At 64.2% G+C, this 111,888-nt stretch carries 106 protein-coding genes, 2 tRNA genes and 1 riboswitch (2 of these 109 only partly in view); of the genes, 42 read left to right on the top strand and 66 right to left on the bottom strand.

Translation table 11 applies throughout. The annotated features are described in order from the left end of the window. Nucleotides 1-673, bottom strand: partial view of a gamma-glutamylcyclotransferase gene (locus LB523_RS03360; RefSeq protein WP_224600919.1) — the 5' portion only. 14 nt of this gene lie to the left of the window's left edge; the window shows 673 of its 687 coding nt (coding positions 1-673); the start codon lies at nucleotides 671-673; its stop codon lies beyond the left edge, outside the window. Nucleotides 674-776: 103 nt separating this feature from the next. Between LB523_RS03360 and LB523_RS03355 the strand changes: the two genes are divergently transcribed. Continuing rightward, nucleotides 777-1,967: an aromatic ring-hydroxylating oxygenase subunit alpha gene (locus LB523_RS03355; RefSeq protein ID WP_224600918.1), complete on the top strand. Its 1,191-nt coding sequence runs from the start codon at nucleotides 777-779 to the stop codon at nucleotides 1,965-1,967. Here LB523_RS03355 and LB523_RS03350 read toward each other — a convergent pair. Continuing rightward, nucleotides 1,936-3,135: an MFS transporter gene (locus LB523_RS03350; protein ID WP_224600917.1), complete on the bottom strand. Its 1,200-nt coding sequence runs from the start codon at nucleotides 3,133-3,135 to the stop codon at nucleotides 1,936-1,938. The two genes, LB523_RS03355 and LB523_RS03350, sit on opposite strands and share 32 nt — an antisense overlap. Nucleotides 3,136-3,361: 226 nt before the next feature. On the opposite strand from LB523_RS03350, the gene LB523_RS03345 reads away from it, so the two are divergent. Together LB523_RS03345 and LB523_RS03340 are read left to right on the top strand one after the other, a co-directional pair. Continuing rightward, nucleotides 3,362-4,363, top strand: a complete 1,002-nt coding sequence (locus LB523_RS03345; RefSeq protein ID WP_224600916.1) for a heparan-alpha-glucosaminide N-acetyltransferase — start codon at nucleotides 3,362-3,364, stop codon at nucleotides 4,361-4,363. After that, nucleotides 4,360-4,839, top strand: coding sequence for a methyltransferase family protein (locus LB523_RS03340; protein ID WP_224600914.1), 480 nt, complete (start codon nucleotides 4,360-4,362; stop codon nucleotides 4,837-4,839). Before LB523_RS03345 ends, LB523_RS03340 begins: the two co-directional genes overlap by 4 nt. A 337-nt stretch (nucleotides 4,840-5,176) precedes the next feature. Here the strand turns inward: LB523_RS03340 and LB523_RS03335 are convergent, their stop codons facing one another. Next, complete coding sequence (locus LB523_RS03335; RefSeq protein ID WP_027168973.1) at nucleotides 5,177-5,563, bottom strand: MerR family transcriptional regulator; 387 nt, start codon at nucleotides 5,561-5,563, stop codon at nucleotides 5,177-5,179. Between the two features lie 143 nt (nucleotides 5,564-5,706). Further along, a complete protein-coding gene (gene mgtE, locus LB523_RS03330) occupies nucleotides 5,707-7,125 on the bottom strand; it encodes a magnesium transporter (protein ID WP_224600912.1) in 1,419 nt (472 codons plus the stop codon). Nucleotides 7,126-7,485: 360 nt separating this feature from the next. On the opposite strand from mgtE, the gene LB523_RS03325 reads away from it, so the two are divergent. The 6 genes from LB523_RS03325 (at nucleotide 7,486) to LB523_RS03300 (ending at nucleotide 15,439) form a co-directional block, all read left to right on the top strand. After that, nucleotides 7,486-8,157 carry a response regulator transcription factor gene (locus LB523_RS03325; RefSeq protein ID WP_224545470.1) on the top strand — a complete coding sequence of 224 codons (672 nt, stop codon included), beginning with the start codon at nucleotides 7,486-7,488 and terminating at the stop codon, nucleotides 8,155-8,157. A gap of 121 nt (nucleotides 8,158-8,278) precedes the next feature. Beyond that, complete coding sequence (locus LB523_RS03320) at nucleotides 8,279-9,469, top strand: aminotransferase class V-fold PLP-dependent enzyme (protein ID WP_224600911.1); 1,191 nt, start codon at nucleotides 8,279-8,281, stop codon at nucleotides 9,467-9,469. 8 nt (nucleotides 9,470-9,477) lie between these two features. Then, nucleotides 9,478-10,440, top strand: coding sequence for an HpcH/HpaI aldolase/citrate lyase family protein (locus tag LB523_RS03315; protein WP_095764881.1), 963 nt, complete (start codon nucleotides 9,478-9,480; stop codon nucleotides 10,438-10,440). A gap of 20 nt (nucleotides 10,441-10,460) precedes the next feature. Next, nucleotides 10,461-11,648, top strand: a complete 1,188-nt coding sequence (locus LB523_RS03310; protein ID WP_224600910.1) for a malate--CoA ligase subunit beta — start codon at nucleotides 10,461-10,463, stop codon at nucleotides 11,646-11,648. A gap of 13 nt (nucleotides 11,649-11,661) precedes the next feature. After that, a complete protein-coding gene (gene sucD, locus LB523_RS03305) occupies nucleotides 11,662-12,561 on the top strand; it encodes a succinate--CoA ligase subunit alpha (RefSeq protein ID WP_095764879.1) in 900 nt (299 codons plus the stop codon). A gap of 241 nt (nucleotides 12,562-12,802) precedes the next feature. After that, nucleotides 12,803-15,439 carry a phosphoenolpyruvate carboxylase gene (locus tag LB523_RS03300; protein ID WP_224600909.1) on the top strand — a complete coding sequence of 879 codons (2,637 nt, stop codon included), beginning with the start codon at nucleotides 12,803-12,805 and terminating at the stop codon, nucleotides 15,437-15,439. 149 nt (nucleotides 15,440-15,588) lie between these two features. Here LB523_RS03300 and LB523_RS03295 read toward each other — a convergent pair. Continuing rightward, nucleotides 15,589-15,673, bottom strand: a tRNA-Leu gene (locus LB523_RS03295). A gap of 239 nt (nucleotides 15,674-15,912) precedes the next feature. Here LB523_RS03295 and lipB point away from each other — a divergent pair. Beyond that, on the top strand, nucleotides 15,913-16,656 hold the full coding sequence (lipB, locus tag LB523_RS03290; protein WP_224600908.1) for a lipoyl(octanoyl) transferase LipB: 744 nt from the start codon (nucleotides 15,913-15,915) through the stop codon (nucleotides 16,654-16,656). A 12-nt stretch (nucleotides 16,657-16,668) separates the two neighbouring features. Here lipB and LB523_RS03285 read toward each other — a convergent pair whose 3' ends face one another. The 24 genes from LB523_RS03285 to LB523_RS03170 all read right to left on the bottom strand — a co-directional run bounded on the left by LB523_RS03285 (nucleotide 16,669) and on the right by LB523_RS03170 (nucleotide 42,286). Then, nucleotides 16,669-17,919, bottom strand: coding sequence for a site-2 protease family protein (locus LB523_RS03285; protein ID WP_224600907.1), 1,251 nt, complete (start codon nucleotides 17,917-17,919; stop codon nucleotides 16,669-16,671). Between the two features lie 689 nt (nucleotides 17,920-18,608). Further along, a complete protein-coding gene (locus LB523_RS03280; protein ID WP_181164814.1) occupies nucleotides 18,609-19,292 on the bottom strand; it encodes an ABC transporter ATP-binding protein in 684 nt (227 codons plus the stop codon). Beyond that, entirely contained in the window at nucleotides 19,289-20,575 is a 1,287-nt protein-coding gene (locus LB523_RS03275; protein WP_140839951.1) for a lipoprotein-releasing ABC transporter permease subunit, read from the bottom strand. The genes LB523_RS03280 and LB523_RS03275 overlap by 4 nt, the downstream gene beginning before the upstream one ends. Beyond that, on the bottom strand, nucleotides 20,572-21,900 hold the full coding sequence (proS, locus tag LB523_RS03270; protein WP_224600906.1) for a proline--tRNA ligase: 1,329 nt from the start codon (nucleotides 21,898-21,900) through the stop codon (nucleotides 20,572-20,574). The genes LB523_RS03275 and proS overlap by 4 nt, the downstream gene beginning before the upstream one ends. 574 nt (nucleotides 21,901-22,474) lie before the next feature. Further along, nucleotides 22,475-22,759: a DUF1467 family protein gene (locus LB523_RS03265; RefSeq protein WP_224600905.1), complete on the bottom strand. Its 285-nt coding sequence runs from the start codon at nucleotides 22,757-22,759 to the stop codon at nucleotides 22,475-22,477. Then, nucleotides 22,756-23,160: a methylmalonyl-CoA epimerase gene (mce, locus tag LB523_RS03260; protein ID WP_224545462.1), complete on the bottom strand. Its 405-nt coding sequence runs from the start codon at nucleotides 23,158-23,160 to the stop codon at nucleotides 22,756-22,758. The genes LB523_RS03265 and mce overlap by 4 nt, the downstream gene beginning before the upstream one ends. A 128-nt stretch (nucleotides 23,161-23,288) precedes the next feature. Then, nucleotides 23,289-24,959, bottom strand: a complete 1,671-nt coding sequence (locus LB523_RS03255) for a ribonuclease J (RefSeq protein ID WP_224600904.1) — start codon at nucleotides 24,957-24,959, stop codon at nucleotides 23,289-23,291. Nucleotides 24,960-25,055: 96 nt separating this feature from the next. Next, a complete protein-coding gene (locus LB523_RS03250; protein ID WP_224600903.1) occupies nucleotides 25,056-25,877 on the bottom strand; it encodes a biotin--[acetyl-CoA-carboxylase] ligase in 822 nt (273 codons plus the stop codon). A 4-nt stretch (nucleotides 25,878-25,881) separates the two neighbouring features. Continuing rightward, on the bottom strand, nucleotides 25,882-27,318 hold the full coding sequence (nuoN, locus tag LB523_RS03245; protein ID WP_224600901.1) for an NADH-quinone oxidoreductase subunit NuoN: 1,437 nt from the start codon (nucleotides 27,316-27,318) through the stop codon (nucleotides 25,882-25,884). Nucleotides 27,319-27,332: 14 nt separating this feature from the next. After that, nucleotides 27,333-28,838, bottom strand: a complete 1,506-nt coding sequence (locus LB523_RS03240) for an NADH-quinone oxidoreductase subunit M (protein ID WP_224600899.1) — start codon at nucleotides 28,836-28,838, stop codon at nucleotides 27,333-27,335. Next, a complete protein-coding gene (gene nuoL, locus LB523_RS03235) occupies nucleotides 28,838-30,811 on the bottom strand; it encodes an NADH-quinone oxidoreductase subunit L (protein ID WP_224600898.1) in 1,974 nt (657 codons plus the stop codon). Before nuoL ends, LB523_RS03240 begins: the two co-directional genes overlap by 1 nt. A gap of 11 nt (nucleotides 30,812-30,822) precedes the next feature. Beyond that, on the bottom strand, nucleotides 30,823-31,131 hold the full coding sequence (gene nuoK / locus LB523_RS03230; protein ID WP_027168992.1) for an NADH-quinone oxidoreductase subunit NuoK: 309 nt from the start codon (nucleotides 31,129-31,131) through the stop codon (nucleotides 30,823-30,825). Nucleotide 31,132: 1 nt separating this feature from the next. Then, complete coding sequence (locus tag LB523_RS03225; RefSeq protein ID WP_140545674.1) at nucleotides 31,133-31,753, bottom strand: NADH-quinone oxidoreductase subunit J; 621 nt, start codon at nucleotides 31,751-31,753, stop codon at nucleotides 31,133-31,135. A gap of 229 nt (nucleotides 31,754-31,982) precedes the next feature. Then, the gene (gene nuoI, locus LB523_RS03220; RefSeq protein WP_095764866.1) at nucleotides 31,983-32,474 is read right to left on the bottom strand and encodes an NADH-quinone oxidoreductase subunit NuoI; all 492 of its coding nucleotides are present in this window, start codon (nucleotides 32,472-32,474) and stop codon (nucleotides 31,983-31,985) included. After that, complete coding sequence (nuoH, locus tag LB523_RS03215; RefSeq protein WP_095764865.1) at nucleotides 32,474-33,517, bottom strand: NADH-quinone oxidoreductase subunit NuoH; 1,044 nt, start codon at nucleotides 33,515-33,517, stop codon at nucleotides 32,474-32,476. The genes nuoI and nuoH overlap by 1 nt, the downstream gene beginning before the upstream one ends. Nucleotides 33,518-33,519: 2 nt before the next feature. Beyond that, nucleotides 33,520-35,601, bottom strand: a complete 2,082-nt coding sequence (nuoG, locus tag LB523_RS03210) for an NADH-quinone oxidoreductase subunit NuoG (protein WP_224545458.1) — start codon at nucleotides 35,599-35,601, stop codon at nucleotides 33,520-33,522. Between the two features lie 74 nt (nucleotides 35,602-35,675). Beyond that, nucleotides 35,676-36,359: an NADH-ubiquinone dehydrogenase gene (locus LB523_RS03205; RefSeq protein ID WP_224600897.1), complete on the bottom strand. Its 684-nt coding sequence runs from the start codon at nucleotides 36,357-36,359 to the stop codon at nucleotides 35,676-35,678. Nucleotides 36,360-36,434: 75 nt separating this feature from the next. Further along, complete coding sequence (nuoF, locus tag LB523_RS03200; protein WP_095764862.1) at nucleotides 36,435-37,739, bottom strand: NADH-quinone oxidoreductase subunit NuoF; 1,305 nt, start codon at nucleotides 37,737-37,739, stop codon at nucleotides 36,435-36,437. Between the two features lie 10 nt (nucleotides 37,740-37,749). Further along, complete coding sequence (locus LB523_RS03195; protein ID WP_224600896.1) at nucleotides 37,750-39,072, bottom strand: NADH-quinone oxidoreductase subunit E; 1,323 nt, start codon at nucleotides 39,070-39,072, stop codon at nucleotides 37,750-37,752. Then, on the bottom strand, nucleotides 39,073-40,263 hold the full coding sequence (locus tag LB523_RS03190) for an NADH-quinone oxidoreductase subunit D (protein WP_095764860.1): 1,191 nt from the start codon (nucleotides 40,261-40,263) through the stop codon (nucleotides 39,073-39,075). A gap of 66 nt (nucleotides 40,264-40,329) precedes the next feature. Beyond that, entirely contained in the window at nucleotides 40,330-40,707 is a 378-nt protein-coding gene (locus LB523_RS03185; protein WP_140839930.1) for a four helix bundle protein, read from the bottom strand. Nucleotides 40,708-40,741: 34 nt separating this feature from the next. Beyond that, a complete protein-coding gene (locus tag LB523_RS03180) occupies nucleotides 40,742-41,344 on the bottom strand; it encodes an NADH-quinone oxidoreductase subunit C (RefSeq protein ID WP_224600895.1) in 603 nt (200 codons plus the stop codon). A 4-nt stretch (nucleotides 41,345-41,348) separates the two neighbouring features. Continuing rightward, the gene (locus LB523_RS03175) at nucleotides 41,349-41,930 is read right to left on the bottom strand and encodes a NuoB/complex I 20 kDa subunit family protein (RefSeq protein WP_015317338.1); all 582 of its coding nucleotides are present in this window, start codon (nucleotides 41,928-41,930) and stop codon (nucleotides 41,349-41,351) included. Continuing rightward, nucleotides 41,921-42,286 carry an NADH-quinone oxidoreductase subunit A gene (locus LB523_RS03170; RefSeq protein ID WP_042643187.1) on the bottom strand — a complete coding sequence of 122 codons (366 nt, stop codon included), beginning with the start codon at nucleotides 42,284-42,286 and terminating at the stop codon, nucleotides 41,921-41,923. Before LB523_RS03170 ends, LB523_RS03175 begins: the two co-directional genes overlap by 10 nt. Before the next feature lie 334 nt (nucleotides 42,287-42,620). Between LB523_RS03170 and LB523_RS03165 the strand changes: the two genes are divergently transcribed. From LB523_RS03165 to LB523_RS03130, 8 genes are all read left to right on the top strand, one after another. Beyond that, entirely contained in the window at nucleotides 42,621-43,820 is a 1,200-nt protein-coding gene (locus LB523_RS03165; protein WP_224600894.1) for a winged helix-turn-helix domain-containing protein, read from the top strand. Nucleotides 43,821-44,329: 509 nt separating this feature from the next. Then, nucleotides 44,330-44,533: riboswitch (cobalamin riboswitch) on the top strand. A gap of 39 nt (nucleotides 44,534-44,572) precedes the next feature. Then, nucleotides 44,573-45,004: a DUF1636 family protein gene (locus tag LB523_RS03160; RefSeq protein WP_224522892.1), complete on the top strand. Its 432-nt coding sequence runs from the start codon at nucleotides 44,573-44,575 to the stop codon at nucleotides 45,002-45,004. After that, complete coding sequence (cobW, locus tag LB523_RS03155) at nucleotides 45,001-46,038, top strand: cobalamin biosynthesis protein CobW (RefSeq protein ID WP_224600893.1); 1,038 nt, start codon at nucleotides 45,001-45,003, stop codon at nucleotides 46,036-46,038. The genes LB523_RS03160 and cobW overlap by 4 nt, the downstream gene beginning before the upstream one ends. Nucleotides 46,039-46,050: 12 nt before the next feature. Next, nucleotides 46,051-49,809, top strand: a complete 3,759-nt coding sequence (locus LB523_RS03150; protein ID WP_224600892.1) for a cobaltochelatase subunit CobN — start codon at nucleotides 46,051-46,053, stop codon at nucleotides 49,807-49,809. Further along, nucleotides 49,806-51,281, top strand: a complete 1,476-nt coding sequence (gene cobG, locus LB523_RS03145; protein WP_224600891.1) for a precorrin-3B synthase — start codon at nucleotides 49,806-49,808, stop codon at nucleotides 51,279-51,281. Before LB523_RS03150 ends, cobG begins: the two co-directional genes overlap by 4 nt. Then, the gene (locus LB523_RS03140) at nucleotides 51,282-51,914 is read left to right on the top strand and encodes a precorrin-8X methylmutase (protein ID WP_224600890.1); all 633 of its coding nucleotides are present in this window, start codon (nucleotides 51,282-51,284) and stop codon (nucleotides 51,912-51,914) included. A gap of 8 nt (nucleotides 51,915-51,922) precedes the next feature. Then, nucleotides 51,923-52,660, top strand: coding sequence for a precorrin-2 C(20)-methyltransferase (locus tag LB523_RS03135; protein WP_263492970.1), 738 nt, complete (start codon nucleotides 51,923-51,925; stop codon nucleotides 52,658-52,660). Then, entirely contained in the window at nucleotides 52,657-53,418 is a 762-nt protein-coding gene (locus LB523_RS03130; RefSeq protein ID WP_224600887.1) for a precorrin-3B C(17)-methyltransferase, read from the top strand. The genes LB523_RS03135 and LB523_RS03130 overlap by 4 nt, the downstream gene beginning before the upstream one ends. On the opposite strand, the gene LB523_RS03125 is transcribed toward LB523_RS03130, so the two are convergent. Further along, nucleotides 53,385-54,152: a cobalt-precorrin-6A reductase gene (locus LB523_RS03125; RefSeq protein ID WP_224600885.1), complete on the bottom strand. Its 768-nt coding sequence runs from the start codon at nucleotides 54,150-54,152 to the stop codon at nucleotides 53,385-53,387. The genes LB523_RS03130 and LB523_RS03125 overlap by 34 nt on opposite strands. 1 nt (nucleotide 54,153) lies before the next feature. On the opposite strand from LB523_RS03125, the gene cbiE reads away from it, so the two are divergent. The 8 genes from cbiE (at nucleotide 54,154) to LB523_RS03085 (ending at nucleotide 61,026) form a co-directional block, all read left to right on the top strand. Then, nucleotides 54,154-55,395 (top strand): precorrin-6y C5,15-methyltransferase (decarboxylating) subunit CbiE, encoded by a 1,242-nt coding sequence (cbiE, locus tag LB523_RS03120; RefSeq protein ID WP_224600884.1) that lies wholly within the window; start codon nucleotides 54,154-54,156, stop codon nucleotides 55,393-55,395. Continuing rightward, nucleotides 55,392-55,778 carry a cobalamin biosynthesis protein gene (locus LB523_RS03115; RefSeq protein ID WP_224600882.1) on the top strand — a complete coding sequence of 129 codons (387 nt, stop codon included), beginning with the start codon at nucleotides 55,392-55,394 and terminating at the stop codon, nucleotides 55,776-55,778. Before cbiE ends, LB523_RS03115 begins: the two co-directional genes overlap by 4 nt. Beyond that, complete coding sequence (gene cobM, locus LB523_RS03110; RefSeq protein WP_224600881.1) at nucleotides 55,775-56,539, top strand: precorrin-4 C(11)-methyltransferase; 765 nt, start codon at nucleotides 55,775-55,777, stop codon at nucleotides 56,537-56,539. Before LB523_RS03115 ends, cobM begins: the two co-directional genes overlap by 4 nt. Further along, nucleotides 56,536-57,351, top strand: coding sequence for a uroporphyrinogen-III C-methyltransferase (gene cobA, locus LB523_RS03105; RefSeq protein ID WP_224600880.1), 816 nt, complete (start codon nucleotides 56,536-56,538; stop codon nucleotides 57,349-57,351). The genes cobM and cobA overlap by 4 nt, the downstream gene beginning before the upstream one ends. After that, complete coding sequence (locus LB523_RS03100) at nucleotides 57,348-58,664, top strand: cobyrinate a,c-diamide synthase (protein WP_224600879.1); 1,317 nt, start codon at nucleotides 57,348-57,350, stop codon at nucleotides 58,662-58,664. The genes cobA and LB523_RS03100 overlap by 4 nt, the downstream gene beginning before the upstream one ends. Further along, complete coding sequence (locus LB523_RS03095; RefSeq protein WP_224600878.1) at nucleotides 58,661-59,428, top strand: adenosylcobinamide-GDP ribazoletransferase; 768 nt, start codon at nucleotides 58,661-58,663, stop codon at nucleotides 59,426-59,428. Before LB523_RS03100 ends, LB523_RS03095 begins: the two co-directional genes overlap by 4 nt. Before the next feature lie 24 nt (nucleotides 59,429-59,452). Further along, nucleotides 59,453-60,463, top strand: a complete 1,011-nt coding sequence (gene cobT / locus LB523_RS03090) for a nicotinate-nucleotide--dimethylbenzimidazole phosphoribosyltransferase (RefSeq protein ID WP_224600877.1) — start codon at nucleotides 59,453-59,455, stop codon at nucleotides 60,461-60,463. Nucleotides 60,464-60,693: 230 nt separating this feature from the next. After that, nucleotides 60,694-61,026: a hypothetical protein gene (locus LB523_RS03085; RefSeq protein WP_224600876.1), complete on the top strand. Its 333-nt coding sequence runs from the start codon at nucleotides 60,694-60,696 to the stop codon at nucleotides 61,024-61,026. A 176-nt stretch (nucleotides 61,027-61,202) separates the two neighbouring features. On the opposite strand, the gene LB523_RS03080 is transcribed toward LB523_RS03085, so the two are convergent. After that, nucleotides 61,203-61,278 (bottom strand) — tRNA-Lys (locus LB523_RS03080). 162 nt (nucleotides 61,279-61,440) lie between these two features. Then, nucleotides 61,441-62,343, bottom strand: coding sequence for a PhzF family phenazine biosynthesis protein (locus tag LB523_RS03075; protein WP_224600874.1), 903 nt, complete (start codon nucleotides 62,341-62,343; stop codon nucleotides 61,441-61,443). A gap of 132 nt (nucleotides 62,344-62,475) precedes the next feature. On the opposite strand from LB523_RS03075, the gene LB523_RS03070 reads away from it, so the two are divergent. From LB523_RS03070 to LB523_RS03060, 3 genes are read left to right on the top strand one after another with little or no spacing between them, the layout of a single operon-like run. Beyond that, the gene (locus tag LB523_RS03070; RefSeq protein WP_224600872.1) at nucleotides 62,476-63,762 is read left to right on the top strand and encodes an efflux RND transporter periplasmic adaptor subunit; all 1,287 of its coding nucleotides are present in this window, start codon (nucleotides 62,476-62,478) and stop codon (nucleotides 63,760-63,762) included. A gap of 4 nt (nucleotides 63,763-63,766) precedes the next feature. After that, nucleotides 63,767-64,471, top strand: a complete 705-nt coding sequence (locus tag LB523_RS03065) for an ABC transporter ATP-binding protein (RefSeq protein ID WP_224600870.1) — start codon at nucleotides 63,767-63,769, stop codon at nucleotides 64,469-64,471. Further along, a complete protein-coding gene (locus tag LB523_RS03060; RefSeq protein WP_224600869.1) occupies nucleotides 64,468-65,685 on the top strand; it encodes an ABC transporter permease in 1,218 nt (405 codons plus the stop codon). Before LB523_RS03065 ends, LB523_RS03060 begins: the two co-directional genes overlap by 4 nt. A gap of 73 nt (nucleotides 65,686-65,758) precedes the next feature. Here the strand turns inward: LB523_RS03060 and LB523_RS03055 are convergent, their stop codons facing one another. Further along, nucleotides 65,759-66,475, bottom strand: a complete 717-nt coding sequence (locus tag LB523_RS03055) for a hypothetical protein (protein WP_224545534.1) — start codon at nucleotides 66,473-66,475, stop codon at nucleotides 65,759-65,761. A 5-nt stretch (nucleotides 66,476-66,480) separates the two neighbouring features. Beyond that, a complete protein-coding gene (locus tag LB523_RS03050) occupies nucleotides 66,481-67,593 on the bottom strand; it encodes an endonuclease/exonuclease/phosphatase family protein (protein ID WP_224600868.1) in 1,113 nt (370 codons plus the stop codon). A 167-nt stretch (nucleotides 67,594-67,760) separates the two neighbouring features. Here LB523_RS03050 and LB523_RS03045 point away from each other — a divergent pair, with 167 nt between their 5' ends. Both LB523_RS03045 and LB523_RS03040 read left to right on the top strand, forming a co-directional pair. Then, a complete protein-coding gene (locus LB523_RS03045) occupies nucleotides 67,761-68,348 on the top strand; it encodes a BA14K family protein (RefSeq protein WP_224545440.1) in 588 nt (195 codons plus the stop codon). Nucleotides 68,349-68,518: 170 nt separating this feature from the next. Continuing rightward, entirely contained in the window at nucleotides 68,519-68,803 is a 285-nt protein-coding gene (locus LB523_RS03040; protein ID WP_095764807.1) for a PilZ domain-containing protein, read from the top strand. Between the two features lie 565 nt (nucleotides 68,804-69,368). On the opposite strand, the gene ilvC is transcribed toward LB523_RS03040, so the two are convergent. The 3 genes from ilvC to LB523_RS03025 all read right to left on the bottom strand — a co-directional run bounded on the left by ilvC (nucleotide 69,369) and on the right by LB523_RS03025 (nucleotide 71,653). After that, on the bottom strand, nucleotides 69,369-70,388 hold the full coding sequence (gene ilvC / locus LB523_RS03035; protein WP_140724924.1) for a ketol-acid reductoisomerase: 1,020 nt from the start codon (nucleotides 70,386-70,388) through the stop codon (nucleotides 69,369-69,371). Between the two features lie 26 nt (nucleotides 70,389-70,414). Beyond that, nucleotides 70,415-71,065 carry a TetR/AcrR family transcriptional regulator gene (locus LB523_RS03030; RefSeq protein ID WP_263490954.1) on the bottom strand — a complete coding sequence of 217 codons (651 nt, stop codon included), beginning with the start codon at nucleotides 71,063-71,065 and terminating at the stop codon, nucleotides 70,415-70,417. A 132-nt stretch (nucleotides 71,066-71,197) separates the two neighbouring features. Further along, entirely contained in the window at nucleotides 71,198-71,653 is a 456-nt protein-coding gene (locus LB523_RS03025) for a MarR family winged helix-turn-helix transcriptional regulator (RefSeq protein ID WP_224600866.1), read from the bottom strand. Between the two features lie 96 nt (nucleotides 71,654-71,749). Here LB523_RS03025 and LB523_RS03020 point away from each other — a divergent pair, with 96 nt between their 5' ends. Then, on the top strand, nucleotides 71,750-72,055 hold the full coding sequence (locus tag LB523_RS03020; RefSeq protein ID WP_224600865.1) for a Rieske (2Fe-2S) protein: 306 nt from the start codon (nucleotides 71,750-71,752) through the stop codon (nucleotides 72,053-72,055). 1 nt (nucleotide 72,056) lies between these two features. Next, nucleotides 72,057-72,776, top strand: coding sequence for a glutathione S-transferase family protein (locus LB523_RS03015; RefSeq protein WP_224600863.1), 720 nt, complete (start codon nucleotides 72,057-72,059; stop codon nucleotides 72,774-72,776). On the opposite strand, the gene LB523_RS03010 is transcribed toward LB523_RS03015, so the two are convergent. Together LB523_RS03010 and LB523_RS03005 are read right to left on the bottom strand one after the other, a co-directional pair. Further along, complete coding sequence (locus LB523_RS03010; protein ID WP_224600862.1) at nucleotides 72,730-73,959, bottom strand: FAD-dependent oxidoreductase; 1,230 nt, start codon at nucleotides 73,957-73,959, stop codon at nucleotides 72,730-72,732. The genes LB523_RS03015 and LB523_RS03010 overlap by 47 nt on opposite strands. 83 nt (nucleotides 73,960-74,042) lie before the next feature. Further along, entirely contained in the window at nucleotides 74,043-74,453 is a 411-nt protein-coding gene (locus LB523_RS03005; RefSeq protein WP_224600860.1) for a winged helix-turn-helix transcriptional regulator, read from the bottom strand. A 268-nt stretch (nucleotides 74,454-74,721) separates the two neighbouring features. Here LB523_RS03005 and LB523_RS03000 point away from each other — a divergent pair, with 268 nt between their 5' ends. Next, nucleotides 74,722-75,615 (top strand): SDR family oxidoreductase, encoded by an 894-nt coding sequence (locus LB523_RS03000; RefSeq protein WP_224600858.1) that lies wholly within the window; start codon nucleotides 74,722-74,724, stop codon nucleotides 75,613-75,615. A gap of 146 nt (nucleotides 75,616-75,761) precedes the next feature. Here LB523_RS03000 and LB523_RS02995 read toward each other — a convergent pair whose 3' ends face one another. The 3 genes from LB523_RS02995 to LB523_RS02985 form a co-directional block, all read right to left on the bottom strand. Continuing rightward, a complete protein-coding gene (locus LB523_RS02995) occupies nucleotides 75,762-77,678 on the bottom strand; it encodes a potassium transporter Kup (protein ID WP_140839874.1) in 1,917 nt (638 codons plus the stop codon). A 147-nt stretch (nucleotides 77,679-77,825) separates the two neighbouring features. After that, a complete protein-coding gene (locus LB523_RS02990) occupies nucleotides 77,826-79,739 on the bottom strand; it encodes a potassium transporter Kup (RefSeq protein WP_095765532.1) in 1,914 nt (637 codons plus the stop codon). Nucleotides 79,740-79,825: 86 nt separating this feature from the next. Beyond that, on the bottom strand, nucleotides 79,826-80,566 hold the full coding sequence (locus tag LB523_RS02985; RefSeq protein ID WP_095764797.1) for a pyridoxine 5'-phosphate synthase: 741 nt from the start codon (nucleotides 80,564-80,566) through the stop codon (nucleotides 79,826-79,828). A 109-nt stretch (nucleotides 80,567-80,675) separates the two neighbouring features. On the opposite strand from LB523_RS02985, the gene LB523_RS02980 reads away from it, so the two are divergent. Beyond that, on the top strand, nucleotides 80,676-81,074 hold the full coding sequence (locus LB523_RS02980; RefSeq protein ID WP_140626916.1) for an STAS/SEC14 domain-containing protein: 399 nt from the start codon (nucleotides 80,676-80,678) through the stop codon (nucleotides 81,072-81,074). Nucleotides 81,075-81,304: 230 nt separating this feature from the next. Here LB523_RS02980 and LB523_RS02975 read toward each other — a convergent pair whose 3' ends face one another. The 9 genes from LB523_RS02975 to LB523_RS02935 form a co-directional block, all read right to left on the bottom strand. Further along, the gene (locus LB523_RS02975; protein ID WP_224600857.1) at nucleotides 81,305-82,432 is read right to left on the bottom strand and encodes an ATP-dependent RecD-like DNA helicase; all 1,128 of its coding nucleotides are present in this window, start codon (nucleotides 82,430-82,432) and stop codon (nucleotides 81,305-81,307) included. A 131-nt stretch (nucleotides 82,433-82,563) separates the two neighbouring features. After that, on the bottom strand, nucleotides 82,564-82,914 hold the full coding sequence (locus LB523_RS02970) for a nitrile hydratase accessory protein (RefSeq protein ID WP_224600856.1): 351 nt from the start codon (nucleotides 82,912-82,914) through the stop codon (nucleotides 82,564-82,566). Then, the gene (gene nthB, locus LB523_RS02965) at nucleotides 82,901-83,560 is read right to left on the bottom strand and encodes a nitrile hydratase subunit beta (RefSeq protein WP_224600855.1); all 660 of its coding nucleotides are present in this window, start codon (nucleotides 83,558-83,560) and stop codon (nucleotides 82,901-82,903) included. The genes LB523_RS02970 and nthB overlap by 14 nt, the downstream gene beginning before the upstream one ends. Then, on the bottom strand, nucleotides 83,557-84,174 hold the full coding sequence (nthA, locus tag LB523_RS02960; RefSeq protein WP_224600854.1) for a nitrile hydratase subunit alpha: 618 nt from the start codon (nucleotides 84,172-84,174) through the stop codon (nucleotides 83,557-83,559). Before nthA ends, nthB begins: the two co-directional genes overlap by 4 nt. 64 nt (nucleotides 84,175-84,238) lie before the next feature. Then, nucleotides 84,239-87,391, bottom strand: a complete 3,153-nt coding sequence (locus LB523_RS02955; protein ID WP_224600852.1) for an efflux RND transporter permease subunit — start codon at nucleotides 87,389-87,391, stop codon at nucleotides 84,239-84,241. Further along, the gene (locus LB523_RS02950; RefSeq protein WP_224600851.1) at nucleotides 87,388-88,671 is read right to left on the bottom strand and encodes an efflux RND transporter periplasmic adaptor subunit; all 1,284 of its coding nucleotides are present in this window, start codon (nucleotides 88,669-88,671) and stop codon (nucleotides 87,388-87,390) included. The genes LB523_RS02955 and LB523_RS02950 overlap by 4 nt, the downstream gene beginning before the upstream one ends. Before the next feature lie 213 nt (nucleotides 88,672-88,884). After that, nucleotides 88,885-89,481, bottom strand: coding sequence for a LysE family translocator (locus tag LB523_RS02945; protein WP_224600849.1), 597 nt, complete (start codon nucleotides 89,479-89,481; stop codon nucleotides 88,885-88,887). Nucleotides 89,482-89,585: 104 nt separating this feature from the next. Beyond that, nucleotides 89,586-90,161 (bottom strand): acetolactate synthase small subunit, encoded by a 576-nt coding sequence (ilvN, locus tag LB523_RS02940; protein WP_224600848.1) that lies wholly within the window; start codon nucleotides 90,159-90,161, stop codon nucleotides 89,586-89,588. 83 nt (nucleotides 90,162-90,244) lie between these two features. Next, nucleotides 90,245-92,026 (bottom strand): acetolactate synthase 3 large subunit, encoded by a 1,782-nt coding sequence (locus LB523_RS02935; RefSeq protein WP_224600847.1) that lies wholly within the window; start codon nucleotides 92,024-92,026, stop codon nucleotides 90,245-90,247. 345 nt (nucleotides 92,027-92,371) lie between these two features. Between LB523_RS02935 and LB523_RS02930 the strand changes: the two genes are divergently transcribed. Together LB523_RS02930 and LB523_RS02925 are read left to right on the top strand one after the other, a co-directional pair. Next, nucleotides 92,372-92,527, top strand: coding sequence for a hypothetical protein (locus LB523_RS02930; protein ID WP_224545423.1), 156 nt, complete (start codon nucleotides 92,372-92,374; stop codon nucleotides 92,525-92,527). Between the two features lie 83 nt (nucleotides 92,528-92,610). Next, nucleotides 92,611-94,419 carry an NAD(P)/FAD-dependent oxidoreductase gene (locus LB523_RS02925; RefSeq protein ID WP_224600846.1) on the top strand — a complete coding sequence of 603 codons (1,809 nt, stop codon included), beginning with the start codon at nucleotides 92,611-92,613 and terminating at the stop codon, nucleotides 94,417-94,419. A 52-nt stretch (nucleotides 94,420-94,471) separates the two neighbouring features. On the opposite strand, the gene LB523_RS02920 is transcribed toward LB523_RS02925, so the two are convergent. Both LB523_RS02920 and LB523_RS02915 read right to left on the bottom strand, forming a co-directional pair. Continuing rightward, a complete protein-coding gene (locus LB523_RS02920) occupies nucleotides 94,472-95,062 on the bottom strand; it encodes an HD domain-containing protein (protein ID WP_224600845.1) in 591 nt (196 codons plus the stop codon). After that, a complete protein-coding gene (locus LB523_RS02915; RefSeq protein ID WP_224600843.1) occupies nucleotides 95,059-96,210 on the bottom strand; it encodes a gamma-butyrobetaine dioxygenase in 1,152 nt (383 codons plus the stop codon). Before LB523_RS02915 ends, LB523_RS02920 begins: the two co-directional genes overlap by 4 nt. A gap of 109 nt (nucleotides 96,211-96,319) precedes the next feature. Between LB523_RS02915 and LB523_RS02910 the strand changes: the two genes are divergently transcribed. Then, the gene (locus LB523_RS02910) at nucleotides 96,320-97,204 is read left to right on the top strand and encodes a LysR family transcriptional regulator (RefSeq protein ID WP_224522806.1); all 885 of its coding nucleotides are present in this window, start codon (nucleotides 96,320-96,322) and stop codon (nucleotides 97,202-97,204) included. On the opposite strand, the gene LB523_RS02905 is transcribed toward LB523_RS02910, so the two are convergent. Genes LB523_RS02905 through LB523_RS02895 form a run of 3 tightly spaced genes read right to left on the bottom strand, consistent with a single transcriptional unit; the run spans nucleotide 97,196 to nucleotide 98,654 of the window. Then, entirely contained in the window at nucleotides 97,196-97,735 is a 540-nt protein-coding gene (locus LB523_RS02905) for a GNAT family N-acetyltransferase (protein WP_224522807.1), read from the bottom strand. The two genes, LB523_RS02910 and LB523_RS02905, sit on opposite strands and share 9 nt — an antisense overlap. Before the next feature lie 38 nt (nucleotides 97,736-97,773). Further along, on the bottom strand, nucleotides 97,774-98,082 hold the full coding sequence (locus LB523_RS02900; protein ID WP_095764783.1) for a hypothetical protein: 309 nt from the start codon (nucleotides 98,080-98,082) through the stop codon (nucleotides 97,774-97,776). Nucleotides 98,083-98,087: 5 nt separating this feature from the next. Further along, nucleotides 98,088-98,654, bottom strand: coding sequence for a helix-turn-helix domain-containing protein (locus tag LB523_RS02895; protein WP_224600842.1), 567 nt, complete (start codon nucleotides 98,652-98,654; stop codon nucleotides 98,088-98,090). A 153-nt stretch (nucleotides 98,655-98,807) separates the two neighbouring features. Between LB523_RS02895 and LB523_RS02890 the strand changes: the two genes are divergently transcribed. Continuing rightward, the gene (locus LB523_RS02890; protein ID WP_140839838.1) at nucleotides 98,808-100,640 is read left to right on the top strand and encodes an ATP-binding protein; all 1,833 of its coding nucleotides are present in this window, start codon (nucleotides 98,808-98,810) and stop codon (nucleotides 100,638-100,640) included. Between the two features lie 182 nt (nucleotides 100,641-100,822). Here the strand turns inward: LB523_RS02890 and LB523_RS02885 are convergent, their stop codons facing one another. Together LB523_RS02885 and miaA are read right to left on the bottom strand one after the other, a co-directional pair. Next, nucleotides 100,823-101,614, bottom strand: a complete 792-nt coding sequence (locus LB523_RS02885; protein WP_140839836.1) for a GGDEF domain-containing protein — start codon at nucleotides 101,612-101,614, stop codon at nucleotides 100,823-100,825. A gap of 125 nt (nucleotides 101,615-101,739) precedes the next feature. After that, the gene (miaA, locus tag LB523_RS02880) at nucleotides 101,740-102,684 is read right to left on the bottom strand and encodes a tRNA (adenosine(37)-N6)-dimethylallyltransferase MiaA (protein WP_224600995.1); all 945 of its coding nucleotides are present in this window, start codon (nucleotides 102,682-102,684) and stop codon (nucleotides 101,740-101,742) included. On the opposite strand from miaA, the gene serB reads away from it, so the two are divergent. Together serB and LB523_RS02870 are read left to right on the top strand one after the other, a co-directional pair. Further along, nucleotides 102,674-103,561: a phosphoserine phosphatase SerB gene (serB, locus tag LB523_RS02875; RefSeq protein ID WP_224600840.1), complete on the top strand. Its 888-nt coding sequence runs from the start codon at nucleotides 102,674-102,676 to the stop codon at nucleotides 103,559-103,561. The two genes, miaA and serB, sit on opposite strands and share 11 nt — an antisense overlap. Next, nucleotides 103,558-104,130: a GNAT family N-acetyltransferase gene (locus tag LB523_RS02870; protein ID WP_224600838.1), complete on the top strand. Its 573-nt coding sequence runs from the start codon at nucleotides 103,558-103,560 to the stop codon at nucleotides 104,128-104,130. The genes serB and LB523_RS02870 overlap by 4 nt, the downstream gene beginning before the upstream one ends. Before the next feature lie 45 nt (nucleotides 104,131-104,175). On the opposite strand, the gene LB523_RS02865 is transcribed toward LB523_RS02870, so the two are convergent. The 6 genes from LB523_RS02865 to LB523_RS02840 form a co-directional block, all read right to left on the bottom strand. After that, nucleotides 104,176-105,693: a DegQ family serine endoprotease gene (locus LB523_RS02865; protein WP_224600837.1), complete on the bottom strand. Its 1,518-nt coding sequence runs from the start codon at nucleotides 105,691-105,693 to the stop codon at nucleotides 104,176-104,178. A 146-nt stretch (nucleotides 105,694-105,839) separates the two neighbouring features. Further along, on the bottom strand, nucleotides 105,840-106,025 hold the full coding sequence (locus tag LB523_RS02860) for a DUF2065 domain-containing protein (RefSeq protein WP_095764777.1): 186 nt from the start codon (nucleotides 106,023-106,025) through the stop codon (nucleotides 105,840-105,842). A 5-nt stretch (nucleotides 106,026-106,030) separates the two neighbouring features. Further along, nucleotides 106,031-106,981: a protease modulator HflC gene (gene hflC, locus LB523_RS02855; RefSeq protein ID WP_224522814.1), complete on the bottom strand. Its 951-nt coding sequence runs from the start codon at nucleotides 106,979-106,981 to the stop codon at nucleotides 106,031-106,033. Further along, on the bottom strand, nucleotides 106,981-108,096 hold the full coding sequence (hflK, locus tag LB523_RS02850; RefSeq protein WP_140839826.1) for an FtsH protease activity modulator HflK: 1,116 nt from the start codon (nucleotides 108,094-108,096) through the stop codon (nucleotides 106,981-106,983). Before hflK ends, hflC begins: the two co-directional genes overlap by 1 nt. Nucleotides 108,097-108,342: 246 nt before the next feature. Further along, on the bottom strand, nucleotides 108,343-108,861 hold the full coding sequence (locus LB523_RS02845) for a dihydrofolate reductase (RefSeq protein WP_224522816.1): 519 nt from the start codon (nucleotides 108,859-108,861) through the stop codon (nucleotides 108,343-108,345). Beyond that, complete coding sequence (locus LB523_RS02840; protein WP_224600836.1) at nucleotides 108,861-109,874, bottom strand: DUF4424 domain-containing protein; 1,014 nt, start codon at nucleotides 109,872-109,874, stop codon at nucleotides 108,861-108,863. The genes LB523_RS02845 and LB523_RS02840 overlap by 1 nt, the downstream gene beginning before the upstream one ends. Before the next feature lie 143 nt (nucleotides 109,875-110,017). Between LB523_RS02840 and cobF the strand changes: the two genes are divergently transcribed. After that, entirely contained in the window at nucleotides 110,018-110,782 is a 765-nt protein-coding gene (gene cobF, locus LB523_RS02835) for a precorrin-6A synthase (deacetylating) (RefSeq protein WP_224600835.1), read from the top strand. 114 nt (nucleotides 110,783-110,896) lie between these two features. Here the strand turns inward: cobF and LB523_RS02830 are convergent, their stop codons facing one another. Next, nucleotides 110,897-111,247: a winged helix-turn-helix domain-containing protein gene (locus LB523_RS02830; protein ID WP_140727877.1), complete on the bottom strand. Its 351-nt coding sequence runs from the start codon at nucleotides 111,245-111,247 to the stop codon at nucleotides 110,897-110,899. A gap of 88 nt (nucleotides 111,248-111,335) precedes the next feature. After that, nucleotides 111,336-111,888, bottom strand: partial view of a molybdenum ABC transporter ATP-binding protein gene (gene modC / locus LB523_RS02825; protein WP_224600834.1) — the final stretch only. 560 nt of this gene lie beyond the right edge of the window; 553 of the gene's 1,113 nt are visible here — the last part of the coding sequence; its start codon lies off the right edge, out of view — the gene reads right to left on this strand; it ends in the stop codon at nucleotides 111,336-111,338.

Here is a 111,888-nt window from a genome sequence, read left to right as displayed (position 1 = left end):
TCCGCGCCGCGACCAGCTGCTGCAGCCGCCACAAATGCGTATCGTGGATGCCGCGCTGCTCGAGATTCTTCACAGTGTTGTAGAGATAGTCGGCGCCCGAGCCCCAATGGCCGCAGGAGGTCGCCAGCCTTTCGACAACCGCTTCCTCGCTTAATGGACCGGCATAGGTGGTGCCCTGGCGGTTGATGACGAAGGCCAGCGCCCGCAGCGGGCCGCCATCGCTCGTCATATCGAGCAGGCGCGGATGGTAGCTGGTCGGCTTCAGTGTCACCTCTCGCCGCAGGAGCTTGTCGAGCAGCTCCCGCCTGTCGCCGTCGCCGAGCCGAAAGGCGACGCCCTTGCATTGTCCGCCACGGTCCAGCGCCATCATCAGACCCGGACTCTCCTTGGTCCCGCGCCAACGCGTCATGTTCATGCAAAAGGATCTGTGCCAGCCGCGCAGCAGCGCCACGCGCTCCTCGACATGCTCGATCTCGGGTTTCCAGATCAGAGAGCCGTAGCCAAACAGCCAGAGCGGTTCGTTGGCCAGGAGTTGAGCCTCCAGCTCACGCGTCATCGCCGCATAGTCGCTGTCATCCAGATGCGCCGCATCGGGATCCGGTCCCGCATCCTCGACCGCACGGAAGCAGCGGGCGACCAGTTCCTCGGTAAGCGACATGGTTCTTGGCAGCATGCGCGCGACCTTAAGGTTCCTGCGCGACCGAAACTATGCGGGCGCCTCGCGATTGACAACTCCTTGGCCCGGGTGTCGGCTGTCGGCAGCCACGGAGAAGCCGATGCAGCCCGATCCGAGCGAACGCGCGCCTTACAACGGCCTGACCAGTCTCCAGTCGACCTTGCCGTCCGCCTCCTACTGGGGCGCCGACGAGTATCGTCGCGATCTGGACGCCATCTGGTACCGAAGCTGGCTGATGGTCTGCCGCGAGGCCGATCTCGCGGAACCCCTCGCCTTCCGCACGGTGCGCATCGGGACCCAGGAGATCGTCGTGCTGCGTGACGAGACCGGCGCCTTGCGCGCCTTCCACAACACCTGCAGGCATCGCGGCTCGCAGCTTTGCCAGGAGAGCGCCGGGCGGCTGAAAGCCAGACTGCTGACCTGCCCCTACCACGCATGGTCCTATTCGCTGCGCGGCGATCTCGTGCGTGTGCCGTCGAAATCGCTGCCCGAGGGCTTCGACAAGGCCGATTATCCGCTCTACCGCGTGGCGCTCTCGGTTTGGCGCGGTTTCGTCTTCGTCAACCTCGCCGAGCATCCCGACGGCTCGGCGGAAAGCGCCTTTGACCGCGCCTCCGGCGATCTTTCCAACTGGCCGCTGGAGACGCTCGTCACCGGTCACCGGCTCACCAGGGTGATGAACTGCAATTGGAAGGTCTTCTGGGAGAACTTCAACGAATGCCTGCACTGCCCGGGCGTGCATAAGGATTTGTCGCGACTGGTGCCGATCTACGGCCGCGGCCTGATGGCCAGGCATGACGATCCCGAATGGGCGCGCCACTCCGACAATGACGCCCCGGAATTCTCCGGCCGGCTGCGCCCCGGCGCCGAAACCTGGTCGAAAGACGGCCATGTCCATGGCCCGGTCTTTTCCGGCCTGACGCCGGCCGAGCGCGCCGCCGGCCAGACCTACGCCACCTCGCTGCCCTCGATGTTCATCGTCGGCCATGTCGATTACATGCGCACCGTGCGGCTGGCCCCGCTCGGTCCCGAGCAGACCGAGCTCACCGCCGAATGGCTGTTCGCCCCGGAAGCGTTGGCTGAGACCGATGTCGAAAACATCGTCGCCTTCGGCACCCAGGTGCTCGAAGAAGACGCCGTGATCTGCGAGATCAACCAGAAGGGGCTGCGCTCGATGCGCCACGAGGCCGGCGTGCTGATGCCGGAGGAATACGATCTGCACCGCTTCCACGATTGGGTGCGCGGCCGTCACGCAGCGTTCAAAACGCCTTCGGCAGGTAGTGCCAGGTGACGAAGCCGCAGAAGGCGGCCAGGATGCCGAGCGTGACGAACACCGAGCCCAGCCCGAAGAAGGCGAGCACCACCGAATAGACGAGCGGCGGCGTCAGCTCGGAGAAATCGAGATAGGTGCGGTAGACCGCCGCCATCTGCGCCTTCTCGTAAGAGCGTACTGAGCGCAAGAAGGCGGTCGAGCCAAGCGCGTCGAGCGCGATGGTGAAGAGCGCGCCGCAGAGCAGCAGCGCGCCCGTGAGCAACGGCGCCGCCTCGCCGATTCCGCCCGCGGCAAACAGCATGGCCGACATGGCGAAATAGGCGAAAGTCATGACCTTGCGCCCGCCAAAGCGCTTGCCGGCCCTGCCCCAGAAGATCGCCGCGAACAGGAGCGCGTTGCCGGCCGAAACCAGCAAGCCGCCGGCGAGCTCGCCCTGGCCGGTAATCACCATGAACAGCGGGCCGTAGACGAAGAACGTCGTCCAGAAACAGGAGCGGCCGAAGGCGATCAGCCAGGCAAGCCTGAGCCTTGGCTGTTTCACGAAGCGGCCGATATTGGCAAGTGGATTGGCGGGCCGCGACTTGCCGGGCCGGATCGACTGGTTATCGCTCAGCCGGTAGAACCAGAACAGGCAAAGCAGCGCGAACGCAAACACGACGACCGCGCCATGCGCGGCATAGATGCCGAAATGGGTGTAGAGGAAGATGCCGAGCGTCGGCCCGCCGGTCCAGGCGAACATCGACCATGCCATGCGCAGCGATTCTGCCTGCATGAAGTCGGTCTTGCGTATGTGATCCATGATGTAGAGGTTGAGCGTGATCGACAGCGCGCTCGCCCCCATGACGCGGCACAGCATGCCGGCAATCTGGCCGGGCAGCGAGTGGGTGATGAAGAAGGCGGAGCCGAGCGCCAGCAGCACGCAGCCTGCCGTGTAGACCCAGCGCCGCGCGAAGCGGCGAATGAGCACCGGCATGAACAGCGTGACCGAGAGGCCCATCAGGGACACGATCGTGTAGAGGACCGAGACGATCCGCTCATTGTGCAGGATCTCGTAGGCCTGGATCGGGATCACGCTGGAGATCGTGGCGCGGGCGAAGGATTCAACCGCATAGAGTGAGGCGAAGGTGCGCGCGTCCGCCGGCCGCAGGGCCGGAAGCCAGATCGGATGGCGCACATGGGTGGACATCGGCCCTCCGAAACGTGAATCCCGCGCCCGAATCTGGCCGGGCCAGCTGCCGGCCAGTAGCAGGAAACCGACTCCGAAAGGCCGAAAAGCGAAGCCTGCCAAAGGCTTTCCAGCTCTGGCCTAAAGCGAATTTCATGGCTGCCATGAACCGCATTGATGGCCGCCTGCTTCTGTCGTCCACTTGAACCGTGATAGTCGTTTGGCAGGACTGAATCGGATCGAGATGATGAGCCTTCAAACGACGAGCAGCCCTGTTCAGGACGCGCCAAAGCACGGCCGCATCCAGGCCATCGACATCCTGCGCGGCATCGCGCTGATCGCGATGGCGAGCTACCACTTCACCTGGGACCTCGAAAACTTCGGCTACACCGCGCCCGCCCTCACCGCCTTCGGCTGGTGGAAATTCTACGCGCGCTGCATTGCCTCGACTTTCCTGTTCCTGGTCGGCGTCAGCCTCTTCCTCGCCCACGGCCATCAGATCCGTTGGCCAGGCTTCTGGAAGCGCTTTGCCATGGTGGGCATCGCAGCGGCCGCCATCTCGGCAGTCACCTACATCGTCACCCCGGACGGGTTCATCTTCTTCGGCATCCTGCATGAGATCGCGCTGGCGAGCCTGCTCGGCCTCGCCTTTCTAAGGCTGCCCTGGCTGGTGACGGCGATCATCGCCGCGGCGGTCATTGCCGCCCCTTACTATCTGCGGTCGGAGTTCTTCGACCATCCGGCTCTGTGGTGGGTCGGCCTTTCCGCCACCAACCCGCGTTCCAACGACTACGTGCCGCTCTTCCCGTGGTTCGGCGCGGTGCTTGCGGGCATCGCCACGGTGAAGCTCGCTTCCGCATCGGGCTTGCTCGCCCGTCTGGGAAGGTGGCTGCCCGGCCGCTGGTCTAAGCCGCTGACCTTCATCGGCCGGCACAGCCTCGCCTTTTACCTCATCCACCAGCCGCTTCTGTTCGGCTCGGTGTGGCTGTTCTCGCAGGTCATGCCGGCAGTCCCTCAGGATCGGGAAGCCGGCTTCCTGCCGGCTTGCCAGGCGCAGTGCGAACAACAGCGGGACAGCAAGTTCTGTACGAGCTATTGTGGCTGCATGCTGGACACGCTGAAGGGCGAAGGGTCGCTCGACAAGCTCTACGCCAACGATCAGTCCAGCGTCTGGAAATCGCATCTGGCCGACATGGCGGAGACCTGCACCGCCGCGACGCAGGACCAGATGGAGGGAGGGCAGCAATGACGGGCATCACAAAGCCCAGACACGGGATCATTCCCTGGCCGCCGGTGATCTATGTCGCGGCGATTGCGGCGAGCATCGTCCTCGGCATGCTCTACCCACTGCCCTGGATCGGCGACATTCTCGGCGATCTCCTGTTCGGCGTCGGCTGGGTGGCGCTGTTCGGCGTCGCCATGCTCTGGGTCACGGCCATCCGTGTCATGATGCGGGCCAAGACGACATTCGACCCCAACGCCGAGCCCGATCATCTGGTGACGTCGGGCCCCTTCGGCATCACCCGCAATCCGATGTATCTCGCCAACACGCTGCTGCTGATCGGCGTCGCCTTCATCACCGGCATCGGCTGGTTCCTGCTCTTCGCCTTCCTGGCCGCCTTCGCGACGCAGAAACTGGCGATCGAGAAGGAGGAAAAGATCCTGGCGGAGAAGTTCGGCAAGAAATACCGCGATTATGCCAAGCGGGTGCGGCGCTGGATTTGAGGTTGCTTCCGCAATGACGGCTGCCTGGTGCGATCAGACTGCACACCTAGGCGATCAGCAACCGCGCACCTCGGCGATTTGGCAGGAGCATCCGCAACTTCGTCATTCCAGGGCGGAGCAAGGAGCGAAGCGACGCGCGCAGACCCTGGAATCCATGCCGTTACCTATACGCGTTGCAACGGTGCAGAGAGCCTACGTTCTGCACCGTTTTCGCCCTTCGGCGAAGGTAACGGAATGGATCCTCGGGTCTTCGCTCCGCTTCGCGTCGCTACGCCCAAGGATGACGAAGGTTCGGAACGCTTCGGCTAATCACCAAGGTCCGCTATGACAGGTGCCATCAGGTATTCACACCCAACTCGGCTAGCCGCTCCACGCAGGATTCTTCCGCCTGGTCCAACTCGGCCAGCGTCTCTTCCAGGTCGCGCCGCTTCTGGCGCAGGTCCTCGCGCTTCTCCTCGATGCGCTTGATCATCAGCTTGAGCTGGCCGACCTCGCCGGGCGGCTCCTTGTACATCTGAATGATCTCGCGGATCTCGTTGATCGAGAAGCCGAGCCTTTTTCCCCGCATGATCTGGCGGATGAGATGCCGGTCCGACGGCCGAAACAGCCGCGTGCGGCCGCGCCTTACCGGCTGCACCAGCCCCTCGTCCTCGTAAAAACGCAATGTCCGCGTCGACACGTCGAACTCGCGCGTCAGCTCGGTGATCGTGTAATATTCCCGCATTCCCGCTCCCAAGCCCGGGCATCGCGCTTGAAGCGTCGCCCTTCCCTCCGATGATACCCATCCAGCGCCGGAATCGGCACGTGACCCCGCGGCAACCCTCGCACGGCACTTACGTAAAAGTCAATTAATGGCGCTTTATTGCTTTAGCGAATGCTGAACCACCAGGTAGCCAAGCCAAGGAAAGCAAAGAAGCCGACGACATCGGTGACGGTGGTGACGAAGACGGCGGAGGCCACGGCCGGATCGATCTTGAAACGGTCAAGCAGCAGGGGAATGAGAATCCCTGCCAAGGCGGCCGCGAACATGTTGATGATCATCGCCGCCGCGATGATGCCGCCCAGATTGGGATCGCGGAACCAGAAACCGGCGACCATGCCGATAAGCACGGCAAACACCACACCGTTGATGAAACCGACACCGACCTCGCGGCGGATGATGCGGGCGGCGTTGTAGATATCGAGGTCCCTGGTCGCCAGCGCGCGCACGGTGACGGTCATGGTCTGCGAGCCGGCATTGCCGCCCATGCCGGCGACGATCGGCATCAGCACCGCCAGCGCGACCACATGCTCGATGGTGCGGTCGAACAGGCCGATGACCGAAGCCGCGAGGAAGGCGGTCACAAGATTGACCAGCAGCCAGGGCACGCGTGAGCGCGAGGTGGCGAGCACCGTGTCGGACAATTCCTCGTCGCCGACGCCGCCCATGCGCAAAAGGTCCTCTTCCGCCTCTTCCTGGATGACGTCGACCACGTCGTCGATGGTCAGTACGCCGACCAGCCGCCCGTTCTCGTCGACCACGGCGGCGGAGAGCAAATTATACTGCTCGAACTCGCGTGCCGCCTCTTCCTGGTCCATGGTGGCCGAGATCGCATGCAGTGTCTCATGCATGACATCCTCGACCTTGACCGCCCGCTTGTTGCGCAGGATCTGGTCGAGATCGATGGCGCCGAGCAGCTTGAAGCTCGGGTCGATGACGAAGATCTGGCTGAAGCGCTCGGGCAGGTTTCTGTCCTCGCGCATGTAGTCGATGGTCTGGCCGATGGTCCAGAACGGCGGCACGGCGACAAACTCCGTCTGCATGCGCCGGCCGGCGGTCTCTTCCGGATAGTCGAGCGCGCGCCTGAGCCTGATGCGCTCGGTGAAAGGCAGTTGCGACAGGATTTCGTCCTGGTCTTCCTTCTCTAAGTCCTCGAGGATGTAGACCGCGTCGTCGGAATCCAGCTCCTGCACCGCCTGCGCGATCTGCGCATTGGGCAGATTGTCGACGATGTCGAGGCGGATCGCTTCATCGACTTCGGTCAGCGCGGAGAAGTCGAAATCGGAGCCGAGCAGTTCGACCAAAGCCCGGCGCTGTTCGGGATGAAGCGCCTCCAGCACGTCGCCGAGTTCCGACTGGTGCAGGTCATCGACCTCGCGCTTGAGGGTGATCGTGTCGCGGTCGACGATCGCCGCGCCGATCTGGGCAAGGAAGGAGGCGCGCACCGCGCCGTCCTCGCCATAGATGTCGGCGTGATGCTCCTCGGCGGGCGCGGCGCCGGTCGTCTGTGTGTCCTGGCCTTCCACCAGCGCCTCCCGCAACGAGGAATCCTGAAACGAGGTCTAGTGCATGATCCCGAAAAGGGGAAACCGCTTTTCGGAAAATCCAAACCCTGTTCGGCAGATAGCGCGGCAACAGGATTCGTCTTGGAAAGATGTCGCTCTAGCGCGTGGAATAGCCGAAGAAATGTGACGGTCGCCTTCGCCTCGCAACCTCCCGGAAGTAGCGTGGAGCGCCCGGGTGGCGGGTGCGACAATCGCTTCAGCCGGCGCGACAGCGCATGTCGCTGGGGAAAGAGCACCCCTTCCCTATTGAGGCAGAATTGTCATGATGCATGATCCAGCAGGATCAGCGCATCGCCAATCGGTCCGGGGACAACGCTGGCCTTGAACATCAAGTCCGCAAAGACGAACGAGGGCAATGCCGAGCGGCGCGTTCGCGTGGTCGTCGCCGAGCGCAATCCTTTCGTCGTTTCGGCGCTGCGCGAGATGCTGGAATGCGACGGCCGCTTCGATTTGCTCGGTGTCGTGCACAGCGGCGCGCAATTCCTGGAACTGGCCGCCGCCACGCAATTCGATGTCGCCGTCGTCGGCTGGAAGCTGGCCGACATGGACGGCGCCGATGTGCTTACGGAAGTCCAGAGCCGCGAGCTTGGCGTGCGCATCGCGATCTTCTCCAACGACCACGACATCGGCATCCTGAAGCAATGCGTACGCCTGGGCGCTCAAGGCTACTGCTTCCAGTTCGACGATCCGCCGGTCATCTTCGAGACGATCCTGGCGGTCGCCCACGGGCGCATCTGCATTCCGTATATCGACATCAACAAGGTCAACGACACACCGTTGTCCAGGCTCACCGTGCGCGAGCGCGAGTTGCTGGCGGTGCTTTCCGACGGCTGGACCAATTTGCAGATCGCAACGCGGACCGGGATTTCCGAGAACACGGTGAAGTATCACTTGAAGAATCTCTACGACAAGCTGGACGTCCGCAACCGCGCCATGGCCGTCGCGCTCTATTCGAGCGAAAAACGCCGCACTTCCAAATCGCCTATCGGGTAGGCCAACCGGGTAGGATCATCCCACCCTCAAGGGCAAACAACTTACCCGGCAAGGTGTTGTTGCAAGGCCTCATCGAAACGAAACTGCCTCCAATATCCCAACGATCGGAGGAGTTTCGCGCATGGCTGGGTTTACCCATCTCTTTATCCCAGGACCCACCAACATTCCGGAACAGGTCCGGCAAGCCATGAACCTGCCGATGGAGGATATGCGCGCCTCCTCCTTCCCCAACCTGACGCTACCGCTGTTCGAGGACATCAAAAAGGTCTTCAAGAACGAGACCGGCCGCGTCTTCATCTACCCCTCCTCAGGCACCGGCGCCTGGGAAGCGGCGATGACCAATGTGCTCAGCCCCGGCGACAAGGTGCTGATGTCGCGCTTCGGCCAATTCTCCCATCTGTGGGTCGACATGGCCGAGCGGCTCGGCTTCGATGTCGATGTCATCGATTGCGAATGGGGCACTGGCGTCCCGCTCGAGCTCTATGTCGAGAAGCTTCGGGCCGACAAGGCGCACCGCATCAAGGCTGTCTTCTGCACCCAGAACGAGACCGCGACCGGCGTCACCAGCGACGTCGCCGGCTGCCGCGCCGCGCTCGACGCGGCGAACCATCCTGCCCTTCTCTTCGTCGACGGCGTTTCCTCGATCGGCTCGATCGACTTCCGCCAGGAGGAATGGGGCGTCGACTGCGCCGTCAGCGGTTCGCAGAAAGGCTTCATGCTGCCGGCCGGCCTCGGCTTCCTGTCGGTCAGCAAGAAGGCGCTTGCCGCTTCGCGGGTGGCGACACACCGGCACTGCTACTTTTCCTTCGAGGACATGATCCGCGCCAATGACGCGGGCTATTTCCCCTATACGCCGGCCACCCAGTTGCTGCGCGGCCTGCGCGCCTCGCTCGACCTGATTGCCGAGGAAGGGTTGGAAAACATCTTCGCCCGCCACCATCGCCTGGCCGAGGGCGTGCGCAAGGCCGTCGACGCCTGGGGCCTGAAGCTCTGCGCCAAGACACCGCAATGGCACTCCGACACGGTCAGCGCCATCCTGGTGCCGGAAGGCATCGACAGCGCCAATGTCGTCAAGCGCGCCTACCAGCAATACAACACCTCCCTCGGCGGCGGCTTGAACAAGGTGTTCGGAAAAGTCTTCCGCATCGGCCATCTTGGCTGGCTGAACGAGGTTATGGTCTGCGCCTCGCTGTCGGCCGCCGAAATGGCGCTGCTCGATTGCGGCGTGCGCCTGGCGCCCGGCTCGGGCGTGGCGGCGGCGATCGAGCATTTCCGCCGCACGGCCGATGTGCCGGTCGCCAGAGCGGCGTGAGGGGTACCATGAGCCACACCATCAACCATCTGAAGAAGCTGAGGCTGCAGCGCAGCGAGCTCGCGGTGCCGGGCTCCAGCCCGGAGATGATCGACAAGGCGGCCAACAGCGCCGCCGACTTCGTCTTCCTCGACATCGAGGATGCGGTGGCGCCGCCCGACAAGGAACGCGCCCGCAAGAACATCATCCAGGCGCTGAACGACATCGACTGGCGCGCCAAGGGCAAGACCGTCTCGGTGCGCATCAATGGGCTCGACACGCATTACATGTACCGCGACGTCGTCGACGTCATGGAGCAGGCCGGCGACCGGCTGGACACGATCCTGGTGCCGAAGGTCGGCGTGCCGGCCGACCTCTATATGGTCGAGGCCATGGTCAACCAGATCGAGATGGCCAAAGGTTTCAAGACCCGCGTCGGCCTCGAGGCATTGATCGAGACGGCGCTGGGCATGGCCAATGTCGAGGCGATCGCCGCCACGCCGGGCCGGCTGGAAGCCATGCATTTCGGCGTCGCCGACTATGCCGCAAGCAACAAGGCGCGCACGGTCAACATCGGCGGGCTCAACCCCGACTATCCCGGCGACCAGTGGCATTTCGCCCTGTCGCGCATGACGGTCGCCTGCCGCGCCTACGGCCTGCGCGCCATCGACGGTCCATTCGGCGATTTCTCCGATCCGGAGGGCTACAACGCGGCCGCCAGGCGCGCCGCGGCGCTCGGCATCGAAGGCAAATGGGCGATCCACCCTTCGCAGATCGCCTTGGCCAACGATGTGTTCTCGCCGCCGGAGAAAGAAGTCACGCGGGCCAGGCGTATCCTCGAGGTGCTGAAGGAGGCCGAGGCGCTCGGCAAGGGCGCCGCGGCGCTCGACGGCAAGATGATCGACGCGGCGTCGGAGCGCATGGCGCGCAACGTGCTGGTGGTGAGCGAGGCGATCGAGCGCGCCGGCCAGGCGCATAGCGCGGCGCACTAAAAAATTACTGGGAGGACATGATGGACATCCACGAATACCAGGCCAAGGAACTGCTTGCCCGCCACGGCGTGCATGTGCCGCGCGGCGGCCTCGCCTACAGCCCCGAACAGGCGACCTATCGTGCCAGGGAGATCGGCGGCGCCAAATGGGTGCTGAAGGCGCAGGTCCATTCCGGCGCGCGCGGCAAGGCCGGCGGCATCAAGCTCTGCTCGAACGACGAGGAGATCTCCAACGCGGCAGAAGCCATGCTCGGGCGCAAGCTGGTGACTCAACAGACCGGCCCCCGCGGCAAGCTGATCTCGCGCCTTTATCTCGAGGAGGCCGTCGACATCGCGCAGGAGCTCTATCTCGGCTTCGTCCTCGACCGCAAGGAAGAGCGGGTCATGATCGTGGCGTCGGCCGCCGGCGGCATGGAGATCGAAGAAATCTCCGAGAGAAAACCTGATTCCATCATCCGCGCCACCGTCGATCCGGGCGTCGGCATGCAGGGCTTCCAGGCGCGCGAAATCGCCTTTGGCCTCGGGCTCGAGAGCAACCTGATCGGCAAGGCGACCGAAACCATCCTCGGCTGCTACCAGGTGTTCCGCGACTACGACGCCTCGATGCTGGAGATCAATCCGCTGGTGGTGACGCGCGACGGCAGCCTGGTCGCGCTCGACGCCAAGATGTCGTTCGACGAAAACGCGCTGTTTCGCCGCCCGGAAATTTCCGAGCTGCGCGACAAGAGCCAGGAAGATCCGCGCGAGACTTTCGCCAGCGACCGCGGCCTCTCCTATGTCGGGCTCGAAGGCAATATCGGCTGCATCATTAACGGCGCCGGCCTGGCCATGGCGACGATGGACATGATCAAGATCGCTGGCGGCGAGCCGGCCAATTTCCTCGACATCGGCGGCGGCGCCTCACCGGAGCGGGTAGCAAAGTCCTTCCGCGCGGTGCTCGGCGACAAGAATGTCGAGACCATCCTGGTCAACATCTTCGCCGGCATCAACCGCTGCGACTGGGTGGCGGAAGGCGTCATCAAGGCGATCCGCGAGGTCGGCGTCGACGTCCCTCTGGTGGTGCGCCTTTCCGGCACCAAGGTCGAGGAAGGCCGCAAGATCCTGGCCGATTCCGGTGAGGCGGTGATCGTCGCCGACACGCTGGCCGAAGCCGCCGAAAAGGCCGTCGCCGCCTGGCGCGAAGCCGCCAAGAACAAAAAAGCAGCCTGAGGGAGGTCGAGAAATGGCAATCCTGCTCAACCGCAGCACGCGCGTCATCGTGCAAGGTTTCACCGGCAAGATCGGCAGCTTCCATGCCGACGACATGAAGCGCTACGGCACCAAGCTGGTCGGCGGCGTCACCCCCGGCAAGGGAGGCCAGACGCATCTCGGCCTGCCCGTCTTCAACACTGTCAAGGGCGCCGTGCGCGAGACCCGCGCCGAGGCGAGCATCGTCTTCGTGCCGCCTCCCTTCGCCGCCGATTCGATCATGGAAGCCGCCGATGCCGGCATCAAGCTTTGCGTCTGCATCACCGACGGCATCCCCTCGCAGGACATGATGCAGGTCAAGCGCTACATGCGCCGCTACCGCTTCGAGGACCGCATGCGCCTCGTCGGACCGAACTGCGCCGGCGTCATTACGCCCGGACAGGCGTTGATGGGCATCATGCCGGGCAGCATCTATCTGCCCGGACGCGTCGGCATCGTCGGCCGTTCCGGCACGCTGGGCTACGAGGCGGCCTCGCAGATGAAGGCGCTGGGCATCGGCGTGTCGACCAGCGTCGGCATCGGCGGCGATCCGATCAACGGCTCGTCCTTCAAGGACATCCTGCAGCTCTTCGAGCGCGACGACGATACCGACGCCGTGGTGATGATCGGCGAGATCGGCGGCCCGCAGGAAGCCGAAGCCGCGATCTGGGCGCGCGATAATATGAGGAAGCCGCTGATCGCCTATATCGCCGGCCTCTCCGCGCCGAAGGGCCGCCGCATGGGTCATGCCGGCGCGATCATCTCCGCCTTCGGCGAGTCGGCGCAGGAAAAGGTCGAGATCCTCAAGGAAGCCGGCGTCGTCATCGTGCCGACCCCCGCCTCCTTCGGCGAGGTGGTGGCCGATACGCTGGCGCGGACGAAGAAGGCTGCTTGACGGCAGACCAGGCGAGAATCGCGACAGGATGTGAAGCCTGTTTCGGGCCGGCCTCCTCGATGGTCGTCGGCCCGTGCGCTCGGCGCTGCCCTATGAAGGGCAATCCCAGGAAACGTACGCCGCGGCCGTCGGGATTGTCTGAAAACAACTGCTTAGCAGCGCAGCGGCAAATCGGCTGACGATCGGGAAAGCGGCTTTGGAACAGAGCAAACCCATCAAGTTTCGTGAGGACGAGCGCAGCTTGCTGTTACGCCTGCTGCTTCAGGTCGCAAGCGCGCGCGAGCCCGAGATCGCCGCAGTCCTGAACGGACGCAGGTCACTCGTCTCGCTGGCTCCCGAGCAGCGCATCCCGGCGCTCCAGGCGAGCGGCGTGTGGTTCCAGTTGCTGACCATTGTCGACGAGTTGCTTGCCATGCGGGCCCGGCGCGAGCTCGAGCAAGGCGCAGGCGCCGACGAAGTGCCTGGCTCCTTCGCCAGCGTGATTGCCGAGATGGCGGCCAGCGGCCACTCGGCGGACGATGTCCAGGCAATGCTCGACGAACTTTGCGTCGGCCCGACCATGACCGCGCATCCGACGGAGGCCAAACGCGTCACGGTGCTGGAAATCCACCGCCGCATCTATCGCAAGCTGACCGAGCTCGACCAGCCGCGCTGGGCGCCGCGCGAGCGCGATCTTTTGGTCGCCGATCTGGAAAGCGAGATAGAGCTTCTGTGGATGACAGGCGAGCTGCGGCTGGAGCGACCGACGGTCGAGCGCGAGATCGCCTGGGGACTGCATTTCTTCCGCGAAGTCATCTTTGAGGCAACGCCACAGCTCTATGGCAAGCTTCAGAGCGCCTGCGAGCGCCACTATCCGGGCGAGCCGATCCGAATTCCTTCCTTCATGCGCTATGCCTCCTGGATCGGTGGCGACCGCGACGGCAATCCGAATGTGACAGCCGAAGTCACCGCCTACGCCATGGCCGAATACCGCAACACCGCCATAGGCTGGTATCTTGCGCAGTTGCAGCGGCTGGTGTCGGTGCTCAGCGCCAGCACGAACGTCATCGAGCTGCCGGCCGGCTTCAGGCCGGTGCTGCAGACAGCGCTGGATAAGAGTGGAGAGGCGCAAGAGATAGCCGCCCGCAACCCTGACGAACCGCTGCGCCAGTTCGCTTCGGCCGTGCTGGCCCGGCTGGTCGCCACCCGTGACGGCGGCAAGGCGGCCTACCCCTCGGCGGAGGCGTTTCGCGCCGATCTCAACGCCCTCTCATCAGTCCTCGAAGCGATCGGCGGCCGCGCGGTCGCCAGGCGTTTCATCCAGCCGCTCGTTTGGCAGGTCGGAAGCTTTGGCTTCCGCACGGTCTCGCTCGACATCCGGCAGAACTCCACAGTCGTCAACCGGGTGCTGGCCGAGCTGTTTGCGCTGATAGACGCCGCCGATCCGATCGCCGCCGGCACGCCGCAATGGTCGGCGCGCATCCGCGCGGCGCTCAGCCAGGGCGAGCGGCTGGAGATCGACGAAGCACGGCTCTCGCAAGAAGCTGCCGAGCTGCTTTCGACATTCTCGGTTATCGCCAAGCAGATCTCGGGCTCCGATGCCGATGCGGTCGGCTCTTTCGTGCTCAGCATGACACGCTCGGCCGACGATCTGCTCGCGGTCTATCTGCTGGCTCAATATTGCGGGCTCTCTACCGCGCCCGGCGGCGACGGCTCGATCAGGCTGCGGATTGTGCCGTTGTTCGAGACCATCGCCGATCTGCAGGCTGCACCGGGCGTCCTGAACGCATTGCTCGACGTTTCCCTTGTGCGGCGCACGGTGCGGGATTTCGGCGCGCGCCAGGAAATCATGCTTGGCTATTCGGACTCCAACAAGGATGGCGGCTTCCTCGCTTCCAATTGGGAACTGGCAAAGGCGCAGAAGCGCCTCGCCGCCATCGGCCGCAAGCACAAGGTCAGGATCGGTTTCTTTCACGGCCGCGGCGGCTCCGTCAGCCGGGGCGGCGCGCCGACCGGCCGCGCGATCGCGGCGCAGCCGCAAGGCACCGTCGCCGGATCCATGCGGGTGACCGAGCAGGGCGAGGTCGTGTCGTCGAAATTCGCCAATCGCGGCACCGGCCTCAACCAGCTTGAGGTTCTCGCCGCCGCCGTGCTGGCGCACGGGATCCGATCGCCCGGCGATGCCGGGCCGAAGGAATCGCCGGAGTTCGACGAAGCGCTGGAAGCGCTGGCCGGCATGTCGCAGGCGTCTTATGCCAGGTTGATGGCCGAGCCGGGCTTCCTCGATTATTTCAACCAGGCGAGCCCGGTCGCCGAACTGGCGCTCTTGAAAATGGGCTCACGGCCGGATCGTCGTTTCGGCGCCAGCGGCATTGCCGATCTGCGCGCCATTCCGTGGGTGTTCGCGTGGAGCCAGAACCGACATCTCTTGACCGGCTGGTACGGCATCGGCAGCGCGCTGAGCGCGTTCGTCACAGTACGCGGCGAAGCCGGGCGCGAGCTTCTGACCCGCATGTTCGAGCACTCGCGCTTTTTCCGCCTGATCGTCGACGAGGCCGAAAAGACGCTCTACCAGTCCAACATGGAGATCGCGCGGCTCTATGCCGACCTGGTGTCCGACAGCGATGCGGCGGCAAGAATCCACGCCCGCATCGCCGCCGAATACGAGCTGACTCGGCGCCTGATCGGCGACCTTACGGGAGGCGACCTTTCCGCGCGCTTCCCGATGTTCAAAAGGCGTTTCGACAATCTGCGCCGGCAGATGGACGATATCCACCGGCTGCAGGTCAATCTGCTGCGCGAAGTTCGGGCAGGCACAGGCGCAGATCAAAGGCGGGCGACCGACGCCCTGCTCGTCTCGATCAACTGCATCTCGGCCGGTCTGGGGTGGACGGGATAGGCTCGGTTTGCCCGTTGCCGGAATTGCCTCGCGTCAAGCATCAGCGGCGGTGTGGTCTCATGGCCCGCCGCCGCTTCACTTTGGCTACCGCCGGCAGCAACGAGAACGATCGCTCGCCGATGCCAAATTCGACAGGCTTTTGGGGAGAATGGTGCGGTCGAGAAGACTCGAACTTCCACGGGTTGCCCCACAGCGACCTCAACGCTGCGCGTCTACCAATTCCGCCACGACCGCACGTGGTAGGAGCCGGAACCGTCCGGCCCGGGGCCTGTAGCAAATCGTTTCCGGCGAAACAAGTGCGCCGAGCGGAATATTCGCGAATGCGTATCGCCCACAAGTGCGCAGAGATTTTGGGAGGACGACGTGCATCAGGCAAAGCGGCTGGCACAAGCCTCCGCGGCTCGGCTTAACGTTGGCGGAACTGGACGTTTTGGCCGATTGCCGCCATATGAGAGGAGCATCGAGAAAGTTCCATGACAGAACGCAGCCAGATCGCCACGTCGTTCCTTCCTTTGCCTGGTTCGGCGCCTGTGGAATGGGTGATCGAACCTAGCCTTACGTCCTATCCGGACGCGCTGGCCTTCATGGAGGCGCGCGCCGAGGCGATCCGCAGCGGTGCTGCCGGCGAGATGGTCTGGCTGGTCGAGCATCCGCCGCTCTACACCGCCGGCACCAGCGCGCGAATCGATGACCTGATCGATGCCGACCGCTTCCCGGTCTTTGCCGCAGGCCGCGGCGGCGAATACACCTATCATGGTCCCGGCCAGCGCGTGGCCTATGTGATGCTTGACCTGAAGCGCCGGCGCGAGGATGTGCGCGCCTTCATCGCGGCGCTCGAGCAATGGATCATCGCCACGCTTGCCGCCTTCAATGTGCGCGGCGAGCGGCGCGAGGACCGCGTCGGGGTCTGGGTGGTGCGGCCGGATCGCCCCCGCCTGCCCGATGGCTCACCCGCCGAAGACAAGATCGCGGCAATCGGCATCCGGCTGCGGCGCTGGGTGAGCTTTCATGGCATCGCCATCAATGTCGAGCCGGATCTCGGCCATTTCAGCGGCATCGTGCCCTGCGGCGTCTCGGACCATGGCGTGACGAGCCTCGTCGATCTTGGCCTTCCCCTCACCATGGCCGACCTCGATCTGGCACTGAAAGCTGCGTTCGAGGATGTGTTCGGGCCTGCCGCCGTTCCGGCTGCAGAGCCTGCTCGCAAGGCCGGCTGAGTCACCCTCTCGCTACATGAGCTGCGCGGAGGCCCACAGCATGCCGTAGCCATGGATGGCAAAGACGGCGAGCAGCGCGCCGGCCATGACCAGCCGGTCGAAGGTCTTGATCGGCTTCAACTCGTGACGCGGCTTCACGCCGCTGCCCATAGTTATCAGGCTCAGCATCGCGAAGACCGCGCCGGCGATCAACAGGAAGCTCGGCGAAAAGCCGGCCCGCCAGCCGAGCGCCAGAAGCGCCGACAAAAGCAGGAAGGACGCCAGAGCAAGTGCGGCCGGCCCCGGGCAGATCTGGCGCAGCACCTGCCCGCCGTCGAATTTCCATACCGGCACCAGATTGGCGATGTTGAACAGCGACGCGCAGCCGGCAAGCGTCGCCAAAAGCATGGCGGCCAGCCGATGTCCTTCGCTGCCGGCGAAGCCGCTGGCAGCGATCAGCCCCGGCACCAGGAAGGCGGAGAAGCCGGCACCCATCAGCGCCACGAACGCAACCTCGAAGCGGCTGTCATAGGGCCTGCCGCCGATCGCGAGGCCGCCAAGCAGCGGAATGAAGATCATCCGCGCCCGGCGATGCCCCGTCAGGCGGAAGGCGGCCATATGGCCGAGCTCGTGCATGGCGACCACCGACGTCAGGATCGCGGCCAGGGCCAGGCCGCCGAGGTTGAGGCCGAAGAACGGCCACAGGATCAGGGCCGAAAGTGCGGCGAAGCCGATCTGGCTCAGCGGATGCTCGAACCAGCCGCCCTTGCGATAGGTACCGGTTGCCGCCCAGACGTCGAGCTTGCGCAATTCGCGGCGCATGGCGAAGAAGCGGAATATAAGAAACGCGACACCGCGATAGCGATCGGTCTGCGTAAGCGTGACCCGTGTCGCATCGCCCTCCGGCACAAGCTCGGCGGTCTCACGATAATTCGCCCAGAACGAGGAATCGAGCGCAGTGTCCTCGATGACAGTCATCGAGAAGCGGCTGCCTTCGCTGACCTCCTCAAACCGCGCCTTGCGGTCGATCGGCCGGCCGTCCCGTCCTTCCCAGGAGAGCCGGATCAGCGCGGTCCTTTCGCCGTCCAGGGGCTCGGCGGAAAGGATTTCGCCGGACCAGCCGGCATCGCAGCCGAACGGCCACAGCGCCTGCCAGAGGCGTTGGCGATCGGCCTTGATCACGCGGCTGACCGTCACCGTGCGCAATCCGAGCGGCACGGTCATCAAAAGAAAGATCAGTCCGAGATTGCCGGCCACGAGGGTGACCGTGACGATGACCGACACTTGCCTTCGCTCCCTGTCTTGAAGAGCAGCCTAGCGTCGGCGCGGCCAAGAAAGACTTAACAACAATGGGCGGGCTCTTGCCCGTCCCAGGCGGGCTCTTGCCCGTTCCAGGCGGGGTCTCCCCCATCCCGACATGGGCGGACTCCTGCCCGCCCCAACGACGGGCGGGCATCTGCCCGTCCCGTACGGCGGCCGGGCCGCCTGATCACATCGCGCCGATCCAGATCGCCATAGAAACGAGGAAAGTGCTCATGCAAACCAGTGAAACGACGTCCTGAACAAGATCGCTCATAACTCTCTCCTGTTGTTGCTATGTTCGTAATTTGTTCTAATTTTGTTCGAATGTCAACGACCGTCTCGGGCGCGCTGGAGCGAAACCGCGCGGTCCGTTTGGGCAGGGTTAAGGAAAGGTTGACGGCCTTGCTCCGCGGGCACACCGCAGCCGTTTGCGATTAGCCAACACGCCGATGGCTTCGTCATTCTAGGGCGGAGCAAGGAGCGAAGCGACGCGCGCAGACCCTAGAATCCATTCCGTGAGATTGATGCTTCGCTACGGTGCGGAACAAGGCTTCTAAAAGCCACCCTCTGCCCCCTCTGCGGCGTCGCATTCTTCGGCAGAGGTAACGGAATGGATCCTAGGGTCTTCGCTCCGCTTCGCGGAGCTTCGCCCTAGGATGACGACATTGGGCCTACAGCGGCACGACCTTGCCCTCGGCCAACGTCACCCGCCGGTCCATGCGTCCGGCGAGCTCGTGGTTGTGGGTAGCGATCAGCGCCGCGAGGCCGGACTGCCTGACCAGCGCCTCCAGCGCATCGAAGACATAGGAGGCGGTGACCGGGTCGAGATTGCCGGTCGGCTCATCGGCCAGGAGCACCAGCGGCGCGTTGGCGACGGCGCGGGCAATGGCGACGCGCTGCTGCTCGCCGCCGGAAAGCTCGGCCGGCCGGTGCTGCGCGCGCTTGCCGATCTGCATATAGTCGAGGAGCTGCGCTGCCCGCTCGGATGCTTCCTTGCGGCCGAGCCCCTTGATCAGCTGCGGCATCATGATGTTTTCGAGCGCGGAGAACTCCGGCAGCAAATGATGGAACTGATAGACGAAGCCGACATCGTTGCGGCGGATCGCGGTGCGCTCCTCGTCCGATAGCCGTCCGCAGGCACGGCCGGCAAGGATCACGTCACCTGCATCGGGGCGCTCCAGCAAACCCGCCGTGTGCAAGAGGGTCGACTTGCCGGTGCCCGACGGCGCCACCAGCGCCACCATCTCGCCGCGCCTGAGCGAAAAGTCGGCGCCGTTCAGAATGGTGAGCTTGCGCGGCCCCTGGACATAGTGCCGCTCGACGCCCTTCAACTCGATAATGGCCTCGGCCATCATTCGTACCTCAAGGCTTCGACGGGATCGAGCCGGGCGGCCCGCCAGGCCGGGAACACCGTCGCGAGGAACGACAGGCCAAGCGCCATGATGACGACATAGGTGGTCTCGCGCGGATCCATCTTTGCCGGCAGCTGGCTGAGGAAATAGAGCTCGGGATTGAACAGGATCCTGCCGGTCATCCAGGAGAAGAACTGGCGGATCGATTCGATGTTGAGGCAGATGACGACGCCGAGCAGCACGCCGGCGATCGTCCCGGTGACGCCGATCGCCGCGCCAGTCATCAGGAAGATGCGCAGAATAGCGCCGCGCGAGGCGCCCATGGTGCGCAGGATGGCGATGTCGTGGCCCTTGTCCTTCACCAGCATGATGAGGCCGGAAATGATGTTGAGCGCCGCCACCAGCACGATCAGAGTGAGAATCATGAACATGACGTTGCGCTCGACCTGCAGCGCCGAGAAGAAGGTCTCGTTGCGCTGTCGCCAGTCGACGAGGTCGACCGGCCGCTGCGCCGCCTGCTCGACCAGGGGCTTCAGCGCGTCGACGTTATCGGGATTGTCGACATAGATCTCGATGGTCTGAGCGCGCCCGTCCATGTTGAAATAGAGCTGCGCTTCCGAGAACGGCATATAGACGATCGAGCTGTCATATTCCGACATGCCGACCTCGAAGATCGCCGCTACCTTGTAGCCCTTCATGCGCGGCGTGGTGCCGAGCGGCGTCACGTCGCCGTCCGGCGAGATCAGCGTGATGGTGTCGCCGAGCACCAGCCCGAGGCTTTCAGCCATGCGCTTGCCGATCGCCACGCCGTCGCCGGTATCGAAACCGTCGAGCGTGCCCTGCTTGATGTTGCTGGCGACGATCGAAATCTTGCCGAGGTCCTCGCCGCGGATGCCGCGCACCAGCGCGCCCGTGCCGCCGCCGACATTGCCTTGCGCCAGGACCTGGCCGTCGATCAGCGGGATGGCGTATTTGACGCCCGAAACACCGTTGATGCGGCTCGCCACCTGGGCGTAATCCTCCAGCGGCGAATCGAGCGGCTGCACGATGAGATGGCCGTTGACGCCGAGGATGCGGGTCAGCAATTCGGCGCGGAAACCGTTCATCACGGCCATGACGACGATCAACGTCGCGACGCCGAGCATGATGCCGAGAAAGGAGATCGAGGCGATGACCGAGATCACCGTCTCCTTGCGGCGCGATCGCAGATAGCGCCACGCCACCATGCGCTCGAAGCCGGAGAAAGCGCCCGCCGCTGACCTGGCCGCTGCCGCCGCCTCGTTCATGCGGCGATACCCAGGCGCTTCTTGGCTTCCCCGACCGGCAGCGTCTCGCGCTCGCCCGACCTGCGGTTCTTGATCTCGACCTCGCCGGCGGCCACGCCGCGCGGACCGACGATCACCTGCCACGGCAGGCCGATCAGGTCGGCGGTGGCGAATTTGCCGCCGGGACGCTGGTCGGTGTCGTCATAAAGCACGTCCTTGCCCGCCGAAGTCAGAGCCGTATAGAGCTCGTCGCAGACGCGGTCGCATTCGCCGTCGCCGACCTTCATGTTGATCAGGCCGATGTCGAAGGGCGCCACCGCTTCCGGCCAGATGATGCCGTTCTCGTCATGGCTGGCCTCGATGATCGCCGCGACCAGGCGCGACGGACCGATGCCGTAGGAGCCGCCCGAGGCGTAATGGTCCTTGCCGTCGGGGCCGGTCACCTTGGCGTTCATCGGCTTGGAGTATTTCTCGCCGAAGTGGAAGATGTGGCCGACCTCTATGCCGCGCGCCGAGACCTGCTCGCTTGGCGGAACGTTCGCCCAGGCCGCCTCGTCATGCATCTCGTCGGTGGCGGCATAAGGCGTCGTCCACTTCTTCACGATGTCGCCGATCTCGGCGTCGTCGGAGAAGTTGGTGCCGGCGCCCGGCACGTCGAGGGTGAGATAGGCGCGGTCGCAGAATACCTGGCTCTCACCGGTCTCGGCCAGGATGATGAACTCATGGCTGAGGTCGCCGCCGATCGGACCGGTGTCGGCGCGCATTGGAATGGCCTGCAGGCCCATACGTGTAAACGTCCTGAGGTAGGAGACGAACATACGGTTGTAGGCGGCCTTGGCGCCCTCGAAATCGAGGTCGAAGGAATAGGCGTCCTTCATCAGGAACTCTCTGCTGCGCATGACGCCGAAGCGAGGGCGCACCTCGTCGCGGAACTTCCATTGGATGTGGTAGAGGTTGAGCGGCAGGTCCTTGTAGGACTTCACATAGGCGCGAAAAATCTCGGTGACCATCTCTTCGTTGGTCGGCCCGTAGAGCATGTCGCGGTCCTGGCGGTCCTTGATGCGCAGCATCTCCTTGCCGTAATCGTTGTAACGGCCGCTTTCGCGCCACAGATCCGCCGACTGGATGGTCGGCATCAGGATTTCCAGCGCGCCGGCGCGGTTCTGTTCCTGGCGGATGATCTGGCAGACCTTGTCCAGCACGCGCTTGCCCAATGGCAGCCACGAAAAGCTGCCCTGCCCCTGCTGGCGGATCATGCCGGCGCGCAGCATCAGCCGGTGCGAGACGATCTCGGCCTCGCGGGGATTTTCTTTGAGGATGGGCAGGAAATAGCGCGACAAACGCATGGACTGGTCCGTGAGTGAAAATGGCGGCGCGGGGAATCGGCGCAACCGAGGCTGCTTGCCCGGGCTTCATAGCCATTTCATGGCCGAATGGAAACCCGAGTGCCCCAAAGTATCGGGCCTTCTGCACCTTACCAAAAAGGCGATTTTGGCTGCAAAGTGCCGCAAATGGCTTTTTGATCGATTCACAAGCAAGCCCTGCCGCACTATTGTGCAGTGCAGCACGATATTGCCTGTTTCGAGGCAAAATTCTTCGTGACATTTTCACCTGCCTTGGTCTAGTGTGCGCCGATAACCGAGAGGGCGGAGAAAAATCTGCTCTCCTACGCGGTCAAAGTCTTGGGAGGATGCGATCTAGGCGCGGTAACTCGCTGCCGCCGGACACCGGAAACGGATCGGACGCGTTTAAATTGCAAGGCCTTGTGCCTTGCATTTTTTTTGTGCAATCATCTGCTTAGCGCGATCATCTGCCAAACGGCGTCAGCCACGGTTGGCCGCCGAATTCGGAAGCCGGCTTCCGAATTCAACCTAGGCGCGCGTATGCTGCTCATTACTTGCGGAAACTATAATGACGGTCTCAGTGACTGGCGTCTGGCGTGAAGTCCGGCATGATCCGCATGATATCGTCGAAGCTGAATCCCAGGCCCATCGTCAGGCCGTAGAGAATACCCATCACGACCACCGTTACGATCGTCGCGCGGGCGAAGGCGCGCAGCATATGCGGGCCGCGCGGTGCGCTGGAAACGGTGCCAAGCGTGACATCCTGGTCGTCGTCCTGGGTGCGCAGGCTGAACGGAAGAACAACGAACAGCACCAGCCACCAGGTGACGAAGAACAGCGCGGCGAACAGTATCCAATTCATGCCTGCTCCAGTTCGACCAGCGTGCCGAAGAAATCCTTGGGATGCAGGAACAGCACCGGCTTGCCATGCGCGCCGATCTTTGGATTGCCGTCGCCAAGCACACGCGCTCCGCTTTGCTTCAAATGATCGCGGGCGGCCAGGATATCGTCGACCTCATAGCAGACGTGATGCATGCCGCCCGAAGGGTTCTTCTCGAGGAACGCGGCGATGGGCGATGCCTCGCCCAGCGGTTCCAGCAACTCGATCTTGGTGTTGCCGACATCGATGAACGCCACGCTCACACCATGCTCCGGAAGCGCCTGCGGCTCGCTCAGCCGCGCGCCCAGCGTATCGCGATAGGCGGCCATTGCCGCGGCCAGATCCGGCACGGCAAGCGCGACATGGTTCAGGCGTCCAAGCATTGACTCACTCCAAGTGAGTAGTGAGTAGTCAGTAGTGAGTGGTGAATAGTGAATGGTTGGCTTCGCGCCGAACAGCGGATTTCACTACTCACTACTCACTACTCACTCACCTTCACTATTCACTCTCACTACCTGGTCACGAACACCGTCACCAGCGGCTTCTTGCCCCAGGCTTCGTTGGCGGCGCCGCGCACTGCGCGGCGCACCGCCTCCTGGACCAGGTCGAGGTCTTTTCGGCGCTGACGCGGAATGGAGTCCACCGCGCCGATTGCCGCGTCGAGCATCAGATCCTCCAGTGTCTCGCCGCGGGCATCCGCCTCGGCGACGCCGATCGCCACCAGGTCGGGGTCACCGGCAAGCTCATATTTGTCGTCGAGCACGACGTTGACCGCGACATGCCCGGCGAAGGAAAGCTTGCGACGGTCGCGTATGCCCATCGCCTGGTCGGTGCCGATCAGCGAGCCATCCTTGTAGAGCCGCCCGAACGGCACCTGATCGATGATCGTCGCCGGCCCTGGCCAGAGTCTCAGCATGTCGCCGTCGCGCACCTGCGCCACCTGGCCGATGCCCGACATCGACATCAGCGAGCCCTGCGCCACCAGATGCGCCGCCTCGCCATGCACGGGAACGCCGATCTGTGGCCGCACCCATTCATACATCTTGCGCAATTCGCTGCGGCGCGGGTGGCCGGAGACATGCACCAGCGCGTCGCCGTCCTCGATGATCTTCATGCCAAGATCGATCAGCCGGTTCTTGATCTCGAGGATTCCCTTCTCGTTGCCGGGAATGGTGCGCGAGGAAAACACCACCGTGTCGCCGGCCGTCAGCGCCACCGACTTCATCTCGTCGCGTGAAAGCTTTGCCAGCGCCGCCAGCGGCTCGCCCTGGCTGCCGGTGCAGATGATCACCAGGTTCTCGCGCGGGATATAGCCATAGTCCTCCTCGGCGATGAACTCCGGCAGCCCGTTCATGTAGCCGAGCTCGCCCGCCACATCGATAACGCGCTTCAGCGATCGGCCGAGCACGAGGCATTGCCGGCCGGCATCGCGCGCCGCCTTGGCGATCGAGACGATGCGCCCGACATTGGAGGAGAAGGTCGTGACCGCGACGCGCCCCTTCGCGCTCTCGATGACGCCCTTGAGGCCTTCGCCGACAGCGACTTCCGACGGCGACTCCCCTTCCCTCAGCGCGTTGGTGGAATCGCAGATCAGCGCCAGCACGCCCTTGTCGCCATAGGCGCGGAAGCGTGCCTCGTCGGTCTTCGGGCCGATCGTCGGCGCCGGGTCTATCTTCCAGTCACCGGTGTGGATCACGGTGCCGGCGGGCGTGGTGATCGCCAGCGACATCGGCTCAGGAATCGAATGCGCCACTGGAATGGCCTCGATCTCGAAAGGTCCGATGGTGAATTTCTCGCCGGCCCGGTAGATCGACGCCGGGATCTTCGGCGCGCCCTGCTCGCCCTGTCGCTTGGCTTCGAGCAGGCCGGCGGTGAACGGCGTCATCCAGACCGGGACTTTAAGCTTCGGCCAGATATCGAGCAGCGCCCCGTAATGATCCTCATGCGCATGGGTGATGACGATGCCGCGCAGACCGTCGATATTCTCCTCGATGAAGCGCGTATCGGGCAGGATGAGATCAACGCCGGGATGTGCCGAGTCCGGAAAGGTGACGCCGACATCGACGATGATCCATTCGCGCGCGTCGGCGGGCCCATAGCCGTAAAGGGCGAAGTTCATGCCGATCTCGCCGACGCCGCCCAGCGGCGCGAAGACGAGCTCGGCGTTTTCTCTATTCGCCATCAATTCTTTCCTTCCTGGCCGCTTTGGCCAAGTCGTTGGCGCAATTTCGGGAAAAGCGTGTCACAGCTTTTCGTCCGGAATTGCACAAAAACAAAATTATACCCGGGCCGAGGCGACCGCGCCGAAATGCACGTCGCCGGCCGCGATCGTCAGAACCGATCCCTCATCGTCGCGGATCACAAAACGGCAGTCCTCGTCAATGGTTTCGAAGACGCCGCGCACCACATTGCCGTCAATTCTGACAGCAACCTCGCCGCCGAGCCCTGCCGCGCGGGCAAGCCAGCGCTTCCTGATAGCATCGAGCCCGCGCCCGTCATCCCACAGCCTGGCATACTCGCTCCAGGCATCCGAAAGCGCCAGGAACAGCGTTTCGGCATCGCAAGTCGCGCCCAGCGCCTGCAGCGACGTCGCCGGATAAGGCAAATCCTCAGGGTAAGCCACGACATTGACGCCGATACCGATGGCGACGGCAAAGCGGCCGCCATCGAGCATCGCCGATTCCAACAGGATGCCAGCAAGCTTGGCGCCCGACGCCAGCACGTCGTTCGGCCATTTCAATTCGAAGCGGTTGCGGCCCTGGCTCGCGCCGTCGACGGCGACGGCGATCCGGCCCTTCGGCACGACGGCGTCGAGCGCGTCGGCCAGCGCAAGCCCCGCGACGAAGCCGAGCGTCGCGGCAAGCCGGAGCTCGCCGCCCGGAACCAGAAGCAGCGTCGCCGCGAGATTGCCTTCTGGCGTTGCCCAGGCGCGGCCACGCCGGCCGCGGCCGCTCTCCTGCTTCTTCGAAACGACCCAGAGCTTGCCGGGATCGCCGGCGCGCGCGTGTTCCAGCGCCAGCGCGTTGGTCGAGCCGACGCTGTCATGCGCCTCGAGCCGGAACCCCTCCGACGCCGCGGTTGGAGCCAGCCGAAATGCCATCCCGTCAGAAGAAGGTCTTCGCAGCGGCTTCGGCATAATTGCCGATCGGCCCGCCGATCAGCACATAGAACAGCACGAAGGCGCCGCTGACGCCGAGCACGAGGCGCAGCTCGCTGGCCATCGGCACGAAGCCGCCGACCGGCTCGTCGAACCACATGATCTTGATGATGCGCAGGTAATAATAGGCGCCCACCACCGAGGCCAGCACGCCGATAATCGCCAGCGCGTAGAGATGCGCGTTAATGGCGGCGAGGAACACGTACCACTTCCCCCAGAAGCCGGCGAGCGGCGGAATGCCGGCCAGCGAGAACATCAGGATTGTGAGGATTGTGGCCATGATCGGGTTGGTCGAGGCGAGACCGGAAAGATCGCTGATCTGCTCGACATTGCCTTCCTTGCGCCGCATGGCGAGGATGAAGGCGAAAGTGCCGAGCGTCATCACCAGATAGATCAGCATGTAGATGGCGACGCCGCGCACGCCGGCCTGGCTGTTGGCGGCAAGGCCGACCAGCGCATAGCCCATATGGCCGATCGAGGAATAGGCCATCAGGCGCTTGATGTTGGTCTGGCCGATGGCCGCGAAAGCGCCGAGCGCCATCGAGGCGATCGAGATGAAGACGACGATCTGCTGCCAGTCCGATGCGATCGGCTTGAAGGCGCCCATGGTGACGCGCACGATCAGCGCCATCGCCGCCATCTTCGGGGCGGCTGCCAGGAAGGCGGTGATCGGCGTCGGCGCGCCCTCATAGACGTCCGGCGTCCACATGTGGAACGGCACGGCCGAGATCTTGAAGGCGAGGCCTGCCAGCACGAACACCAGGCCGAAGACGAGGCCGAGCTGGCGCTCGCCGCTGCCAAGAGCCGTCGCGATTTCCTGGAAGCCGGTATTCCCGGTGTAGCCGTAAACGAGGCTGATGCCGTAGAGCAGCATGCCCGACGACAGCGCGCCGAGGACGAAGTATTTCAGGCCGGCTTCGGTCGAACGCAGATTGTCGCGGTTGATCGCCGCCAGCACATAGATCGCCAGCGACTGCAGCTCGAGCCCGAGATAGAGCCCGATCATGCCGTTGGCCGAAATCATCAGCATCATGCCGAGCGTGCAGAGCAACACCAGAACCGGGAATTCGAACTTGTCGAAATGCTCCTGGCGCGCAAAGCGCATCGACATGATGAGCGTCACCGCCGATCCGATCAGCGCCAGCATCTTCATGAAGGCGCTGAAGGAATCCTGCACGAAGGCGCCGCCATAAGCAGCGCCTTGCGTGCCGGAGAAGCCAAGCCACAGTCCGGCCACCACCAGCACGAGGACGGCCAGGCCGGTCACGGTCATGGTGTTGTTGGAGCGCGAATAGGCCCCGATCATCAGGAGCGCCAGCGCGCCCACGGCGAGGATCAGTTCCGGCGTCGAGAGCGAAAAGCTGGAGAGAAGGTCCGGCGTCATGGTCTATTCCCCAGTCAGTTCGCCGCCGCGGTCTGCGCGGAATTGATGGATGCGGTGACGTTGGTGACGAGCGTCTTGACCGACTGGGCCGTCGCGTCGAACACCGGCGCCGGGTAGACGCCGAAGAAGATGACCAGCACCACCAGCGGGTAGACGATCGCCTTCTCACGCGGCGAAAGGTCGAGCAGGTTTTTCAGGCTGTCCTTGGTCAGCGCGCCGAAGATCACCCGGCGATAGAGCCACAGTGCGTAGGCCGCCGACAGGATGACGCCGGTGGCGGCGAAGAACGCCACCCAGGTGTTGACCTTGAACACGCCGAGCATGGTCAGGAACTCGCCGACGAAGCCGCTGGTGCCGGGAAGGCCGACATTGGCCATGGTGAAGATCATGAACACGGTGGCGTATTTCGGCATGTTGTTGACCAGACCGCCATAGGCATCGATCTCGCGCGTATGCATGCGGTCGTAGATGACGCCGACGCACAGGAACAGCGCGCCCGAGACGAGGCCGTGGCTGAGCATCTGGAAGATCGCGCCCTGCACGCCTTCCTGGTTCATCGCGAAGATGCCCATGGTGACGAAGCCCATATGAGCGACCGACGAATAGGCGATCAGCTTCTTCATGTCCTCCTGCATCAGCGCCACCAGCGAGGTGTAGATGATGGCGACGACCGAGAGCGTGAACACCAGCGGCGCGAACATCGCCGACGCCTCCGGGAACATCGGCAGCGAGAAGCGCAGGAAGCCGTACCCGCCCATCTTCAGCAGGATGCCGGCCAGGATGACGGAGCCCGCGGTCGGCGCCTCGACGTGGGCGTCGGGCAGCCAGGTATGCACCGGCCACATCGGCATCTTCACCGCGAAGGAGGCGAAGAAGGCGAGCCACAGCCAGGTCTGCATGTTGGCCGGGAAATTATGCGTCAGAAGCGTCGGAATGTCGGTAGTGCCCGACTGGAAGAACATCGCCATGATGGCGAGCAGCATCAGTACCGAGCCGGCGAGCGTGTAGAGGAAGAACTTGAACGAGGCATAGACGCGCCGCTTGCCGCCCCAGACGCCGATGATGATGAACATCGGGATCAGGCCAGCCTCGAAGAAGACGTAGAACAGCACGATGTCGAGCGCGCAGAACACGCCGATCATCAGCGTCTCGAGGATCAGGAAGGCGATCATATAGGCCTTGACCCGCTTCTCGATCGCATCCCAGGAGGCCAGTATGCAAAGCGGCATCAGGAAGGTGGTCAGGATAACGAACAGCATCGAGATGCCGTCGACGCCCATGTGGTAGGAAATGCCCGAATCCAACCAGGCGTGCTTCTCGACGAACTGGAAGCCGGCCTGCGAATTGTCGAAGCCCGTCCAGATGAACAGCGAGATCACGAAGGTGAACGCCGTCGTGATGAAGGCGATCGCGCGGATGTTGCGGCGCGCGTTTTCGCTGTCGTCGCTGATGAACAGGATGAGCAGAACACCAACCAGAGGCAGGAAGGTGACCAGCGAGAGGATTGGCCAGTCGGTCATCAGAGCATCATCCAGGTGACGAGAGCGGCCACGCCGATCAGCATGGCGAAGGCATAGTGATAGAGATAGCCGGTCTGCAGCTTGACGACCCTATTGGTGACGTCGACGACGCGCGCCGAGATGCCGTCGGGGCCGAGGCCGTCAATGACGGCGCCGTCTCCGGTCTTCCACAGGAACCTGCCGAGCCGCTTCGCCGGCCGCACGAACAGGAAGTCGTAGAGCTCGTCGAAATACCACTTGTTGAGCAGGAACGCATAAAGCAGGCGATGATTGGCGGCGACGCTTCGGGGAAGTTCCGGCGAGCGAATATAGAATTTCCAGGCCACCGCGAGGCCGATCAGCATGGCGACGAACGGGGCGAGCTCTACCCAGAGCGGCAATTCGTGGATCTCATGCAGGATGTGGTTTTCCGGCAGCGTGAACAGCGAAGCCTTCCAGAATTCGGCGTAACCCTCGCCGATGAAGGCGCCGTGGAAGATGATACCGGCAAACAGCGCGCCGGCGGCCAGCACATAGAGCGGCACCAGCATCACCGGCGGCGATTCGTGGACATGGTGCATGACCTCGTGGCTGGCGCGCGGCTCGCCGTGGAAGGTCATGAAGATCAGCCGCCAGGAATAGAAGCTGGTGAAGCAGGCGGCGACCACCAGCAGGATAAAGGCGAAGCCGGCGACCGCATTGTGGCTGGCGAAGGAGGTCGCGATGATGGCGTCCTTGGAGAAGAAGCCGGCGGTGCCGATCACCGTTGCCGGAATGCCGACGCCGGTCAGCGCCAGCGTGCCGACGATCATCATCCAGTAGGTCGCCGGGATGAGCCTGCGCAGGCCGCCCATCTTGCGCATGTCCTGCTCGTCGGACACGGCATGGATGACCGAGCCGGAGCCAAGGAACAGCAGCGCCTTGAAGAAGGCGTGCGTGAAAAGGTGGAAGATCGCCGCGCCATAAGCGCCGACGCCTAGCGCCACGAACATGTAGCCGAGCTGCGAGCAGGTCGAATAGGCGATGACGCGCTTGATGTCGTTCTGGACGAGGCCGACGGTCGCCGCGAAGAAGGCGGTGAATGCGCCGATGAAAGTGACGACGGTCAGCGCCGAATGCGACAGCTCGAACAGCGGCGAAAGCCTTGCCAGCATGAACACGCCGGCGGTCACCATGGTCGCCGCGTGGATGAGCGCGGAGACCGGCGTCGGGCCTTCCATCGCGTCCGGCAGCCAAGTGTGCAGCGGCACCTGCGCCGACTTGCCCATGGCGCCCATGAAGAGCAGCAGGCAGACCACCGTCAGCGCCGTCTGTTTGTCGAGCGCTTGGCCGAGGAAAGTGAGCACGGCAGCACCCGCCGGCGCGCCTTCGGCCGGCAGGAAGGATGCGGCATTGGCGAACACGGTGCTCAGATTGACCGAGCCGAACAGCACGAACACGCCGAAGATGCCGAGCGCGAAGCCGAAGTCGCCGACGCGGTTGACGACGAAAGCCTTGATGGCGGCGGCATTGGCCGACGGCTTCTTGTACCAGAAGCCGATCAAGAGATAGGAGGCGAGACCGACGCCCTCCCAGCCGAAGAACATCTGGATGAGATTGTCGGCGGTCACCAGCATCAGCATCGCGAAGGTGAACAGCGACAGATAGGCGAAGAAACGCGGCCGGTTCGGATCGTAGTGCATGTAGCCGATCGAGTAGATATGGACCAGCGCCGACACGGTGTTGACGACGACCAGCATCACCACCGTCAGCGTGTCGATCCTGAGCGCCCAGAAGGCGTCGATGCCGCCCGACTGGATCCAGCGCAGCACCGGCACGGTGAACACTTCGCCATGGCCGAAGCCGACGGTGAAGAAGGCAACCCACGACAGCACCGCCGCGATCACCAGGAAGCCGGAGGTGATGTATTCGGAAGCCTTGGCGCCGAGCGAATTGCCGAACAGGCCGACGATCAGGAAGCCAAGCAGCGGAAGGAAGACGATAGCCTGATACATGATGGTTCCCGTCAACCCTTCATCGCGCTCACGTCTTCGACCGCGATCGAGCCGCGGTTGCGGAAGAAGACGACAAGAATGGCAAGACCGATCGCGGCTTCAGCGGCTGCGACCGTCAGCACGAACAGGGCAAAGACCTGTCCGACGAGGTCGTGCAGAGCCGCCGAGAAAGCGACGAAGTTGATGTTGACCGCAAGCAGGATGAGCTCGATCGACATCAGGATGACGATGATGTTGCGGCGGTTCAGGAAGATGCCGAACACGCCGAGCGTGAACAGGATCGCCGATACGGTCAGGTAATGTGCAATGCCGACGACCATCTCAGATACCCTCGCCCGATTTGACCTTGCGGATTTCCATGCCCGTCGCCGGCGTGCGGGCGACCTGCGCGGCGATCGACTGCCGCTTGACGCCTTCCTTATGGCGCAGCGTCAAGACGATGGCGCCGATCATGGCGACCAGCAGCACAAGGCCGGAAATCTGGAAATAATAGAGGTAGTCCGTGTAGAGGATGTCGCCGAGCGCCGCCGTGTTGGAGCGCGTGGCGAGATCCGGCGTTGCCTTGGCGACCGTCGAGGCGAGCTGCGGTGCGAATGTGTAGCCGCCGAGCACGACGATCAGCTCGGCCGCCAGGATCAGCCCGACCAGCGCGCCGATCGGCGCGTATTGCAGCGCGCCCTCTTTCATCTCGGCAAAGTCGACGTCGAGCATCATGACGACGAACAGGAACAGCACCATAACCGCGCCGACATAGACGACCAGCAGGATCATCGCCAGGAACTCGGCGCCGGTCAGCATGAACAGCCCCGCGGCGTTGAAGAAGGTGAGGATCAGGAACAGCACGGAATGCACGGGGTTGCGCGACGAAATGACCATGAAGGCCGACGCCACGGCGATAAAGGCGAAGAGGTAGAAAAAGGCCGCCTCTAGTCCACTCAGCATGGGTTCCCCCGGGTTCCAAATTCCGACTCCGACCCGCCTCCGGTTCGAAACCGCGTGTTCCTTAGACGGACGACGTTGCGCCGTCCACTTTCTTGTTCTTTCTCCCCGTTTACGGGGAGAAGGTGGCCCGAAGGGCCGGATGAGGGGCACGCCAAGTTTCCAGAAGCTGGCGCCGCCCCTCATCTGCCTGCCGGCATCTTCTCCCGGTTTACGAGGAGAAGCACGCTAATCACCTATACGGCGCATCCAGCGCGATGTTGCGCGCCAGCTCCCGCTCCCAGCGATCGCCGTTCGCGAGCAGCTTTTCCTTGTTGTAGTAGAGCTCCTCGCGCGTCTCGGTCGCGAATTCGAAATTCGGCCCTTCGACGATGGCGTCGACCGGGCAGGCTTCCTGGCAGAAGCCGCAATAGATGCACTTCACCATGTCGATGTCGTAGCGCACGGTGCGGCGCGTGCCGTCATTGCGGCGCGGGCCGGCCTCGATGGTGATCGCCTGCGCCGGGCAGATCGCCTCGCAGAGCTTGCAGGCGATGCAGCGTTCCTCGCCGTTCGGATAGCGGCGCAGCGCATGCTCGCCGCGGAAGCGCGGGCTGATCGGCCCCTTCTCATGCGGATAGTTGATCGTTTCCTTCGGCGCGAAGAACTGGCGCATCGACAGGAAGAAGGCGCTGACGAAATCCTTCAGCAGCAGCGATTTTGCGGCCTGGGCCAGAGCGGACATCACGCAAACCCCGTGATCTTGAGGAAGGCCGCGGTGGCCACGACCATGAACAGCGAGATCGGCAGGAAGACTTTCCAGCCCAGCCGCATCAGCTGGTCGTAGCGGTAGCGCGGCACAAACGCCTTCACCATGGAGAACATGAAGAACATCAGGCAGATCTTCAGCACGAACCAGATCACCCCAGGTATCCAGGTGAAGGGCGCGAAGTTGAACGGCGGCAGCCAGCCGCCGAGGAACAGGATGGTCGCCAGCGCGCACATCAGGACGACGGCGACATACTCGCCGAGGAAGAAGAGCAGGAACGGCGTCGACGAATATTCGACCATATGACCGGCGACGAGTTCCGATTCCGCTTCCACCAGGTCGAAGGGCGGACGGTTCGTCTCGGCAAGCGCGGAAATGAAGAACACCACGAACATCGGCAACAGCGACAGCCAGTGCCAGTCGAGGAAGGTGTTGGGCAGGCCAAGCCGCGTGCCGAGACCGTCTTGCTGCGACATGACGATGTCGGAGAGGTTGAGCGAGCCGACGGTGAGCAGCACGGTGACGATGACGAAGCCGATCGAGACTTCGTAGGACACCATCTGCGCGGCCGAGCGCAACGCGCCGAGGAACGGATATTTCGAGTTCGATGCCCAGCCGCCCATGATCACGCCATAGACCTCGAGCGAGGAGATGGCGAAGACATAAAGGATGCCGACATTGATGTTGGCGATCGCCCAGCCCTCATTGACCGGAATGACAGCCCAGGCCGAAATCGCCAGCACCGCCGAGACCAGCGGCGCCAGAAGGAACACGCCCTTGTTGGCGCCCGACGGGATCACCGGCTCCTTGAAGACGAATTTCAGAAGGTCGGCAAAGGCCTGCAGCGTTCCCCATGGACCGACGACGTTCGGCCCACGCCGCAATTGCACCGCCGCCCAGATCTTGCGGTCGGCATAAAGCAGATAGGCGACGCCGATCAGAAGCACGACGATCAGCACGACCGACTTCAACAGGATCAGCAGCGTCGGCAGCACGTAGAAGGAGAAGAAGGTGTCCATGCTTATTCCGCCGCCTGCTTGAAGCCGCTCTTGGCCAGCGCCGAGCATTCGGCCATCACGGCCGACGCCCGCGCGATCGGGTTGGTGAGATAAAAATCCTTCACCGGCGAGGTGAAGGTGCCCTTGTTAAGCCGGCCGCCGAGCTTCGCCACCTTGGCGATGTCGTCGCCGCTGCCCGCCTGCACCTGGTCGATGCGGGCGAGATGCGGGAATTCGCCATAGAGCTTGGCACGCAGCTGCGCCAGCGAATCGAAGGGCAGCTTCTTGCCGAGCACGTCGGAGAGCGCCCGCAGGATCGCCCAGTCCTCGCGCGCCTCGCCAGGGGCGAAGCCGGCGCGGTTGGTCTGCTGCACGCGGCCTTCCGTGTTGACATAGGTGCCCGACTTCTCGGTGTAGGCCGCGGCCGGCAGGATGACATTGGCGCGGTGCGCGCCGGCATCGCCATGCGTGCCGATATAGACAACGAAGGCGCCGCCGGTCTTGGCCATGTCAATCTCGTCGGCGCCGAGCAGGAAGAGCACATCGGTGTCGCCCAGCATGCCGGCGACGTTCTTGCCGCCCTCGCCCGGCACGAAACCGACATCGAGGCCGCCGACTCTTGCCGCTGCGTTGTGCAGCACCGCAAAGCCGTTCCACTCGGCTGTGACCGCGTTGACGGCGGCCGCGAGCCTGGCTGCCTGGCCGAGCACCGCCGCGCCGTCGGTGCGCGCCAGCGCGCCCTGGCCCACGATGATCAGCGGATGCGTGGCCTTGCTCAGCACCTCGAAGAACTTGCCGTTGCCGTCGGCAAGGTCCTTGAGCGATTCCGGGCCGGCGCCGATCAGCTCATAGTCGTAGCGTGTATCGCCGATCTCGCCGATGACGCCGACCGGCAGATTGCCGACGCGCCAGCGCTTGCGGATGCGGGCATTGAGCACCGAGGCCTCGAAGCGCGGATTGGCGCCGATGATCAGCACCGCATCGGCCTGCTCGATGCCTTCGATGGTCGGGTTGAAGATATAGCTGGCACGGCCGAGCGACGGGTCGAGCGCTGCTCCATCCTGGCGGCAGTCGATGTTCTTCGAGCCGAGCGCGGCCATCAGCAGCTTGAGCGCGTAGATTTCCTCGACCGCGGCGAGATCGCCGGCGATGGCGCCGATCCGCTCGGGCGCGGTCTTTGCAACCTCGTCCTTGATCGCCGCGAAGGCTTCCGCCCAGCTTGCCGAAACGAGCCTGCCATTCTTGCGCACGTAAGGGCGGTCTAGGCGCTGCGTGCGCAGGCCGTCCCAGATGAAGCGGGTCTTGTCGGAGATCCACTCCTCGTTCACCGCCTCGTTGACGCGCGGCAGGATGCGCATCACCTCGCGACCGCGGCTGTCGACGCGGATCGCCGAGCCGACTGCGTCCATGACGTCGATCGATTCCGTCTTGGTCAGTTCCCACGGCCGCGCCTGGAAGGCGAACGGCTTCGAGGTCAGTGCGCCGACCGGGCACAGATCGATGACGTTGCCCTGCAGCTCCGACGTCATCGCCTGTTCGAGATAGGTGGTGATCTCGGCATCCTCGCCGCGGCCGATCAGGCCGAGCTCGGAAATGCCGGCGACCTCGGTGGTGAAGCGGACGCAGCGCGTGCAATGGATGCAGCGGTTCATCACCGTCTTGACCAGCGGGCCGATATACTTGTCCTCGACCGCGCGCTTGTTCTCATGATAGCGCGAGGAATCGACGCCGAAGGCCATTGCCTGGTCCTGCAGGTCGCATTCGCCGCCCTGGTCGCAGATCGGGCAATCGAGCGGATGGTTGATCAACAGGAATTCCATCACGCCTTCGCGGGCCTTCTTGACCATCGGCGTGTTGGTGAAGATTTCCGGCGGCTCGCCATTCGGGCCCGGGCGCAGGTCGCGCACGCCCATGGCGCAGGAGGCCTGCGGCTTGGGCGGACCGCCCTTCACCTCGATAAGGCACATGCGGCAATTGCCAGCGATCGACAGCCGCTCGTGGAAGCAGAAGCGCGGCACTTCCGCGCCGGCGTCCTCGGCCGCCTGCAGCAGCGTGTAATGGTCGGGTACCGTGATCTCTTTCCCGTCGACCTTTAGCTTTGCCATTCGCCTCAAACCTCTGCGGATGTCCCGCAATCTATCCTTCCGGGCGCGACTGAAGCCGCGCCCGGCATTTCAATTCACTTCTTCGCGGCGAGCGCCGCGGCCTGGGCAGTCCAGTTGTCGCGGCCGATACGGCCGGCGAGCGACAGGTAATCTTCCACCCAGGCGATCTCTTCCGAGGTCCAGGCGGCGATCTGGCCATAGGTCCAGATGCCGAGACCGTTGAGCACCTTTTCCAGCTTCGGTCCGACACCCGAAATCGCCTTCAGGTCCGACGGATTCGCCGGCTTGTCGACGGCCTTAGGCTGCCTGAAATCCTCAGGCATCAGCCTCGTTGCGGCCGGTTGGGCGACAATATCGGCCCCGGTCGCGTCGAGCGCTTTCTCGGTCGCGTTCGCCGCTATGTCGGTCACATCCTGGGCGAAGGTCTGAGCCCTGGCGATCAACGTCTCGGTCGCCTTGCGCGCCTTGGAGGCGTTGGCGGCCGCTTCATGCTGCGCCTCGAGATCGTCGAGGAAAGGCTGGAACATGCGCTGCGAAGCCTCCAGCGCGCCGGTGAACGCGCCCATCCACATGCCGACGGCGTGGTTGGCCAGACCGATGCTGAGCGCCGACATCGCGGCGGCGCCCGCGACTGGATGCGCCAGAAGGTTGACGGCGCTGGCCATCTCCTTCGGCATCATCTTGGTCAGGTCCTGGTTCATCTTCTCGAGTTGGTCCAAATCAGGCACGAACGGATAGGGTATCGAATACGGCGCCATAGAGATCTCCTGGTCGTTTCTTCGTATGCCCGCCCCAGTTTTTCAGTCTTCGGGCCAAGCCCGTATTTCGTAGTCTTATTCCGCCGCCACCATCACCGGCTCGACCCGGTGCGCGTTGCGCGAAAACTCGTCGATGCGGCGTTCCACCTCGCCGCGGAAATGCCGCATCAGGCCCTGGATCGGCCAGGCAGCCGCGTCGCCCAGCGCGCAGATTGTGTGGCCCTCGACCTGCTTGGTGACGTCGAGCAGCATGTCGATCTCGCGCTTCTGCGCCTCGCCGCGCACCAGCCGCTCCATCACCCGCCACATCCAGCCGGTGCCTTCGCGGCACGGCGTGCACTGGCCGCAGCTCTCATGCTTGTAGAAGTAGGACAGCCTGGCGATCGCCTTCACGATATCGGTCGACTTGTCCATGACGATGACGGCCGCCGTGCCGAGCCCGGATTTCAGGTCGCGCAGCGCGTCGAAATCCATCGGCGCATCGATGATCTGCTCGGCCGGCACCAGCGGCACCGAAGCGCCGCCCGGAATGACCGCGAGCAGATTGTCCCAGCCGCCGCGGATGCCGCCGCAATGCGTCTCGATCAGCTCGCGGAACGGGATCGACATCGCTTCTTCGAAAGTGCACGGATTGTTGACGTGGCCGGACACGCAGAACAGCTTGGTGCCGGCATTGTTCGGGCGGCCGAAGGACGAGAACCAGGCGGCGCCCCGGCGCAGAATGGTCGGCGCCACCGCGATCGATTCGACGTTGTTGACGGTGGTCGGGCAGCCATAGAGGCCGACATTGGCCGGGAATGGGGGCTTCAGCCGCGGCTGGCCCTTCTTGCCTTCCAGGCTTTCGAGCAGCGCCGTCTCCTCGCCGCAGATATAGGCGCCGGCGCCATGATGCATGTAGATGTCGAAGTCGTAGCCGGATGTGTTGTTCTTGCCGATCAGCTTGGCCGCGTAAGCCTCGTCGATGGCGCGCTGCAGCGCCTCACGCTCGCGGATGAACTCGCCGCGCACATAGATGTAGGCGGCGATCGCGCCCATCGCGAAGCCGGCGACCAGCGCGCCCTCGACCAGCGTGTGCGGATCGTTGCGCAGGATATCGCGGTCCTTGCAGGTGCCGGGCTCGGATTCGTCGGCGTTGATGACCAGATAGCTCGGCCGTCCGTCGCTCTGCTTGGGCATGAACGACCACTTCAACCCGGTCGGGAAGCCGGCGCCGCCGCGCCCGCGCAGACCCGACGCCTTCATTTCGTTGATGATCCAGTCGCGCCCCTTGGCGACGAGGCCTGGCGTATCGTCCCAGATGCCGCGCGACTGCGCGCCGGCCAGCGACTTGTCGAACAGGCCGTAGATGTTGGTGAAGATGCGGTCTTTGTCCTGAAGCATTTGTCGTCCCTCAGACCGGCTTCTTGCCGAAGACGCGGATGTATTCGGCGACGCCGCCCTTGGCGAGCGCCTTGGCCTGCTTCACCCAGTCGTCGCGCTCGATGCGGCCGCGGAAATTGAGATAGCCGTCGACCCATTCGCGCTCGGCTTTCTTCCAGGCGGCGACCTGCGCGAAGGTGTAGATGCCCAGCGAATGCAGGGTGCCTTCGATCTTCGGGCCGACGCCTGAGATCAGCTTGAGATCGTCGACCGTTGCCGGGCGCTCGATGCCGGCCGGCCGGTTCTTGTCGTCGAGCGAAGGTTTCGTCGTCTTGGCGACAGGCTGCTTGGTTTCCGGCGCCTTGAAAGCGGTGACCGGCTCGGCCTTGGTCTTCGGCCCGCTGCGCGGCTTGGAAACCGCCTCGACTTCCGGAGCGGCCTGGTTGGCGTTGGCGGCCGAATGACGCGGCGCCCTGACGCTGGCGCCATTCTCGGTGGCCGGGGCGACCTTGACCGGCGACGGCGTGTTGAGCGCCGGGCTGGTTTCAGCCGCATGGGTTTTCGGCTTGCTGGATTTTGACGGTCCAACCGGGCCAGAGGCGGCCGGAGCTGGCGCCGAGCTTGCCGGCGCAGCGGGTGCCGGGGCTGCGGCGGAAGCTGCAGGCGGCGCCGATGCGAGAGCTTCCTTGGCGGCTTTCGCCGCCGCCCTGGCTTCCTTGTCGCGCGTCGACTTCAGGATCGCCTTTTCGCTGGTCAGCGTCGTGAGCCCGGTAGCCGGCTCGGACCCGTGGCGGCCGTTCTGCGGACCAGGCTTCACCTCGGCGCCCTTGCCGGCGTCGTAGAGATCGATGATCTCGGCCAGCCGCTCGGGCGTCAGGTCCTCGAAAGTGTCCTTGAAGATCATGACCATCGGCGCGTTGACGCAGGCGCCGAGGCATTCGACCTCCTCCCACGACAGCGTGCCCTTGTCGTTAGTATGGAACTGGTCGTGATGGATTTTCGAACGGCACACATCCATCAGCGCTTCGGAGCCGCGCAGCATGCAGGGCGTGGTGCCGCAGACCTGGATATGCGCGCGCGTGCCGACCGGATTGAGCTGGTACTGCGTATAGAAAGTCGCGACTTCGAGGCCACGGATGCGCGGCATGCCGAGCATGTCCGAGATCGTCTCGATCGCCGCCTTGGTGACCCAGCCTTCCTGCTCCTGCGCGATCATCAGCAACGGGATGATCGCCGACTGCTCGCGCCCCTTCGGGTATTTGGCGATCCACTGCTGGGCGGCCGCCGCGTTCGCCTCGTTGAAGGCGAAGGTGGCAGGCTGGAGGCTGGCTTCTGCAAGACGGCGGACTGACATTTAGCGATCGACCTCACCAAACACGATGTCGAGGGAGCCAAGCACGGCGGTGACGTCGGCCAGCATGTGGCCGCGGCACAGGAAATCCATGGCTTGCAGATGCGCGAAACCGGGCGCGCGCAGCTTGCAGCGATAGGGCTTGTTGGTGCCGTCGGAGACCAGGTAGACGCCAAATTCGCCCTTCGGTGCCTCGACGGCCGCATAGACCTCGCCGGCCGGCACGCGGTAGCCCTCGGTATAGAGCTTGAAGTGATGGATCAGCGCTTCCATCGAGCGCTTCATCGCGGCGCGCTTCGGCGGCACGACCTTGCCGTCGAGGTTCGACACGGGGCCGGCGCTTTCCTTGCCGAGCAGCAGATCGACGCACTGGCGCATGATCTTCGCCGACTGGCGCATCTCTTCCATGCGCACAAGGTAACGGTCGTAGCAGTCGCCGTTCTTGCCGATCGGGATGTCGAAATCCATCTCGGAATAGCATTCATAGGGCTGCGATTTGCGCAGGTCCCAGGCGGCGCCCGAGCCGCGCACCATCACGCCAGAAAAGCCCCACGCCCAGGCGTCGGCCAGCGACACCGTGCCGATATCGACATTGCGCTGCTTGAAGATGCGGTTACCGGTCAAGAGCGCGTCGAGATCGTCGATCGACTTCAGGAACGGGTCGATCCACTTGCCGATGTCCTCGACGAGCTTCTGCGGCAGGTCCTGGTGCACGCCGCCCGGCCGGAAATAGGCCGCATGCATGCGCGAACCGCTAGCGCGCTCATAGAACACCATCAGCTTTTCGCGCTCGACGAAGCCCCAAAGCGGCGGCGTCAGCGCGCCGACGTCCATGGCCTGCGTCGTCACATTCAAGATGTGCGACATGATGCGGCCCATCTCGGAATAGAGCACGCGGATCAGCTGACCGCGCTTCGGCACCTCGATGCCGAGCAGGCGCTCGGCCGCGAGCGCAAAGGCATGCTCCTGGTTCATCGGCGCGCAATAGTCGAGCCGGTCGAGATAGGGCACGGCCTGCAGATAGGTCTTGGCCTCGATCAGCTTCTCGGTGCCGCGATGCAGCAGACCGATATGCGGATCGACGCGGTCGACCACCTCGCCGTCCAGCTCCAGCACCAGGCGCAAAACGCCATGCGCCGCAGGATGCTGCGGACCGAAGTTGATGTTGAAGTTGCGGACGGAGGTTTCAGCCATCGTGGCGCCTCTGGCGACGAGTCAGTAGTGAGTAGTGAGTAGTGATCATCAATCTCAATGCCTGCTTCATTCCGCCTGCTTGGCCTGCACCGTCCGAATGAGAGATCTCGTCATCTTTCCAATCTCTTCGCATCGCACCAGCAGTTCAATCTCATTGTCTTTTTCTAACAAGCCAACCCGGCATGCCAGGAGTATGTGCGTTTCCAGTTCCTTCAACGAACCCTGCGCCATGCGCAGAAATTGAACGAATGAACCTCTGTTCTCACGACCATACCCCTCAGCGATATTGGCGGCGATAGATGCCGCCGAGCGGCGCATTTGGGAGGTCATTCCATAGATCTCGTCCTTCGGAAAACCTTTGGTGACGCGATAACAATCTTCGGCAAGGACCATCGCCGATTGCCACACCATCAGGTCGCGATAAGATTCGATCCGCTTTTCCAATTCCTTCCCTACTGACTACTGACTACTTCCCTACTCACTGTTTCGCCTTCTCATCCCCGGGAAGCACGTAATCCGTTCCTTCCCACGGGCTCAAGAAGTCGAAATTTCTGAATTCCTGCTTCAATTCCACCGGCTCGTAGATCACCCGCTTGGCCTCGTCGTCGTAGCGCACCTCGACGAAACCGGTCAGCGGGAAATCCTTGCGCAGCGGATGCCCCTCGAAACCATAGTCGGTGAGAATGCGGCGCAGGTCCGGATGGCCCGAGAACAGCACGCCGTAAAGGTCGTAGGTCTCGCGCTCGAACCAGTCGGCACCCGGATAGACGCCGGTCAGCGACGGCACCAGCGTCTCCTCGTCGGCCTGGACCTTGAGCCTGATGCGGACATTCTGCTTCGGCGACAATAGGTGATAGACGACGTCGAAGCGCTTGGCGCGCGACGGGTAGTCCGCTCCGCAGACATCGATGATCGAGATGAACTGGCAGCGCGGATCGTCGCGCAGGAAGGTCGCGACCTCGATCAGGTTGCCCGGTTCAACCGAAACCGTCAGCTCACCATAGGCAAGCACGGCTTCGCCGATGCGGCCGGAGAGCTTCTCGCCGAGATAGGTGGAGAGTTCGTTCAGCGCCAGGGTCATCGGCTCACCGTTCGATCGTGCCGGTGCGGCGGATCTTCTTCTGCAGAAGGAGAATGCCGTAGAGCAGCGCTTCCGCGCTCGGCGGGCAGCCGGGCACATAAATGTCGACCGGCACGACGCGGTCGCAGCCGCGCACCACCGAATAGGAATAGTGGTAGTAGCCGCCGCCATTGGCGCAGGAGCCCATCGAGATGACGTAGCGCGGCTCCGGCATCTGGTCGTAGACCTTGCGCAGCGCCGGCGCCATCTTGTTGGTCAGCGTGCCGGCGACGATCATAATGTCGGACTGGCGCGGCGACGCGCGCGGCGCGACGCCGAAACGCTCCGAGTCATAGCGCGGCATCGAGGTGTGGATCATCTCGACCGCGCAGCAGGCGAGGCCGAAAGTCATGAACATCAGCGAGCCGCTGCGCGCCCAGGTGATCAGTGCCTCGGTCGAGGTGACGAGAAAACCCTTGTCGGCCAGCTCATTGTTGATTTCGAGGAAGAAGGGATCGTCCTCCCCCACCGGCCTGCCGGTGTTGGGGTCGATGATGCCCTTGGGCTTCGGCGCGACGAGGGTGCCTGAACTATCGTTCAATCCCATTCCAGCGCTCCTTTTTTCCATTCATAGGCAAAACCGATGGTCAACACCGCCAGGAACACCATCATCGACCAGAAGCCGAGCATGCCGAGCTTCGAGAAGGACACCGCCCACGGGAACAGGAAGGCGACCTCGAGATCGAAGATGATGAACAGGATCGACACCAGGTAGAAGCGGATGTCGAACTTCATGCGGGCGTCGTCGAACGAGTTGAACCCGCATTCATAGGCGGAAAGCTTTTCCGGGTCGGGATTGCGGTAGGCGACAAGGAACGGAGCGATGATGAGCGCCAGACCGACGATCATCGCCACGGCGATGAACAGCACGATAGGCAGGTACGAACTTAGGAGTGCGCTCATGCGGCGACTTTCCTTCGGCGGGGGCAGTTCATTTTGATTACAGCAACGAACTCTAATGCGGAAGCGTGACAGATTAACCGCTGAACCGTTTTAAGGGGCCCATGCTGCAACGCGGCGAGGGTTAGCGCAGCGGTTTCGGTGACGCAAGTCAAACGTTGTTCAAATCGCGGCTCTGGACGCCTTATCGGAAGAAACTGGTCCGATCCGCTCCTGTTTGATTTCCTTCAGTTTTTACTCCAGTTTTCTCTCCTGACATATCTCCCGCCATTTGCCTGCTAGCATGGCCGGAATCACCGGCTAAAAATCCAACGGACGATCGGGGCAAGGACACCTGATGAAGGACAAGATTTCGCTGGCCATGGCGAGGCGCGTCGCGCTCGGGGCGCAAGGGTTCAACGACCCTAGGCCCAGTGGTGTTCCGGATCGCCGCCACCTTGCGCGGGTACTTTCGCGAACCGGCCTTCTGCAGATCGATTCCGTGAGCGCGGTGGTGCGCGCGCATTACATGCCGCTCTATTCGCGCCTCGGCCCCTACCCGCTTACGCTGCTCGACAATGCCGCAGTCACCCGCAAGCGCGCCGTGTTCGAATACTGGGCGCATGAGGCGTCGTTCCTGCCCGTCGAGACCTATCCTTTGATGCGCTGGCGCATGCAGCGCGCCGAGCGGGGCGACGAGATGTATCTCGGCCTAGCGAAATGGGGTCGTGAACGCAAGGAAATGATCGACGAGATATATGGAGAAGTCGCCGATCGTGGTCCGATCGCCGCCTCCGATATCGAAGGCCACAAGGGCAATGGCGGCTGGTGGGGCTGGAGCGAGGCCAAGCACGCTTTCGAATGGCTGTTCTGGGCCGGTCGCATCACCACGGCCTACCGCCGCGGCTTCGAACGCTATTACGACCTGCCCGAGCGCGTTTTGCCGCAGGCGGTGCTCGACCTTCCCATTCCCTCGGTCGAGGACGCGCATCGCGAGTTGCTGCGCATTTCCGCCCGCGCCCATGGCATCGCCACCTATAGCGACCTGCGCGACTATTTTCGTCTCGCGCCGGGCGACACGAAGGATCGCATCGAGGAACTGGTCGAAGCCGGCGAATTGCTGCCGGTGAAGGTCGAAGGTTGGGACAAGACCGCCTATCTCCACAAGGACGCCCGTTTCCCGCGCCGGATAGAAGCGCGCGCCCTGCTCGCCCCTTTCGATCCCGTCGTCTTCGAACGCACCAGGACGGAGAAACTCTTCGATTTCCGCTACCGCATCGAGATCTACACGCCGGCCGAGAAACGCCAATATGGCTACTACGTGCTGCCCTTCCTGCTCGGCGATCGGATCGTCGCCCGCGTCGATCTGAAAGCTGACCGCCCGGCCAGCATCTTGCGCGTCCACGCCGCCTACGCCGAGGCCGGCGCCCCACCCGAAACGGCCGCCCAGCTCTTCGACGAGTTGAAGCAGATGCAGGGCTGGCTCGGCCTGGAGGCGATCGAAGTGACGCCGGCCGGCGACCTCGGGCCGGCGCTGGCCGACATCGCGGTGTCGTAGCTGCGCGTTGACAGGGAGAGTGAACAAAAATAGAACATCCCAACTGTGGTTAGGATCGGTTGCGATGGTTTTCAGGCGCTCGATATGTCTGGTCTTGGCCTACCTGACCTTAGCGTCGCCGTCATATGCGACAGGTGCTTACCGAGAGGAATGGGTAGAGGTCACGCGTCCAGTCATTTTCTGTGGCGGCCACATTGCACCCGGTATGCAGCCAAAAGAAGTGACGGCGCTTCTTCTGCGGTGGTTGGAGTTTGGAACGATCGACAAGCAGATCGCAGGCGCCTGTGGCTTATTGCCGGTAGGGCAGCGCTATATAATAGTTCATGAGCCGAAGTTCGACGCCAATCGCTTCGTCTTGATGTGGGAACCGGTTTGCCAGCACGGCTGTTCGTTAAGTATGGCGCCCGTGGCCTCACCGCCTCGCAAACTTGTGGGTCCATACCTCAAACCCATAAAGCCGCCAAAAGGCTGGTACTAAGCCAGTCGTTGACTCCAGCCCCCTGAACCCTCTAAATCCTGACCCAGACGGTCTTCTCCCGGCAAAGGGAGGAGCCAAGAGGGAATGCGGTGCGGGCCAACACCCAAATCCGCGGCTGTCCCCGCAACTGTAAGCGACGAGCCTCTGCCGAAAACCACTGGGATGTTCCCGGGAAGGCGGCATTCAGGGTGACGACCCGCGAGCCAGGAGACCTGCCGTCTGAGACTTTAAGTATCCGAATGCCCGGCGGGTTTTCCGGGCAAGGAGCATGGTTTTGGATCGCAACGGCAGTTTCCCGGCAAACAGTGCGGACATTCCGTCCGAGCCCGATGCTTTGGCTGGCGTCACCGTCATCGTCTGCTCATCCTGCCGCGACGAGACCGGGTCGGATGCGCATCCGCGCGCCGGCGCGCTGCTTGCCGAAGACACGCGTCGGGCTGCTTGCGGCGAAAAGATCGACATCCGTACCGTCGAATGCCTCGGCAACTGCAAGCGCCGGCTAAGCGCCGCGCTGCTGCGCGACGGCTGCTGGAGCTACGTCTTCGGCGATCTGAACACGACCAGCGGCGCCGATCTCGTCGCCGGCGCAAAGCTCTTCGCCACCTCGACCGATGGCCTCATCCCCTGGCGCGGCCGGCCCGATTCTCTCAAGCGCGGCCTGGTTGCCCGCATCCCTCCCCTCGACATGCTGAAGGACCGACCATGAACGCATCCGTTTCCCGCGTGCCCTGCACCGTCGTCACCGGCTTTCTCGGCGCCGGCAAGACGACGCTGATCCGCAACCTGCTCGAAAACGCCAAGGGCAAGCGGCTGGCGATCATCGTCAACGAGTTCGGCGATGTCGGCATCGATGGCGAGATCCTGAAGGGCTGCGGCGTCGACACCTGCCCGGAGGAAAACATCGTCGAGCTTGCCAATGGCTGCATCTGCTGCACCGTCGCCGACGATTTCGTGCCGGCGCTCGACCAGATCCTGTCGCTCAACCCCAAGGTCGATCACATCCTGATCGAGACCTCGGGCCTCGCTCTGCCGAAGCCCCTCGTCCAGGCGTTCCAGTGGCCGAGCGTGAAGAGCCGCGTGACGGTCGATGGCGTCATCGCCGTGGTCGACGGCCCGGCGCTCGCCGACGGCCGTGTCGCTTCCGACATGGATGCTCTCCAGGCGCAGCGTGCGGCGGACGATTCCCTCGACCATGACGATCCGGTCGAGGAGGTGTTCGAGGACCAGATCGCCTGCGCCGACCTGATCATCCTGTCGAAAAGCGACCTGATGGATGCGGCGGGCTCCGCCCGCGCCAACGCCGTCATCGGCGAGCATGTCGCGCGCGCGGTCAAGGTCGTTTCGACAGCACAGGGCAAGGTCGATTCGGCCGTGCTGCTCGGCCTTGGCCTTGCGGTGGAGGACGACATCGAGAACCGCAAGACCCATCACGACGACGAGCTCGACCACGAGCACGACGATTTCGATTCCTTCGTCATCGATATCCCCTCGATCGCCAATCCCGACGAACTGGCCAAGCGCGTCGCCCTTGCCGCCGAGCAGGAAAACGTGCTGCGCGTCAAAGGTTTCGTCGAGGTCGGCGGCAAGCCGATGCGGCTCCTGCTGCAGGCCGTCGGCCCGCGCGTCAACCACTATTACGACCGCGCATGGACGGCCGAGGACGATCGCCGCTCGAGGCTCGTCGTCATCGGCCTCAAGGGGCTGAACCGTCCGGAGATCGAGCGTATCCTCGCCGGCTGAGGCCAAAAAGCGATGCACATCCTCGCCACCACATCCGCTTCGCTCGACGATCTCGCCGAGCCGATCGACCTCAGGCAGACGCCTGCGGATGTGGTGGCGCTGTCCTTCACCGACAGCGACCTCGCCGGCCTGGCCGCCGCCTGGAAGGCGGATGCGGAGCGGCTGCCGTCGATGCGGCTTGCGGCGCTGCGCGACCTTCGCCACCCGATGTCGGTGGACCTGTGGATCGACAGCGTCGCCCGCCACGCCAGGGTCATCCTCGTCCGCATCCTCGGCGGCTATGACTGGTGGCGCTACGGCTGTGACCAGCTCGCCGCCCTGGCGCGCGAACGCGGCATCAAGCTGGCATTGCTGCCCGGCGAAAGCCATGACGAGGACCTGCGGCTGATCGAAGCCTCGACCCTGCCGCGCGCCGAATTGGACGCCCTGCTAGGTTATTTCCGCGAAGGCGGCCCGGCGAATATGAGCGCGCTGGTGCAAAGGCTGGCTAGGCTTGCCGGGTCGGATGCGGCCTTGGCCGAACCGGTCAGCGTGCCGAAGGCGGGATTTTATCAGCCGGGAATTGGTGTCGTCGAGAAGCCGAACCTTTTAAAGGTCGGCGCTCCGTCGCCCCCCTCTCTGTCCTGCCGGACATCTCCCCCTCAAGGGGGGAGATTAGCTGTCATCGACCCTGGCGCCTCTTCTGCTAACTCAACAATAGAACACTTTGCAGCATCCGCCATTGGCGAAACCATCGGCGGCAGCTCAATCTCCCCCCTTGCGGGGGCCGGCAGGACAGAGGGGGGGGCGACAGAACTCGACGCGACCAACTTCAGCGCCCCGGTTATCCCCATCCTCTTCTACCGCTCGATGCTGCTGGCCGCCGACGTGGCGCCGATCGACGTTCTCGTGGAAGCGTTGAAGCTGCAAGGGCTCACCCCGGTACCGATCTTCGTGTCCAGCCTCAAAGACGCGGCATCCCTGGCCTTCGTCGAAACCGCCCTCACCTCCCTGAACCCCGCCGCCATCGTCACCGCCACCGCCTTCGCCTCCGGCGCGGAACCCGGCGCCGAAACCCTGTTCGACCGCGCGGGCGTACCGGTGTTCCAGGTCATCGTCGCCACCACCAGGCGCGAGGTCTGGGAAAAGAACCAGCGCGGCCTGGCGCCTGCCGACCTTGCCATGCATGTCGTCCTGCCCGAGCTCGACGGCCGCATCCTGGCCGGCGCCATCTCCTTCAAGGGCGAGGTCGAGACCGATCCGGCGCTGGCCTTCCGAGCCTTCGCCAACCGGCCCGAGGCGGACCGCGTGGCGCAAGTTGCCAAGCGGATCGCGGCGTTCATCCGCCTGCAGCGGATGGAGCGGGCCGAGCGCAAGCTGGCGATCCTGATCCCGGATTATCCGAGCGCGCCAGGGCGAACCGGTTACGCCGTTGGGCTTGATGTGCCGTCGAGCGTGCTCGTCATGCTGCAGGACCTGAAGGAACAAGGCTACGCGGTTGAAGGGATTCCGCAATCGCCGCGCGCGTTGCTGGATGCGCTGGAGGTAGGTGGGCACGGCCTTACGTTGACGGATTACGTTGCCTTTTCAGCGGAACTGCCGAGGGAAGCGCGAGCTTCAGTTGAGGCGACATGGGGCAAGGCAAAGGGGATAGGTTCGCGCGAGGCACCCCCCTCTGTCCTGCCGGACATCTCCCCCGCAGGGGGGGAGATTGCCCTGTCACTACCGCTTTCGCCAATCGGCAGTGTTGTAGGTGGAGCGCCGGCGCCCGAACTGCCAATCTCCCCCCTAGAGGGGGAGATGTCCGGCAGGACAGAGGGGGGCGCGACAGAACGCCAGCCTTGGCAGCTAGCGGGTGAAACAACCTTCCCCTTCCGCGCCGCGACCTTCGGCAACGTCACCGTGGCGCTGGCCCCCGACCGCGGCCGCTCGGCCGACCGCCGCGCCCACTATCACGACCCGACGCTGCCCCCGCGCCACGAGCTGATCGCCTTCGGCCTGTGGCTGCAAAAATCGCTCGGCGTGCATGCCATCATCCATGTCGGCGCGCATGGCACGCTCGAATGGCTGCCGGGCAAGACGGTGGCCCTCTCCGGAACCTGCTTCCCGGAGATCGTCACCGGATCGCTGCCGGTCATCTATCCATTCATCGTCTCCAATCCGGGCGAGGCGGCGCAGGCCAAGCGCCGCATTTCGGCCGTCACCCTCGGCCATCTGCCGCCGCCGCTGAGCGGCGCCGGCCTAGACGAGGCGCAACAGAAACTCGAGCGGTTGGTCGACGAATACGCGCAGGCCGACGGCCTCGACCGCCGCCGCCGTGACCAACTTGCAAAGCTGATCGTCGAGACCGCGCAGAAGACTGGCCTCGCTTCTGAAGTGGGCGCGGCCAAGGCTGATCAACCCGACGAAGCGCTGCGCCGCATCGACGCCTGGCTCTGCGACCTCAAGGATTTCGCCGTCAAGGACGGGCTGCATGTCTATGGCCGCGCGCCGGAAGACGAAGCCGACCCGCTGCGCCGGCAAAGCGCGGCGGCCGAAAAATCCAACCTGCTCGCCGCGCTCGATGGCCGCCACATCAAGGCCGGCCCTGCCGGCGCCCCGGCGCGCGGTCGCTCCGATGTGCTCCCCACCGGCCGCAACCTGTTCACCTCCGATCCGCGCACCATGCCGACGCCAACCGCCTATGACCTCGGCCAGGCGGCGGCGGAGGAAGTGGTGCGCAGCTATATGCAAAGCCATGGCGACTGGCCGCGCTCGCTGGTCATCGACCTCTGGGGCTCGGCCTCGCTACGCACCGGCGGCGAGGAGATCGCGCAAGGCCTGGCGCTGATGGGCTGCCGGCCGCAATGGGATGCCGCGACGGGCCGCGTCACCGGTATCGAGGTGCTGCCGCCGGCCACGCTCGGCCGCCCGCGCGTCGACGTCACTTGGCGCATCTCCGGCCTGTTCCGCGACATGTTCCCAACCCAGATCGCGCTGATCGACGCCGCTGCCAACGCGGTCGCCAGCCGCGACGAGGACGATACCGAGAACCCGCTCGCCGCAGCGACGCGCGCTCAGGGGAAGATCAGTCCGCGCATTTTCGGCACCTCACCGGGAACTTATGGCGCCGGCGTCGAGGACTTGCTGTCGCGCGGCGAATGGGGCGCGCGCGAAGAGATCGGCCGTGCCTATCTCGACGCCACCTCGCACGCCTATGGCGGCGCCGAAGGCGAAGCGATCTCGGCGCCCGGCGCTTTCGAAGGCCGCATCGCCGAAGCCGATCTCCTCGTCCACACCGGCGACGATCCGGGCCGCGACATCCTTGAAGGCTCGGCCGACGTCGCCTTCATCGGCGGCTTTTCGGCCGCCCTTGCAGCACTTGGCAGGAATGCCGACGTCATCGTGCTCGACACGACTGATCCGAAGAAGCCGAAGCCGCGTTCGGTCGGCGAAGCGGTATCGCGCGTGGTCCGCGCCCGCGCGGTCAACCCGCGCTTCATCGCCGGCCAGATGCGCCACGGCCCGCGCGGCGCCTCCGAATTCGCCGAAACGGTCGACCGTCTGGTCGGCTTCGCCGAAACCACGCATGCCATTTCGGGCGCGCTGATCGAGGCCGTTCACGACGCCTATGTTGGCGACCCGGGGGTTCGCGCCTTCATCCTGCGCGAGAATCCGGCGGCGGCGAAGGTCATCGCCGAGCGGCTTCTCTCCGCGCGACGTCGCGGCCTGTGGCACCCGCTGCGCAATTCCATCGACGACGACCTCGCGGCCTTGATTGCCGAGGCCCAGGCAGGTGGAGTGGCGGCATGAACGCGTTTTCGCGCCGTGGCGCTTGCCCTGCTCTAAGCGCGCCGATGCAGACCGGCGACGGGCTGCTGGTGCGGCTCAACCCAGTCGCAGGAGGGCTCGCACCCAAGTCGCTCATCGAACTCGGTGAATCCGCCTTGCGCTACGGCAACGGCATCATGGAAGTGACTGCGCGCGGCAGCCTGCAGATTCGCGGGCTGACGGCCGAAAGCGCCCGGCTGCTGGCGGACGAAGTGGATGCGCTGGGCATCGCGGTGCGCAGTGGCGTTCCGGTCGCGACCGGACCGCTGGCGGGAATCGATCCAGAAGAGAACGCCGATCCGCGGCCGGTGGCGGAGCGGATCAGGGCGGCGATCGAGGAAGCCGGGTTGACGCCGCGGTTGGGGCCGAAGGTGTCGGTGGTTGTCGACGGCGGCGGACAGCTGACGATGGATGCGGTGACGGCCGATGTGCGGCTGAAGGCGATGCAGGCTGCGGCGAGCATCTGGTGGAGCGTGTCGATTGCCGGCGACGGGCGGAGTGCGAAGCCGCTCGCGGCGGTCGATGCTGATGGCGCGCGCGACATTGCAGTCGCGGCTCTTCGGATGGTCGCCGAAAAAGGTCGCGAGGCGCACACCCGGGATCTTTCGGAGAGACAGTTGGCTTCTCTCGCAGGCTGGCATTCCGTCGCGCCCCCCTCTGTCCTGCCGGACATCTCCCCCTCTAGGGGGGAGATTGGCAGTTCCCGCGCCGGCTCTCCACTTTCAGCGTTGGAGATTGGCGAAAGCCGCGGTGACAAGGCAATCTCCCCCCTTGAGGGGGAGATGTCCGGCAGGACAGAGAGGGGGGCGCAGGAACGCCAGCCCGCGAGAAGTCCCATTGGCCTATTCAATCTAGGCAACAACACCGCCCTCGGCATCGCCCTGCCCTACGGCAGCATGCCGGCGCAAAACCCCATCGATCTCGCCACCCAAGCCGCGAACCTCGGCGCCTCCGAAATCCGCCTCGCCCCAGGCCGAGCCCTGCTCTTCCTCGGTCTCTCCGCCCCCTCCACGCTCCAATCCTCCGCCGCCGCGCTCGGCTTTGTCACCGACCCCGCCGATCCGCGCACCCGCATCGCCGCCTGCCCAGGCGCGCCGGCCTGCGCGTCCGGCCGCATCGCCACCCGTGCCATCGCCGAAACGATCGCAAAAGAAAGCGCGGACCTTCTCGACGCCTCGCTGTCTCTCCACATCTCCGGCTGCGCCAAGGGCTGCGCGCATCCCGGCACCGCTGCGCTCACCCTGGTCGGCGACGAAAACGGAGCCGGACTTGTCGTGGACGGGACGGCAAAGGCCCTTCCTGCCGCGTACAGGCCGGGCTATGACGCCGCGCGCGGGGTCGCCGGCATCCTTGCCGCGATCCGCGACGGAAGACATCAGGGCGAAACCGCCGCCGCCTGCCTGAAAAGACTTGGCGCGGCCGGCATCGCCGAACTCTATCGACGGAACCAGTGAATGGCCGCCTACGACTATATCCATGACGGAACGGCGATCTACGAGCGGTCTTTCGCCATCATCCGCGCCGAGGCGGATCTGTCGCGCTTCTCGGAGGCGGAAGCCGATGTCGCGATTCGCATGATCCATGCCTGCGGCCAGGTTGAAGCCGCCAGCCATTTCGTCTTCTCGAATAATTTCGTTGCCGCCGCCCGGACCGCGCTCGCCGCCGGCGCGCCGATCTTCTGCGATGCCGAGATGGTGGCGCACGGCGTCACCCGCGCCCGTCTGCCGGCCGGCAACGAGGTGATATGCACGCTGCGCGACCCGCGCACGCACGACATCGCCAGGCAAATCGGCAACACCCGCTCGGCCGCCGCGATCGACCTCTGGGGCGAGCGCATGGCCGGCTCTGTCGTCGCCATCGGCAACGCGCCGACCGCGCTCTTCTATCTGCTTGAGAAGCTGCGCGACGGCGCGCCAAGGCCGGCCGCGATCATCGGCATGCCTGTGGGCTTCGTGGGTGCTGCCGAATCCAAGGATGCGCTGGCCGAAAATTCCTACGGCGTGCCCTACGCCATCGTGCGCGGCAGGCTCGGCGGCAGCGCCATGACCGCCGCCGCGCTCAATTCGTTGGCGAGGCCTGGCCTGTGAACGCGATCATGAAAGGCCGTCTGGTCGGCGTCGGCACCGGCCCCGGAGATCCGGAGCTTCTGACACTGAAGGCGGCGCGCGCGTTGGCAGAGGCGGACGTCGTCGCCTATTTCGCCAAGCGCGGCAACAACAGCAATGCGCGTGCCATCGTCGAGGCGCGCTTCCGGCCGGACATGATCGAGCTGCCGCTGCTCTATCCGGTGACGACGGAGATCGACAAGGATCACGACGACTATCGCGCGCAGATCGCCGATTTCTACGAGCAATCGGCCGAACAGGTGGCCGACCATCTCGGCGCAGGCAAGATGGTGGCGGTGCTGTCGGAGGGCGACCCGCTGTTCTACGGCTCCTACATGCATCTGCATGTGCGGCTTGCGCACCGCTTCCCGACGGAAGTCATCCCGGGCATCACCGCCATGTCCGGCTGTTGGTCCGCCACCGGCCTGCCGATCGTCCAGGGCGACGACGTGCTGAGTGTGCTGCCCGGCACGATGAGCGAATTCGAGCTGACCCGTCGCCTCGCCGACACCGACGCGGCCGTCATCATGAAGGTCGGCCGCAACCTGCCGAAGATCCGCCGCGCGCTGGAAGCGACCGGCAAGCTGGCCAAGGCCGTCTATGTCGAACGCGGCACCATGCCGGGCAGCGTCTCGATGCGGCTCGCCGAAAAGCCGGACGACAAGGCGCCCTATTTCGCCATCGTGCTGGTTGCCGGCTGGTCGGCCCGCCCGGGGGCCAAGGCATGAGCGGCCGCCTTGCCGTCATCGGTCTCGGACCCGGCAATGCCGACCAGGTAACGCCGCAGGCTGCCAATGCCGTCGCCGAGGCTTCCTTCTTCTATGGCTACAAGCCCTATCTCGACCGGCTGGAGCTGCGGCCGGACCAGACCCGCATCGCCTCCGACAACCGCGAGGAACTCGCCCGCTCCAACGAGGCGCTGGCCAAGGCTGCCGAGGGCCACAACGTCGCCGTCGTCTCCGGCGGCGATCCCGGCGTCTTCGCCATGGCCGCCGCCGTCTGCGAGGCGATCGAAGCCGGCCCTGAAGAATGGCGTGCCATCGACATCTCGGTTGTCCCGGGCGTGACTGCGATGCTCGCCGTCGCCGCCCGCATCGGCGCGCCGCTCGGCCATGATTTCTGCGCCATCTCGCTCTCCGACAATCTGAAGCCGTGGGAGCTGATCGAGCTGCGCTTGTTGGCGGCGGCCGGGGCCGGCTTCGTCATCGCGCTCTACAATCCCATCAGCAAGGCTCGCCCTTGGCAGCTTGGCCGCGCCTTCGAATGCCTGAAGGCGGTGCTGCCCGGCACCACGCCGGCGATCTTCGGCCGCGCCGCCGGCCGGCCCGACGAGCGTATCGAAGTCTCTCTGCTGGCGAATGCCGATGCGGCAAAAGCCGACATGGCGACCTGCATCATCATCGGCTCGCCGGAAACCCGCATCATCAAGCGCCGCGAAAAACCAGCGCTGGTCTACACCCCGCGTTCTGCAACGGGGTCGAAATGATGATCGACCTTTGCCGCCAGCGCATCGACGGTCTCAGTCGAAGGAACGATCGGCAAACGCGGTCGGCGGATCATGATCACTTCGATACCAAGCGCCCGCGCAGCAGCGATCTTGCCATAGGTCGCCTCGCCGCCGCTGTTCTTCGAAACGACGGCATCGATACTGTATTTTTCGAGCAACGCCCGTTCATCCGCTTCCGGGAATGGTCCGCGCGCCAAAAGGTAAAGCGCATCGGGCACGGCAAGCTCCGGCTCGACCGGATCGACACTGCGGATCAGATAACGGTGCCGCGGAGCGGCCTCGAACGCGCCCGCCTCCTGCCGGCCGATCGCCAGGAAAACGCGGCGCGGCGCCTCGCCAAGCGCCTTCGCCGCCTCAGTGACGCTGTCGACCAGCGTCCAGCGATCACCGGCCACGGGCTCCCATCCAGGACGCCGCAGCGCAAGGACCGGCACGCCAGCCTGCGCAGCCGCTTCTGCGGCGTTGGCCGAGATACGCGCGGCGTATGGATGCGTGGCGTCGATCAGCAGATCGACGTGTTCCTCGCGAAGATGGGCAGCCAGCCCATCTGCGCCGCCAAAGCCGCCGACACGCACCGGCACGCCTTGCGCGACCGGGCTTTCAGTGCGGCCGGCCAGCGACAGCGTGACCGAAAAATCGTCGCGACGGGCGAGCTTCCCGGCCAATTGCCGGGCTTCCGTCGTTCCGCCGAGGATCAGGATACGGTGGGTCATCATGCCTGCTAAGGGTCCGCGCGCCGCCAAGCCAGCCTCAAAATGGCTCACCATCGTCGGCATCGGCGAGGACGGTGTAGCGGGTCTCGGCGACGAGGCCAAGCAGCGGATTGCCGAGGCCGAGATCGTCTTCGGCGGCAAGCGGCATCTCGGCCTTGTCGCGTCGCTGGCCAAGGGCGAAGCGCGCCCGTGGCCGACGCCCTTCGATGCCGAAATGCGCGACGTGCTGGCGATCGCGGGCAAAAAGGTCTGCGTGCTGGCGTCCGGCGACCCGTTTTTCCATGGTGTCGGCGCCACGCTGGCCCGCAAGGTCAAGCCGGAGCAAATGCTCGTCCTGCCGGCGCCCTCGTCTCTGTCGCTGGCCGCGTCCCGTCTCGGCTGGGCATTGCAGGACGTGGAGACCATCTCGCTGCACGGCCATCCGATCGATCTGATCCGGCCCCTGCTCCATCCCGGCGCGCGCATCCTGGCGCTCACCTCCGACGCCGACGCGCCGGCGGCTATCGCTGCACTGCTCGACGAGCTCGGTTTTGGCCCTTCGCGACTGACGGTCCTCGAAGCACTCGGTGGGCAGGATGAGGCATGCCGCACCGCTCGCGCCGAAGCCTTCGATCTCGAAAACGTCAATCCGCTCAACGTGCTGGCGATTGAAATTGAATCAACACCGGATGCCCGCGTCCTGCCTCTGACCGTCGGCCTTGCCGATCACGTGTTCGAACATGACGGCCAGATCACCAAGCGCGAGATCCGCGCCATCACGCTGTCGGCACTGGCACCACGGCGCGGCGAGCTGCTGTGGGACATCGGCGCCGGTTCCGGCTCGATCGGCATCGAATGGATGCTGGCTCATTCCTCTATGCGCGCCATCGCCATCGAAGCCAATAGCGAGCGCGCCGCCCGCATCCACCGCAACGCCGCGCATTGCGGCGTGCCCGGCCTTGTCGTGATCGAAGGAGCCGCGCCGAAGGCGCTGGCAAAATTGGAGACGCCCGATGCCATCTTCATCGGCGGCGGCGGCAGCGATGCCGGCGTGCTGGAGAAGGCGATCAAGGCGCTCCGTCCTGGCGGCCGGCTGGTCGCCAATGCGGTGACGCTGGAGATGGAGGCGCTGCTGCTCGACCAGTATAACAGGCGCGGCGGCGATCTTACCCGCATCGCCCTGTCGCGCGCGGCGCCTGTCGGCTCGATGCAGGCGTGGCGACCGGCCATGCCGGTCACGCAGTGGAGCTGGGTCAAGCCATGATGGTCGCAGGTATCGGCAGCCGCAAAGGTGTGACGGCGGGCGACGTTCGCGCCGCGATCGAGACCGCGCTTGAGGCGCATGGGCTTACGATGACGGCGCTTTCTGCATTGGCGACGGGTGAAATCAAGCGCGATGAGCCGGCGATCTTCCTTGCCGCCCGAGACCTCGACCTCCCCGTGCTCGTCATCTCCGACGCCGCACTGCAATCCGTCTCGTCCGGCACAGTCAGTCGCTCCGACGCGTCGCAGGCCCAGGCCGGCACGCCTTCGGTTTCGGAAGCCTCGGCCCTGGCCGCGGCCGGAAAAGGTGCGAAACTGCTTGGACCGCGCATCGTGCTCGGTCCGGTGACCTGCGCCATCGCCATCAGCGGAGATGCGCCATGACCGTCCATTTCATCGGCGCCGGTCCAGGTGCGGCCGATCTCATCACCTTGCGCGGCAGCCGGCTGCTGGCATCTTGCCCGGTCTGCCTCTATGCCGGCTCGATCGTCGCGCCCGAACTGCTCGAACATTGCGCGCCCGGCACCAGATTGATCGACACCGCACCGATGTCGCTTGACGAGATCGAGGCCGAATATGTCGCCGCGCATAAGGCCGGCCACGACGTCTCGCGCCTGCATTCCGGCGACCTTTCGGTGTGGAGCGCGGTCGCCGAACAGATCAGGCGGCTGGAAAAGCACGGCATCCCCTACACGCTGACCCCAGGCGTGCCCTCTTTCGCGGCGGCGGCGGCCGCACTTCGCCGCGAGCTCACCATTCCCGAGCTCGCGCAAAGCCTGGTTCTGACCCGCGTCTCCGGCCGTGCCTCGAAAATGCCGCCGGGCGAGACGCTGGCCGGCTTCGGCCGCACCGGCGCCACGCTTGCCATTCATCTCGCCATCCATGCCATCGACCGCATCGTGGCGGATCTGACCCCGCTTTACGGCGCCGAATGTCCGGTCGCGGTCGTCTTCCGCGCCTCCTGGCCAGACGAGCGCATCCTGACCGGCACGCTGGGCACCATCGAAGCGCAACTGGCGGAGAGCCCGATGGAACGCACCGCGATCATCTTCGTCGGCAGCGCTCTCGCCGCGCAGGATTTCGGCGAAAGCTCATTGTACGACGCCCACTACCAGCGGCGTTTTCGCGGACGGGACGGATTGTGAACGGCAGCGCCAACACGAACGGACGGGCTAATGTGGAGCAGGCGCTGGCGCGGCTGAACTTCAAGCCGCGCGAGCTTGAGCCCGGCAATGTCTGGCTGGCCGGCGCCGGTCCCGGCGACCCCGGCTGCCTGACGCTGGAAGTGCTGGCGGCACTCGGGCAATGCGATGCGCTGGTCTATGACGCGCTGGTTTCGCCCGATGTCGTCGCGGTAGCCCAGGGTGCCGAGCTTTTCTACGCCGGAAAACGCGGCGGCCAGCCCTCGATGAAGCAGGACGACATCAACGCCCTCCTGGTGCGTCTGGCGCGCGAGGGCCGCCGTGTCGTGCGCCTGAAGGGCGGCGACCCGTATATTTTCGGCCGCGGCGGCGAAGAGGCTCTGGCGCTCGCAGGCGAAGAAATTCCGTTCCGGGTGCTCTCCGGCCTCACCTCCGGCCTCAGCGCGCTGGCTGCCACCGGCATTCCCACCACCATGCGCGGCATCAACAAGGCGGTCATTCTCGCCACCGGCCACGCCGCCGGCACCGATGACGACATCGACTGGACCGCGATCGCCCGCACCGGACAGCCGGTCGTCGTCTATATGGGCATGGCCAATTTGCCGGTGATCGCGGCAAAGCTGCTCGAGGGCGGCCTCGCGCCATCGACCCCGGCCGCCGTGATCGTGGCGGCAACCACGCCGCAGGAGCGCATCGTCGTCGCCACGCTCGCCAACATCGCTGACGAGGCCGCGGCCGCCGGGCTCGCTTCGCCGGCGCTGATCGTTGTCGGCGGCATCGTCGCCATGCGCGCGGCACTGACGGGCGGCGCATGACGGCGCGCGCAATCATCGTCGGCGCGCCGCGCTCCGGCTCGGGCAAGACCAGCGTCACCATCGGCCTGTTGCGTGCGCTTGCGCGGCGCGGGCTGAAAGTGCGCGGCGCGAAGTCCGGACCAGACTATATCGACCCGGGCTTCCACGCCGCCGCGACCGGCCTGTCAGGCGTCAACCTCGACAGCTGGGCGATGTCGCCTTCTCTGCTCAATGCGCTAGCGGCCGAAGCCGCGGACGACGCCGAATACATTATCCTTGAAAGCGCGATGGGCCTGTTCGACGGCATCCCCGCGCCGCAAGGCCGCTCCGGCTCGGCTGCCGATCTCGCCCGCCTCTACGGCCTGCCTGTACTTCTGGTGCTCGACGTTTCCGGGCAGTCGACCACGGCGGCGGCAGTGGCCAAGGGGTTTGCCACCTACGATCCGGACGTGCGCATGGCCGGTGTCATTCTCAACCGGCTCGGCAGCGAACGCCATCGCCGCCTGTCCGGCGACGCCATCGAGGCGATCGGCCTGCCCGTGGTCGGCGCCATCCTGCGCGATCCGACGCTCAACCTGCCGGAGCGGCATCTCGGCCTCGTCCAGGCCGGCGAATACGAGAACCTGATGGCGCATCTCGACCGGCTGGCCGACATGGTCGAGAAGTCGCTCGACATCGACGCCATCCTGGCGCTGGCCACCCCGCTGCAACCGGCGACCGGCGATTTTGGCGATGCCTTGCGGCCGCCCGGGCAGCGCATCGCGCTCGCCGAGGACGCCGCCTTCACCTTCCTCTATCCGCATGTCGCCTCGCATTGGCGCAAGGCAGGCGCCGAGATCGTGCCTTTCTCGCCGCTTGCCGACGAGGCGCCCTCGCCCGACTGCGATGTCTGCTGGCTGCCCGGCGGCTATCCCGAGCTGCATGCCGGCAAGCTCGCAGCCGCGACCAACTTCCAGGCAGGAATGGCGCGCTTTGCGGCGGCAAAGCCGGTTCACGGCGAGTGCGGCGGCTTCATGGTGCTGGGCGAAGTGCTGGAAGACGCGGAGGGCGAGAGCCACAAGATGCTTGGCCTGCTTGGCCATTCGACCAGCTTCGCCAAACGCAAGATGAATCTCGGCTATCGCGAGGCGCGGCTGCGCGCCGCCTGTCCGTTGGGACCGGAGGGCACGCTGATCCGCGGTCACGAATTCCACTACGCGCAGATGACGGGCACCGGCGACGACGAGCCCTTGGCCGATCTCGCCGACGGCCAGGGCAATCCGCTCGGCGCCTCCGGCTACCGGCGCGGCCATGTCAGCGGCACCTTCTTCCATGCCATTGCGAGGGGCGCATGAGCGGCCCTTCCGCGCCCCGGCAAGTGCTTGACGATATCGGCCTCAGCCTCGTCTTCTTCACCAGATTGAGATTGCCGTCGGGTGATTTCGGCGGCCGCAGCCTGGCGGATGCGATCTGGGCGGCGCCCTTCGCCGGCCTCGCGGTGGCGATCATCGGCGCGCTCATCTACGCCATCGCCTATAGTTTGGGTCTTGCCAGCGGCCCGGCCGCGGCGCTCACCCTCGCCGCGACGATGCTCGTCACCGGCTGCCTGCACGAGGACGGGCTTTCCGATATCGCCGACGGCTTTTGGGGCGGCAGGACGCGCGACAGGAAACTGGAGATCATGCGCGACAGCCGCATCGGCGCCTATGGCGCGGCCGCGCTTGGGCTGTCACTGCTCATCCGCTGGAGCGCTCTTTCCGAACTCGCCGGTCCAGGCCACGTATTCCTGGCACTGCTTGCCGCGCATGCCGGCTCGCGCGGCCTGTTCGGCGCCTTTATGCATCTTCTGCCGCCGGCCCGCAGCGACGGTCTGTCGGCGGGTGCAGGCACCGTCACCACCGAGACCGCAGTCATAGGTGCTGCGCTTGGTGCCGTGGCGCTGCTGGCGCTCGGCCTTGGCGGCACGATCGCGGCGCTGATCCTGCTCGGCCTGGTCTTCATGGCGTTCCGCGCTCTTTGCCTCAGCCAGATCGGCGGGCAGACCGGCGACACGATCGGCGCGCTGCAGCAGCTCGGCGAGATCGCCGTGCTGCTCGTCGCTTCCATCTGCCTTTCCTGATTCACTTTCGGAGACCTTGCCCCCATGAGCTTCAAATCCCTCGAAGACCTTCGCGCCGCCTGCCTCGACCTCCCGTCCGGCAGCGATGCGGCCGCCAGCGCCGTCGCGAGGCGCCAGGACACGCTGACCAAACCGCAGGGCAGTCTCGGCCGGCTGGAAGCGATCGCCGCTTGGCTCGGCCGCTGGCAGGCCCGCGACATGCCGAAGCTCGACCATGTGAAGGTCGTCGTCTTCGCCGGCAATCACGGCGTCACCGCGCAGGGCGTGTCGGCCTATCCTTCGGAAGTCACCGTACAGATGGTGGCGAATTTCGCCGGCGGCGGCGCGGCCATCAACCAGCTTGCCCGCATTGCCGGCGCCAAGCTCGACGTCATCCCGCTCGACCTCGACCATCCGACCGGCGATTTCACGCAAGTGCCGGCGATGGACGAAAAGGCGTTCCTCGCCGCCGTCTCGACCGGCTACGACACGGTAACTAAGGATCTCGACCTCGTCTGCTTCGGCGAGATGGGCATCGGCAACACCACGCCGGCGGCGGCGATCTCGACGGCGCTTTTCGGCGGCGGCGCGGAAAAATGGACCGGCCGCGGCACCGGCGTCGACGATGCCGGGCTACTGCGCAAGGTCGTGGCCATCGAGGCCGGCCTCAAGCGCCATGCCGATGCGCTCTCCGACCCGCTGAAGATCGCTGCCACCCTTGGCGGGCGCGAGCTGGCAGCAATCCTCGGCGCCACACTCGCCGCGCGCAAGAATAACGTGCCGGTGCTGCTTGACGGCTTCGTCTGCACCGCGGCCGCAGCACCTCTGGCGAGGCTGCATCCGACCGGGCTGGCCCACACCATCGCCGCCCATGTCTCGGCCGAAGCCGGCCACCGCCGCCTGCTCGAGGCGCTCGGCCTGCCGCCGCTGCTCGATCTCGGCATGCGGCTCGGCGAAGGCTCCGGCGCCTGCCTTGCCGTCAACATCGTGCGTTCGGCACTGGAATGCCACGCGAAGATGGCGAGCTTTGCCGAAGCCGGCGTTTCTGAAAAGTGACGGGATTGGTCCGGCTTACGCAATTTCTGTTTCTGCAAATCGGCTTAATATTATCTAAACTTAGCGGATTTGACGGCTGCACTGATCTGACCACGGATCACTTAAAGATCCTCTTACCAACAATTGCAAATGATTTGTGATCATCCTCACAGATCAAACTCTGACGCCATGCCAAATCATACCTCGTTATTACCCCAATAATTGAGGTTTCTTCAGAAAAGGAGGAAGGCATGGCTCGTTCAATTAGAGTACTCTACCGGGGAATGAAAGGTACAATTCGTCAGAACTTCAATTGGGACCCGATTAACCTAGACTCGGTGGTGATCATAACAGCAGCGGAATTTATACCTGCCTTCGGTGGCTTTGGTGGCGGACCGAAGACGCTTGGGCGCCCAAATCTTGGCTCAGCTAATATTTATGTGACCAATGTTGGCCCCCACGGCGTGGCCGGCGGGGAAGCAGGAGGCGTTGAATTCCTTCTTCATGTCGACTGGGACAACCCATTGGACATCGTTGCGACCATCACCGTTCTGGATGACATCGAGGAATTCTTCCAGGCGTAGCGGACATTTTCCGTGCGCTAGTGCGGCATTGGCACTTGCGGCTTGATCCTTCGATCGCCGGTTGGGCATCAATCGTCATGAGAGCTGTCTGACGGGCGATCGTTGCAGGTCTTGAGCTTTAACAGCTCAATCCGCCGCGAAGGCGGGCTAAAAAGGAGAAATACCATCGGAAAAAATGGTGGGTGTGCACAGGATCGAACTGTGGACCCGCTGATTAAGAGTCAGCTGCTCTACCAACTGAGCTACACACCCACACCGCCGGGAAAACCAGCGTCGGCGGCGCATATAGCCGCCGCTTTCGGTCATGTCCAGCCCTGCCGGATCATTTCCCGACAAATCGACACGGCATGATCGCGAAAAGTGGATTCCGGTTTTTCGGGAAAAGATCATGCCTGCCAAAAAAGCCCGCAGGTGTCACACGAATAGCTTGCCTTCAGCCACCTTGACCGCGTGGCCGCCAATGCGCGCGGAGGCCAGTTTCCCGCCATCGACATTGAGCTCGAGCCGGATGCGCGACGGCCGGCCCATTTCCAGCCCCTGCTCGATCCAGAGCTGCGAGATGCCGTCGGTCGGGGCGTCGAAATGCATGATGGCGCCGGCAAAGGCGGCCGCGGCCGAACCGGTCGCCGGGTCCTCATAGGAAGGCGTGCCGGGCACGATCATGCGGGCATGGAAGGCGCTGTCGTGATGCACCGTCTCGCGGCAATAGACATAGGGGCTGGCGAAGGCCCATTCGCTCTTGCGCGGCGCCAGTTCCGACCACGCCTGGTTGTCGAGCCGGATCTTGGCCGCCTCCTCCAGGCCGGCAACGGGAATCGTCACATAAGGCACGCCGGCCGACCAGAAGGCAACGCGGTGATTCTCGAAGCCGATCTCGTGCGGGGCAAGGCCGAGCGCGGCGCCGATCGCGTCCGGGTCAGCCTTGAGCTCCAGCGGTTCCGGCAGTTTCGCCAGGTCGAACTCAGCGAATGTCGAGCCGTCATGTTTGCTCACCGCGCAACGCACCGGCCCGATATTCTCCTCCAGCACGAAAATGCCGGCGGCCTCGCCGGCGAGTTCGGCCAGCGCGATCGCCGAGCCGACCGTCGGATGCCCCGCGAAAGGCATCTCATAGTCGGGCGTGAAGATGCGTATGCGGTTGCGATGCTTCGGATTGTCGGGAGGCAGCACGAACACTGTCTCAGACAGATTGAATTCACGTGCGATCGCCTGCATGCCGGCAGTGTCGAGCCCGTCGTTGTCCAGCACCACCGCAAGCGGATTTCCAGCCAGCCTTTCGGTGGTAAACACATCGTAAAGCAAGTAATTGCGCGCCATGGAGAAAACCTTTCGCCTCGCCCCGAATTTCTGCCTCAATCCAAACATGAGGGAAATTTAATTTGAAATTCGAACCTTAAGGCCTGATTTGTGGACGGATAGGGACATCCATTTTCAGCATAGGGGTCCGGCGTGGACCAGCTTGTCAATCCGCCAAACGCGGAATCCGGTACTTCCATAGAGGCAGCGCTCGGGCTCGACCGCAAGGGCGTAAGCCGCAAGCGTCGCCGCTTCTGGTTCTACGCGCTGCTGGCGATAGCGATCATCACGGCCGGCATTGCCCTCTATCGGTCGTATGCCGCAGCACCTCCCAGGATAGAATACACCACCGTGCCCGCGGCGATCGCCGACCTCACTGTCGCGGTATCGGCCACCGGCACGCTGCAGCCGCTGACCCAGGTCGACATCTCCAGCGAGCTTTCCGGAATCGTCCGCTCGGTCGCGGCCAATGAAAACCAGCAGGTCAAGAAGGGCGACGTGCTGGCGACGCTCGACACCGCCAAGCTCGAAGTCCAGATCGAGCGCGCCACCGCCTCCGCCAAGGCGGCGTCGGCCGCCGTCCAGGACGCCAAGGTGACCTTGCAGGAAAACGAGAACGCGGTTGTGCGCGCAAACGCGCTGACCAAGCGCGGCATGGCGACGGACCAGTCGCTCGAAGCGGCGACGGCGACGCGCGACCGCTCGAAGGCGGCGCTCGACAGCGCCGAAGCCAATCTCGCCATCGCCCAGGCAGATCTCAAGGCGCAGCAGACCGATCTCGCCAAGAGCACCATCTATGCGCCGATCGACGGCATCGTGCTGACGCGCTCGGTCGATCCCGGCCAGACCGTCGCGTCCTCCCTGCAGGCGCCGGTGCTCTTCGTCATCGCCGCCGACCTTCGCAACATGGAATTGCAGGCCGCGGTCGACGAGGCCGATATCGGCCAGGTCAAGCCCGGCCAGCATGCCCGCTTCACCGTCGACGCTTTCCCGGACCGACCCTTCGACGCCGAGATCCGCGACATCTCCTACGCCTCGGTCACCACCGATGGCGTCGTCACCTACAATGCCCGCCTCGAAGTCGACAATGGCGAGCTTCTCTTGCGGCCCGGTATGACGGCCACGGTCTCGGTGGTGACCCGGCAGGCCAAAAGCGTGCTTACCGTCCCGTCGACCGCCTTCCGCTATCGCCCGATGCAACAGCAGGCACGCGGCTGGAGCCTTAGCGACCTCTTCACCGGCCGCGTGGGCCGCCCCAACCGGCAGCGCGAGGCAACGAAGGCGCCGACCGACGGCTCGCGCACGCTCTATGTGCTGGAGAACGGCCGGCCACGTCCGGTCAACGTCAGGATCGGCTCGACCGACGGCGAGCTGACCGAGATCACCTCCGGCCTCGACGAAGGCGCGCAAGTCATCACCGGCGCGCAGCAGCGGAGCTGACGAAATGTCGGCTCCCCTGCTCATCACCTTCGACAAGGTCTGGAAGAGCTATGGCGAGGGCGAGGCTCGCGTGCACGCGCTGGCCGGCGTCGACCTCGCCATCCGGCGCGGCGAATTCGTCGCCATCATGGGTCCCTCGGGCTCGGGCAAATCGACGGCGATGAACATCATCGGCTGCCTCGATACGCCGACGGCCGGAACCTACTGTTTCATGGGCATCGATGCGGGCCGTCTGGATCGCAACCGCCGCGCGCTTTTGCGTAACCTCTATATCGGCTTCGTCTTCCAGGGCTACAATCTGCTGCCGCGCACCACCGCCGCGGAAAATGTCGAGCTGCCGCTGATCTATCGCGGCGTTGCCGCGCGCGAGCGCCGCGATCTGGCCATGCAGGCGCTGGCCGAGGTCGGACTGGTCGGGCGCGAGCACCACACGCCGGCCGAGCTTTCCGGCGGCCAGCAGCAGCGTGTGGCGATCGCCCGCGCCATCGTCACCAGACCGACGCTACTGGTCGCCGACGAGCCGACCGGCAATCTCGACACGGCGCGTACACACGAGATCATGGAACTGCTGACAAGGCTCAACGCCGAGCTCGGGCTCTCCATCGTCATGGTCACGCATGAGGCCGATGTGGCGGACTATGCCGGCCGCACCGTCCGTTTCCTCGACGGCCATGTCGCCTCCGACACCTTAGCGGAGCAAGCGGCATGATCTGGGAGACCGTCCGCCTCTCGCTGCGCTCGATCCGCCGCAACGTATTGCGCTCGTTCCTGACGCTGCTTGGCATCGTCATCGGCGTCGCCGCCGTCATCGCCATGCTCACCATCGGCTCCGGCACGACGGAGAAGGTCAAGGCCGATATTTCCAAGCTTGGCAGCAACCTGCTCGTCGTCCGCGCCGGCCGGCCGGCAGGCCCCGGCGGACCGGGAGGGCTCGACCAGACGGTGCGGCCGCTGGCCGAAAAGGATGTCGCCGCGCTCGTCGCGCATCTGAGCGGCGCCCGCGCGATTTCGCCGGCCTCGCAAAAGCAGGTCCGCGTCATCTTCGGCACCGAAAGCCTGACCTCGGGCGTGACCGGCACCGACAGCGCCTATCTCGACGCCCGCGACTGGAAACTGGTGTCAGGCCGCCCGTTCAGCGATTCCGAAACGCGCGCCGGCGCGGGTGTGTGCCTGATCGGCGAAACCGTGCGCCAGCAATTCTTCGGCGCCGGCGATCCGGAGGGTGAGGTCATCCGCGTCAACCGCACCTCCTGCAAGATCATCGGCCTGCTCGAGGCCAAGGGCTATACCGGCTTCGGCCAGGACCAGGACAATGTCGTGCTGATGCCGCTGCACGCCTATCAACGGCGCATCGCCGGCAACCGCGACATCGACAACATCTATATCGCCGCCGACGACCGCACCCCGACCACCGAGCTGCAGCCGCGCGTCGAGGACATTTTGCGCGACACACGCCGTATCACGCCCGACCGCGATCCCGATTTCGCCATCCGCGACATGACCCAGATCGCCGATGCGATGACCAGCGCCACCACGACCATGACCGGCATGCTCGGCGCCGTCGCCGGCGTCAGCCTGCTGGTCGGCGGCATTGGCATCATGAACATCATGCTGGTCTCGGTCACCGAACGCACGCGCGAGATCGGCATCAGGCTGGCCATCGGCGCGCATGAAAAACACATCCTCATCCAGTTCCTGGTCGAGGCGACGGTGCTGTCGCTCTTTGGCGGCATTATCGGCATCCTGACCGGGCTTTCGCTGGCTGGCCTCGCCTCGATGACGCTGACGATACCCTTCGCGCCAAGTCCCGCCGTCGTCCTGCTCGCCGTCGGCTTCTCTGCGCTGATCGGCATGGTGTTCGGCTTCTTCCCGGCGCTGCGCGGCGCAAGGCTCGACCCGATCGACGCGCTCAGGCACGAATAGTCAGAAAACAACGTTCCGCGCCTGTGCCCCCTGATCTTGCGGTGAGGCAGCGCTGAAAGAGCGGGGGGTGCTGCTAACGATCGCCGCCGAAATGCCACTCGACCAGCGGCTTCATGTGCGGCATCAGGCCGGCGGGCAGATCGCCGGCGTGGCGGATGATGACCGGCCCTTCGATCTCCGGGTCGGTCTCGGCGGCGACGAAGGCGGTGATACGCCGCGCCAACTCGTCGGCGGATTCCGCGACCCGGTAGCGGCGGAAGATGACCGTACCGCTTGCCGTCGATAGCGCGTGATAGCGCTGTCCGCGTTCAGCCGTCGAAAGATCGAGCCCGGTCTCCTCCCTCACCTCGCGGATCATGTTGAAGTCGACATCGACCAGTCCGTCGCGGAAATCGATCGGCTCGAAGGAGCCGGCGGCGAAATAGACGCGGCCGGCATTGACCGTGTGCGGCCCCATGCGGATCGCGACCAGCGCATTGTCGCCGGCGACCAGCACGGCATGCGCGTAGGCGTGCTCGGCGCCGGAATTCTCGCGCCGCTTGCGCCACAGCATGAAGGTCGAATAGTTGACCGCATGGCAGCGGCCGACGAGGCGGCCGTCGCGGTAGGCAAGCTCGGCAAGCAGCACCACGGCGCCGTCGAACAATGCCGGGTTGGCGGCGATCTCCCGCCGCCAGTTCTCGGCGATGGCTGCCGCATTGCTCAGCGCGAAGGGATGTGGGCCGGGATCGAGGCGGACGTCGACCGCATCGACCGGAAGGATGACGTTGCGCGGCAGGTCGAAACTCAACAGCGTCATGCCATGTCCAGTGTGATCGCCACCGGGCAATGGTCCGACGCTTTCGGCCTGTCCCAGCCCGCGCGCGGGAAACGTTCGACCTCCTGTCCGGGCGGAAAGATGGTACGCCAGGGCTGGCCATTGCGGATGATGTCGGGAACGGCGGTGGCGTTCTTCGCGGCCAGCGCCTTCGACAGCAGGATATAGTCGAGCTGGCAAAGGTGCCGCTCCTCCGGGCCGCGCGTATGGTAGAAGCTCCAGCGGTCCATCTCCGGACGCCGCTCGACAACATTCTCGCAAAAGCCGCCGACGGTGAGCACATCGATCGAGGACCGGGCTTCGTCTATGACCTCGAAATGGTAGCCGTCGATGGCGTCGCCATCGATCTTCACGCGCTGCCGGTAATCATTCATGTCGCCACAGATCGCCCAGCGTTTGTCGGCGGCATGGTCCTTGCCGAAACGCTCCTCGACGATTCGGCGCACCGCTTGCGCTTCCGCGATGCGCAGCGGCATCGACGCCTGGCGGCCATCCAGCCCGTTGCGCGGCGGCCCCATCGATTTGAAATGCACCAGATAGAGCGTCAACGGCACGCCGCCGACCCTCAGGTCGATCTCCAGGCAGTCGCGGCGAAAGACACGCTCATTGGCGAGATAGCCGAGCGCGGCGAGCTCCGGCGTGAACAGGCCGAACTGTTCGAAGGTGACATAGGCATGGCTGGTCATGCGCACGAAGTCGATCGGCTGCCCTTGCGCGGTTTCGTTGCGCATCATCACCGCGACATCGATGCCGCGCGTATCGTTGCCGGCGGTGGTGTATTTCTGCCGGTAGCCCTGGCCGATCATCTTGAACAGATAGCCATATTCGAAAGCCTTCAGCGCCTCGATATTGTCGACCTCCTGCATGCAGATGATGTCGGCGCGGGTGGCTGCTATGGCGAGCGCCGTCAGCTGGCGCGTGTCGTCGGACTGGGCGATGGCACGAGCCTGCTCGAGAAACCGGTATTCGGCCTCGCTCTGGATATCGAACAGCGCCAGCGTGCGGTCTTCATTGAGCTGGTTGCGATAGCCCGAGAAATCGAACCTGCTCATCAGGTTCTCGACGTTGAAGGTGGCAAGCCGAAGCGACATGGCCGTGACCTTTGCCCGCAAGCGGGGACGAAAACAAGAGCCAGGCGCGATACTCGTTATGGTTGATGGAACCTTTCCGTTCATCTTCCGTTCAGACGGAAAGTTCCAACAATGGGCCTCTTCCCGGGGTGTGCTGGGCGTGGGGCCTTTGCTCCTTGGAGAGTGAAATGAAACCGCTTTTCTCTTCCCTTCGATCCGGGCTCCTGGCCCTCGGTTTCGTTGCCGGCGTGACGGCACCGTCGGTGGCCGGCCCAATCCTGCAACCCGATCTGTCGACCGCAACCAGCACGGCGGCAACCATCATACCCATCCGCGACAGTTGGGCCGGCGGCAATGACCGGCAGGGGATGTATGACTGGCGCTGGCGGCGCGGTGGCGACTGGCGGGGCCGAGATTTCAGATGGCGCGGCGACGACTTCCGCTCTCGTCATTTCTCCCGCAACTGGGATGGGGATGGCGACTGGCGCTGGCGGCATCATCGCCATCATCGGCGTTTCGACAATGGTGACGCCGCCCTTCTGGGGCTTGGGCTAGGCCTGGGCCTGGGTAGCCTCGCCTACAACAACTACTACGATCCATATTATTACGACCCCTACCCGCGCTACGTTCAGCCACGGCGCATCTACCGGACCGAGCGGCTTTCCAGGGCCCATGTCCAATGGTGCTACGACCGCTACCGGTCCTATCGGGCCTGGGACAACACGTTCCAGCCCAATTACGGCCCGCGCCGGCAGTGCATCTCGCCCTATATCTGAGCCCTTCGGCAGGAAGGATGAGACGGCGCCCTTCGCGGCGCCGTTTTATTTTGCCGAACCTGTGTCCGCCATCGGCCGATAACCCTAAATTCATCGGCGGCGGCTATTCATCCATGCCGTTGTCCCTCAATATGACGATTCGCGCGAACGGGGTGCGAGACGTGCACGCCATGGCCGAAAACGAACACAGAAACCAACACAGGCAACGCGTGCTCAAAGGCGCGGCGATCCTGACCGGCATCAACAATTCCGAGGTCAGATGCACGGTGCGCAACATGCATGCTAACGGCGCAGAGTTGAAAGTGCCGATCGATGCGCGCGTGCCGGACGAATTCCTTCTTTATGTGCCGATCGACGGCATCGGCTATAGGGCGGTGGTCCGTTGGCGCCGCGAGGACCGCATCGGCGTCGAGTTCACCGGCACCGAGCCCAAGCCGCACTGGCACTACGGGTGAGCCGCGGCGACTGGCTTACCTAATGGTTATGCACACGGAGTTTAAAAGGTTGCGGTCTGTCGACGGATACGATTTTCACCGTTCCTTTCCGTGAAATCAGTGCAAACGCCGGGGATTGGCCGAAGCCTCCTAACCTCGTCATTCCAGGGCGGAGCAGCCGCGAAGCGGCGTCGCGAAGACCCTGGAATCCATTCGTGACCTGAGCCGTGGAATGCATCGGAGCAGAATCTGCACCGCAGCAGCGCTCCTGCGTCACGGCATGGATCCTCGGGTCTGCGCGCGTCGCTTCGCTCCTTGCTCCGCTCGTGGATGACGACTGGGTGGGCGCATTGGCCAATCTCCAGGGCATGCCACCCGCCAACACAAACATGGCCAACCGGTCAAAATCCCTATGCAGAACCACTAGAGAAAAGGCCGGCGGATCGCTCCGCCGGTCTCATGAGATGCGCAACAACACGAGAATTAGTTTAGTTCTTCGCCTTGTCGACCAGCTTGTTCTCGGCGATCACCCGCGCGACCGCAGGGCGAAGCCCGAGGACGCGCAGGCAAAAAGACGTGGATCGCCTTAGTTCTTCGCCTTGTCGACCAGCTTGTTCTTGGCGATCCACGGCATCATCGCGCGCAGCTTGGCGCCGACTTCCTCGATCTGGTGGCTGTCGTTGCCACGGCGGATGCCCTTGAAGCGCGACAGGCCGGCGCGATATTCCTGCATCCATTCCGAGGTGAACTTGCCGGTCTGGATGTCCTTCAGGATGCGCTTCATCTCGGCCTTGGTCTCGGCGGTGATGATGCGCGGACCCGAGACATATTCGCCCCATTCGGCGGTGTTCGAGATCGAGTAGTTCATGTTGGCGATGCCGCCTTCATAGATCAGGTCGACGATCAGCTTCACCTCGTGCAGGCACTCGAAATAGGCCATTTCCGGCGCGTAGCCGGCTTCCACCAGCGTCTCGAAACCAGCGCGGATCAACTCGACCAGGCCGCCGCACAGCACCACCTGCTCGCCGAACAGGTCGGTCTCGCATTCCTCGCGGAAATTGGTCTCGATGATGCCCGAGCGGCCGCCGCCGACGCCGCAGGCGTAGGAGAGCGCGAGGTCGAGCGCGTTGCCCGAAGCGTCCTGGTTGACGGCCACCAGGCACGGCACGCCGCCGCCCTTCTGGTATTCGCCGCGCACCGTGTGGCCCGGGCCCTTCGGCGCGATCATGACGACGTCGACCGAAGCCTTCGGCTCGATCAGGCCGAAATGCACGTTGAGGCCGTGCGCGAAGGCGATCGCGGCGCCGTCGCGGATGTTCGGCGCGATCTCGTTTTTGTAGATGTCGGCCTGCAATTCGTCGGGCGTCGCCATCATCATCAGGTCGGCCCATTTGGCGGCGTCCGCCACGCTCATCACCTTGAGCCCGTCGGCCTCGACCTTCTTGGCGGTCGCCGAGCCGGCCTTCAGGCCGATGGCGATCTCCTTGACGCCGGAATCCTTGAGATTGAGCGCGTGCGCCCGGCCCTGGCTGCCATAGCCGATGATGGCGACCTTCTTGCCCTTGATGAGGTTCAGATCGGCGTCACGATCGTAATAGACACGCATTGTGGTCTTCCTTCCCGTTTTGAAGATCAGAGGGCCTGCGGCCCGGTTTTTGCTCCGAAAAGAGCGAGAAACTGTTGCGTCGCGCGGCGGGCATCGCCGCCGATCGTCGCCCCAGTCAAATCCACCCGATCGCCGAGCAGCAGACGAATCTGCACGTCCCGGCCGACCAGGCCGAAAAAGGTCCGGAACGCCGTCTCGGCGTCCTCGAAATCGAGCAGTCCTGCCTGGCGTCCGGCTTCGAGCACAGGCTTCAGGCGCTTCGCCAAGGCAAAGCGGCCGTTCTGCAGCACGACGGCGCCGAGATCGTCCTTGCCCGAGCCGGCATGGCTGACCGCGACACGGTTGAGCGCGATCGAGGTGTCGCTGGAAATTACCTTGAGCCAGTCGGATGCGAAGCGTTCGAGGCTCGCGGTCAGCGAAGCAAGGTCGAGCCCTTCGCGATCGACCGGCGCCACGCGCACTTTGGACGCCTGCCACTGCACTGTCGCCGTCAGCAGCCCGTCGCGGTCGCCGAACCATTTGTAGAGCGTTTCCTTGGAGCAGCTTGCCCGCCGCGCCACCGCGGTCATCGTCAGGTTGTCGCCCTCCTCGACCAGCAGGCGAAGCGCCGCATCCAGAACGGCCTGCTGGCGCTCGGTGAGCGTCTCGCTGTTGTCGATGTCGGCGCCTGCCTGCAGCACGTTCTGTCCTGTTTTTCCGGTCGCCCGGATGCGTACCGTACGTTACGGTTCGGCTTATTGCGCATTCCGGTTCCGGATGCAAGGGGCGCGGCGAAAAATGACCGGCGGAAACAGCGAAAAGCTCGGCAGCTAATCGCTCGTCGGTGGATCGCGAAGCCGTCCGAGCAGGCTGGCCAATGTCTTCAGGTCCTGGGCCGGAAGCCTGTCGCCCATCAGTTGCGCGATCGAAGCGCCATAGACGGCCCAGATGCGGCGGCGCATGTCCCGACCGCTTGGCGTGATGCGCACGGTCTGGCCCCGGCCGTCATCGGAGACCGGCAGCTTTTCGACCAGGCCATTCGCTTCCAGCCGGGCCAGCAGCCTTGAAACGCCGTACTGTGCCAACAGAACGCGATCGATCAGCTCGAACGGCCGCAGCCCTCCCTCGCCCGCTTCCGCCAGCTCGTGCAGCACGTCATACCAGCCTAGCGGCGGCAGCCCGCTGGCCTTCAGCGCGTCCTCGGTCTTTTCGACCAGTTGGCGCGAGACGCGCATGAGGCGCGCCCAGGCGGTGACGGCTTCGGGCGATGGGGATTTCTTCGTCATCGGCGCAGCCTAGCGGATAGATGCAAATGCATCAAGCTTGACGATCGATGCAAATGCATCTATATAGATGCAAACGCATCGATATGGAGTTCTCCGATGAAACATGAAATCTGCAAGATCGCCGATATCCCGCAAACCGGCAGCCTGATCGCGCCGTTCTTCGGCCGCGAGGTCCATGTCTGGCGCAGTGGCGAGCGCATCCGCGCCGCGGCCAATGCCTGCCTGCATTTCGGCGGGCCGCTGGAATGCAAGGACGGCTCACTTGTCTGCCAATGGCACGGCGCGACATTCGACATGGCAAGCGGCGAGCGCCTGGAAGGCCCGGCGCCGAAGGGCTCCCGCCTGATGTTCCTGTCGACCCGCGTCGAAGACGGCGCGCTGAACTATGTCTGGGGGGAATGAGATGACCGCCAGGCTCACCCTCGTCAGCCATCACCTCTGCCCCTACGTCCAGCGCGCCGCGATCTCGCTTGCCGAGAAAGGCGTGCCGTTCGAACGGGTCGATGTCGACCTTGCCAACAAGCCGGACTGGTTCAAGGCGGTCTCGCCGCTCGGCAAGGTGCCGCTGCTGCGCGTCCGGCATGGCGACGCGCAGGAAGTCATTTTCGAATCCGCCGTTATCCTCGAATTTCTCGAGGAGACGGAGGCCAATCCCTTGCACCCTGCCGATCCGCTGCTGCGGGCCAGGCATCGCGCCTGGATCGAATTCGGCTCGGCGATCCTCAATGCCATCGGCCGCTTCTATTCCGCTGCCGATGAAGCCGCTTTCCTCCGTGAAAGCAGAGGCTTGTCCGGGATGTTCGCGCGTGTGGAAGCAGAACTCGCGGCAAGGCAAAGCGGTCCGTGGTTCGCCGGAGATCGTTTCTCGCTGGTCGACGCCGTCTACGGACCGGTCTTCCGCTATTTCGACATGTTCGACCGCATCGGTGACTTCGGCATTCTGGACGGCAAGCCGCTCGTCCAAGCCTGGCGCGAGGCGTTGAGCGAACGGAAATCGGTGAAGGAAGCCGTCAGCCCGGACTATCCGTGGCGGCTGCACGCCTTCCTGCGGGCAAAGGGGTCTTACCTGTCCGAGATCATCCGGCTGCAGGCCATTGCAACTCCGCAAGCCCGATCCGCCTGAACGGATCAATCACGGTTCCGGCGACCATCGCGGCAAGGAATTGCGGCCCTGGCGGAACTCTTGCCAGCGCCGCCACCATACGGTCGCGGACAAAGGGCAAGGCCGCGGAGTCCGATTGGTAGAACGGCGTCAGCGACAGCGACAGCGCCTGGAAGACGCGCACATGCCAACGGCGCGCACTTACATAGGTCGCCAGCGCTTCATCTATGCCGTTCGCGTGCGCCAGCGCATGGCTGAGCGCCGCGGCGTCGAGCAGCGCCATGTTCGCGCCTTGCCCGAGCTGCGGGCTGGTCGAATGCGCGGCATCGCCGATGACGGCAAGCCGCCGGCCGGCGGGCAGTGTCATCGTGTGGTGGCCATAGCGGGCGAGCGAGAGCTGCTCGAAACTGTCGATCTGGCTAGTGAAAGCCTCGCACTCTGGCCACACAGAGACCACCCTCGCTTTCCAGGCATCGAGGCCCTTCGCCTTTATCTGTTCGGCATCGGCCGGCTTGAGGCTCCAGAAGAAGGCCGCCATCTCTTGCGCGCCGGGCTCCGGCCGGCCGATCGGCAGCACGCCGACCATGACGCTCGCCTTGTCATAGCGCTGCAGCAGCGCGCTTCTGTCAAAGCCATCCCGCCATCCAAGCGACGCCCAGAATGCGCCATAGGCGAGCGGCCGTGGCATGGCGTTATCGCCGAGATATGACCGCAGTTTCGAGCGCGCGCCGCTGGCATCGACAATGAGGTCGAACGGCCCGAGCCGCCTGCCGTTGCCGCAGACCAGCGTCGCCCGTTCGCCGACTTCCAGCGTTTCCACCTCGACATTGGTTTCGATGGCGATCGCTTCGCGCAAGGCGGCGCGGTAGAGCACCCCGAACAGCGCCGCCCGATGCACGGCGAGGCCGAAGCGGCGGCCGCGCCGCGCGTCATAGCGGACTTCGAGCACCGTGCGCCCGCTGCCGGCGTCAGTGCCGTGCAGCCGCTCGATGCGGCTGCCAAGTGAAAGGATCTCATCGAGCAGGCTGAGATCGGCGAGCACGGTCAGCCCGGTCGGCTGCAGGATGAGACCGGAACCGACAGGCCTCGGCGCGTCGAAACGCTCGAAAATGGTGACCTTGTGTCCGGCCCGCTTGAGGTAAAGCGCTGCCGCCAGCCCGGCCGGACCAGCGCCGGCAATCGCGATCTCGTAAGACTTGCCCATCGTCCCCCAACCCGACCCTGCGGGGACAATCCCGCTTGGAACGCGCCGGATCAATCGGGCGCTTTGACGCTTGTGTCGAGAGATCAGCCCTGGGCGGTGTCGAAGGCGGCGCGCGCATCGCGCACCGCGTCATGATTGAGTTCGGCCCATTGAACGAGCTGTTGCAGAGGCAGGAACATCGAACGTCCAAGATCGGTCAGGCTGTATTCGACGCTCGGCGGCTTGGTCGGGAACACCTCGCGGTGCACGTAGCCGTCCCGCTGCAGATCATGGAGCGTCTGCGTCAGCATGCGCTGCGAGATGTCGGGAACCAGCCGGCGCAGCTCGCCGAAGCGATAGGGCTTCTCGGCCAGTGCCATCACCAGCAGCGAGCTCCATTTGCCGCTGATGCCCTGGATCACGTCGCGGACCGGACAATTGGCGAAATTGGCGCCGTTCGTCATGGCCTTGTAGACCTCGAGCTTGGCTTTCAGATTTAAGATCTTGCTGTCCATCGCGACACCCGCTGATCGAAACTAAAGCATCTCCCGAAAGTGGGAACCGGTTTCGGGATAAAGACATGCGTAAAATCAAACCTAAAGCGCATGGAGCGAATCTGAAAGATCGCGACGCGCTTTAGGCCGGCCGGGGCGGTTCCCTGGCAGTGCCTACCTCCCGAAAAACTGCCTTCTTTACGGCCTGCAGTCAATTCCTATTTTAGCGCTGGTCTCTTTTTGAGACCACAAGTCAGACCCGCCATTGGCATTTTCAAGGGATAACCCGATGACCGAAACCCTTCTCGTAACCGGTGCTTCCGGCCATCTTGGCCGCGCCGTCATCACTCATCTGCTTGGCGAACGGAAAGTCGCGCCAGCCAATATCATCGCCACCACACGCAACCCGGAAAATCTCGCCGATCTGGCTGCGCGGGGCGTCGCTGTGAGAGCCGCCGACTTCGACGATAAGGCTTCGCTGGAAGCAGCGTTCACGGGCGCCGACCGGGTGCTTGTCATCTCGACCGGCGAGCTCGACCTGAAAAGCGACCGGCGCCTGAAGCAGCACCAGGCAGCGGTGGCCGCCGCCAAGGCGGCCAAGGTCTCGCACCTGCTCTATACCTCAATGCCCAATCCGGAGCCCGGCTCGCCGGTGCTGTTTGCTGGCGACCATTACGGCACCGAAGAGGCGATCAAGGCGAGCGGCATCCCCTACACCATCTTCCGCAACGGCTGGTATCAGGAGAACCTGTTCAGGTCGCTGCCGCATGCCATTTCGTCGGGCAAGTGGTACAGCTCGGCCGCCGACGGCCGCATCGCTCACGGCGCGCGCGACGATATGGCGGCCGCCATCGCCGCCGGCCTCGCATCCGGCTCCAAGGAAAGCCACATCTACACGCTGACCGGCCCGCAGGCCTATACCACGAATGAAATTGCGGCGCTGGTAAGCGAAGTGACCGGCAAGCCGCTGGAGGTCATCCAGTTGCCGGACGAGGCGCTGACCGAAGGGGTGAAAGCGGCGGGCGTTCCCGAGGATTTCGCCCGTATCATCGTCTCCTTCGATGCCAACACCCGCGCCGGCCGCATAGGCGAGGTGACCGATGCGGTCGAGAAGCTCTCAGGCCGCAAGCCGCGGACGCTGAAGCAGTTCCTCGAAGCGAACAAGGCCGCATTGCTCGGCTGAAGTCTGGCGCGCCTGGGAGGTCGTCCCCCCGGGCGCGCTTCACTTCGATTTCTTGGGCATCCGAGCCGGATCAGGCTCTCAGCGGTCGCGACAAGCGCGCCTTTCCGAGATGCGGTGTCCAGCCGCGGCAGGCATGGCCCAGCCTCTCAGATCGCGACCTGCGTGCCAATCTCCACCACGCGTCCGGTGGGAATCTGGAAATACTCCGTCGCGTCCGATGCCGTCTTCGCCAGGCCGATGAACAGCCGGTCCTGCCAGATCGGCATGCCGGAATTGGGCGAGGCTTTCAGCGAACGGCGCGACAGGAAGAACGACGTCGTCATGATGTCGAACTTCCAGCCCTGCTTGCGGCAGATGGCCAAGGCGCGCGGAATGTTCGGCTGCTCCATGTAGCCGAAGGTCAGCGTCACGCGCATGAAAAGCTCGTTGACCGTCTCCAGCTTGACGCGCTCGCTGTCGGGCACCACAGGCTGCGGCGCCGTCACCACCGACAGGATGACGTTCTTTTCGTGCAGCACCTTGTAGTGCTTCAGGCTGTGCATCAGCGCCGTGGGGGCGCTCAGCGGATCGCTAGTCAGGAACACGGCGGTGCCCGAGACCAGCTGCGGCTTCTTCTTCAACAGGTTTCCCGCCAGGAAATCGAGCGGGATCTCGTTGCGGCGCGTCTTGTCGAACAAATAGCGGCTGCCGCGCACCCAAGTCCACATGCCGAGGATAATGGCGAAGGCGACCGCGAGAGAGGCCCAGCCCCCCTCGAACACCTTGACGATGTTGGAGGCGAAGAAGCCTATGTCGATCAGGGCGAACACCGCCGTCAGGCCGATCGCCGGCCAGATATTCCACTTCCAGATGCGTGTCATGACGATGAACAGCAGCGTCGTCGTCACCAGCATGTTGCCTGTGACGGAAATGCCATAGGCCGAGGCGAGCCTACTGGATTCGCCGAAGCCAACCACCAACAGCATCACCACCAGCGCCAGGAGCATATTGACGCGCGGCATATAAACCTGGCCGGACTGCTTCTCCGACGTATGCAGGATTTCGAGTCGCGGCAGCATGTTGAGCTGCACCGCCTGTCTGGTCAGCGAATAGGCGCCGGAGATGACGGCCTGGCTGGCAATCACGGTCGCTGCGGTCGCAAGGACCACCATGGGGATCAGCGCCCAGCCCTCATTCATCTCGAAAAACGGGTGGCCGACCGTGCCCCCCTTGGCAAGCACATAGGCGCCCTGCCCGGCGTAGTTCAAAAGCAGACAGGGAAACACGATTGCAAGCCAGGCCAGCACGATCGGCTTGCGGCCGAAATGGCCGAGGTCGGCATAGAGCGCCTCGGCGCCGGTGACGGCCAGGAAGACGGCGCCGACCGTGACGAAGGACACGTCGGGCGAATTGATGAAGAAGGCCACGATGTAGTGCGGGCTTATGGCCCACAGGATTTCCGGGTCCGAGATGATGTGCTTCAGCCCGGAAACGCCGATGGCAAGGAACCATATGGCGGTGACCGGCCCGAACACCAGGCCCACACCGCCCGTGCCGAAACGCTGCACCGCAAACACGGCTGCGAGAATGAGCAATGTCAGCGGCACCACATAGGGCTGGAAGGCGGGTGTGACGACGTTCATGCCCTCGACCGCCGACAGCACCGAGATGGCTGGCGTGATGACAGCATCGCCGAAGAACAGCGACGCGCCGACGATGCCGATGCCGAGCACGATCGCCGAGCGTGTCGGAAAAGTGCCGCGCGCCAGCGCCATTAGCGACAGCACGCCGCCCTCGCCGCGGTTGTCGGCGCGCAGCACGAACATGATGTACTTCACCGTGACCGTGATGGTGAGCGACCAGATAATCAGCGACAGCACGCCGAGAATGTCGGCGCGGTTGGCCACGTCGCCGCCCGACGAGGCGTGCAGCGCCTCGCGGAAGGCGTAGATCGGGCTCGTGCCGATATCGCCATAGACGACGCCGAGCGCCCCCAGCATCAACACCTTGGCGCTGTGCTGTTCGATCTCTGGATGGCTCGATTGGTCGACGGGTTCTGCCTCAGCACCATTGGCAAGGGCCATGGACCACACTCCGATAAAACGCGCGGTGCTCTACGCTTGCTGCAGTGCAATATCAAGTGCCCTAGCGTGAGGGCTCCCATGCCGCCGACGCACGGCTTCACTGTGCACGGAGCGCGCCTGCATCGTCATCCGATAGAAACGGCCTCGTCAGATAGCGACCTGCGTGCCGATCTCGACCACGCGTCCGGTGGGAATCTGGAAATACTCCGTCGCATCCGCAGCCGTCCGCGCGAGGCCGATGAACAGGCGATCCTGCCAGACCGGCATGCCGGAATTGGGCGAGGCTTTCAGCGAACGGCGCGACAGGAAGAACGACGTCGTCATGATGTCGAACTTCCAGCCCTGCTTGCGGCAGATGGCCAAGGCGCGCGGAATGTTCGGCTGCTCCATGTAGCCGAAGGTCAGCGTCACGCGCATGAAAAGCTCGTTGACCGTCTCCAGCTTGACGCGCTCGCTGTCGGGCACCACTGGCTGCGGCGCCGTCACCACCGACAGGATGACGTTCTTTTCGTGCAGCACCTTGTAGTGCTTGAGACTGTGCATCAGCGCCGTCGGCGCGCTCAGCGGATCGCTGGTCAGGAACACGGCGGTGCCCGAGACCAGCTGCGGCTTCTTCTTCAGGAGATTTGCCGCCAGGAAATCGAGCGGGATCTCGTTGCGGCGCGTCTTGTCGAAAAGGTAGCGGGTTCCGCGGATCCAGGTCCACATGATCAGGCCCATGAGGCAGGCGACGGTGATCGACACCCAGCCCCCTTCGACGATCTTGACGACATTGGCCGAGAAGAAGCCGAGATCGATAACGCCGAACAGCAATGCCAGCGCCAGTGCGGCCGCAACCTGCCATTTCCAGAGCCAGCGCATGACGACGAACAAAAGGATCGTCGTCATCAGCATCTCGCCGGTCACCGAAATGCCATAGGCCGAGGCGAGCGCGCTCGAGCTGCCGAAACCGACGACCAGAAGCATGACGCCGAGCGCGACCAGGAGGTTCACCCTCGGCATATAGATCTGGCCGCTCTGCATCTCGGATGTGTGCTGCACTTCGATACGGGGCAGAAGGTTGAGCTGCACGGCCTGCCGTGTCAGCGAGAAGGCGCCGGAAATGACGGCCTGGCTGGCGATGACGGTGGCCGCAGTCGCCAGGCCCACCATCGGCATCAGCGCCCATTCGGGCAGCATCTGGAAGAACGGGTTGGTGGGCTTGCCGCCATGCGAGAGCACGAAGGCGCCCTGCCCGAAATAATTCAGGAGCAGGCAAGGGAAAACGATTGCGAACCAGGCCATCACGATCGGCTTGCGGCCGAAATGGCCGAGGTCGACATAGAGCGCCTCGGCGCCGGTGACGGCCAGGAACACGGCACCCACGGTGACGAAGGCGCCCGTCGGCGTGGTGGCGAGATAATAGATCGCGTAATATGGATTGATCGCCAGGAAGACGGACGGGTCGTCGACGATATGATAGACGCCGGCCGCTCCGATGGCCACGAACCATGTCGCCGTCACGGGTCCGAACACCGCCGCCACCTTGCCCGTGCCGAAGCGTTGCACGGCGAAAAGCACGGCCAGGATGACCAGCGTGATCGGGACCACATAGGCATCGAGCGCCGGGGTGACGACTTTCAGGCCCTCAACCGCCGAAAGCACCGAGATCGCCGGCGTGATGATCGAATCGCCGAAGAACAATGCCGCGCCGCAAAGGCCGATAACCAGGATGAAACGCGAGCCCGGGGGGTAGGCGCTGCGCGCCAGCGACATCAGCGACAGCGTGCCGCCTTCGCCCTTGTTGTCGGCCCTGAGCACGAAAGCGACATATTTTATCGTGACAATGATGGTGAGCGCCCAGACGATCAGCGACAGCACGCCGAGCACGTCATGGCGGGCGACCGAGCTCGACGAGGCATGCAGCGCCTCGCGGAAGGCGTAGATCGGGCTCGTGCCGATATCGCCGTAGACGACGCCCAGCGCGCCAAGCATGAGAACCTTGGTGCTGTGCTGCCGCTCGGTTTCGGCATGGCCGGAGCGTTCGAGGGATTCCGTCTCGCTGGCGTTGGCTAGCACCATGAACCCCATTTCATCAGATTCGCCACGCTTCGAGGTCGCCGCAACGCGCGGGACGCACCGAAACTGCCGGAGCTACGCAAGGCGCCCTACCATCCGCAGGCCTTCAAGAACCGCCCGACAGTGCCGGCCATGCCATACTCCAGCGCATCCGCTGTCAACCCATGTCCGATCGATACTTCGGCTAATGCCGGAATGCGTTTGGCCAGCGGCGGCAGGTTCTTCACGGTCAGATCGTGGCCGGCATTGACACCGAGCCCGGCCGCGAACGCCGCATCAGCGGTTTTTCCCAACCTTTCCAGTTCTTTCGCCGCCTTTGCGGAATCAGAATGGTAACCTCCATATGGCCCGGTATAGAGCTCGATGCGGTCGGCGCCGGTGTCGCGAGCCGCACTGACCGCGTCCGGATCCGCGTCGGAAAACAAAGACACGCGAAACCCGCCCTTCTTCAACCGCTTGACGATCGGAGTGAGGAACGCCGCCTGGGCGACGAAGTTCCAGCCATGGTCAGAAGTCGCCTGCGCAGGGTCGTCCGGCACCAGCGTCACTTGCTCGGGCTGGTTCTTTTCGACAAGCGCCAGGAAATCCTCGGTCGGATAGCCCTCGATGTTGAACTCCGCGCCCGGAAACTCATCATCGATCAGCGCCCTGATCTCCGGCAGGTCGGAATGCCTGGTGTGCCGCTCGTCAGGGCGCGGATGGACCGTCAGCCCGTGCGCGCCGGCGGCAAGCGCTATGCGGCCAAGTCCGGTCACGCTCGGCCATGGCAGGTCGCGACGGTTGCGCAGCATGGCGACGGCGTTGAGATTGACCGAAAGCTTGGCGGGCATGAGCTGGGGTCCAGTGGATCGGCGCGCATCTATAGCGCCTTTGACGGGAACAGATAGAGGGTTTCGCGTGTTCCAGGGGATAGATGGAGGCTAAGATAAGGATTTGCCAGTGAATTTCCTCGAAGCCGTGCCGGCGATCCGCCGCATCGAAACCAACCGCGATGCGCTTTTCGCCATCGACGTCGTCGGCGATGTCTCGCCGGCCGATGCGGAAAACCTGTTCGGCCTGCTGGAGGCCGCCTACGCGCTGCATCCCAGGATCGACGTGCTGGTCAGGTTGACCGACGAGGAAAGCGTCGACTGGGCCAATATCAAGCAAGACACGCTCAAGCAGGGCGTGGCCGACGCGATGCAACATGTCGTGCGCTGCGCGGCCATCGGCGAGCCGAGTTGGGCCCCCCTCGTCGCCGGCCTTTTCCCCAAGACGCTGCCTTTCGAATTCAGGCGCTTTGGCGTCGACGACGAGGAAGCCGCCTGGCAATGGCTTGGCGCAAGACCAACGGACTAGGGTTGTTGAGATTCAGGTCAGGCCGAGCCGGAGTCGAAGACGGGCGCGAAGCGACCAAACTGGATGGTTTCCGGGAACCGGCCTACGCCGGCCGTAGCCTTCATAGAGCGGAGACGCTTATGAGAGCTTCGGCCGGCCAAGGCCGGAGCGGAGCGTGCTTGACGTATGTGAGCACCGGAAGCGCAGGAAGCCGCCATTTGCAGGCCGGCCTCACCTGAATGCCAACAACCCTAGCGCACGACCGTCAGCCGCTCGGCGGCGCGGGTGATGGCGGTGTAGAGCCAGCGCTGCCTGGTCTCCTTGAACGCCCAGCTCTCGTCGAACAGCACCACGTCGTTCCACTGCGAGCCCTGTGCCTTGTGCACGGTCAGCGCATAGCCGTAATCGAAATCGTCGAAGCGCTTCTTCTGCTGCCAGGGGATTTCGGCATCCGGATCCTCGAATGCCGCCTTGAGCAGCTTGATCTTGGCGACGCCGCGGTCGGGGTCGTCCTCTTCCGGCGAGACCAAAAGGTTGATGCCGGGCTTGACCGTCTCGCGCGACGAGGTCATCACCTTCCACAGCGAACCGTTGAGCAGCCCCTTGGCCGGGTCGTTGCGCAGGCAGACCAGCTTGTCGCCGGCTTGCGGGAAGTCGGCGTTGAACCCCTTCAGCTCGCGCAGCCGTTGATTGTAGCGCCGGCGCGTGCGGTTGGTGCCGACCAGCACCTGATCGGCCTTGAGCACCAGCTCCTGGTTGACTGCTTCCCTGCCGATCACCTGCGCCGTACCGTAATCGCCATGCATGAATTCGCGGCCCTCGCGCACGTCGAGCGCCAGCCGGATGATCGGATTGTCGCGCGCTTGGCGATGGATCTCGGTCAACAGAACGTCCGGCTCATGCTCGGTGAAGAAGCCGCCGCCCGAGATCGGCGGCAGCTGCGCCGGGTCGCCGAGCACCAGGATCGGCGTGCCGAAACTCTGCAGGTCGCGACCGAGCTGCTCGTCGACCATCGAGCATTCGTCGATGACGACAAGCTTGGCGCGCGAAATCGGGCTTTGCCGGTTGAGCGAGAAGGTCGGCGACATCGATGTCTTGCCGGTCACCTCGTCCTCAACCGATTCCTCGCCCTTCGGCCTATAGATCAGCGAATGGATGGTGCGGGCGTTGCTCGCCCCCTTCGAGCGCAGCACCTGCGCCGCCTTGCCGGTGAAGGCGGCGAACTGCACCTGGCCGTCGACATGCTCGGCGAAATAGCGCGCCAGCGTCGTCTTGCCGGTGCCGGCATAGCCGAACAGCCGAAAGACCTGCGGCCGGCCCTCCTTGAGCCAGCGCCCGACCGCTTTCAGAGCCTCATCCTGCTGGGGAGAAAATTCCATCAGTGCGACAGACCGGATTCGCTGACGAAAGACAAGATTGGCCGCTGTATCGACCGTGGTCGGCTGCGGGCGCTAGCCTCGACAACTCAGGCTACCAGTCGCCAATCGGAACGTAAAGAGAACAAAACGATCTATCGGCCTGCGCCTGGATCATTCTCCAGCAGGATAGGCTTGCCATGCGGCGTGGCATGCGCGGCGCGTTCCCAGGCGGCGGCGAGTTCATCGACCTCGCTCTTGCGGGCGACACCCTTCCTGGACAAAAGCTTCTCCAGCGCCGTCAGCCAGTGCTCGTAGTAATCCTGCCCGTCGCTCGCCGCGGCAGGCTGTTTCACCTCGGCTGACAGGGCCTCCGCCCATTCGCTCCACGAGAACAGGCCGTTGCCGTGCAGCGCAACCGTCAGGGCGAAGGCTTCGGCCTGCCACGGCTCGGCAAAGACCGGCTCATCGAAACCAGCCGGCAACGCACCTTCATGCCGGCTCAAGATAGCTCTCCCAGGCGTCGATCGAGACGCTGAGCGTCGGATCGGCGCCCTCGCCCCAGATCTCGCTCCCTTCGAACACCACCGTGTAGACCCATTGCGGGTTCTCGCCCTTGCCGTGCGCATTGCTGTCGGGGAAGACGAAGCCGTCGTGCACCGCCTCGATCCTGCCGTACTTGTCGCGCGCATAACGCGGCAGGCGCGTATGGCCGGTCGGGTTGAAATTCTTTGTGCGCACCCGGTCGCCCGGCTGAAAACGCGCCGGCGTGGCGACCGGCCGGTTGCAAGGCCCGCCCTTGGCGAGCACCGCCGGCACATCCGCCGCCTTCAGCACTCTTTTCGGCGTGGCGGCGGGATCGACTGCCTTGCCGGCCGCAAGGTCGCGCTCGGTGACGAAGCCGTGGCGTTTCAGGAGCACTTCCAGCGCCTTGATCCAGATCTGGTAGTAGCTCGATGAGTAATAGTCGGCGGGATGCAGCGATTCCCGCGCATGCCGGCTCTCGTCGATATTCCAGGCGCCCATGGACCCGGCGGTAAGTGTCACGCCGAGCGCCCGCCGCTCCCATGCCGCGTGGAAATAAGGCTCGTCCTTCTCGGGCGCGACCGGCCCGAAACCCATCTGCCCGCCGAGATCCTGCGGTCCGTTCATGCCGGTTCCCCTTCCGGCTCTTTGGCAAGCGCGGTGCCGATCATCGCATCGCGGCTGACCAGCCCTGCGAGCTGCTCTTCGCTCCAGCCCTCCGTGCCTTTCGGCCGCATCGGCACCACCAGGTAGCGAAGCTCGGCCGTCGAATCCCAGACCCTGATTTTCTTGGTTGCTGGTAGCGTCAGCCCGAACTCCGCCAGCACGCCGCGCGGATCGATCACTGCCCGCGACCTGTAGGGCGGCGCCTTGTACCAGACCGGCGGCAGGCCAAGCACCGACCACGGATAGCAGGAGCAGAGCGTGCAAACGACGAGGTTGTGCGTCTCCTCGGTGTTGAACACGGCCTGCATGTGCTCGCCCTGCCGGCCGGTGTAGCCCAGCGACGCGATTGCCGCGGTCGCGTCGCGCTTGAGCCATTCGGCATAGGCTGGATCGTTCCAGGCCTTCGCCACCACCCGCGCCCCGTTGCGCGGGCCGATCTTCGTCTCATAGGTGTCGACGATGACGTCGATGGCCGCAGGGTCGATCAGGCCCTTTTGGGTCAGGATCGTCTCCAGCGCGCGCACGTGCGCCGCGAAGGGATCGAGCTCGTTGTCGTGGTCATGATCATGGGACATGGTCACAGACTAGGATCGGCTGCGGCCGGCCGCAAGCGCCACGGCTTGGGCCAGTCGGAGCGATCTACTCGGCTGCCGTCTTCTGCGGCTCGGGTTCGCCGTCGAACAGCGAGGCTTGCTCGCCGCTTTCCACCACATGCAGCGCCGGCCGGCTCTTCTTCGACGAGAAGCTGAGCAGCCAGCCCGAGAAATTCTCGAAATAGACGTAGATCACCGGCGTGACGAACAGCGTCAGCGCCTGCGAGGCGAGCAGGCCGCCGACCACGGCAACGCCGAGCGGCTGGCGCAATTCGGCGCTGGCGCCGGTGCCGAGCGCGATCGGGAAGGTGCCCATCAACGCCGCAAGCGTCGTCATCATGATCGGCCGGAAGCGCATCAGGCAGGCTTTGTGGATGGAGTCCCTCGCCGACATGCCCTGCCGCCTGAGCTCCAGCGCGACGTCGACCATCATGATGCCGTTCTTCTTGACGATGCCGATCAGCATCAGGATGCCGATCACCGCGATCACCGACAGATCCATGCCGGCGAAGCGCAGCGCCACCACCGCGCCCAGCACCGCCGACGGCAGGCCGGTGAGGATGGTGAGCGGGTGGATGAAGCTCTCATAGAGCATGCCAAGCACGATATAGATCGTCAGGATCGCGCCGCCGATCAGCAGCCCCTGATTGGCAAGCGAATCCTGGAAGGTCTTGGCCGTGCCGGCAAAGCTGGTCGAGATCTCCTTCGGCATGCCGATCTGTTCTTTGAGCTGGTCGATGCGGGTCACTGTGTCGCCGAGCGATACGCCTTGCGGCAGGTTGTAGGAGATCGTCACCGCCGGAAGCTGACCGAGCTGATTGATCGTCAGCGCGCCGGCCGTGCGGTCGACATGGGCGAAGGCGCCGAGAGGCACCAGGCTGCCGCTCGCCGTCCGCATCTGGATGGCGAGCATCCGCTCGGGCGACCATTCGATCTTGGGATCAAGCTCGGTGATGACCTCATAGCTGTCGGCCGAACCGAAGATCGTCGAAACCTGGTCGGTGCCGAAGCCGCCATAGAGGGCGGAACGCAGCGTGTCGGTGTCGATGCCGAGTTGGGCGGCCTTGTCGCGGTCAATTACCAGCGAGGCCTGCAATGCGTTGTTTTGCAGGTCGCTGGTGACGTCGGTGAATTTCGTATGGTCCGCGGCCATCGCGTCGTTCAGCTTCTGCGCCCAGATGTCGGTCTGGCCGGTGTCGAGCCCCTGCACCACGAGCTGATAGGCGCTGGCCGACGACCGCGAGCCGAGCCGCAGGTTCTGCACGGGCTGCATATAGGTCTCGATGCCCGCCACGCCGGCCAGCTGGCGTCTCAGATCCGAAAGCACCTTCTCGATGTTGGGCCGCTGATCCTTGCCCTTGAGCTGGACGAAGAGCTGGCCCTGGTTGAGCGCGTTGTTGCCGCTGCCCGCCGACCAGGCCACATGGTCGACATAGGGCGACTTCGAAAACACGCTGGCCACCTGCCCTTGCAGCTTCGCCATGGCGTCGAACGAGATGTCCTGGCGCGCGATCGTGGTCACCGATATCTGGCCGATATCCTCCTGCGGAAAGAAGCCCTTCGGGGAGACCTGGATCACCCACACCGACGCCGCGGCGGTCGCGATGAAGACGAGGAACACCAGGAAAGTGTTTCGCAGGCAGAAGCCCAGGATCCGGTCATAGCCGCGCGTGATGAGGTCCGGCTTATGACCGGGGGCGTGCTTTTCGCGATCGGCCTTGGTCACCGACAACAGACGCGAGCAGAGCATCGGCGTCAGCGTCAGTGACACGAACATCGAGGCTAGAATGGCGACGGTCACCACGACGGCGAATTCGTTGAAGATGCGGCCGATGACGCCGCCCATCAGAAGCACCGGAATGAACACCGCCACAAGCGAGATCGAGATCGAGATGATGGTGAAGCCGATTTCGCGCGCCCCCTTCAACGAGGCGTCGAAGGCGGACAGCCCGTCCTCTTCCATATGGCGGAAGATGTTTTCCAGCATGACGATGGCGTCGTCGACGACAAGACCGACGGCCAAAGTCAATCCCATCAGCGAGATGTTGTCGATCGAGAAGCCGAACAGGAACATCGCGCCAAGCGTGGCGATCAGCGAGATCGGCACCGCCACCGCCGGGATGATCGTCGCCGTCACCCGGCGCAGGAATACGAAGATCACCAGCACCACAAGCGCGATGGTCAAGAGCAGCGTGAACTGGACGTCGTCGACGGCCTGGCGGATCGATGTCGAGCGGTCATTGAGCAGCTTGATCTGGGCGGCGCCCGGCATCTGGTCCTGGAAGGACGGCAGCATCGCCTTGACCTTGTCGACGACGTCGACGGTATTGGCGTCGGGCTGGCGCTGCACGGCCATGATGATCGCGCGCGTGCCGTCATACCAACTCGCCGTCGTCGTGGTCTGCACGGAATCGACGACGCGCGTCACGTCGCCCAGCCGCACCGGGCGGCCGTTCTTGGTGGCGATGATGAGGTTGGAGAAGCCTGCGGCGTCGGTAAGCTGTGTGTTGGCGGTAATCGTCAGCTGCTGCTTGTTGTTCTGCAGCACGCCGAGCGGGGTGTTGCTGTTGGCCGAGGTGATGGCGGCCTGCAGCTGATCGATGGAGATGCCGCGCGCGGCCAGCGCGGTCGGATCGATCTGGATGCGCACGGCGTATTTCTGCTGGCCGAAGATCGAGACCTGGGCCACGCCGTCGATGGTCGACAGCGACGGTGACATGACGTTTTCCGCGAAGGCGTCGAGGTCGGTCAGCGGGACCGTGTCGCTGACCAGCGACATCAGGAGGATCGGCGCGTCGGCCGGATTGACCTTGCGATAGCTTGGCGGCGAGGTCATTTCCGGCGGCAGCGATCTTTGCGTTCGCGCGATCGCCGCCTGGACGTCCGCGGCCGCGGCATCGATGTCGCGGTTGAGCACGAACTGAATAGCGATCGAGGTCTGGCCGAGCGAATTGGTGGTCGAGATCGAATCGATGCCAGCGATCGTCGCGAATTGCTTGATCAGCGGCGTCGCCACCGATGTCGCCATCGTCTCGGGCGACGCGCCGGGCAGGCTGGCCGAAACGTTGACCACCGGAAATTCGGCGCTGGGCAGCGCCGCCACCGGCAGGAACTTGTAGGCAAAAATACCGCCCAGAATGAGGGCGAACGACATCAAAAGGGTGGCGACAGGCTTGCGGATGCAGAATTCGGAGATCATTGGCTCGCCCCGCCGGCCTTGTCGGCCTCCGCGACCTTGGGCGATGCCTGTTCACCGGATCCCGCGGCGGCTTTGCCTTCATGCACCGCCGCGCCGTTTTTCAACCGTGTCTGGCCTTCGACGACGACCTTCTCGCCGCTCTTGAGCCCGTCGCTGATGGCGCTGTTTTGGCCTTCCGTCAGCGCCACCTGCACCGGCCGCATCTCGACGGTGTTGTCCGGCTTGACGACATAGACGAACGGCCCCTTCTGGCTGGGCTGCACCGCGACCGTCGGAACGGAGGTCATCTGCGGCATCATGCCGGCCTCGAGCACGACGTTCACATACTGCCCAGGCCACAGCGAAAGATCCGGATTCGGTATGCTCGCCCGCGTGGCGATGGTGCCGGAGGCCGTATCGACGCTGGAATCGACGAAATCGAGTGTGCCCTTGCCGATCGGCGTGGGATCGCCGGTCTTGGTCAGCGTCACGTCGCCTTGCTGTGGATCGGAGAGCGCCTTGTGCAACAGGGCAAGGTTGCTCTCGGGCAGCGTGAAGTTCACCTGCAGCGGATCCATCTGCGTGATGGTGACCAGCGGCGTCGAGCTGCTCGAGTTGCCGTTGCTGGTGGTGACGAGATCGCCGACCGACACGTTGACCGCGCCGAGCCGGCCCGAGATCGGCGCCGTAATCGTTGCATAGCTCAATTGCACGGTGTCGGCATCGATGGTCGCCTTGTCGGCGTCGATGGTGGCGGCAGCGGCCTTCTGCGCCGCCAGCGCCTGATCGTAGGTCTGCTGCGTGCCGGCCTGCTTGGCGACGAGATCCTTCGCGCGCTGCAGATCGGCCTGGGCGCTCACCAGCATCGCCTGGTCCTTGGTGAGCTGCGCCTGATCCTTGGCAAGCTGCGCCTTCAGCGCGCGGTCATCGAGCGAAATGAGCAGATCGCCGGCCTTGACCATCTGCCCGTCCTTGACCGCGATCGAGACGATCTGGCTGGAAACACGGGCATTGATATTGACCACCTCCGGTGACGAGACGAAGCCGATGGCATAGCGGCGGATCGGAAAATCGGCTGTCGTCGCGGTGGCGGAGACGATCGAGGCCGAACGCGGACCACCGCCTTTCGCATTGTCGCTTTTCGCATTATCGCCGCTCGCCGTCTTGTCCGTGGCGGCCACGCTGGCCTGCTTGCCCGAAATCAGCTGCTGGACCTTGGCCGACGTCGTGGGCGAAAGATAGAGCCCGGCGCCCGCCAGACCGGCGACCGCAACAACTGCAAAGGCGATTTTTCCGCGCATCGACAAATAAGCCTTCTACCCGACACGCCGATCCCGGTGGTCCATTCTAGCTCGCTTCACGGCCTCGTGCCGCGATTTTCGTGGAGTAGATAGGACAAGGCTTTGGCCGAAAAGGGCCAAAACGGGGCATTACGAAGATTTAATGTGCACTGCACAATAGCTAAGCAGCCGGCTAATATGCCGCCGCGGATTCTCCCGTCTGCGTAAAATGCCTCAGCGGAGCATCGGCCACAGCGTCGCCGCCAAGAGCACGCCCATGGCGATGTTGAACCATTTCAGCCGCACCGGATCTGACAGGAAGCCGCGCAGCGCCGTGCCGAAGCCGGCCCACACCGAAACGCTGGGGAGGTTGACGATGGTGAAGGCGATCGAGATCAGCGCCACCGAGACGAACGGGTGATCGGCATTGGTGTAGACGGCCATCGCGGTGATCGCCATCACCCACGCCTTGGGGTTGACCCACTGGAATGCGGCGGCGTCGATGAAGCGCATCGGCCGGCCCTGCGCCCCTTTTCCGTCGCTCATCGAGCGCGACCTGGCGATCTTCCAGGCGAGGTAGAGCAGGTAGGCGGCGCCGGCGATCTTCAGCGCCGTATGCAGCGCCGGGAACGCCGTCAGCACCGCGCCGAGCCCGAAGCCGACGGCCAGCAACAGGACCAGGAAGCCGATGCTGATGCCCAGCATATGCGGAACCGTTCTGGCGATGCCGAAATTGACGCCGGAAGCGAGCAGCATGAGGTTGTTCGGCCCCGGCGTGATCGAAGTCACGAAGGCATAGACCAACAAGGCAAGGAATGTGTCGAGCGACATGTTATCCTCCCGGATATGTCAGCCTTACTGTCCTTTTAGCAAATGCGCAAAAGCCAGAAACGGGCAACCGCCGGGCCAAGCTTGAAAAAGGATGGTCGTCCTGTTCACATTCCCTGCGGGCCGCGGTTCATCGCGGCGACGCCGGTGCGACAGATCTCGACCAGACCGAGCGGCTTCATAATGGCGATGAACTGGTCGAGCTTGGAACCCTTGCCGGTGATCTCGAAGATGAAATGCTCGGTGTTGGCATCGATGACCGAGGCGCGGAAGGCATCCGCGAGACGAAGCGCCTCGACCCGGGCGTCGCCGGTGCCGGCGACCTTGACCAGCGCGAGCTCGCGTTCCAGCGGCCGCTCCTGCCCAAGCTGATGCGAGCGCACGGTCAGGTCGACCACCCGGTGCACCGGCACGATGCGCTCGAGCTGATGCTTGATCTGCTCCATCACATGCGGCGTGCCGCGCGTCACGATGGTGATGCGCGACAGATGCTTCTCATGCTCGGTCTCGGAAACGGTAAGGCTTTCGATGTTGTAGCCGCGGCCCGAGAACAGGCCGATGACGCGGGCAAGCACGCCCGGCTCGTTGTCGACCAACACGGAAAGCGTGTGCGTTTCCGGCTTCTCGGTTTCCTTGGCGATAAAATAGGCGGAGCCGGTCGGTTGAAGGTGCTGTGCGTTCATAAGGTGAATCTCGATTTCAGACTTTTGAGCTAATTCTCTGTTTGCGCACGGCTTTCTCTCGATAGCCCCGCCTTGATGGCTGCCTACACCAATTCCCTGCCCTTGGCGTCGATGGCGTTGGCAACGGCCTCGTCGGTCGCCTCGTCCGGCAGGAGCATCTCGTTATGCGCCTTGCCCGACGGGATCATCGGGAAGCAATTGGCCAAGGTCGCCACGCGGCAGTCGAACAGCACCGGCTTCTTGACCGAGATCATCTCCTTGATCGCGTCGTCGAGCTCGTCCGGCTTGTCGCAGCGTATGCCGTGGCCGCCATAGGCTTCCGCCAGCTTGACGAAATCCGGCATCGCCTCAGTGTAGGAATGCGACAGCCGGTTGCCGTGCAGCAGCTGCTGCCATTGGCGCACCATGCCCATATACTGGTTGTTGAGGATGAATATCTTGATCGGCGCCTCGTATTGCACCGCCGAGCTCATCTCCTGCATGGTCATCTGCACCGAAGCGTCGCCGGCAATGTCGATGACCAGCGCGTCGGGATGCGCGATCTGCACGCCGAGCGCGGCCGGCAGGCCATAGCCCATCGTGCCGAGGCCGCCCGACGTCATCCAGCGATTCGGCTTGTCGAAATGATAGTGCTGCGCCGCCCACATCTGGTGCTGGCCGACCTCGGTGGTGATGTAGGTGTCCTTATCTTTGGTCAGTTCGTAGAGCCGCTGGATCGCGTATTGCGGCATGATGACGTCGTTGTTCATCTTGTAGGCGAGCGAATCCCGCGCCCGCCATTTCGCGATCTGCTCCCACCACGGATAAAGCGCCTTCTTGTCGACCTTGGCGGTCGCCCGCCACAGCCGCACCACATCTTCGAGCACCCGGCCGACATCGCCGATGATCGGCACCTCTGTATGAACGTTTTTATTGATCGACGATGGGTCGATATCGATGTGGATCTTCTTCGAGTTCGGCGAGAATGCGTTGAGCCGGCCGGTGATGCGATCGTCGAAGCGCGCGCCGATGCAGACCATCACGTCGCAGTCATGCATGGCCATGTTGGCTTCGTAGGTACCGTGCATGCCGAGCATCCCGACCCAGTTCTTGCCGGAGGCCGGATAGGCGCCCAGCCCCATCAGCGTCGAGGTGATCGGAAAACCGGTGAGATCGACCAGCTCGCGCAGCAGATGGCTGGCTTCCGGACCGGAATTGATGACGCCGCCGCCCGAATAGATGATCGGCCTCTTCGCGCCCGCCATCAGCTCGACCGCGGCCTTCACCTTTTCCAGGTCACCCTGGACCTTCGGCTGATAGCTGGTGCGCGGCGCCGTCTGCGGCGGCACGTAGATGCCCTTGGCAAACTGCACGTCCTTCGGGATGTCGACCACGACCGGGCCGGGACGCCCCGTCGTCGCGACATGGAAGGCCTCATGGATAGTGGCGGCGAGCTGGTTGACGTCCTTCACCAGCCAGTTGTGCTTGGTGCAGGGCCGCGTGATGCCCACCGTGTCGCATTCCTGGAAGGCGTCGGAGCCGATCAGCGAGGTCGGCACCTGGCCGGTCAGGCAGACCAGCGGGATCGAATCCATCAGCGCGTCCTGCAGCGGCGTCACCGCATTGGTGGCCCCGGGGCCGGACGTCACCAAAAGCACGCCGGCCTTGCCGGTCGAGCGGGCATAGCCTTCGGCCGCGTGGCCGGCGCCCTGCTCGTGCCGCACCAGAATGTGCTCGACCTCGTCCTGCTGGAAAATCTCGTCGTAGATCGGAAGCACGGCGCCGCCCGGATAGCCGAAGACGTGCTTGACGCCGTTGTCCTTCAGCGCCTGCACCACCATTTCGGCGCCCGTCATCTCGCGCCGCTCGTTCTGTCCGTTGCTCATCGGTCTGGTCCCGTAATGTTCGCCGCCTGGCGATTTGCTGGTCGTTTAGTCGTGTTCAAGGCAATAAAAAAGGCCCCCGAGGGAGCCTGTGTGATGCGCATGGGAGGTTTTCGCCCGGCGGTTACACCGCCTTGCCCACGCGCCAGCCTACGAGAATGAGTGCCGTTTTCATGGGCGCGGACAATAAGGGCCAAAACGCGGGCTCGTCAATGGGGTCCAGCGCGAATTCACTCGCCTGTGAGAGACGGCGCCTGCGCGCTACCACCGCACAGCTACCATAGTACAGTTGAGCGTCGCTCTCCGACGCACCACTATACGCTGGCAAAAGACGTGCGAGGAGGACGCATGGCTGGCGAGCACATACGCGAGATCGAGCAGGTCCTGTCCGGCGTGCGATCGTCTCGCGACGATGTCATAGTTCAATCCTGGCTGCGCTGCATCGATACCCATCGACTCGACCCGGCACGGCCGATCGAAGCCCATATCGTCCTAACAGATTGATTTCATTGCAATCGCTCATGAGCATCGCGGTTGGCAGGCTGCTTACTGCTCATGCCGGACTCTAGCAAAGTGGAGGAGAACAAATGCTCGAGAGAACACCCACCACCAAGGCGCAAGCGCTGCTCGACAAGTTCGGCAAGGCGCTGGAAGCCGGCGACATCGACAGCGCCGTCAACTGCTTCCAGGCCGATTGCTACTGGCGCGACCTCGTCACCTTCACTTGGAACCTGAAGACGATGGAGGGCCAGGACCAGATCCGCGACATGCTGCAGGTGACGTTGGCCAGCACCAAGCCGGCCGGATGGGCGGTGGCCAAGGGCGAGGAAGCGAGCGAAGACGGCGGCGTCATCACCGCCTGGATCACCTTCGAGACGAGCGTGGCGCGCGGCTTTGGCCTCGTGCGGTTCAAGGGCGACCTGATCTGGACCCTGCTCACCACCATGGCGGAGCTGAAAGGCCATGAGGAGAAAGCGGGCTTCACCCGTCCTCTCGGCGCCAAGCACGGCCACGGCAAGGGCCGCAAGACCTGGCGTGAGGAGCGCGACGACGAGATCGCCGAGCTCGGCCACACCAAGCAACCCTATGTCGTGATCATCGGCGGCGGCCAGGGCGGTATCGCGCTCGGCGCGCGGCTGAAACAACTCGGCGTGCCCACCATCATCGTCGAGAAGAACGAGCGTCCGGGCGACTCCTGGCGCAAGCGCTACAAGTCGCTCTGCCTGCACGACCCGGTCTGGTACGATCACCTGCCCTATATCGACTTCCCGAAGAACTGGCCGGTCTTCGCGCCCAAGGACAAGATCGGCGACTGGCTGGAAATGTACACCAAGGTGATGGAGCTGAACTATTGGTCTTCCACCACCGCCAAATCCGCCAAATACGACGAGAAGGCCAAGGAATGGACGATCGCCGTCGAGCGCGGCGGCAAGGAGATCGTGCTCAAGCCGAAGCAACTGGTGCTGGCGACCGGCATGTCGGGCAAGGCGAACTGGCCGAAATACAAAGGCCAGGACATCTTCAAGGGCGAGCAACAGCACTCCTCGACCCATCCCGGACCGGACAAATACCGCTGCAAGAAGGTGGTGGTCATCGGCTCCAACAACTCGGCCCACGACATCTGCGCGGCGCTGTGGGAAGGCGGCGCCGACGTGACCATGGTGCAGCGCTCGTCGACCCACATCGTCAAGTCGGACACGCTGATGGATATCGGGCTTGGCGCGCTCTACTCCGAGCAGGCGGTGGAGAACGGCATGACGACGGGCAAGGCCGACATGATCTTCGCTTCGTTGCCCTACCGCATCCTGCATGAGTTCCAGATCCCGCTTTACCGGCAGATGAGGGAGCGCGACGCGAAATTCTACGACGACCTGGAAAGGGCCGGCTTCATGCTCGACTGGGGTGATGATGGCTCGGGCCTGTTCATGAAATATCTGCGCCGCGGCTCCGGCTACTACATTGACGTCGGCGCCTGCGACCTCGTCATCGACGGCTCGATCAAATTGAAGAGCGGACCGGGCGCCGCCGTGCAGGAACTCACCGAAACCGGCGTCAAATTCGTCGACGGCACCGAATTGCCGGCTGACTTGGTGATCTATGCCACCGGCTACGGCTCTATGAACGGCTGGGCCGCCGACCTCATCTCGCAGGAGGTGGCGGACAAGGTCGGCAAGGTCTGGGGCCTCGGCTCCGCCACCACCAAGGATCCGGGTCCCTGGGAAGGCGAGCAGCGCAACATGTGGAAGCCGACGCAGCAGGAAGCGCTCTGGTTCCACGGCGGCAACCTGCACCAGTCGCGCCACTATTCGCAATATCTGTCGCTGCAGCTGAAGGCCCGCCAAGTTGGCCTGCCGACGCCTGTCTTCGGGCTGCAGGAGGTGTACCACAAGAGCTGATGCACGGCGCTCTCGCGGATAGCAGAAGCCCGGCCAACCGGGCTTCTGCCATCTATACTGCCTTTTCAGCCGCGAACTTCTTCACCACCCGCTCGAGCAACGGCACGTAGTCGCGAAAGGCCCGCGTCTTCATGTCGGCGATTTTGCCGCCTTCGTCCCAGATGCGCACGCGCACCGCTTCGTCGTGGAAGGGATTGCTGCGGAACTCAGCCACCTCCTCCGCGGCCATCGGCCCGCCCTGCAGCGACAGCGTATGCACCGAAGCTGGCGACAGCTTGCCGAAATAGGTCGGATCGGTGGCGCAGAGATAGCGCTTGGCCGAGACATGCAGCCTGACGCATTCGACGATGACCGGCGGGAAGAAGGGCGCCAGCACCTCACCGCCCGCCTCGTCATGGTGCTTGTCCTCGACGTCGTCGGGCGAATAGGTGCCGAACTCGCTGGTGTAGTGGCCGATGTCGTGCAGCAGCGCCGCCGCTACAAGCTCCTCCGGCGCGCCGTCCTGCTCGGCCAGCCACGCGCCCTGCAGCATATGCTCCGACATGGTGACCGGCTCGCCGAGATAGGATTCGGCGCCGCGGCGCTCGAAAATATCGGCGATGAATTCGACGATGTTGCCTGCGTTCAATTCGTTGGGCTTCATTCCGCCGCCTCCTTGAAACCATGCTCGATCGCCGCAAGCGTCGACAGCAGGCCGTCCTTGTCGGCGTAGCAGCCCTGCAGCCAGCGCTTGCCGCTGCCGGAAAACGCCTTGCGCGCATGCATGACGCGGGTGTTGTCGACGATGAAGGATTGCCCCGCCTCGAGCTTGAACGTCACCTCGAAAGCAGGATCCTCGATCAGCTCGGCAAACCGGCGGTAGGCCGCATAGTATTTGTCCATCGCGGCGAAGGGCACGTCGACCGCCGGCGCCAGCGAGCGGTTGTTGAAGCGGATGCAGATGAGCTCCCCATCGGGCCCGAGCTCGATCATCGGCCGCTTGGACTGGAGCCGCACGCCCGACGAGCCGGCATATTCGAAACGCGCCGGATAGGAAGAGAGCAGCCGGAAGCCCTCCGGATTTTCCGACTGAAGTGCGGCAGCCACCGCGAACCCGTCGACGACGCTGGACTCGCCGCCTTCCACCGTGTTCTCGATGCAGGCGAGGATCTGCAGCGTCGGCACCGGATCGCGATAGGGATTGTCGGTATGCGCCTGCAGCCCGAGATTGGTGTAGGCGAGATTGTTTGGATTGACCTCGGCCCGCACCTCGAACCAGCGCCCGTAATTGGTTTCCCTGATGTAGCCGAACAGGTCCGCCACCTTGCACAGCGCTCCGGATTCGGCAGGCAGGCCATCCATCACGGCAAAGCCGAAGCTGCGGACCGCGGCCAGCCAGTGCCGCAGCACATCGCTGTCGCGGCTGGCATCGGCATAGGCCGCGCGCGGCACGGAATTCTGCATCGTGGCTTTCGTCCAGCGCTCTATGTCGCCTCCCGTCCAGCCGGGTTCGCGCGCCTGCTGGCGATCATAGGCATGACTGCGCAGCCAGCCGGCGGGAAAGCCGACGGCCTTGCCTTCAGGAGCGAATGTGACCTCCAGCGCTCCGCCCCTGATCTCAGCCGCGCCGATCCGCGTCTCGGCCGGAATGTCGAGGATGGTGATCAGCCGCTGTCCGTTGCCGGCGCTGCGCGTCTTGTCGTCCAGCGCGTTGTCGCGCAGCCATATGGCATGGAAGCGGCTGCGCGCTCCGTCCTTCCAGCCAAGCTCGATGGTTCGTCCCTCGTCGCCCAGCGTCACTGTCGTCAACATGCCCAAAAGCTCCCATCCTAGATCGCGGCTGCGGGTACGGATTGCATGGTGGCTTCATCAAAGGCATAATTCAAATTATCGTTTTTCGGGTGATGGCGCTAAATTTCTGATGGCTGGAAGAACTTTCGATGCGATACCTCCGCTCGACTGGCTGCGCAGTTTCGAGGCGGCCGCCCGCCTGTCGAACTTCACTGCCGCGGCCGCCGAGCTCGGACTCACGCAAGCCGCCGTCAGCCAGCACATCCGTTTTCTGGAGGAGCGGCTCAAAACGCGATTGTTCGCGCGTCTGGCGCGCGGCGTGGCTCTGTCGCCGGAAGGCGCGGCCTATCTCCCGCACATCCAGTCGGCATTCGCGACCATCGGCAACAGCACGAACGAGCTGTTCGAGCCGCGTGCCGTGCAGATCGTCAGCATCCGCGTCCCCATCTCCTTCGCGATGCTGGTGCTGGTCCCGGCTCTTCCGGACCTGGCAAAGGTGCTGCCGCAGATCCGGCTCGATCTGGTGACCATCCATCGGCCGACCGACTACGACCAGCCGGGCTCGGCGCTCGACATACGTTTCGGCAACGGATCCTTTCCCGGGCGCGAGGCCGACCGGCTGACCGTCGAGCGGCTTGTCCCGGTCGCGGCTCCGCCGCTCGCCCAAGGTGGCGAGTGGACGTCGTTGCCGCTTCTCCTGGTGGCGGGCGCGCGCGAGATGTGGGCGGAATGGTTCGCAGCCGCGGGAGTTGCCGGCCATCCCCGGCGCTCGCACCGCTTCGACAGTTTCGTCGCCGCCATGGAAGCCGCGAAGGTCGGCGCCGGGGCGCTGCTCGGCTCGCGGCCGCTGATCGACGCGGCCCTCAAGGACAAGGTTCTCGTCAGGCTTTCCGATTTCGAGCTTTCGAGCCCATCGGGCCATTTCCTGACGAGACCGTCATCGTCGCGACTCTCCGGCGCCGAGCAGGATTTCCGCCGCTGGCTCCTGTCGCACATTGCCGGAAGTTCAGGATAGCGTGTCGGCCGCTGCCCCGATCCGTTTCCAGTAGATAAGGGTGCCGGTGAGCCCGCCGTGTGGCTTGAGCGCGAAATCGGGGATCTCTCCAGCCAAGGTGAAACCAAGTTTCTCATAAAGCCCGGCCGCGCCCTCTTCGCTGGCCGTGTCCAGCACCAGCAGCGTACGGCCTTTCTCGACGGCCAGTTTCTCCGCTGCCCGCATCAGGGCGGTCGCGACGCCTTTGCCACGATGGTCGCGGCCGGTCATCAGCTTGGCGATCTCGGCGCGGTGCGGTTGGTTGGGCGGGAAGTCGAGCAACAGCGTGACGGTGCCGGCAAGCACCTCGCCATGCCATGCGCCCAGCACCGCCCTTTCGCCGCGCGCCGCCGCGGCAAGCGACTTGCGCCAGAATTCCCGCGCGGCCTCCGCCGACAATGGATGCATGAAGCTCACCGATCCGCCGGCGGCGACCGTCTCGATCAGCAGATCGGTGAGCATAGCGATGGTCGCCGCATCGTCGCTCAGCGCCCGGATTTCAAGGGAGTTCATGCTGGCGCTCTCCAGGTGATGATATGTCGTTGACGAGGTCATTCGAAATGGCTGATGCGTTTGCGTCGTCGCGCCCGCCTGATTTCGGCGATGCGGTCGGCGTCGTCCTCGCCGAGATGGCGGCCACGCTCCAGGATCTCGAGCGTATATTCCTCGTAGGTCAGACCGAGCCGTTCGGCTCTCTCCAGCCGCATCAGCATGACGGCGTGGCTTGGCGCCTTCCAAGCCTTGTCGTGGGCGGCGCGCCAGGCGAGGAAAATGTAGGCATCGCCCTTGCCCCAGGGCGGGCCGTCATAGTCGTCGAGCGGCGGCCCGCCATTGTGCGAGCGTTTTGGCCGGCGAGACATCGGAGTCAGTCCCTGACCAGCGCCACGAGATACTCCGCCGCATCCGGTCCGGGAGCATGAAAAACGCAATCCGAGGGCGCGCCCAGCGCCAGGCAGTCGCCAGGCTCGAGCCGGTGCACCACATCGCCCTCAGTGAAGTCCAGCCTTCCGTCGATCAGCCATATCTGCTGTTTGATGAAGGCGTAGGACGCCGCCGGCAGACTGACCTTGGCACCTGCCGGAAGGCTGACCCTGACCAGTTCCAGCGGCATCTGCGATGCCGGCGATAGATGCCGCCTGATGTACCCGGTTGCCGGATCTTGCCAGATCGGCTGCTCGTCCCGGCGCGAAATACCGCCGCCTTGCATCTCGGCCCGCGCGATCAGCGTCGACAGCGTCATGCCGAAGGCCGCCGCGATGCGCACCAGAAGCGCCGCGGTCGGACTGGTCGTACCGCGTTCGATGGCGCTCAGCATCGCCTTCGAAACGTCCGAGCGCTCGGCCAATTCGGCAAGCGACCAGCCCCTCAGCGTTCTTTCGGAGCGTATCCGCCTGCCGATCGTGGCGGTAATACCATTCGATATATCATCCATTCGTCCAATATATCGGATTTTCTCGGCCTGGAAAGAGGCCAGTCGATCGAATTGTCACGGCGGGCTTAACGCTGCCTACACCATCCGACCTCACCTGACTTTAACCCCGATTGGGTAGGGTCGAGGCTCCAGGGGAATGGGATCAGGTCAGCCATGTTTGTCGAACGCGAAGCCTCCGTTGGCGAACCGACTTCGCAGGAGCGCCGCAACATCCAGCAGAACGACAAGCGGATTCTGGGCAATGTCGTGCAATGCGACGGCGCGCGCGCCACCATCAGTGCCCATGCCGAAGACACCGAAGGCGCGATCAGCGGCCTTTGGACGGTCGGTAAGATGATCTCCATCAATCTCGGTTCGACACGAACGGTCGGCCTTGTCTATGCCATCGGCAAATCGGATCGCGCCTGGAACCACGAAGGGCAGAATCCGATCGAAGTCAGCGTCGAACTGGTCGGCGAGGTGCGCGACGGCGTCGAGCCCGGCGCCAAGCCGGTGTTCGACCGTGGCATCACCACCTACCCGCATATCGGCGCCATTGCTCACCGCATCCGAACCCGCGACCTGCAGGCGGTCTACGATCTGGCCGGGCGCCATTCGGTGACGATCGGTACCCTGTCGCAGGATGAATCGATCGATGCCAACATCGCCATCGACGACACGCTGGCGCGTCATTTCGCCATCGTGGGCACCACCGGTGTCGGTAAGTCGACAGCTGTCTCGCTGCTGTTGCGCAAGACGATCGAGGCGCGTCCGGATCTGCGCGTGCTCATCCTCGACCCGCATAACGAGTTCGCCGCCTCGCTGCCGGAATATTGCGTGAAGGTCGATTCCAAGACGCTCGACCTGCCGTTCTGGATGTTCAGGCTGGAGGAGTTCGCCGAAGTGCTGTTTCGCGGCCGCGAGACGGTGCCCGAGGAAGTGGATGTCCTGCGCGACCTGATCCCCGCCGCCAAGAACCTTTACCGCAACCCGAATTCCGGCACCTATGTCAGGCGCGGTAGCGACGCGCTGACGGCGGACACGCCAGTGCCCTACCGCGTCGCTGATCTCATCAAGCAGATCGACGAGCGCATGGGCATGCTCGAAAGCAAGAACGACCGCCCGACCTTGAAGTCGCTGAAAACGCGAATCGAATCGGCGGCAGCCGATCCGCGCTACCGCTTCATGTTCAATTCGCGGCTGATCGAGGACACCATCCACGAAACGATCGGCAACATTTTCCGTGTCCCCAACCATGGACGCCCGGTCACCTGCTTCGAGATGGCGGGCATGCCTTCGGAAGTCGTCAATTCGGTCTGCTCGGTGCTGGCACGCCTGGCCTTCGACCTGGCGCTGTGGAGCGAGGGCCGGCTGAAGCTGCTGCTGCTTTGCGAGGAAGCCCATCGCTACATGCCGGCCGATCCGCGTCTCGGCTTCGCGCCGACAAGGCACGCGCTGTCGCGCATCGCCAAGGAAGGCCGCAAATATGGCTGCTATCTCGGCGTCGTCACTCAGCGTCCGGGCGAGCTCGACCCGACCATCCTGTCGCAGTGCTCGACCTTCTTCGCCATGCGGCTTGCCAACGAGCAGGATCAGGCCATCATCCGCTCGGCGATCGCCGATTCCTCGGCCTCGACCTTGGCGTTCCTCTCCTCGATGGGGCAGCGCGAAGCCATCGCCTTCGGCGAAGGCGTGGCGACCACCATGCGGCTGAAGTTCGAGAAGCTGCCGCAGGAGTTCATCCCGGGCACCGCCAAGGGCGAGAAGATCGAGTCTTCCGTGGATGGCAACGACGTCGATCTCGCCATGATCGTCGAGCGGCTGCGCAACGTGCCGAAACCGCAGCAGGCCATGGCCTTCGCTGAGGCTGTGGATTCCTCCCGCCAGGCCGGCGACCCGGACTACAAGAAGCCGGCCACCGCCGCGCGCGTGCAGCCGGACGACGACTTCGACACTCGCTACGGCCTGAAGCCCTCGACGTTCGGCATGCGCCAGCTCAACGATTGAGCCTCCATTCTAATCTAGCCCGCGGTCGGTTCGAATAGGCAAATCTCGTCAGGAAATTCGTCAGGCTGAGTCGAATGGAGTCGCTGTCGAGAACCGGAGCGGAGCGGACGTAAAGTCCGTGAGCACCGGAAGCGCAGAAAGCGGCTCCAGGCGGCCAGCCTCACGAATTTGATGATGAGATTTTAGGCGCAGACGCGGTTGCGGCCTTGCTTCTTCGCCTCATAGAGCTGGCGGTCGGCACGGCGGTAGAAGTCCTCCGCGCTCTCCTTGTGATCCCAGACGGCAAGGCCGACGCTGGTGGTGACCTTCAGCCGCACATTGCCCGACATGATCGACATGTTGGCGACCGCCTTGCGGATGCGCTCGGCGAACCTGGCGAGCAATTCGACATCCATGTTGGGGGTGACGACGGCAAACTCCTCGCCGCCCAGCCGCGCCACCACGTCGTGATAGCGCGTCATGCCCCGCAGGCAGGTGGCGACGGCCCTCAGCACCTCGTCGCCGACGTCATGGCCATGCGTATCGTTGACCTGCTTGAAATGGTCGAGATCGAGGATCATCAGCCCGACCGGCCTGTCGATGCGGCGAAACTCGTGGAGATATTCGCGCAGCGCATCATCGAAATAGCGGCGGTTCTGCATTCCGGTGAGACTGTCGGTGAGCGCCGCCTGCTCGAGCGTCTGCGAGCGGGCGCTGAGCGAAACCGTCATGGCCCTGAGCTTGCCCTCTTCCCGCACCTGGCCGCGGATCAGCGGGTAGATGAAGAAGGTGCCGAAGAACAGCGCGGTTGCCAGCAGCGCCCCGGTGACGAACAGAAGTTTGTTGAGATAGACGATTCTGTCGACGCGCGATGCGGCATCGAGGTCGGCGGCGATGTCCTGCAACTGGCCATAGGCATGGAAGGTCACCAGGCCCGCGGCCAGGATCACAAAAATAAAGACGAAAAATGCGGATTCCGCCTTATGGAAACGCATCAACTCCCCGCGGCACTGTAGCCCCAAAGGTTATGGCATGGCCGACCTTACGGACCGTTAATCCGAACAACCCTGGCGAGAATTGGAGCCGGCGATTTTAAGGCGCTGATTGAAAAAGCTTTTAGTCAGTCCTGAACAGCCGGTTCGTCGCCCGGCCGCAGCCTGCGCCACTCCGCGCCCAGCTGATGCCTGAACCATGTCGACTGACGCTTGGCATATTGCCGGGTCGCGATCTTGGCGCGCTCGATCGCTTCGGGAAAACCCAAGTGTCCGGCCATGGCCGCCTGCAGCTCCCGCACGCCGATCGCTTTCATCGCCGGCAGGTCCGGATCGATGCCGAGCGCGGTGAGTCGACGCACTTCGTCGAGAGCGCCCTTGTCGAGCATCTGGTCGAAGCGCGCGTCGATGCGCCGAACCAGTTGCTCGCGGTCCGGCTCGATGACCAGGAAGCGCGCGCTGTCGCGATCGATCAGCGGCCGTCCGCGCACCGCCTGCCATTCGAGGATCGAGCGCCCGGAAGCGTCGAGCACTTCGAGCGCCCGCACGATACGCTGGCCGTCGGTCGGCCTGAGTTGCATGGCCATAGCCGAATCCTCGTGCATCAGCAGGCGATGCAGCCTTTCGGCCCCTTGCTCCTTGAGCTCGTAGCGCCAGCGCTCGCGAACGGACGCCGGAATGTCCGGCATATCCGAGATGCCTTCGGTCAGCGCGCGAAAGTAGAGCCCGGTGCCGCCGACGAAAACGACCGGACGGCCCGACAGCACGCCGTCTTCGATCAGCTTTGTCACGTCGCGCAGCCAGGCGCCGGTGGAATAAGCGGTGGCGGGATGGACATGGCCGTAAAGGAAATGCGGAACGCGTGCCATTTCGGCGGCGCTCGGCCGCGCCGTCAGGACGTCGAGCACCGAATAGCCCTGCATGGAATCGGTGTTGACGATGATCCCGCCATTGCGTTCGGCGAGATCGAGCGCCAGCGCCGACTTGCCGCTGGCGGTCGGCCCGGCTATCAGGGTCGCGTTCTTGATGCGGCCTTCGCCCGCCTGCCTGCCGGAATCTTCGATGCCGCTGATCGCCACTTTAGTGTCCCGTCCAGAAGCCCGCGCCGTGCCGGCCTCGCTTGCGAATATGGCCTTGCGGGCCGCCGGCGCAAGCGCCGTTCATTGGCTGGCTGAGGACGTCGCCTGCGACCTCGTTTTGCCGCAGACGCCGGATATCGGCAAAATGACCGCCAATCTGCGCGCGGCGCTGGCTTCCGAGCCGGTCGACGTCATCGTCCAACCGGCCGAAGGCAGGCGCAAGAAGATCCTGCTCGCCGATATGGATTCGACCATGATCGACCAGGAATGCATCGACGAGCTTGCCGACGAGATTGGCGTCAAGGATCATGTGGCGGCGATCACCGCGCGCTCGATGAATGGCGAGATCGCCTTCGAGCCCGCCTTGCGGGAGCGCGTCGCCTTGCTGAAAGGCCTCGACACAGCCGTGGTCGACCGCATCATCGCCAACCGGCTGACGCTCGCCTCCGGCGGCCGCGCCTTGGTGCAAACGATGCGCGCCAATGGCGCCTGGACGGCGCTGGTCTCCGGCGGCTTCGACGTCTTCACCAGCCGCATTGCCGCCATGCTGGGCTTCCAGGAAAACCGCGCCAACCGGCTGATCGAGAAGGACGGCACATTCACCGGCATGGTGGCCGAACCGATCCTCGGCCGCGCCGCCAAGGCCGAAGCGCTGCTCGATATCGCGAAGAGGCTCGGACTGACCACCGAGGACGCGATTGCGGTTGGGGACGGCGCCAACGACCTCGATATGATCCGTCTTGCCGGCACTGGCATCGCGCTTCACGCCAAGCCGGCTGTGGCCGAGCAGGCCCGCATCCGCATCGATCACGGCGATCTGACCGCGCTGCTCTATCTCCAGGGCTATCGCCGGGATGAGTTTTCAGAATGAAGCCGATCCGCACCGAGCGCCTCATCCTGCGCAACTGGGAAGAGCGCGACCGCGCGCTTTTCCACCGCATCAACTCCGACGAGCGCGTGATGGAATTCTTCCCGTTCCGCCGCGACCGTGCGACCGCCGACGCCATGATGGACGAATTCCGCGGCTGGATCGAGGAGGATGGCTACGGCTTCGCCGCCGCCGAGATAGCGGCCACCGGCGAATGCATCGGCTTCGTCGGCCTGCTGGATACGGATGATGTGCCATCGCTACCGGACGGCACGATCGAGATCGGCTGGCGGCTGGCGGCGGAATTCTGGGGCAAGGGCTATGTCACCGAAGCGGCTGAAGCCTGGCTCGCCTATGGCTTCGAAACGCTTGGCGTCGACGAAATCGTATCGTTCGCGGTCGCCGACAATCATCGTTCGGTCGCAGTCATGAAGCGACTCGGCATGCAAGCCGATGCGGGCGCCGATTTCGATCATCCGAGCGTTCCCGACAGCCATCCGCATCTCAAGCGGCATGTCCTCTACAGGCTGTCGCGCCGCGACTGGCAGGCACGAAATAGGGCGGCTCGCTAGCCGCCCTATTCATTGAAACATCAATCGGTTACCGGACGTTCCGACTTAATCCATCCGGATCGTCACGAAGCGCAGTTCGCCGGTCTTCGACGCCAGCATCAAGAGCGCGTTCTTGCGGCCCTGCTCCTTCAGCGCGCCGATCCGGTCCATCACGTCCTTCGGCGTGCCGACCGATTCCTGCGCGATCTCGGTGATCACCTCGCCGGGCTGGATGCCGCGCTCGGCCGCCGCCGAATTCTTGGCGACGTCGGTGATGACCACGCCGGACACATCGGCCGCGATGCCGAACTTCTGCCGTGTCTGGTCGTTGAGCTCGCCGACCGTCATGCCGAGCACCGAGGCCGTCGACACCGGAGGCGTCGCCTTGTCGCCCTTGTCCTGGTCGGTGTTGCCGTTCTCGCCGCTGGCCAGCTTCTCGCCGTCCTCCAGCCGTCCGAGCGTCACCTTGACGGTCTGCTCGACGCCCTTGCGCACGATGACGACGTCGACCGCCTTGCCGACCGGGCTTTCGGCGACGACACGCGGCAGGTCGCGCATTTCATGGATATCCTTGCCGTCGAACTTGATGATGACGTCGCCGGCCTGCACCGACCCGTTGTCGACCGGCCCGCCCTTGATGACGCCGGCCACCAGCGCGCCCTTGGCGGTCGCCATGCCAAGGCTTTCGGCGATGTCCGCCGTCACCGGCTGGATGCGCACGCCAAGCCAGCCGCGCCGCGTCTCGCCATACTGGCGAAGCTGGTCGACGACGCCGGCGGCAAGCTGCGAAGGGATGGAAAAACCGATGCCGATAGAGCCGCCCGACGGCGAGATGATTGCCGTGTTGATGCCGATGACTTCGCCCTCGGCGTTGAACAGCGGGCCGCCGGAATTGCCGCGGTTGATGGCGGCGTCGGTCTGGATGAAGTCGTCATAGGGGCCGGAATTGATGTCGCGGTTGCGCGCCGAGACGATGCCGACCGTCACCGTGCCGCCCAGGCCGAAAGGATTGCCGATCGCCATCACCCAGTCGCCGACGCGCATCTTGGTGGAATCGCCGAATTTCACCGCCGTCAGCTTGTGACCCTTGGGGTCGACCTTCAGCACCGCGACATCGGTCTTGGTGTCGGTGCCGACGAGCGTCGCCTTCAGCGTGACGCCGTCGGAGAAATTGACTTCGATATCGTCGGCATCGGCGATGACGTGGTTGTTGGTCACCACAATACCCTGCTCGGCGTCGACGACGAAGCCGGAGCCGAGCGACTGCACCTTCTGCCCGGCGCCGCCCTTGTCGCCGCCACGGTTCTTGAAGAAATCGTCGAAGAAGTCCTGGAACGGGGAGCCCTCGGGCAGCTGCGGCATCGGCACCGCGCCCGGCCCTTCCGTGCCTTTCACCGTCTGTGAGGTCGAGATGTTGACCACCGCGCCAAGCAGGCGCTCGGCGAGATCGGCGACCGAGGGCGGCCCGTCGGAGGCGATCGTCGGTGTGACGAAGGACGGGACGGCAACAATGCCGACCCCAAATGCGGTGGCGCCGGCGAAGACCATGCGCCGCGCCGCGCGCAACAGGGTGTCGGATATCATCGTGGCCTCCCGGTGTGTCTGAAAGGACAGGCGTTTTCCGCAAAGACGCCCTGTTCGGCTCATGTTGGCAAGAAATACGGCACGTTTGCGGCTATGCCAGTCTTCTCAGGATAAATCGTCCGTCGCCGCGGCACCAATGAATTTCATCAGCCGCGAACCAGCCACACAATGGCGACGCCAACCGCGATTGCCGCCAATCCTCCGAACCGCAGCGCGTTCTCGGGCATCGACTGCATTTCGCTCGCCAGTTTCCGGGCAAGGCCCGGAAACCCGCCATAGACCAGGCCCTCTATCACCAGGACCAGCCCGATCGCCGCGACAAAGTCCTGCACCGCCGCTACTGGGCGGTGCTGGGTTGCGCGGCCGGTGCGGCAGGCGTCGCGGGCGCGGCCGGCTGCCCGGGCTGAGGCTTGCTGCCCGGATCGCGGAAGTAGCGGAAGAACTCGGATTCGGGCGAGAGCACCATCGTCGTTCCGGTGCTGTCCAGCGCCGTGCCGTAGGCATTCATCGAGCGATAGAAATCGAAGAAGGCCGGGTCGCGCTTATAGGCGTCCGCGAAGGTCGCGCTGCGCTGCGCCTCGCCCTCACCGCGCAGGATCTCCGATTCCTTCTGCGCCTCGGCGACGATCTCGACGACCTCGCGGTCGGCACGCGCCCTGATGCGCTGCGCCGCCTCGTTGCCGCGCGCCCTCAGACGCTCGGCTTCCGCCAGGCGCTCGGCCTTCATGCGGTCATAGGTCTGCTGCGAGACCTCCGCCGTCAGGTCGGTCCGGCGGATGCGCACATCCTCGATGTCGAGGCCGAGTGAGGTCGCATCGGGGCGAAGCTGATCGCGCACCTCGCGCATCATGACGCCGCGTTCCTCCGAAAGCGCGGCCTCGAAGTCGCGCAGGCCGTAGACACGGCGCAGCGCCGCATCGAGACGTGTCCGCAGCCGTGCCTCGGCCAGTTCAACCTGACCGGACACCGCCGCGCGGAACGTGCGCGGATCCGAGATGCGATAGGCGATGAAGGCGTCGACCTCGTAGAACTTGCCGCCCGAGACCTGGACGCGGATGTTGTCGAGGTCGAAGCGCATCACCCGCTTCTCGACCATCTGCACGCTGTCGGCATCGAAGAAGGCGAACGGCGCCTTGAAGTAGATGCCGGGCTCGTTCTTGACGTCGATGATCTCGCCGAACCTGAGCACGATCGCCTGCTGGCCGGCATTGACGACGAACACCGCGGAGTAGAGCAGGAACAGAAGGACAGCCGCGATGACGGCGATGATGGGAAGACGGTTGGCCATCACTGGTTGCCTCCCGTCGTGACGCCGCTCAGCGGGGCCGGCGCCGGCTGCGCTTTCGGCTGCAAAGCCGGCAGCGGCAGGTAAGGCAGCACGCCCTGACCGTTCCCCTGCTCGACGACGACCTTGTTGGAGTCCTTCAGGATCTTCTCCATGGTTTCGAGGTAGAGGCGCTTGCGCGTGACGTCGGGCGCCTTGGCATATTCGTTGTAGACGGAGATGAAGCGCTGCGCCTCGCCTTCCGCCTCCTGCACCACGCGGTTCTTGTAGGCGGCGGCGTCCTCGCGGACCTGAGCCGCCTGGCCGCGCGCCTGGCCGAGCTTCTGGTTGGAATACTGGTTGGCCTGCTCGACGAACTTGTCCTCGTCCTGCTCGGCGCGCTGCACCTCGTCGAACGCATCGGCCACCTCGCGCGGGGGCGCTGCGTCCTCGATCGAGACTGCGTTAACCTGGAGACCGGTCTTGTAGCCGTCGAGCGTGCCCTGGATGATCTCGCGCACCCCGGTTGCGATACCCTGGCGGTCGTCGCGGAAGATGTCCTGCGCCGGCCGCCGGCCGACGACTTCGCGCATGGCGCTCTCGGCGACCTGGGTCAGCATGCCGTCGGGATCTGAAACATCGAACAGATAGGCTTTGGGATCGGAGACCTGGTAGGCGACCGAGAACTGCACGTTGACGATGTTCTGGTCGCCGGAGAGCATCAGCCCGGAACCGCTGCTCGACCCGCCGCCGATGCTGACGAGCTGCTCGGAGATCTTGGCGGTCTCGACCGTTTCGATCGGCCACCAATGGAAATGCAGGCCCGGCTGCGAAAGCTCGGACTTCGGCTGGCCGAAGCGCAGTTCGACCGCAACCTCGTCGGGCTGCACGGTGTAGATCGCCTTGAAGGCCCACAGCACGATGAGCGCCACCGCGATCAGCCCGAGCACGGCGGGGCTCGCGCCGCCGCCGCCCGGAAGCGCGCGCCGCAGCCTGTCCTGGCCGCGGCGGATGATGTCCTCAAGATCGGGGGGCGAACCCTGCGGGCCGCTTGGCCCTTTCGGTCCCTGCCCCCAGGGGCCCTGATTGCCGCCGCCGCCCCATGGGCCGCCGCCACCGCTCTTGTCGTTCCAGGGCATGAATGTCCTTTCGCTTCGGTTCCCTCGGGCCTTGCGGCGCAATCCTAGCGCATGACCACGAAAACCCATATCGGTTTTCGAAAAGGAATCATGCCCCAAAATCAAAGTATTACGGCGGCCTGTTGCGCGTCCGGTTGGACGCGCGCCGCTGCAACACCGTTCTTCTATAGGGACGCCTTGACCCGCTTTCAACGCGATGTGCCATCGTCCCGTGCGATTTGGACGGGTAGCGACCCTTTGTCGTCGTCAACGATCGTCGCGCCGGCGCTCGTAAACCGTGTAACGCGTGGCGTGGCTGTCTTTCTCTCCGGCAGGAAAATCCTCGGCGCTGACGACTTGCCAGATGCTTGGATCGATCGGCGGGAAATGCGCATCGCCATCGACGCTGGCCAGCACATGGGTCACATGCAGCCGGTCGGCAAGCGGCAAGGCCTGGGCATAGATCTCGCCGCCACCGACCACGCAGACCTCCTCAACTCCCGCCATGCAGCGTCCGCGCACCCTGGCCAGCGCGATCGCGTCATCCAGCGAGTGGGCCACCTCGATGCCCTCGGCGCGCCAGGCCTTGTCACGCGTCACCACGATATTGAGCCGGCCGGGCAGCGGCCGGCCGATGCCTTCATAGGTCTTGCGGCCCATGATGATCGGCTTGCCCATCGTGTCGGCCTTGAAGCGCTTGAGATCGGTGGAAAGCCGCCACGGCAGGCCGCCTTCGCGGCCGATCACGCCGTTTTCGGCGATGGCGACATAGATCGCGATATCCATCAGCCGCCGTTCCCGCCATTGTCCGACGGCTCGAGCAGAAGGATGTCGATATCGTGCTCGGGATAAAAATCCTTCGCGGTGACCTCGAACGTCGTCGGCCCGACCTTTTTGACATTGTCGCCGCAAAAGGAGACGAGGTTTTTGGGGCTGCCCTTGTCGATGGTGAGCTTGAAATTGCCAATCGTCCCGGCCGCCCAGTTGCCGCCGGTGGTCAGGATATAGGCGATGCGGCTCTCGTAATATTTCGGATAACCGTCCGGATTTGCCTTGGCCGCCTTGCGCACCGCGTTCTCGAACGTCTGATCCATGCAATAGCGGGTCTTGTAGGCCGCATACTGGCCCTGGAACTGCCCATCATAGAAAAAGCTGACCGAGGAGGTGCCCCCGACGCTGGGCTTGTAGCGGTGCGAGACATGAACCTCCTTGTTGGCCGGGAAGGTCGAGCGCCACCAGTAGGTCGAGCGCAGCTGCCAGAACGGCGCAAAGGTGGTTTGCATGCCCGAGCCGTCATCGGCGGTATCTTCGATGATGATGCCGCGATCTTCCCAGTCCTTGGCGACATCCTTGGGCAGCTTCGCCAGCGCCGCCTTGGCGGCGCCGCCGAATGGATAGAGCGGCACGTTCTGCGCCTTGAGGTCAGCGGTGATGTCGATGCCGAGCGCCAGCGCCTTTTGCTCCAGCTGCGGCTTCGCATCGACGCCGTCGATCGTCACCTCGAAGCCGAGGAAATTATCGCTCTGAGCCTCCGGGATTGCCGGCATCTCGTTCGGATCGCCCTCGATGTCGGGCATCGGGAACGCGACTATGGAGCTGACATCCTTGTCGGTGTTGTTGCGGAAGACATAGTCGACCGTCACCTTCTCCGGCGAGATGAAAAGGTCCTCGCTCTGCATGGCGACGGCGTCGCTGCGCGACAGGATCAGCCCGCCTGTGCCGAGCTCGGCGACGGAATCATTGGCGAAGGCCGGAGCGGCCGTTATTACAAGCGCTGCGGTCGTTACGGTGCGTAACATGGACCCCCTCCTCTGTGCCGCGATACCCGGATCAGCCGGATGCGCTCTTCCATCTATCCGTTTCAAGATAGCGTTTCAAAGCCCTTCGTCACCGGATACGGGTACTTCTGGACACCGCGTCGCCGATCGGGCAGGAGATCGCCATGCGCAAGCTTCTCGTCATCGGCATCGGCGCCGGCAATCCCGACCACATGACGGTCCAGGCCATCGACGGCCTGAACCGCGCCGACGCGCTGTTCATTCCCGACAAGGGAGCGAAGAAGAACGATCTTGCCGATCTGCGCCGGCAGATCTGCGACCGCTTCGTCACCAATCCGAAATCGCGCCGGGTCGAGTTCGATGTGCCGGTTCGGGCCGAACCGACATCGTCCTATCGTGTGACAGTCGACGACTGGCACGAAGCGATCGCCGAGATCTATGAGGCTCTGATCCGCGACGAGCTTGCCGAAGATGGCTGCGGCGCGTTCCTGATCTGGGGCGATCCGTCGCTCTATGACAGCGCGCTGCGCATCCTCGAGCGCGTGCGCCTGAGAGGCAATGTCGGTTTCGAGCTCGAGGTCATCCCCGGCATCACCGCGATCCAGGCGCTGGCCGCCGCCCACGCGACCGCGCTCAACCGCATCGGCGATTCGATCCTGGTGACGACCGGTCGCCGGTTAACCGAAGAAGGACTGCCAGCCAATGCCGGCTCCACCGTCGTCATGCTCGACGGCAAATGCGCCTTCAACACGGTTGCCGACAAGGACGTCCTTATCCAGTGGGGCGCCTATCTCGGCACGCCCGACGAGATCGTCATCTCCGGACGCCTGGGCGACGTCGGTGCCGAAATCGAAAGGGTTCGTGAAGACGCCCGCCGCAAGAAGGGCTGGATCATGGACATTTATCTGCTCAGGAAATCAGGGGAGTAGGGGAGTAAGGGAGTAAGGCAATAGGGGGCGCACATCGCATGCGCAGGCGGCCAGGACATCACATCCTACTCCCTACTCCCTACTCCCTACTCCCTACTCCCTACTCCCTACTCCCTACTCCCCTACTCCAGCATCGATCTCCGCCTGCAGGGCCTGCATATGGACGGCGGCGGCCGATGAAGCGGCGCGCTCTATGGCGCGAAACCGGCTGACGACCGCCAAACCCGCCGATGTCAATTGCGCGCCGCCGCCCTTGCGGCCGCCGGTCTGCGCCGCGACCAGCGGCTTGCCGAACACGCGGTTCATGTCCTCGACCAGATCCCAGGCATGCTTGTAGGACATCTCCATGCCGCGCGCCGCAGCCGAGATCGAGCCGAAGGCGGCGATCTGCTCCAGCAATTCGATCTTGCCCGGGCCGATCCGGCCATCGGGGTCGAGATTTATCCGCAGGCTGAGCGACGGCATTTCATCTCCTCGGATTCCACCGCACGACAATAGTCCCTATGGGAAGGACGCGCTATTCCAAATATACATAGCGACATCATCGAGATCCTCAAACGCCGACTTCGGCAGGCAGGCCGGCGCCGGTGTTTGCGCGATCGAAGCTCACCGTCTTGATGACCGCGAAGACCTGGCTTCCCAGCTTGAGGCCAAGCGCCTGCCGCGATTGCTCGGTGATCCGCGCGATCACAACCGCGCCATGGCAATCGATGCCGATCTCGACCTCGGGCCCCTCGCCCGGCTTCATGCCGAGGATCGTTCCCGACAGGATATTGAGCGCGCTGAGGCCGGCGGGTTTCTCGGTGGCGACCATCACGTCGCGGGCCCGGATGCGAATGCGCACCGGAGCGCCCGCCGCCCGTTCCAGTTTCGGCACGCGGATTTCGCCGGCCTGCGAGGCAAGCACCGTCATGCCGAAGACCTCGTCGTGACGCAGCACCTTGGTGTCGAGCACCGCACCGCCCTCGCCGCGCTCCTCCGCCGGCAACAGGTCGAGCCGCCGCATGATCGCCTCGGTCGGCCCCGCGGCCGCAACCTTGCCCTGCGAAAGCACCACCACGTCGCTCGCGAGCCGCGCCACCTCGGCGACGGAATGGCTGACATAG

The organism is Mesorhizobium sp. ESP-6-4, from assembly GCF_020164735.1.
GTDB lineage: Bacteria > Pseudomonadota > Alphaproteobacteria > Rhizobiales > Rhizobiaceae > Mesorhizobium.
This window is presented reverse-complemented; position numbering and strand designations above follow the sequence as displayed.

What these genes read in the sequence shown, in the direction of transcription:
- LB523_RS03355 (WP_224600918.1), top strand. Translation starts at nt 777, where the DNA reads ATGCAGCCCGATCCGAGCGAACGCGCGCCTTACAACGGCCTGACCAGT.
- LB523_RS03350 (WP_224600917.1), bottom strand. Translation starts at nt 3,135, where the DNA reads ATGTCCACCCATGTGCGCCATCCGATCTGGCTTCCGGCCCTGCGGCCG.
- LB523_RS03345 (WP_224600916.1), top strand. Translation starts at nt 3,362, where the DNA reads ATGAGCCTTCAAACGACGAGCAGCCCTGTTCAGGACGCGCCAAAGCAC.
- LB523_RS03340 (WP_224600914.1), top strand. Translation starts at nt 4,360, where the DNA reads ATGACGGGCATCACAAAGCCCAGACACGGGATCATTCCCTGGCCGCCG.
- LB523_RS03335 (WP_027168973.1), bottom strand. Translation starts at nt 5,563, where the DNA reads ATGCGGGAATATTACACGATCACCGAGCTGACGCGCGAGTTCGACGTG.
- LB523_RS03320 (WP_224600911.1), top strand. Translation starts at nt 8,279, where the DNA reads ATGGCTGGGTTTACCCATCTCTTTATCCCAGGACCCACCAACATTCCG.
- LB523_RS03315 (WP_095764881.1), top strand. Translation starts at nt 9,478, where the DNA reads ATGAGCCACACCATCAACCATCTGAAGAAGCTGAGGCTGCAGCGCAGC.
- LB523_RS03310 (WP_224600910.1), top strand. Translation starts at nt 10,461, where the DNA reads ATGGACATCCACGAATACCAGGCCAAGGAACTGCTTGCCCGCCACGGC.
- sucD (WP_095764879.1), top strand. Translation starts at nt 11,662, where the DNA reads ATGGCAATCCTGCTCAACCGCAGCACGCGCGTCATCGTGCAAGGTTTC.
- lipB (WP_224600908.1), top strand. Translation starts at nt 15,913, where the DNA reads ATGACAGAACGCAGCCAGATCGCCACGTCGTTCCTTCCTTTGCCTGGT.
- LB523_RS03280 (WP_181164814.1), bottom strand. Translation starts at nt 19,292, where the DNA reads ATGATGGCCGAGGCCATTATCGAGTTGAAGGGCGTCGAGCGGCACTAT.
- LB523_RS03275 (WP_140839951.1), bottom strand. Translation starts at nt 20,575, where the DNA reads ATGAACGAGGCGGCGGCAGCGGCCAGGTCAGCGGCGGGCGCTTTCTCC.
- proS (WP_224600906.1), bottom strand. Translation starts at nt 21,900, where the DNA reads ATGCGTTTGTCGCGCTATTTCCTGCCCATCCTCAAAGAAAATCCCCGC.
- LB523_RS03265 (WP_224600905.1), bottom strand. Translation starts at nt 22,759, where the DNA reads ATGAATTGGATACTGTTCGCCGCGCTGTTCTTCGTCACCTGGTGGCTG.
- mce (WP_224545462.1), bottom strand. Translation starts at nt 23,160, where the DNA reads ATGCTTGGACGCCTGAACCATGTCGCGCTTGCCGTGCCGGATCTGGCC.
- LB523_RS03255 (WP_224600904.1), bottom strand. Translation starts at nt 24,959, where the DNA reads ATGGCGAATAGAGAAAACGCCGAGCTCGTCTTCGCGCCGCTGGGCGGC.
- LB523_RS03250 (WP_224600903.1), bottom strand. Translation starts at nt 25,877, where the DNA reads ATGGCATTTCGGCTGGCTCCAACCGCGGCGTCGGAGGGGTTCCGGCTC.
- nuoN (WP_224600901.1), bottom strand. Translation starts at nt 27,318, where the DNA reads ATGACGCCGGACCTTCTCTCCAGCTTTTCGCTCTCGACGCCGGAACTG.
- LB523_RS03240 (WP_224600899.1), bottom strand. Translation starts at nt 28,838, where the DNA reads ATGACCGACTGGCCAATCCTCTCGCTGGTCACCTTCCTGCCTCTGGTT.
- nuoL (WP_224600898.1), bottom strand. Translation starts at nt 30,811, where the DNA reads ATGTATCAGGCTATCGTCTTCCTTCCGCTGCTTGGCTTCCTGATCGTC.
- nuoK (WP_027168992.1), bottom strand. Translation starts at nt 31,131, where the DNA reads ATGGTCGTCGGCATTGCACATTACCTGACCGTATCGGCGATCCTGTTC.
- LB523_RS03225 (WP_140545674.1), bottom strand. Translation starts at nt 31,753, where the DNA reads ATGCTGAGTGGACTAGAGGCGGCCTTTTTCTACCTCTTCGCCTTTATC.
- nuoI (WP_095764866.1), bottom strand. Translation starts at nt 32,474, where the DNA reads ATGTCCGCTCTGGCCCAGGCCGCAAAATCGCTGCTGCTGAAGGATTTC.
- nuoH (WP_095764865.1), bottom strand. Translation starts at nt 33,517, where the DNA reads ATGGACACCTTCTTCTCCTTCTACGTGCTGCCGACGCTGCTGATCCTG.
- nuoG (WP_224545458.1), bottom strand. Translation starts at nt 35,601, where the DNA reads ATGGCAAAGCTAAAGGTCGACGGGAAAGAGATCACGGTACCCGACCAT.
- LB523_RS03205 (WP_224600897.1), bottom strand. Translation starts at nt 36,359, where the DNA reads ATGGCGCCGTATTCGATACCCTATCCGTTCGTGCCTGATTTGGACCAA.
- nuoF (WP_095764862.1), bottom strand. Translation starts at nt 37,739, where the DNA reads ATGCTTCAGGACAAAGACCGCATCTTCACCAACATCTACGGCCTGTTC.
- LB523_RS03195 (WP_224600896.1), bottom strand. Translation starts at nt 39,072, where the DNA reads ATGTCAGTCCGCCGTCTTGCAGAAGCCAGCCTCCAGCCTGCCACCTTC.
- LB523_RS03190 (WP_095764860.1), bottom strand. Translation starts at nt 40,263, where the DNA reads ATGGCTGAAACCTCCGTCCGCAACTTCAACATCAACTTCGGTCCGCAG.
- LB523_RS03180 (WP_224600895.1), bottom strand. Translation starts at nt 41,344, where the DNA reads ATGACCCTGGCGCTGAACGAACTCTCCACCTATCTCGGCGAGAAGCTC.
- LB523_RS03175 (WP_015317338.1), bottom strand. Translation starts at nt 41,930, where the DNA reads ATGGGATTGAACGATAGTTCAGGCACCCTCGTCGCGCCGAAGCCCAAG.
- LB523_RS03170 (WP_042643187.1), bottom strand. Translation starts at nt 42,286, where the DNA reads ATGAGCGCACTCCTAAGTTCGTACCTGCCTATCGTGCTGTTCATCGCC.
- LB523_RS03165 (WP_224600894.1), top strand. Translation starts at nt 42,621, where the DNA reads ATGAAGGACAAGATTTCGCTGGCCATGGCGAGGCGCGTCGCGCTCGGG.
- cobW (WP_224600893.1), top strand. Translation starts at nt 45,001, where the DNA reads ATGAACGCATCCGTTTCCCGCGTGCCCTGCACCGTCGTCACCGGCTTT.
- LB523_RS03150 (WP_224600892.1), top strand. Translation starts at nt 46,051, where the DNA reads ATGCACATCCTCGCCACCACATCCGCTTCGCTCGACGATCTCGCCGAG.
- cobG (WP_224600891.1), top strand. Translation starts at nt 49,806, where the DNA reads ATGAACGCGTTTTCGCGCCGTGGCGCTTGCCCTGCTCTAAGCGCGCCG.
- LB523_RS03140 (WP_224600890.1), top strand. Translation starts at nt 51,282, where the DNA reads ATGGCCGCCTACGACTATATCCATGACGGAACGGCGATCTACGAGCGG.
- LB523_RS03135 (WP_263492970.1), top strand. Translation starts at nt 51,923, where the DNA reads ATGAAAGGCCGTCTGGTCGGCGTCGGCACCGGCCCCGGAGATCCGGAG.
- LB523_RS03130 (WP_224600887.1), top strand. Translation starts at nt 52,657, where the DNA reads ATGAGCGGCCGCCTTGCCGTCATCGGTCTCGGACCCGGCAATGCCGAC.
- LB523_RS03125 (WP_224600885.1), bottom strand. Translation starts at nt 54,152, where the DNA reads ATGACCCACCGTATCCTGATCCTCGGCGGAACGACGGAAGCCCGGCAA.
- cbiE (WP_224600884.1), top strand. Translation starts at nt 54,154, where the DNA reads ATGCCTGCTAAGGGTCCGCGCGCCGCCAAGCCAGCCTCAAAATGGCTC.
- LB523_RS03115 (WP_224600882.1), top strand. Translation starts at nt 55,392, where the DNA reads ATGATGGTCGCAGGTATCGGCAGCCGCAAAGGTGTGACGGCGGGCGAC.
- cobM (WP_224600881.1), top strand. Translation starts at nt 55,775, where the DNA reads ATGACCGTCCATTTCATCGGCGCCGGTCCAGGTGCGGCCGATCTCATC.
- LB523_RS03100 (WP_224600879.1), top strand. Translation starts at nt 57,348, where the DNA reads ATGACGGCGCGCGCAATCATCGTCGGCGCGCCGCGCTCCGGCTCGGGC.
- LB523_RS03095 (WP_224600878.1), top strand. Translation starts at nt 58,661, where the DNA reads ATGAGCGGCCCTTCCGCGCCCCGGCAAGTGCTTGACGATATCGGCCTC.
- cobT (WP_224600877.1), top strand. Translation starts at nt 59,453, where the DNA reads ATGAGCTTCAAATCCCTCGAAGACCTTCGCGCCGCCTGCCTCGACCTC.
- LB523_RS03085 (WP_224600876.1), top strand. Translation starts at nt 60,694, where the DNA reads ATGGCTCGTTCAATTAGAGTACTCTACCGGGGAATGAAAGGTACAATT.
- LB523_RS03075 (WP_224600874.1), bottom strand. Translation starts at nt 62,343, where the DNA reads ATGGCGCGCAATTACTTGCTTTACGATGTGTTTACCACCGAAAGGCTG.
- LB523_RS03065 (WP_224600870.1), top strand. Translation starts at nt 63,767, where the DNA reads ATGTCGGCTCCCCTGCTCATCACCTTCGACAAGGTCTGGAAGAGCTAT.
- LB523_RS03060 (WP_224600869.1), top strand. Translation starts at nt 64,468, where the DNA reads ATGATCTGGGAGACCGTCCGCCTCTCGCTGCGCTCGATCCGCCGCAAC.
- LB523_RS03050 (WP_224600868.1), bottom strand. Translation starts at nt 67,593, where the DNA reads ATGTCGCTTCGGCTTGCCACCTTCAACGTCGAGAACCTGATGAGCAGG.
- LB523_RS03045 (WP_224545440.1), top strand. Translation starts at nt 67,761, where the DNA reads ATGAAACCGCTTTTCTCTTCCCTTCGATCCGGGCTCCTGGCCCTCGGT.
- LB523_RS03040 (WP_095764807.1), top strand. Translation starts at nt 68,519, where the DNA reads ATGGCCGAAAACGAACACAGAAACCAACACAGGCAACGCGTGCTCAAA.
- ilvC (WP_140724924.1), bottom strand. Translation starts at nt 70,388, where the DNA reads ATGCGTGTCTATTACGATCGTGACGCCGATCTGAACCTCATCAAGGGC.
- LB523_RS03025 (WP_224600866.1), bottom strand. Translation starts at nt 71,653, where the DNA reads ATGACGAAGAAATCCCCATCGCCCGAAGCCGTCACCGCCTGGGCGCGC.
- LB523_RS03020 (WP_224600865.1), top strand. Translation starts at nt 71,750, where the DNA reads ATGAAACATGAAATCTGCAAGATCGCCGATATCCCGCAAACCGGCAGC.
- LB523_RS03015 (WP_224600863.1), top strand. Translation starts at nt 72,057, where the DNA reads ATGACCGCCAGGCTCACCCTCGTCAGCCATCACCTCTGCCCCTACGTC.
- LB523_RS03010 (WP_224600862.1), bottom strand. Translation starts at nt 73,959, where the DNA reads ATGGGCAAGTCTTACGAGATCGCGATTGCCGGCGCTGGTCCGGCCGGG.
- LB523_RS03005 (WP_224600860.1), bottom strand. Translation starts at nt 74,453, where the DNA reads ATGGACAGCAAGATCTTAAATCTGAAAGCCAAGCTCGAGGTCTACAAG.
- LB523_RS03000 (WP_224600858.1), top strand. Translation starts at nt 74,722, where the DNA reads ATGACCGAAACCCTTCTCGTAACCGGTGCTTCCGGCCATCTTGGCCGC.
- LB523_RS02995 (WP_140839874.1), bottom strand. Translation starts at nt 77,678, where the DNA reads ATGGCCCTTGCCAATGGTGCTGAGGCAGAACCCGTCGACCAATCGAGC.
- LB523_RS02990 (WP_095765532.1), bottom strand. Translation starts at nt 79,739, where the DNA reads ATGGTGCTAGCCAACGCCAGCGAGACGGAATCCCTCGAACGCTCCGGC.
- LB523_RS02985 (WP_095764797.1), bottom strand. Translation starts at nt 80,566, where the DNA reads ATGCCCGCCAAGCTTTCGGTCAATCTCAACGCCGTCGCCATGCTGCGC.
- LB523_RS02975 (WP_224600857.1), bottom strand. Translation starts at nt 82,432, where the DNA reads ATGGAATTTTCTCCCCAGCAGGATGAGGCTCTGAAAGCGGTCGGGCGC.
- nthB (WP_224600855.1), bottom strand. Translation starts at nt 83,560, where the DNA reads ATGAACGGACCGCAGGATCTCGGCGGGCAGATGGGTTTCGGGCCGGTC.
- nthA (WP_224600854.1), bottom strand. Translation starts at nt 84,174, where the DNA reads ATGTCCCATGATCATGACCACGACAACGAGCTCGATCCCTTCGCGGCG.
- LB523_RS02955 (WP_224600852.1), bottom strand. Translation starts at nt 87,391, where the DNA reads ATGATCTCCGAATTCTGCATCCGCAAGCCTGTCGCCACCCTTTTGATG.
- LB523_RS02950 (WP_224600851.1), bottom strand. Translation starts at nt 88,671, where the DNA reads ATGCGCGGAAAAATCGCCTTTGCAGTTGTTGCGGTCGCCGGTCTGGCG.
- LB523_RS02945 (WP_224600849.1), bottom strand. Translation starts at nt 89,481, where the DNA reads ATGTCGCTCGACACATTCCTTGCCTTGTTGGTCTATGCCTTCGTGACT.
- ilvN (WP_224600848.1), bottom strand. Translation starts at nt 90,161, where the DNA reads ATGAACGCACAGCACCTTCAACCGACCGGCTCCGCCTATTTTATCGCC.
- LB523_RS02935 (WP_224600847.1), bottom strand. Translation starts at nt 92,026, where the DNA reads ATGAGCAACGGACAGAACGAGCGGCGCGAGATGACGGGCGCCGAAATG.
- LB523_RS02930 (WP_224545423.1), top strand. Translation starts at nt 92,372, where the DNA reads ATGGCTGGCGAGCACATACGCGAGATCGAGCAGGTCCTGTCCGGCGTG.
- LB523_RS02925 (WP_224600846.1), top strand. Translation starts at nt 92,611, where the DNA reads ATGCTCGAGAGAACACCCACCACCAAGGCGCAAGCGCTGCTCGACAAG.
- LB523_RS02920 (WP_224600845.1), bottom strand. Translation starts at nt 95,062, where the DNA reads ATGAAGCCCAACGAATTGAACGCAGGCAACATCGTCGAATTCATCGCC.
- LB523_RS02915 (WP_224600843.1), bottom strand. Translation starts at nt 96,210, where the DNA reads ATGTTGACGACAGTGACGCTGGGCGACGAGGGACGAACCATCGAGCTT.
- LB523_RS02910 (WP_224522806.1), top strand. Translation starts at nt 96,320, where the DNA reads ATGGCTGGAAGAACTTTCGATGCGATACCTCCGCTCGACTGGCTGCGC.
- LB523_RS02905 (WP_224522807.1), bottom strand. Translation starts at nt 97,735, where the DNA reads ATGAACTCCCTTGAAATCCGGGCGCTGAGCGACGATGCGGCGACCATC.
- LB523_RS02900 (WP_095764783.1), bottom strand. Translation starts at nt 98,082, where the DNA reads ATGTCTCGCCGGCCAAAACGCTCGCACAATGGCGGGCCGCCGCTCGAC.
- LB523_RS02895 (WP_224600842.1), bottom strand. Translation starts at nt 98,654, where the DNA reads ATGGATGATATATCGAATGGTATTACCGCCACGATCGGCAGGCGGATA.
- LB523_RS02890 (WP_140839838.1), top strand. Translation starts at nt 98,808, where the DNA reads ATGTTTGTCGAACGCGAAGCCTCCGTTGGCGAACCGACTTCGCAGGAG.
- LB523_RS02885 (WP_140839836.1), bottom strand. Translation starts at nt 101,614, where the DNA reads ATGCGTTTCCATAAGGCGGAATCCGCATTTTTCGTCTTTATTTTTGTG.
- serB (WP_224600840.1), top strand. Translation starts at nt 102,674, where the DNA reads ATGCCGCTGATCGCCACTTTAGTGTCCCGTCCAGAAGCCCGCGCCGTG.
- LB523_RS02870 (WP_224600838.1), top strand. Translation starts at nt 103,558, where the DNA reads ATGAAGCCGATCCGCACCGAGCGCCTCATCCTGCGCAACTGGGAAGAG.
- LB523_RS02865 (WP_224600837.1), bottom strand. Translation starts at nt 105,693, where the DNA reads ATGATATCCGACACCCTGTTGCGCGCGGCGCGGCGCATGGTCTTCGCC.
- hflC (WP_224522814.1), bottom strand. Translation starts at nt 106,981, where the DNA reads ATGGCCAACCGTCTTCCCATCATCGCCGTCATCGCGGCTGTCCTTCTG.
- hflK (WP_140839826.1), bottom strand. Translation starts at nt 108,096, where the DNA reads ATGCCCTGGAACGACAAGAGCGGTGGCGGCGGCCCATGGGGCGGCGGC.
- LB523_RS02845 (WP_224522816.1), bottom strand. Translation starts at nt 108,861, where the DNA reads ATGGATATCGCGATCTATGTCGCCATCGCCGAAAACGGCGTGATCGGC.
- LB523_RS02840 (WP_224600836.1), bottom strand. Translation starts at nt 109,874, where the DNA reads ATGTTACGCACCGTAACGACCGCAGCGCTTGTAATAACGGCCGCTCCG.
- cobF (WP_224600835.1), top strand. Translation starts at nt 110,018, where the DNA reads ATGCGCAAGCTTCTCGTCATCGGCATCGGCGCCGGCAATCCCGACCAC.
- LB523_RS02830 (WP_140727877.1), bottom strand. Translation starts at nt 111,247, where the DNA reads ATGCCGTCGCTCAGCCTGCGGATAAATCTCGACCCCGATGGCCGGATC.